A 113,383-nucleotide genomic window follows, 5' to 3' on the forward strand; every position below is an offset into this window, starting at 1 on the left:
CGCACCTTTGCGCGGCTGATGACCGAACGCTCTGACGGGTCCGAGAATGTGATCGTCACCGGCGGCGGCCCCGGCGTGATGGAGGCGGGCAATCGCGGTGCGCTGGATGCGGGCGGCAAGTCGATCGGGCTGAACATCGTGCTGCCACACGAGCAAGCGCCGAACGAGTATGTCACGCCCGAGCTGTGCTTCAACTTCCACTATTTCGCGATCCGCAAGATGCATTTCCTGATGCGCGCCAAGGCGATCTGCGTGTTCCCCGGTGGCTTCGGCACGTTGGACGAGATGTTTGAAAGCCTGACGCTGATCCAGACCGGGCGCATGGCTCGCGTGCCGTTTTTGCTGTTCGGCGAAAAGTTCTGGCGCGATATCATCAATTGGGAGGCCCTGTCGGAGGCCGGAACAATATCCGCCGAAGATCTTGAGCTATTCCAGTTTGTCGAGAATGCCGAAGACGCAATCAAGGCGATTGATGGCTGGGAAGGCGTCGGCGAGAAGCGTGGGGTCATACCCGGGCGGTAGGGCTGTTATTTGAGGCATCCTGCATGGACCAGCTTTATCAAAATAAGGCTCTGGTAGAGGTCTATGATGCTCTAAATACGTCGCGGCAGGACTTCGACTTCTATCGCGCACGGTTTCCTAATCCCCCCTGCCGGGTTCTTGATATCGGATGCGGCACTGGCATCTTTACCCTCGAACTTGCGGCTGCGGGCTACCGCATCACGGGTGTCGACCCCGCTGCCGGGATGATCGCTGCCGCACGCGATAAGACCGGCGCTAAGGAGGTCGAATGGGTTGTCGGGCACGTTTCGGATTTGCAGATTGAGGATCGGTTTGATGTCGCCGTCATGACAGGTCACGCCTTCCAATGCCTGCTGGAGGAGGGCCAGGTGTTGGAGCTGTTTCGCGATGTCGCCGCGCGGCTGAAGACCAAAGGTGCGTTTTGGTTTGAGACGCGAAACCCCGCCGCAAAGGCGTGGACTGGTTGGACGCCCGATCGGACCGGGCCGCCTGTTATGCTCAGCGACGGTCGCTCGCTTCGCGTGATCCGCAACGTTGAAACAGTCGAAGACGAGGTTGTGACGTTTTCCGAGACATATGTGTTCAGTAGTCAGAAACAGGCAATCACATCGCAAAGCAAACTTCGGTTTATGCCCTTCTCACGGATCAAGGACTTGGCCACGAGAGCTGGGCTTCTTATCCAATCCGTCGCAGGAGACTGGACAGGTGCAGCCTTTGGCCCGCACAGCTCGGAAATTATCGTGAAACTGGTTATGCCTGAATAACTGCGCAACGGGTGAGCAGAGTACACAAAACTCTTTAGAAGAGTTTGGGGAAAGTTTTCTGAAAACTTTTCAGCCCTGGGCACTGTCGTGCCCCCGCCCCGGACCTGATCTAGGGCCTCTGGGGTTGGGGTTGCGCAACAGTGGCAGCGGGGTCCCGGATCGGGTCCGGGACGGGGGCGCCATGCTCACACTGTCGTTACCAAAATCACGCAATACCCCGTCACGGGCCTGTGATGTGCGTTCGCGCACATACGCCAAGATCACCGTGCGCGTTTTCAGGTCCACTGTGGAATGCCATTTGTCTGTCATCGGAAGCGCAAACTTCCAAACACACACAACACACACAAAGGACCATCAAAATGAAATTCGCTCTTATCTCCGCCCTCGTCGTCGCTGCCGCTCCGGCCTTCGCTGATATCACCTCGCCTGCTGAAGCCAACGCGCAGCACGGGTTTGAGACCTCGTTCGTGGCCTCCAACGATCTGGGCAAAACCTCCCCCGCTGAGATCGCTGGTGAAGGCACCGTCGGCAATGACGTGATCTCCACCCAAAACGTCGACACCCTCGCCAAGCTGGGCGTCACATCGGCTGCTGAGCTGGCCGCACGCTAAGACCTAACGCCCGCCTCTGTCCTCCCCCGGAGGCGGGCCGACCCCCACACACAACACACACGCACAAAGGATTATCCCAATGAAACTCGCACTGATCACCGCCTTCGCCCTGTCCGCTGCCGCTCCGGCTTTCGCTGACATCACCTCGCCTGCTGAAGCAGACGCGCAGCACGGGTTTGAGACCAGCTTCATGGCTGATGCCGATCTCGGCAAAGTCTCTGCCGCTGAGATTGCGGGCAGCGACACCGTCAGCACCGACGTGATCATCGACCCAGAACGTCGACACCCTCGCCAAGCTGGGCGTCACATCCGCTGCTGAGCTGGCACGCTAAGAACACCCCTCGCGCTGGGGTCCCCTCCCTGCCGCAGCGCGAGCGCTTGGGCGCGTCCCCGTCCAGGCTCCACAACGCCAATCCCGCTTCACGAGATTGGTCACCGCGTCCCAACGGATGACCCAAACAGGTGCGTTGTGGAAAAGCCGGTCCCCGCAATATCGCAGGGGCCGGCTTTTTGCTATTGAGCGGAGGCCATCTGACGTCGGTACGTCGCCTTCATCAGCTCTTTCCTGCGATGCAGATCGCGCGCGATGGCTTGGCTGAGCACATCGTTAATCGTGGTTTCATCTTCCCATGCCGCAAGGCGTAGCGCTTCTTCGACGGGGGCGGTGATCTGGAGTTCTAGGGTCATGGTTTGCATGACCTCAATAACCGCGATTCGGCTGAATCAACCGTTAAGACCGGCCTCTGCAGCAATTTGCGCACGGGATTTCCGCGCGCGTTCCGTCGCGGATTTCAACTGACCACAAGCGGCCATGATATCTTCGCCGCGCGGGGTACGGATCGGCGACGCATAGCCCGCATGATAGATGATATTCGCAAACGCCTTGATCCGCTTCCAGTCCGAGCGCTGATAGGGCGCGCCGGGCCATTCGTTGAACGGAATAAGGTTAATCTTCGCGGGGATGCCCTTGATAAGCTGGATCAGACGCCGCGCGTCTTCATCGCTGTCATTCACGCCTTTGAGCATCACATATTCAAACGTGATCCGTTCGGAATTCGACGCTTTGGGATAGGCGCGCAGGGCATCCAGCAGCGCCTCGATATTCCACTTCTTGTTGATCGGCACCAGCTTGTCGCGCACCTCATTCGTGGTCGCGTGGAAGGAAATGGCAAGCATGCAGCCAATTTCCTCAGCCGTTTTCGCAATCTCGGGCACAACACCGCTGGTCGACAGCGTAATACGACGACGCGAGAGGGAAATCCCCTCAGGGTCCATCGCGATCTTCATCGCGTCACGGACGGCGTCGAAATTATAAAGCGGCTCGCCCATACCCATCAGAACGATATTCGAGAGCAGCCGCGTTTCGTTCTTCGGCGCGCCAATCTCGGGCCATTCGCCCAGATCATCGCGTGCGACCATGACCTGACCGATAATCTCGCCCGCTGTGAGGTTGCGCACCAGCTTTTGCGTGCCGGTATGGCAAAACGAACAGGTCAGCGTGCAGCCGACTTGGGAAGAAATGCAAAGCGTCCCGCGATCTGTCTCAGGGATGTAGACAACCTCAACCTCGTGGCCGCCGGCAATCTTCACCAGATATTTGCGCGTGCCATCGTCAGACACTTGTTTGGAGACGACCTCAGGCACCTCAACGACAAACTTTTCTGCCAGATCAGCACGATACGCCTTGGCGAGGTTCGTCATTTCATCGAAAGACCGAACACCCTTCTCATAGATCCACTGCCAGATTTGCCCTGTCCGCATCTTGGCCTGCTTTTCAGGCGTGCCATGGGCGATCAGCGTCTCGCGCAGCTGCGCACGGGTGAGGCCGACAAGGTTAATCGGCCCCTCCGGCAGCTTCCGGGGCAGCGTCATCACGTCTTGGGTAATCGGTGCAGTGGCCGACATCAGGTCATCACTTTCTTCAGGATTTGGCTCACATATAGGATTCGCGCGCCAAATCCAAAGAAATCAGCTGGCGCAGCGCGACTCGGCCTCTTCCACAGCGGCCGTGAAGCCCAGAAGGGAGAACGTGTCTTGCGTCGTGGTCCCGCGACCAGAACGCCCCGTCACGACCGCTTCGGCCCCGCGCTTCATCGCGGCGACCAACTTGGCGTCATCCGCGGGCGTCGGAGGCCACGCGCTTTCGCCATCGGTGAACAACTCAAACGTGCTGTCGCCCACGCGCACCGACACGGTAGAGCCGGACGCAAACGGATAGCCGCCCGCGAATTGCACCTGCCCCGATACACTGGCCGAAGGGCGGTTGAAGACCAGCATGTAAATGTCGCCCCGACGCACGGCCACAACACGACCATCGCGCGTATTCACTGTTTCCTTGGGCGCGGACACGGCCCAGCATTCGGTCGGGTTGCTTTCGACAAAGACGCTCCAATCGGTCTTTGCCGCGACCCGGTTTGTTGATTGTTCCTGCGCCAAGGCGCCACCTGCGACCAGCGCCAATGCGGCCCCGGCGATCAAACGCGTGGTGAGTGAAATCATTCTTACAGCCTCCAAGCTGTCATTGCCTCAAATGCCCCGTCCCAGCCCCCGTCTTTCGCGGATTTGCCTTGCTTGGGGTGTTTTCTCTCGATGCCATAGTCTAGCGTGTTTTAGCTATACGAAGAAAGACCTCTTGGCGGAAAATCGCTGAGATGTGAGGAGGGGCAGATATATGGGACAAGCTGTTGATCTTGTTGAGATTTGGCGCGGTGATATCCTGGAAGGGATGCACCAGGGCCATGCGGTGATCGTGGACGACACGGGCCAGATCATTGCCGCTTGGGGCGATCCCGACGCTGTGATCCTGCCGCGGTCGTCCTGCAAGATGGTGCAGGCCTTGCCATTGATCCGATCCGGGGCGGCTGATGCGTTTGGGCTGACCTCGTCTCAGCTGGCGCTCGCCTGTGCGTCCCATAGCGGCGAGGCGCAGCATGTGGCGCCTGTGCAGGCCTGGCTCAAGGCGCTTGAGCTGGGCGATGATGACTTGCGTTGCGGGTCCCATTTGCCCATGGGCGAGGCCCCGAAACACGCGATGATCGCGGCCCATGAAAGCCCCTGTCAGTGCCATAACAACTGCTCGGGCAAGCATGCCGGGTTTCTGACGCTCAACAAACATTTGGGCGGCGATGCCGAATATATCGACCCCGCGCATCCGGTGCAGATCGGCTGCCGCGACGCGATGGAAGAAACTTCGGGCGTGACGCCTGCGGGCTACGGGATCGACGGCTGCTCTGCCCCGAATTACGCAACAACAGTGTCTGGTTTGGCCCGCGCCATGGCCCATTTCGCAACCGCGTCCGGGGGCAGTGCAGAATACCGATTGACCCAAGCCATGATGACCCACCCCGAGCTTGTAGCCGGAACCGGTCGCGCCTGCACCGATCTGATGCGGGCGGCAAATGGCGCCGCTGCGCTCAAGACTGGCGCGGAAGGGGTCTATACCGGGATCCTGCCGGGCAAACGGCTTGGGATCGCGTTGAAGATTGCCGACGGGGCGACCCGCGCAAGCGAATGCGTGATCGCCGCGTTATTGGTCAAATGCGGTGTGTTAAAGACTGATAATCCCCAGATCGCCAAGCGGCTACATCCTCAAAATACCAACTGGCGGGGCGTGCAGACAGATACGCTGCGACCAGTCGCGGAATTGATGAATTAGGCCTTGTTAGAGTCTATTTCTCGCCCTGCACAAAGTCATCGCGGCTGTAGCCCTGAACATAAAGCAGCGCCGTCAGGTCCCCATGGTTCACCCGCACATTGCACTGCGCGGCGACCGCCGGTTTCGCATGCAGTGCGACGCCCATCCCAGCCCGTGTCAGCATGCCCAGATCGTTGGCCCCATCGCCCACGGCGATCACGTCGGCATCTGTGATACCAAGCGTTTTCGTAAGATCATCAAGGGCTTGCACTTTTGCTTCCCGGCCCAGAATAGGGCGGCCCACATCCCCGGTCAGCTTTCCATCCTCGATCAAAAGCGTGTTGGCGCGGTTGGTATCAAAGCCCAACTGGGCAGCGACCGCGCTTGTGAACGCGGTGAACCCGCCCGACACAAGCGCCGCATAGGCTCCATTCGCCTTCATCGTCGCCAGCAAGGTCTTGCCACCCGGCATCAGAGTGATCCGATTGGCCAAAACAGACTCTATTACTGCGGAATCGAGCCCTTTTAGCAGACCGACACGCTCAATCAGCGCGCCTTCAAAATCCAACTCGCCGTTCATCGCGCGGGCCGTGATATCGGCGACACGCGCGCCGACGCCTGCCTCATCGGCCAGCTCGTCGATGCATTCCTGCTGGATCATCGTGCTGTCCATATCCGCGAGCAGCAAGCGCTTGCGCCGGTTCTCGGCAGGCGAGATCACCAGGTCGACCCCATGACCCTGCAACTCTTTCCACGTGGCCCCCACGGTATCCGGCGCCACCGGAATCGCGAACGCCGCCGCCTCATCCGGGGCCAGCCAAACCGCGTCGCCCCCGCCCCATGCGTTGCGCAGCGAGTCCACCAAAGCCGGGTCCAGAGACGGGCGCGCAGGCGCAGTGAGCAAAGTGACGATCAGCATGAGGAAAGTTTCCGATAGTGACAGGACAGGTCGCAAAAAGACGATTGAGCGGCGCTATAGCGACATTTTTGCTGTTGTGAAAGCGTCGGCACGTCCGTATGCCCGCAGGTGGGACACCTCTCCCCAACGAGAGGCGCTTATCTGGAAGGGTAGCATCAATGGCTATTACGACACCCGGCACGCGGCCGGCTAACCCGCGTTTTTCCTCTGGCCCCTGCGCCAAACCCCCCACATGGACGCTCGACGCTTTGGCAGACGCCCCCTTGGGTCGCTCGCACCGCGCCGCTGTCGGCAAAGACAAGCTGAAAGCCGCGATCGAGACGACGCGCGAAGTTCTGGGCGTGCCTGCGGATTACAAGATCGGCATCGTGCCTGCGTCTGACACAGGCGCTTACGAAATGGCGATGTGGTCGATGCTGGGCGAACGCCCCGCGCAGATGGTCGCGTGGGAGAGTTTCGGGGCTGGTTGGGTGACCGACGCGGTCAAGCAACTCAAGATCGAAGCAGAGACTATTACGGCGGAATACGGTGAAATTGTCGATTTCACGACGCTCGATTTCGACAAGGACGTTTGCTTTACATGGAACGGCACGACCTCTGGCGTGCGCCTTCCGAATGGCGATGCGATCCCCGCAGACCGCGCCGGTCTGACGCTCTGCGACGCGACCTCCGCCGCGTTTGCGATGGACCTGCCATGGGACAAGCTCGATGTGACGACGTTCAGCTGGCAGAAAGTACTGGGCGGTGAAGCGGCCCACGGCATTCTGATCCTATCCCCTCGCGCGGTGGAGCGGCTGGAAAGCTACACGCCCGCATGGCCCCTGCCCAAGATTTTCCGCCTGACCAAAGGTGGCAAGCTGATCGACGGCATTTTCACCGGGGCGACGATCAACACGCCCTCGATGCTCTGTGTCGAAGATTACCTTTTCGCGCTGGATTGGGCGAAATCTGTGGGCGGCCTGAAAGGCCTGATCGCCCGCGCTGACGCCAACGCAAAAGCTGTCTGGGATTTCTGCGACGCCAACGATTGGATCGACAATCTGGCCGTTGATCCCGCGACACGCTCCAACACCTCCGTCTGTCTGAAGTTCACCGACGCGCGCATCACCGATGGCGCGGCCTTTGCCAAAGCCGTCGCGAAGCGGTTGGAAGCCGAAGGCATCGCGCTGGACATCGGAGCCTATCGTGACGCACCCGCTGGTCTGCGGATTTGGTGCGGCGGCACGGTCGAGACCTCGGATATCGAGGCGATGTTGCCGTGGCTCGCATGGGCCTTCGAGACCGAAATCGAGGCGCAAAAGGCAGCGGCGTAAAGCGCCCCTGCCAGCCGATTTGTACATACCCCTGCCATACGCAAGCCATACCGGAACCAGACCCGACCCATACGGCTTGCCACACCTAAAGGAGCGCCAAGATGGCCCCCAAAGTACTCGTATCCGATAAGCTGTCGGAAACCGCTGTTCAGATTTTCCGCGACCGTGGAATTGATGTCGATTTCGAGCCCGGCTTGGGCAAAGATAAAGACCGCCTGCTTGAGGTGATCGGCCAATATGACGGCCTTGCGATCCGGTCCGCCACCAAGGTGACCGAGAAAATTCTCGCCGCCGCCGACAACCTCAAAGTCATTGGCCGCGCCGGGATCGGCGTCGATAATGTGGATCGCGAAGCGGCCTCGAAAAAAGGTGTGATCGTGATGAATACGCCTTTCGGCAACATGATCACCACCGCCGAACATGCCATCGCGATGATGATGTCTGTCGCCCGTCAAATCCCTGAGGCGAACGCCTCCACCCATGCCGGTAAATGGGAAAAGTCGCGCTTTATGGGCGTTGAGCTGACCAACAAGACGCTGGGTGTGATCGGGGCCGGGAATATCGGCGGCATTGTCTGCGACCGCGCCCGTGGTCTGAAGATGAAAGTCATCGCCTATGATCCCTTCCTGAGCGAGGAGAAGGCCGCGAAGATGGGCGTCGAAAAAGTCGAGCTGGAAGAGCTTCTGCCCCGTGCCGACTTCATTACTTTGCACGTTCCCAAAACCGAGCAGACCGCGAACATGCTCACGGCTGAACGCATTGCATCCATGAAAAAAGGCGTGCGGATCGTGAACTGCGCCCGTGGTGGTCTGGTCGATGAAGACGCGCTCGCCGAAGCTCTGAAATCCGGCCATGTTGCTGGCGCTGCATTCGATGTGTTCGCGGTCGAGCCTGCTACCGAAAGCCCGCTGTTCAATCTGCCCAACGTCGTTGTGACCCCCCACCTGGGTGCCGCCACAACCGAGGCGCAGGAGAACGTCGCCCTGCAAGTGGCCGAGCAAATGTCGGACTACCTGCTGACCGGTGCCGTGACCAACGCGCTGAACATGCCGTCGGTAACGGCAGAGGAAGCCAAGGTCATGGGGCCGTGGATCAAGCTGGCCGACCATCTGGGTGCGTTCATCGGGCAAATGACGGACGAGCCGATCAAGGCGATCAACATCCTTTATGACGGCTCCGTCGCGCAGATGAACCTTGAAGCGCTGAACTGCTCGGTTGTGGCAGGCATCATGAAGCGTACGAACCCTGATGTGAACATGGTCTCCGCGCCTGTGATCGCGAAAGAGCGTGGCGTGAAAATCTCGACCACGAACCAGGATAAATCCGGCGCGTTTGACGGCTATATCAAGGTCACGGTTGTGACCGACAAGCGCGAACGCTCCATCGGTGGGACGGTCTTCAGCGACGGCAAACCGCGCTTTATCCAGATCAAAGGCATCAATATCGACGCCGAGATCGGGGCGCATATGCTTTACACAACGAACAAGGACAAGCCGGGCGTCATCGGCCTTCTGGGTCAGACTATGGGGCAGAACAACGTCAACATCGCCAACTTTACCCTTGGCCGGAACGAGGCAGGCGGAGAGGCAATCGCTTTGCTTTACATCGACGAACCGGTGGCCGCTCCGATCCTCAAGCAGTTGGAAGACACGGGCAAGTTCACGCAAGTCAAACCCTTGCAATTTGACGTGGCCTAAGGTCATCAGACGGGGCGGCCTTCGGGTCGCCCTTTCTTATTCAGGACACGTCATATGATCTATTGCATCGGGGATATTCACGGCCAGAAAGCCATGCTGGATGCCGCGTTAGAGCGGATCAAAAAGGATGGCGGCGCGGATGCTCCGATTGTTTTTCTGGGCGATTATCTGGATCGCGGGCCAGACAGTCGCGGGGTGCTACAGACCTTGATTGACGGGGTTGAGGCCGGGCGCAACTGGACTATTCTCAAAGGCAATCATGACCGCTATCTCGTGCGCTTTCTGGGCGATCCCGACTTTCGCGACCCCAACACGCGCGACCGGCTTGGATGGCTCGACGCACGGATTGGCGGGCGCAAGACGCTGGCCTCTTACGGCGTTGACGCCCGCGAAGAGCGGGATAACGCGGCGCTGGGCGCAGATGCACTGAAGGCCGTTCCGCAGGCCCATGTCGATTTTATCAATGCGCGTCCGTTGATGCATGTGACAGACGATCTGATCTGCGTGCATGCAGGTATTCGGCCCGGTGTCGCGCTGGAGGATCAAGTTGAGGATGACCTGATCTGGATCCGCCAACCCTTCCTGGATGATCCGCGCGATCATGGGCGTCTGGTCGTGCATGGTCATACGGTTCTGGAAGCGCCGCAGCATTACGGAAACCGGGTCAATTTGGATGGCGGGGCGGCTTATGGCCGACCGTTGACAGCGGCAGTGTTTGAAGGGCGCGATTGTTGGGTTCTGACGGATGCGGGTCGCGTTCCGCTGACGCCCTAGCTCCAGTCCAGAACAACTTTTCCGCTGCTGCCGGACTTCATCGCAGCAAAGCCTTGAGCATACTCATCGGCGGTGAACCGGTGCGTGATAACCCGGCTGACATCCAGACCGTTCTGCAACATCGCAATCATCTTGTACCAGGTCTCGAAAATCTCGCGACCGTAGACACCTTTGATCGTGATCGCCTTGAACACGATGCGCGACCAGTCGACGGGGCTTTTGCCGGGCGGGATACCCAAAAGCGCGATGCGACCGCCCATGACAAGCGCCTCAACCATTTGGTCCAAAGCGCGCTGATTACCGGACATTTCCAGCCCGATATCAAAGCCTTCCGTCATCTTCAGACGGGCACGCACATCATTCAGATCCTCGGTCGCGACGTTGACAGGCGTGACGTCCGTCACCTCCTCCGCCAGCTTCAGACGATCCGCGTCGATGTCGGTAATCACCACATGTCGCGCGCCCACATGGCGGGCGACGGCAGCGGCCATGATCCCAATCGGGCCAGCCCCAGTGATCAAGACATCCTCTCCCACCAGATCAAAGCTGAGCGCGGTGTGCACGGCGTTGCCCAGCGGATCAAGAATGGCCCCAATTTCATCGGGTATCTCATCCGGCAAAGGAACCACGTTGAACGCGGGCAGTTTCAGGTATTCGGCAAACGCCCCCTGCTCGTTCACGCCAATGCCGCGCGTTTCAGGGTCCAGATGAAAACGCCCGGCCCGGCTGGCGCGGGACGACCGCCCGATCAGATGCCCCTCGCCCGAGACGCGCTGGCCGATCTCAAAATCGGTGACATTGCGGCCCAGCTCGACGATCTCACCGGCAAATTCATGACCGGTAATCAGCGGCAAAGGCACCGCACTTTCGGCCCAGCTGTCCCAGTTCCAGATATGGATATCCGTACCGCAAACGCCTGTCTTATGCACCCGGATCAGCACATCATCCGGGCCAATCTCTGGCACAGGGGCGCGCACCAGCGACAAGCCTTCGACAGGCGCGTCCTTCATCAGGGCTTTCATTTGGTTGCTCATCACACGCTCCTTGATTTGGATAATGACAGCACTTGACGAAACGTCATAGTTACTTGCGACATTCCGCAAGATAGCTTGCGACACATACTGGAGGAACCACATGACTGATATCGTAATTCTGGGTGGCGCGCGCACGGCCATCGGCGCATTTGGCGGATCGCTGGCAGGAACGGCTCCGATTGATCTGGGCACAGTCGCCGCCAAGGCCGCGATGGAGCGTGCGGGCGTCGAAGGCGGTCAGGTCGGCAATGTGGTCTTTGGCCATGTGATCAACACTGAACCGCGCGATATGTATCTGTCGCGGGTGGCCGCGATGCAGGCGGGCGTACCGGATGCGGTGCCTGCGATGAACGTGAACCGGCTCTGCGGGTCCGGCGTTCAGGCGATTGTGTCGGTGATCCAGTCGCTGTCGATGGGCGACGCCGCGTTCGGTCTGGCCGGAGGCGCCGAGAATATGAGCCGGTCGCCCTACACGCTGCCCGCCGCGCGCTTTGGTCAGAAGATGGGCGATGTAGGCGCGGTCGACATGATGCTCGGCGCGCTCAGCTGTCCGTTTGGCACCGGGCATATGGGCGTCACCGCCGAAAACGTCGCGGCCGAGCATGACGTGACCCGTGAACAACAAGACGCCTTTGCGTTGGAAAGCCAGAACCGCGCCGCAGCCGCGATTGAGGCAGGCCATTTCGCGTCGCAGATCGCGCCCGTCGAGGTGCGTGTAAAGCGCGACATGGTCCCGTTTGAGGTGGACGAACATCCCAAGGCGACCACGGCAGAGGCATTGGCCGGGCTGCGCACGGTCTTCCAGAAAGACGGCACGGTCACGGCGGGCAACGCCTCGGGTATCAATGACGGTGCAGGCGCGGTCGTACTGGCAACCGCAGAGGCGGCAGAAAGGGCTGGCCTCACGCCGAAGTTCCGCGTTTTGGGCTATGCCCATGCCGGTGTGCGGCCCGAAGTGATGGGCATCGGCCCGGTCCCTGCGGTCGAAGCGTTGTTGGCGCGCACTGGCCTGTCTGTTGGCGATTTCGACGTGATCGAATCGAACGAGGCCTTCGCCGCGCAGGCATTGGCCGTGACCAAAGGGCTTGGATTGGACGCCTCGAAGGTGAACCCGAACGGCGGTGCGATTGCGCTTGGCCATCCGGTGGGGGCCACCGGCGCGATCATCACCGTCAAAGCGATGTATGAGCTTGAGCGTATCGAAGGCTCCAAAGCGCTGATCACGATGTGCATCGGTGGCGGTCAGGGCATCGCGCTGGCGATTGAGCGGATTTAGACCCTAGTCCAGCCAAACTTGCGTGCGGGCAGACTGTCCGCGCGCATCTATGACCGACAGTGTTGCAGCCCCGCGACCCACGCCCGCGATCTGAATATCACGGTCATGCGCGCCCGCACGCACAGGCTTTCCATTCAGCAAAACCGTGAAGGGCGCATGGCCTTCGCGGATTTTCAGCGTCAGGGTTTCGGCATCTTCCAAGACAGCACCGTCAGGCGGGAACGCGACGACGGGCGCGTTGTTGCGAAGGGGGGCGCGATCAAAGCGCTGCAAGGGCGCTGGCAGTTGCGCGCTGCTGACAATCAGCGTTGCCGGCGGCGGGGGCGGCAAAGCGGTGCGACCCGGCGTGATATGATCAAAGGCTTCAAACAGGATCGGTGCGGCAAGGTCTCCACCAAACGCGCCGGGAACAGGCGTGCCATCGGGCCGCCCCATCCAGACGCCGATCACATGCGCGCCGTCATAACCGATCGCCCAGGCATCACGGTGCCCGTAAGAGGTGCCCGTTTTGAACGCGATCTGCCCCGCCTCTTGCCCGGTCGGGGGGCGCAGACCAGCAAGGATATGGCTGACATGCCACGCCGCCTCGGAGTTCAGGATTCGCGCCTTTTGCGCAGGATTAGTGTCTGTTTTGACTTGGAGCGCAGGAGCCTGCCCTCCTTGCGCGAAGCCAGCATAAAGCTGCACCAGATCGTTGAGGCTGACCCCAACCCCGCCCAGCGACAGCGCAAGACCGGGGCTCGTTCCCGGCAAGTCAGGGCGCATCCCGGCAAGGCGCATTTTGGCGTAGATGCGATTGGGGCCAAGCCTTTCGGACAAAGCGACGACAGGAATGTTGAGCGACAGTTGCAACGCATCGCGAACTCGCAGTTCACCGCGATAGAGGCCGTCAAAATTCTGCGGCGCATAGGTGCCAAATTGCGTGGGGCGATCCGCGATCAGCGTCTCTGGATGGGCAAGCCCATTGTCGAACGCCATGCCATAAATCAGCGGTTTTAGCGTCGATCCCGGCGAACGGATCGCCTGGGTCATATCGACAAAACCCGCACGCCCGTGGGCAGTGTAACCCGCAGACCCGACAGAGGCGAGAACCTCTCCGGTGCGGTGATCCGCAGCAAGGATCGCGATGGACATACGCGGGTCATGGCCGCGCAGCGCTTTGCGCGCGAGGATCGTCAGCCGCTGCTGCAAGGCGGCGTCCAGCGTCAGGTGATGCGTCCGGCTGAACGGCGCCTGGACGCGCAAGCGGTCGGTCAAATGCGGAGCGATCTGAGGGATCGTACGGCGGATCGTCGGCACCGGTTCCGAAAGCGCCGCGCGGCGTGCGCCGTCTGAAATGGGTGCGCGGGCAAGGACCCGTTCACGGGCCTGCGCCGCCGCAATGGGCGCACGATCCGGGCGGCGCGCTTCAGGCGCTTGGGGCAGCGCGACCAGAAGGGCCGCTTCGGCATCAGTCAGGCGCTTCGGCTCTTTCGCAAAATAGGCCAGCGAAGCGCTGCGGAGCCCTTCGATATTGCCACCAAATGGCGCGCGGTTCAGGTAAAGCGCGAGGATGTCGTCCTTACTCAAGCGCCGCTCTAGCGCCAGCGCGACTCGGATCTGGCGCAGTTTGCCGGACCACGCACCCGTCCCGCTTTGCTCCAAAAGACGCGCGGTTTGCATGGTGAGCGTCGACGCCCCGGAGATAACTTCACCGTGCCAAAGCGCTTGGCCCGCAGCACGCACCATGGCCAGCGGATCGACACCGGAATGGGTGCGAAAGCGCTTGTCCTCATAGGCGATCAGCATGTCGATATAATCCGGGTCAACAACGTCCAGCGGCGTGTTCAAACGCCATAAACCATCCTCAACCGTATAGGCCCGCAACAGGGTGCCCGTGCGGTCGCGCATCTCGGTCGAGGTATCGAGCGCGAGGGGCGGCAGAACTGTCTGATCGACCCATAAATCGACCCTATCCCGGCCCAAAGCAGCCAAATAGAGGGTCAACGCGAAGAGGAGGAGACCTCGGGTCATGGTAGAACAGTCAGCGTTCCGGTTGCCCCCCAACCGCGATCGGTCGGGCGATACATATCCTCGACACTGGCGGCGGGGTGATGAAACGTACCGGGCGAGATGGCGCGCACGATATAGGCCAGATCGAAGGATTTATCGGACCTCCAATCGACAGCCGCCAGAAAACGATCCGCACGAAACTCGGTGCTTTGCGTGGGCGGTGCCTGAAGCCAGTCCAGCCCTTGGGTATCGCCACTTCGGATCAGGTTCGGATTGTCGATCTCAAGACCCGCAGGAAGCGGATCATCGACCATCAAACGCGCCTCCACCGGGCCAAGCGGGGTGACGTTCAGCACGGTCACAAGACGCTGCCCGGCAGTGACAGTTGCCGGATCCACTGGCGCGCCCTCCAACGTGAAATAACTGCGCGTGATGCGCAAAGCGGTGCCGCCCGCGGGTTCAGGGGTTTCCGGCACGCCGAAGGTCGACAGCGTGATCGGTTGCGCCGTGGCACTGGTGTTCGCGATGACGGTGGTGCTGGTCGCATTCCCCTCCATAAGGCGCAATAGCGGGCCATCGACCGGGGCACCATCAACGCTGAGCCCGGACAGCGGATTGCTGTCGATCAAGGCATGCGCAGCCAGCAGCGTCCACGCCGCTTCCTGGGTCGAGGCGCGGTCAGGTGTGCGGCTCAGCGCTGCGATCAACGTCTCCGCATCCACAGCGTCCGATCCGGCTTCAATCGCAAGGGTCAGCACCGCCGCAGCGTCGCGCAGACCGGTGCCGTAATCACTGCGCCAGCCGGTATCACGTGCGGGCTCCGCGGCTTTGCGGAACATCGCATCCGCCCGCGCGGGATCACCATAAAGCGCCAAGGCTGCACCCAATTGGGCACGCGCCAGCGGGGTGGCGAAGGCATCGGCTTTCACGTCGGCGTAATAACGCAGGTCGCCCATTTTCGCTTGCCCTTCACGGGCCAGCACTATCAGCGCATAGGCCAGACCTTCGCCGCCTTCCTCGAAATCAGGCGCGTAGTTCACAGCGTTGGTCAGGTTGTCCAGCGCGCGGGTGAAAGCGAGGTCGGGGACCGCGTAGCCTTGCGCACGGGCACGAGAGAGGAAGTCGGTCACATACGCATCGAGCCACAGATCGCCACTGCCGACAGACCAAAGACCGAACGCGCCATTAGCGGCTTGTCGGGCGAGGATCTGGTCAACGGATGTCGCGATACGGGCGTTCAGCGTGGCATCATCGGCTTGGCCCATCGCCACCGCCACCTGGTTCAGATACAGCAGCGGCAACGCGCGGGAGGTCACTTGCTCGGTGCAGCCGTAAGGATACCGATCAAGCGTTTGCAGCAGACCCGGCACGTTCAGGCGCGCAAGCGGTCCGGCTGATAACGTGGCCGAGGCGGAGCCTGCACGCAGCCCCGCAAAGACATCCGCGTCAAAGGTGAAGCTGTCACCGGGGTCCAGCGTGAAGCGGCTGGTGCGCAGCGTTTGCGGGTCGTTCTGACGGACGGGTAGTTGCGCAGTTTGGGTCAGGATGCGGCCATCAGGCGTGGTCAACGCGATGTCGATGGCAGCAGAGCCGACCCCCATCGCTTGAATCGGCACTGTAAGGCGTTGGGTTTCGCCTTCGCCCAGCGTGACAAAGGTGGGGGTGTTCCCCAGCGTCAGGTTCGTGGCGGACAGGGTCAGCGGCATCTCCCCCGTGGGGCCTTCGGTATGGGTGACCTCCAACAGCAACTGCGTGGTGTCGCCGGGCGCAAGAAAGCGTGGTGTTGTGGCCGCGACGACGACAGGATCGCGGACGATGACATCGGCGCTGGCTTGGCCGACGGACGTATCGCTCCAGACGACGGCCATGACGCGGACAGTGCCATTGAAAGCGGGCAGGTCGAAGGGGACCTCGGCAGTGCCGTCTAACCCGATGGTGACGGGACCACTGAAGAACGACACGAGGTCTTCCGGCGGCGGTGCTTGCTGGTCAAGGCCACGCGTCGCGTCGCCGCCAGAGCGGACAGTCCCCATCGTGCCATTCAGGCCGTCGATCAGCCGTCCGTAGATATCGCGGATGCTCATGCCAAGGCGGCGCTGGCCAAAGTAATGGCCTTGCGGGTCGGGCGCGTCGAACCCTGTGAGGTTCAGAATGCCAAGGTCCACGGCAGCGACGGTGGCGTAGGCCGTCTCACCTGGCGCGATGCCTTCCACGGTCAAAAGGGACGTCAGCGGCGCGCGCGGTTGGGCCGTTTCGGGCAGTGTTAGGGTCGCATTCAGAGCCTTAGCACCGGGATCAATCGTAGCATGAGCAAGGCCCAGCGCGCGGGACGGATTGCGACCTGCGGGAGCATCAAGCGGGCGGATCACCGTGGCGGTGACATAAGCCCCAGTGCCCCACTCGTCGGTGACATCGAGGGGGATCAGGTTCTCGCCTTCCGTCACCTCAACGGCTTTCATGGCGATCAGGCGGTTGGACATCACTTGCACCAAAGCAGTGCCAGCCGCGCGCGGCACAAGCCGCAAGGTCGCCGTGTCACCTGCGCTATATTGCGGCTGGTCGAGGGACAGCTCCAACGTATCGGGCGTCGCGCTGGCATCAGCCGCGGCGTACCAGCCGGCAGAGAATGTAGTAGAGGCGGCGGCGAATGCGCCATCGGTCCGCTCCACACGCAGCTCGTACTGACCCCAATCGACAGGCGTTTCGATTGCGGTCGCAGCATCGCCAAGGGCGGCGGTGCCGGTGCTGATGCGGGTGCGGGTCGTAGTGGGCTCCCACTGCCAGCGCCCATTCAGGGAATACCATTGATACCGCGTTTCAAGACGGTTCAGGGTCCATGTGACCTCCATCGGAAACGGCGCTTGATCGGGGCCAATGGCGATCAGGTCGAAGGCCGCAATCGCGCCTTGGCCAAGCGTGCCGTCAAACTGCGGCTTGATGCCGATCATCGGCGTGTCGGGCAGGACGATGCGAGTCACGCTCCGCTCCACCGGGCGGCCAGAGCCTTCGGCGACGCGAGTAGTGACGTCCAGCTCAAGCGGGCGATCCGCTTGGGTCAGATCGGGCAAGGTGACAGGCAGCGTGGCGCGACCCTCGGCGTCCGTCTTTTGGTCAAAAGGCAGGCTGGTCGCGACGGCCTGAAGGGGCTGATCCGCGCGCCCGAACGTGTAGCCGGGAAAGGCGTCCAGTCCAGAGGCGGCGCGCAGCACGACATCGCCTTCGATGCGCAGATCGGCGGCGGGTGCGCCAAAGAGATAGCGCGCCTCAATCGCCAAAGGCGGACGGTCGCCCAGCGCGACTGTCTCGGGCAGATCAAGGGTGAAATCCAGACGCTCCGGCAGGAAATCCTCAACCAGAATGCGCGTCTCGGCCAAGGCTGGCCCGTCCAGATCGGCCTTCAATTCAATGCGCCATGTTCCACGTGGCACCGCATCGGCTAGGGGCATGGACAGCACATGGCCACCCGCGACCGGATCGGCCGACAGATGACGGCTATATTCGACGCCATCGGGGCGCATCAGGATCGCGGTCAGCGGCAGCGCATCAATCGCAGCGGCTTGGCCATCGCGGGCGAGCGCAGTCAGATGCACGGTCTCACCGGGCCGATACGCGCCACGATCCGTGGTCAGAAAGACGTCGATGGGCGGGGCCGGTGGCCGCCCCTCCACCCCGCGATCGGACAAATCAAAGGCGGGGTCGGTGAGCGACAGAAACGCCATATCCTCACCGGATTTGACGGTGACCAAAGCGGGCGCGCTGCCGCCAGTGCCAAGGGTCAGACCTTCGGCGAAACGGGCATAGCCGTCTGCATCGGTCACGGCCTCCGCCAGCACGGAATTGGCACGCGAGATCAACGTGACGGCGACATCCTTGCGGGCCGCCGCATCACTCAGGCCGCGCACGAAGACATGCAGGCCATCGGTGCCGGACAGCGTCGTCAGCCCCAGATCGGAAATGACAAACCACTGCATCGCGGCGGGGGTCTCGTAAGGGTCCGCGCCGGGAATGGCAGCTTGCAGCACGTAGACGCCCGCAGGCAGCGGCGCGATAATCTCGTCCATCGGCAGGCGCGTGGTCATATCGCGGTTGAGGGTATTTTGCACGTCACCCGTGCCGGTCCACAGCTCTTCCGAGAGGTCGGCCCCAAAGCGATCCTGTTGCCATGCGGGCAAAGGCCGCCCGAAGAAATCCTCTTGAATAGCGCGCAGCAGATTGCGGTCAGACACACGGCGGAGCGTCAGATCGACCGTGTCCGCGTTGACCGTCTCAATCGGCAGCGCCGCCGTGTCGGTTTTCGGCAGCACATAACCCCACCCCGGAAAGCGTACAGACGGGTCACGGTCGGCGACATAAAGCGTCACGTCCGTCGATTTACTCAGCGTTTCGCCTGATTTCGCAGGCAGACCTTCGCGCAAGGCAATGCGGTAGCGTTCCCCATGCTGAACGCCTTCAATGCAAAGCTGGCGACCCTCTGCGGTGACCGCAAGATCATCGGTGGGAAGCTGCACGAAGGGGCGGTAATCGGTACTTTCACCCGCCAAGTCTTCGGACATGACAGCGCAAATGCGCGGTCGCGCGGCGTTGTTGTTGACCTGCGTTTCAATCACCCGAAAGCCGTAGGTATTGATGGCGCGGTCAAGCTGTGCGCTGACCTCTGCACGCGGCTCAATCGACTGGGCAAGGCGCAAGGCCGGGATCATATCGCGACCGCGCCCTTGTGCTTCCAGCGAGCGCGCCAAAGTCAGCAGCGACCAGACGCGGGCACCGTTGGTCGAGGCGCGCAGATAGGCATTGATCGCGGCATTTTTGGCGTTGCTTTGCATGCGCCTGCGCTGATTTCCGTTGCGGTCCCCCTCCGCCAGAGAAAGCGACGCGTAGTCGGCCCAAAGGTCGGACCCGTCGGTTAACGAAATCGCAGCGCCCAGCAGGCGCAATGCCCCCAGCGGGTCGCCAGCCGCTTGACGCGCGCGCGAGGCAGCAATCAAATCGCTGGCGGCGGCGCCATTGGCGGGATGCTCCAGGCCAAGACCTTGGGCCTGGGTTTTCGCCATGCTCAAATCCGCCTCATCGAGGAACGACAGATCGGCCGCGCGCGCCGCGCTGGTGGAGATCGCCCCAGGCTCTGCGTCTATCACAATGGCCGAAACCGCGCCCTCATAAGGCGTCTGCTCGGACACGTCGGACTTCAGAAAACACGCGTTGGAGCGGCGATTGAACGTGAAAGCCTGACACGCCCCGTCGGCAAGGCAGGCGGCCTGGCACCGCTCGAGCGTGACATCAAAGAAAGACGCCACATCGCCACCGAAAAAATCCACATTTGTGGTGACGGCCAGTCGCCTTTCGGGCACCGGATCGCTCGCATAGGCGGGCAAGGCAAGACACAGGATCAGGAAGGCGGCGAGACTGCGGAGCATGGCGTTTCCTTTCAGGCTGCCCTCATGCTGACACGACCCCCGGCGCATTGGCAACGATTCCCGCCCGACCCACGACATGGTTAAAGGGTTCTTCACCCTCTGCTTCTAAGGTCGCTGCAACCTAAGACGGACGCAGGCATGACGGCCACCAACAGACTGCTGGAAGAACGCCGCGCGCGGCTCAGCGCGGAACGCTTGCTTGAGCAAAAGCAGGCAGAGCTTTTTGCCGCCAACAAGAAGCTGGGCAACCATGCGCAAAAGCTCTCGGAAGAGATTGTCGAAATCCGGGATGAGAACTCGCGCGTGCGGTCCGATCTCGAACGCGCGACACTCAAAGCCGGTATCGCAGAACGGCGCTTGTGGGATTCGATTGAAACGATCCATGACGGTTTTGCGGTCTTTGACAATGATGGACAACTGATCGCCGCGAACCGGTCCTACATCGCCGTATTTGACGGGCTGGAAGAGGTCACCGTTGGTGTCTCTTACGTGCGGATTTTGCAGCTTCTGACGGAAGAAGGCATCGTGGATACGGGCGACATGAGCAGCGCAGAGTGGCGCGCGATGATGACCCAACGCTGGCAGGCTGATGTGATTGAACCGATCACGCTCAGGCTTTGGAACGACAGTTATATAAAGCTGATGGACCGCCGCGGCGGCGAGGGCGATATGGTCAGCCTCGCGCTCGATATCACCGACACGATCCGCTACGAGAAAGAGCTGCGCGCCGCCCACGCCGAGGCAGAGGCCGCGACCCGCGCCAAATCCGCCTTCCTTGCCAATATGAGCCACGAGATCAGAACGCCCATGAACGGTGTGGTCGGCATGGCAGAGCTGTTGCAAGACAGCGAACTAACCGAGGAACAGCGGCTTTATGTAGACACGATCAAAAGCTCGGGCGAGGCGTTGTTGGTCATCATCAATGACGTGCTGGATTACTCCAAGATCGAGGCGGAAAAGCTGACGCTCAACACAACCGATTTCGATCTTGAGCGGTGCGTGCATGAGGTCGTCATGCTGTTGCAGCCCATCGCCCGCGACAAGGGGATCGAGTTGCTGATCGACTACGACATGTTCCTGCCCGCTGGTTTCCACGGCGATCCCGGACGCATTCGTCAGGTGCTGACGAATATCATTGGGAACGCGGTGAAGTTTACCTCTGAGGGGCATGTTCTGGTGCGTGTGACGGGTCATGCAGATGGCGAGAACCCGCTGGATATGAAGGTGCATATCGCGATTGAAGACACCGGGATCGGCATCCCCGAAACCATGGTTGAGCATGTGTTCGGCCAGTTCAATCAGGTCGAGGACGAGAAGAACCGCAAGTTTGAAGGTACCGGATTGGGGCTTGCCATCTCCAAGCAGTTAGTCGGCTTGATGGACGGCGAGATTTGGGTCGAGAGCGAGGTCGATGTCGGCTCGTGTTTCGGCATGTATATCCGCATGCCCGCGCTGGAGGGGCAAGAGGCCGAACCGCTGAATTTGCCCAGCGGGTTGCAGCATGTGCTGCTGGTGAAGGACGATCAGGTGACACGAACGATTGTGTCAAAGCAACTGGCGGCCCTCGGCGTGGAGCCCGACATTTGCGCGGATAGCGAAAGCGCCTCGGCGCTGGCGGAAGAGACGGATTACGATCTGTTGATTGTCGATTTGGGGGCGGCTACGCGCGATGGTGAAACGCTGGTCGCAGACCTGCGACGGGCTGGAATGACAGTTCCGGCGATTGTCATGTCCTCCGCGCCGAACGCAGCGGCCAAGGATGAAGAGACGATCCTGCATTTGCAGAACACCGCGATGCGCCAGGATCTGGTCGGGCTGATCCATGATCTTTGCCCCGCCAAAGAGGTGCCTTTGCGCAAGATGCGGGTGCTTGCGGCGGATGACAATCGCACCAATCGGCTGGTGTTGGAAAAGATGCTGAAAGGTCTCGATATCGAGCTGGAATTTGCGACCGACGGGAACGAGGCCGTGGCGGGCTATCAGGCCTTTGCGCCAGATCTGATTTTCATGGACATTTCGATGCCGCACAAGGACGGCAAAGAAGCGACGCGCGACATCCGCGCGATGGAGACCAGCCACCCGATCCCGATTTGCGCGGTCACGGCCCACGCAATGGACGGCGATGCCGATCCGCTGCGCGAGGCGGGCCTCGATCATTATCTGACGAAACCCGTCCGCAAGAAGGCGCTTTACGAACTGATCGAAAACGTCATGCCCGAGGGCGTTCTACCGGTCTTCCCGGATGCTCAGGACGGGTAGTCGCGCAGAAAGACCCAGCGGTCGCCTTCGGTCATGTCGGCGTTGAAAGCGTAGCCACCGCTGTCGAAATCCTTGAGACCGTCGGGCGTCGTGATGCGACGTTCGATCATGAAACGGGCCATCGCACCGCGCGCTTTCTTGGCGTAGAAGCTGACGATCTTGGGGGCGCCGTTTTTCATCTCCATGAAGACTGGCGTGATGACCCGCAGCTTGAGCGCGTCCAGATCGACGGCCCCAAAATACTCCTGTGAGGCGCAATTCACGAGCGTATCAGCGCCCACCGATTTTGCCTGTTTATTGAGCAGTTTCGAGATGTCAGCGCCCCAATAGTCGTAGAGCGTGTTGCCGTGCTCATTTTTTAGGCGGCTTCCCATCTCCAGCCGGTAGGGCTGAATTTCGTCTAAAGGCCGCAGCGCACCGTAAAGGCCCGACAGGATGCGCAGGTGATCCTGCGCGTAATCCAGATCGTCTTTGTCGAGCGTGCTGGCCTCAAGGCCCTGATAGGTGTCGCCTGCAAAAGCAAGTGCTGCGGCTTTCGTGGTATCCGCCTTGGGGCGCTGCTTGAAATCGGCGAACCGGTCGGCGTTCAGTTTGGCGAGGTTCTCGGAGATGCTCATCAGCTTTTGCAGATCACCCACGCTGAGGTCGCGGGCGACACCCGCCAGTTCAACTGCGCGTTTCTGGAACACGGGCTTGGTCGGTTCGATCCCGGCGACGGGCTCCATATCCAGCTTCTTGGCAGGCGAAATCACAACGAGCATCGGGAACCCCTTTTGGTGCGTCCTGCTTATTTAGCGGGTTGTGCGGCGGCCTCAAGCCTCGCGCAGGATATCAAGGAACGCGTCGCCAAAGCGTTCAGCCCGCCGTTCGCCCAAGATACGGGTGAGCGTGCTGGGATCGCGGGGCTTGGTGTTGGCGACTTTGGCCAGCAAAGACGCGGAACAGGTCAGCGGTTTGTCCACGCCATCGGGGCCGCGCGACAGGTCGGCTTGTACTTCAAGAAGGCGGTCGTAGATCGAGCCTTCGTTGCGGCCAGCGAGCTTACGGCGGGCGGGATGCGTTTCCTCAACCGCACCGTTGATGACTTCGAGGAAGGCCTTTCCGTAGCTTTCCAACTTCTTTGCGCCCACACCGCCGATCCCCGCCATCGCGTCCAGATCGGCGGGGCGTTTCTCGGCCATTTCGATCAGCGTGCGGTCGTTGAAAATGATGTAGGCGGGGACGCGAGCAGCCTCGGCCAGTGCGCGGCGCTTGGCTTTGAGCGCGGACAGCAAAGGTGCGTCTTCGTCCGAGACCAGCGTCTTGACAGCGGGGCGGCGTTTACCGGCGGCTTTGATCGTGTCGCGGCGCAGCTCAATCGTGGCTTCGTCGCGCAGGATCGGGCGGGCGGCCTCGGTCATGCGGAGCGCGCCATGGCGGTCGGGATCGGGGCGCACCAGATCGTGACCCATCATCTGACGGAAGACGGCCTGCCATTGGCGTTTGTCGTATTCGGTGCCGACGCCGAAGGTGGGCAGGTTGTGATGGCCGCGGGCGCTGACCTTGTCAGTTTGATTGCCGAGCAGAATGTCGATGAGGTGACCCGCGCCGAACCATTCTTCCGTGCGCAAGATGGCGGAAAGGGCTTTGCGCACAGCGACAGTGCCGTCGAAGGTTTCGGGCGGCGTGTCGCAGAGGTCGCAATGACCGCAGGGCTCGGACGTTTCGGCAAAATAACCAAGCAAGGTTTGGCGACGACATTTGAGGGCTTCGGCTAAACCGAGAAGCGCATTGAGCCGCGTGTGATCGGCGGCGCGGCGTTCGGGGGGCGCGAGACCTTCGTCAATCTGGGAACGGCGGAGGCGGATGTCTTCGGGGCCGAACAGGGTTAACGTCTCGGCAGGGGCACCATCGCGCCCAGCACGGCCGATTTCCTGATAATACGCCTCGATGGATTTGGGCAGATCAGCGTGGGCGACCCAGCGGATGTCGGGCTTGTCGATGCCCATCCCGAAGGCGACGGTCGCGACAACGATCAGGCCGTCTTCCTGCTGGAAGCGGCGTTCGACGATGCGGCGATCTTCGGCCTCCATCCCGCCGTGATAGTGGCAGGCGGAGTGACCGGTTTCGCGGAGCGCTTGCGCCAGCGTTTCCGTTTTCGCGCGAGTGCCGCAATAGACGATGCCGGACTGGCCTTTGCGGGCATCGGCAAAGTCGAGGATCTGGCGGCGCGGGCTGTCCTTGTTGGCGAACGCAAGGTGGATATTGGGGCGATCAAAGCCGTGCAGGAAGGTTTGCGGCGACTGACCGTCGAAGAGCCGCGTGACGATTTCTTCGCGCGTTTCGGGATCGGCGGTGGCTGTGAAAGCGGCCAAAGGCACGTCGAGCGCGCGGCGCAGCTCGCCAATGCGCAGGTAATCGGGGCGAAAATCATGGCCCCATTGGCTGACGCAATGGGCCTCGTCCACAGCGATCAAGCTGACGTTGATCCGCTTGAGCATGGTAAACGCAGACGCGGCGGCGAGGCGTTCGGGGGCCATATAAAGGAGTTTGAGTTCCTCGCGCTCAAGCGCGTCCCAGACGGCATCGGTTTCCTCGGGCGTGTTGCCTGAGGTCAAAGCGCCTGCGGCGACACCCGCTTGTTGCAGCCCATGCACCTGATCGCGCATCAAGGCGATGAGGGGGGAAATGACAACGGTCACGCCCTCACGGCAAAGCGCAGGCAATTGGAAACACAGGGATTTCCCGCCACCCGTGGGCATAATCGCAAGGGTGTTTTGACCGGCGGTCACAGCCTCAACGATCTCTTCCTGACCGGGGCGAAAGCCGTCGAATCCGAAGACTTCCGCCAGAAGCTGTTGCGCTTGGGGCATGGGACCTGTTCGTTGTTTACCGCTCTTTGGGTGTGAGACTCCCACACTAAGATTCGGTGAACAAGTCCGAAGTTAGAGGAACAAGGCCACGTTATTTTGCAGGATGATGCGGATCGCGATCAGGCCGATGAAGGCGACCAGCGGAGCCAAATCCAGCCCGCCCGTATCCGGCAAGATGCGGCGGATCGGGGCGTAGATCGGCTCTAACAGGCGGTTCAGACCGTTCCAGATATTGTTCACGATCGGCTGATAGAGGTTGAGCACCTGAAAGCTGATGAGCCAGCTCATGATGATATGCGCGATCATGATGAACCACGCGACATCAAGGATCAGCATGATGATTTGATAGAGCGATTGCATAGGCACCCCTTCTTTTCTGAGCCTTAGGTAGGGCGCAGACCGGCAAAGCGCAAGCATACCGCGAGGTCATGGTTGACGTGAACGTCAACTTCCATACCGTCTTGCGCATGTATCCCTTCATTCGCCTCGCCTTCCAGTTCTTCGTGCACCGCAAGGATGGGCCGCTTGATCTAACAGGCACCCATGTCTCGCAGCATATTTGCTGGCCGTGGGATATTGATCTGTGGATGGAGTTGAACAACGGGCGCACGCTGACGCTGTATGATCTGGGGCGGCTGCCTTTGGCGCGGCGCGTCGGGCTGATCGGGCTTTTGCGGGAGAACAAGTGGAGTCTGACGATGGCCGGCGTCTCGGTGCGCTATCGCCGCCGGGTGCGCATGTTCGAGCGGGTCGAGATGCGCAGCCGGGCTGTCTGCTGGGATGACAAGTTCGTCTATCTGGAACAGTCGATGTGGAAGGCGAACGGGGAGTGCGCGAACCATGCGCTCTATCGCTCGGCGATCACGGATCGCAATGGCATCGTGACCCCTGAGACGGCTTTGGCCGCATTGGGTAAGCCCGCGCCCAGCCCCGAAACTCCCGGCTGGATTGCCGCGTGGATCGCGGCAGATGCGGAACGTCCCTGGCCGCCAATGCAATAGATCGTTGCGCGATGGGGATCGGCCTGTCTTAATCCGCTCAAACGGAGGGGATCATGGCCGAAATTTCCGCGCGCAAGCGCATTTGGGGGTGGATCGCTTTCGACTGGGCGACGCAGCCATTCTATACGCTGCTGCTGACGTTTATCTTCGGGCCTTACTTTGCCGCTATCGCCACGCAGGCGCTGATGGATGGCGGGCTGACCGAACAGGTCGCCGATGCGCGCGCGCAAAGCATGTGGTCGCTTGGGCAGACGGTGAGCGGGCTCTTTATCGCCTTCTCGGCCCCGCTGCTGGGGGCCGTCGCCGATAGCGCAGGCAAGAAAATGCCTTGGATCATTGCCTTTTCGGTCATGTATGTGGGCGGCGCTTGGGCGTTGTGGAGCCTGACGCCGGATGGCGGTGGTCTCTGGTTTGCGCTGATTGCTTTTGGCATCGCCTTTGTCGGCGCGGAGTTTGCGCTGATCTTTACCAATGCCATCCTGCCGTCACTGGGCGATGATGCCGAGGTCGGGCATCTGTCTGGCAAAGGGGCGTCGGTTGGCTATTGGGGCGGCGTGCTGAGCCTCATCATCATGCTCACGCTCTTTGCAGAGAATGACACCGGCAAGACGCTGATCGGGATGGACCCGTTGCTGGGCTTTGATGCATCCGAGCGGGAGGGCACGCGGTTTGTCGGGCCGTTTGTGGCGATCTGGTATCTGATCTTCATGATCCCGTTTTTCATGTGGGTCCGCGAGGCCCCAAAGCCCCGCGTTGAAGGTGATAAGATACGCGATGCGTTGCGGCAGTTGGGCAAGACGCTGCGTAATATCCTGAAGCGGCGAAGCTTGGCGGCGTATCTGCTGTCGTCGATGTTTTATCGCGATGCGCTGAATGCGCTTTATGGGTTCGGAGGGGTCTATGCGACGCTGGTCCTGGATTGGTCGATCATCATGATCGGTGTCTTCGGGATCGTCGGCGCGATCACGGCGGCGGTCAGCGCGTATGTAGGCGGGCTCTTTGACCGGCGGTTTGGGCCGAAGCCGGTGATTATCTTCACAATCCTCATCCTGATTACGGTCTGCGTCGTGATCGTCGGGATGAGCCGCGAAATTCTGTTTGGCGTGCCGCTGGCCGAAGGATCTTCGCTGCCCGACATCATCTTCTATGTCTGCGGCGCGGCCATTGGCGGCGCGGGCGGTGCGCTTTATGCGGCATCCCGATCAATGATGGTACGCCATGCCAACCCGGATCGCCCGACCGAAGCGTTCGGGCTTTTCGCACTGTCGGGCAAGGCGACGGCGTTTCTGGCCCCGGCGTTGATCGGGATTGTCAGCTATCTGACCAACTCTCCGCGCATCGGAGTATCGCCGATCATTCTGCTCTTTCTCATCGGTCTCTTTCTGTTACGCTGGGTTGAACCCGAAGGAGATCGCAAGACATGGTTCGGATCGCAGCAGCCCTCCTGATCGCGCTTGGACTGGCACTTCCAGCCGCAGCACAAACCGAAGCCAAGCAGTATTTCGGACGCGAGAAAGTCGCCTCGCCGCACAAGCCTGCGCCGTTTGGAGGTTATGCGAAGGGCTGCATGGCGGGCGGTGTGCAATTGCCGGAAACGGGGCCGACATGGCAAGCGATGCGGCTGTCGCGGAACCGCAATTGGGGGCATCCGGAAACAATTGATTTCATCAAGGATCTAAGCGCAAAGGCCGCGCGGCAACCGGGATGGAACGGGCTTTACATTGGCGATATCTCGCAGCCGCGGGGCGGGCCGATGCTGACCGGGCATCGGTCACATCAGATCGGGCTGGATATCGACATCTGGATGCTGCCTGCGGATAATCTGCGGCTGAGCCGAAACCAGCGCGAGAATATATCCAGTATTTCGACGCGGCGGGCGAAGGGCGCTTATGTGAACAGCAGTTGGACCCGCGCGCATCACGAGATCATCAAGGCCGCCGCGAAAGACAAACGCACCGCGCGGATCTTTGTCTTCCCCGGTGCCAAGGTGCAGATGTGTAACGACGAGAAAGGCAACCGCGCGTGGTTGCGCAAGATCCGGCCCTGGTGGGGGCATCACTATCATTTCCATGTGCGGCTGAATTGCCCGCGCGGCGCGCGTGGCTGTGTGGAGCAACCTGCCCCGCCCGCCGGGGATGGCTGCGCAGACGCGGTGCAATGGGCCAACAACATCATCAACCCGCCACCCCCTGATCCCAACGCGAAACCGCGCCAGCCGCGGCGAGAGCTTGTGCTTGCGGACCTGCCTCAACAATGTCGCGCTGTCTTGTCGTCGCGCTGACGCTTTGGGCCGGAGCGGCCCTTGCGCAGGCGGACTATATCGGAAGCTATACATGGGACGCGCCTGCCGAGGCTTTCGGCGGGTTCTCTGGCATTGAGGTGTTCGAGGGCGGCACGCAGATGGTCGCGATCAGCGACCGGGGATGGATCGCGCAAGGTCGTCTGACGCGGGAGGGCGATCAGATTACCGGGGTTGCTGATCTGGTTCTGACACCCATTCAGGACCAAAATGGCGACACCCTGCCCCGCTATTTTGATGACAGCGAAGGGTTGGCGCGGACCGAGGACGGCGCGCTTTACATCTCGTTCGAGGGCAATCACCGGGTGGCTTACTATCCGACCGCCGAGGGGCCGTCCCAGCCGATGAGCCGGCATCCGGATTTTGAAGGGATGCAGAACAACTCGTCCCTGGAGGCGCTCGCGATTGATGCGGAGGGCACGCTTTACACGCTGCCCGAACGCTCTGGTGCGCTGAATGTGCCGTTTCCTGTGTATCGCTTCAAGGATGGCGTTTGGGATCAACCTTTTACCTTGCGCCGTGATCCGCCGTTCCTGCCAACCGGCGCAGATATCGGACCGGACGGGCGCTTTTACCTGCTGGAACGGCATTTCAACGGGCTGGGGTTCGAGACGCGGGTGCGCCGTTTTGCGATGGACGGCAGCGATGAAGAGACCTTGCTGCAAACCGGGTCAATGGAGCATGACAATCTTGAGGGGATCAGCGTTTGGCGCGATGCCACGGATGATCTGCGGCTGACGCTGATCTCGGATGACAACTTCCGGTTCTTCCAGCGTACGGAAATCGTGGAATACCGCCTGCGCGATTGATCTTGCCAAGCTGCAAAGCGCGACCTAAAAGCGCGCTGTTCCGGCAAGCGGTCGGGGCCAAGTCTCCGCGACCTTGTAAAAACGGATCAAACCATGTCCAAGCATCATCTTCCTGGCATCATTGCGATGGCGATCATCGTTCTGACGTCCAATATTCTTGTCCAGTTCCTGTTCGGCAACTGGCTGACCTGGGGTGCGTTCACGTATCCCTTTGCCTTCCTTGTCACCGATATCATGAACCGCGTTTATGGCCGCAAGGCCGCGCAGCAGGTCATTTTGATCGGCTTTATCGTGGGCGTCTTCTGCTCGCTGGTTGGCGCGCAAATTCAGGGCGAGTTCGGCCCGCTGGTCACCTTCCGCATCGCGCTGGCCTCTGGGTTCGCATTCCTCGTGGCGCAAACGCTGGACGTGGTCATTTTCGACCGGCTGCGCAACGCGGATGGCTGGTGGAAAGCGCCACTGACCTCGACCGTGATTGGATCGGCTGTGGATACCGCGCTGTTCTTCACGATCGCCTTCTCGGCGATGTTCGTCTTCCTTGAGCCCACAAACGATGTCAGCTGGGCCGGAGAGGTTTTGCCGATGCTGGGTGTGGGTCCCGAAGCCCCGCTTTGGGTGTCGCTGGCCTTTGCCGATTGGCTGGTGAAACTGTCGCTGGCGATCATCGCGCTGGTTCCGTTCCGAATTCTGGTCAACAAAATGTTGGCGCGGACTGCATAAATCTTTTGACTTATCCACAAGATGTGGCACGCTCCTAATTGAGTTCAACAACTGAAAGGAGGTGATCCAGTGTCAAGAGAGGTATTGGAGAGAGGTGTCGGAACAGGTCGGGAGGCCCGCCGCTAGGCAGCCCTAAGCGGTCGAAGCGCCGCCCGATTTGGATGAGGTCCTAACCGGCCCCACCTCCGTAAGTCTCGAAGGGCCGTCCGTTTTCCGGGCGGCCCTTTCTTGTAGGCGAGTGTTCGGGTTAGGTAGGGCCATGTTGCGCATCACCGACAAAATCACGCTGGAGGACTGGGAAATGTCCGAAGCCTTCACCCGCTCGCAAGGGCCGGGGGGGCAGAACGTGAACAAGGTATCGTCTGCCGTGGAATTGCGGTTCGAGGCGGAGCGGTCGCCCAACTTGCCGGACCCGGTGAAGCGCCGGTTGAAACGGCTGGCGGGCCGACGGTGGACCTTGGACGGTGCGGTTTTGCTGCGGGTCGAGGACACACGCTCGCAAGCGCGCAACCGGGAGATCGCGAAAGAGCGGCTGGTGGAGTTGATCCGCAAGGCGTTGGAGAAACCCAAGCGGCGCATTCCGACGCGGCCCACTTTGGGGTCGAAGAAACGGCGGTTGGCGGAGAAGGCCAAGCGCGGCGAGGTGAAAGCGCTTCGCGGCAAAGTGACGAGGGACGAATGAGCGATTTGCTTGCCCGACGCGAAAGGCTGCTGGGACCGAATGTGCCGACCTTCTACGAGGACCCGGTGCATATTGTCCGTGGCGAGGGCGTTTGGCTGTGGGATGCGGACGGACGCAAGTATCTGGATTGCTATAATAACGTGCCGCATGTGGGCCATTGCCACCCGCACGTGGTGGAGGCGATTGCGCGGCAAGCCTCGGTTCTGAACACCCATACGCGGTATCTGCATGAGGGCATTCTGGACTATGCGGACCGGCTGACGGCGACTTTGAGCCACGATCTGGATCAGATGATTATGGTCTGCACGGGGTCGGAGGCGAATGACATCGCGTTGCGGATGGCGCAGGCAGTGACGGGCAAGATCGGGTTCATTGCGACGGACAATACCTATCACGGGAACACGGCTGCGACCTCGCAACTGTCGACGCGGCGACCGCCGATTGGGGGGTATCCTGAGCATATTCGGCTGGTGCCTGCGCCCGATACGGTGCGGCCTGTAGGTGGCAGTTTGGGAGGGCAAGCGGAGGCGTTTGCAGAGAATGTCGCGCGGGCGATTGCTGAATTGGAGGCGAATGGCGCGGGCTTTGCGGGGTTCATGCTCTGCCCGACTTTTGCCAATGAAGGGTTTCCGGCATTGGCGCCGGGCTTCTTGGACCGCACGGTCGAGGTGATCCGCCAGTCGGGCGGCTTGATCCTGTGTGACGAGGTCCAGCCAGGATTTGGGCGCATCGGAGAGGCGTTCTGGGGCCATGACTGGCTGGGTTTTGCGCCGGATGTTGTGACGATTGGCAAGCCGATGGCGAACGGGCATCCAGCGGCGGCAGTGATCGCGCGACCGGACGTGATGGGCGCGTTTCGCACCGCGTTTGGGTATTTCAACACGTTCGGCGGCAACCCGGTGAGTTGCGCTGCCGCGATGGCAACGCTGGACGTGATCGAAGACGAAGGCTTGCAAGAGAACGCGCGCGTGGTGGGGGCGCATGCGTTGGCGCGGTTGCGGGCAATCGAGCATCCGTTGAAAGCCGAAGCGCGGGGGTTGGGGCTGTTTTTCGGGATTGAGTTTGTTGAGGCGGACGGGACGCCCGCGACAGAGTTCGCGGCACGGATTGTCGAAAAGATGAAAGCGCGCGGGGTGCTTTTGAACCGGATCGGGAGGGATATGAACACGCTGAAGATGCGCCCTCCGATGCCGTTTGGGATCGCGGAGGCTGATCTGGCGATGGATACGCTGGAAGAGGTTCTGCAAGAGGATCGCGATGACTGATTTGACCGATTTAGCGGCCGAGATTTGCACCGCTTGGGGGCCGCTTGCGCAAGCGCCGAAGCTGATCGTGAACCGCGAGAATGCAGTGTTTGAGGTGCAGCTTGCCTCGGGCGCGCGCGGTGCGTTGCGGCTGCATCGGGTGGGTTATCAGACGGTCGACAGCATCCTGTCGGAACTGCGCTGGACGGAACGGCTTGCAAAGGCCGGGTTTGCCTGCCCGGTGCCGTTGCGCACGTCAGACGGTGCGCTGACGGTTCAGCGGGATAATGCGCCGATGGCGTCGCTGATCGGCTGGATCGACGCGGAACCGATTGCGGATATGAATGACGAAGAAGGACCAGAGCCGTCGCTCTATCAGTCTGTCGGCGCGATGATCGGGACGCTTCACAATCGGACGGATCAGATTGATCTGGCGGGGATTACACGACCCTTCTGGTCGCGGGAAACGCTGTTGGGAGAGACGCCGATTTGGGGATGTTTCTGGGAAAACCCCGCGCTGACATCCGAGGATAAAGCGCTCCTTCAGGACGCGCGGGCAAAGGCTGACGCTGCGTTATCCGAATTGGCGGAGCCGGATATCGGGCTGATCCATGCCGATCTTTTGCAAGAGAATATCCTGCACCGCGATGGTGATCTGTGGCTGATCGACTTTGACGACGCGGGGTTTGGCTACCGCCTTTATGATCTGGGAACGGCGCTGGTTCAGCATGTCTATGATCCGCGATATGCCGCGTTTTGCGATGCGCTGCGCCGTGGATATGAAGACGCGCGCGGGGTGCAGGTGCGGTCGGAGGACCTACAGTTATTCACCTTGCTGCGTGGCTTTGCGTCTTGCGGGTGGATCATCAGTCGCGCTGCAGCAAATGACCCGATCCACCAAGTTTACGCGGACCGCGCCGTGATGCTGGCGCGGGAGTTTGTCGGCTAGACAAGCACTTCGGAGGCTTCCTGCGCGCCGACACCAAAGACGCGCTTGTAACGCTCGATCTCGGAGGCGGGGCCCATCGCTTTGTTGGGATTATCCGACAGCTTGACCGTGGGTTTTCCATTGGCCGAGACCGCCTTGCAGACCAGCGAGAAGGGCGAGAGCGCATCGTTCGGGACGAGGCCGCGGAAGTCATTGGTCAGCAAGGTCCCCCAGCCGAAGGACACTTTCACGCGGCCCGCGAACTGGTTTTGCAGCTCGATCACCTTGGCGACGTCGAGGCCATCCGAGAAAATGACGAGCTTTTGCGTCGGGTCTTCGCCACGTGATTTCCACCAGTTGATGGCGGTTTCCGCAGCTGTTGCAGGATCGCCGCTGTCAACGCGGATGCCGGTCCACCCGGCGAGCCAATCGGGCGCGCCTTCAAGGAAACCCTTGGTGCCGTAGGTGTCGGGCAGGATCACGCGGAGGTTGCCATCGTGTTCCTCGTGCCAGTCGGCAAGGACCTTGTAGGGCGCGTGGCGCAGGGCTTCGTCATCTTCGGCCAGCGCGGAATAGACCATGGGAAGCTCGTGGGCGTTGGTGCCAATCGCCTCCATCTCGCGACGCATGGCGATGAGGCAGTTGGAGGTGCCAACGAACTTTTCGCCCAGCCCCTCCTGCATCGCCTGAACGCACCAATCCTGCCAGAGGAAGGAGTGACGCCGCCGCGTGCCGAAATCAGCGATGCGCAGGTCAGGCAGTTCGCGAAGGGCTTCAACCTTCTCCCACAGCTTGGTCATGGCGCGGGCGTAGAGAACCTGTAGCTCAAACTTGCCCATGTCTTTGAGGACAGCGCGACCGCGCAGCTCCATCAGCACGGCGAGGGCGGGGATTTCCCATAGCATGACCTCGGGCCACGCGCCTTCAAAGGTCAGCTCGTATTGGCCGTCGCGCTTTTCAAGGTGGTAGGGGGGCAGGCGCAGACCCTCGAACCACTCCATGAAGTCGGGGCGGAACATCTGACGTTTGCCATAGAACGTGTTGCCGCGCAGCCATGTGCTTTCGCCGCGCGCCAGCGACAGGGAGCGGATGTGATCGAGCTGTTCGCGCAGCTCGCCTTCGTCAATCAGCTCGGCCAGTTTGATGTGCTTGGAGCGGTTGATGAGGCTGAACGTGACATGCGTGTCGGGCTTGTTGCGAAAGACCGACTGGCACATCAGCAGCTTGTAGAAATCGGTGTCGATCAGGGAACGGACGATCGGGTCGATCTTCCACTGACGGTTCCAGGCGCGGGTGGCGATATCAACCATGTTTGAGTTTTACTCCGGCAGCGCGCATCTGATCGAGGGCAGTTTGTAGGGATCCGTCGAGGTCGATACCGCGACAGGCGCTGAGATCGACGGTGGTTTTGAAACCCAGCCCGGCGGCATCCAGCGCGGAATAGGCGACGCAAAAATCGGTGGCGAGGCCGACAAGGGTCAGCGTGTCGATATCGCGGGTCCGCAGGTAGCCTTCCAGCCCGGTGGGCGTGGTTTTGTCGTTCTCGAAGAAGGCGGAGTAGCTGTCGATTTCGGGGCGAAAGCCCTTGCGGATCACCATGTCGGCGGCATCGGTTTGGAGCGCTTTATGGAAGGCGGCGCCGCCTGAGCCTTGGATGCAGTGATCGGGCCAAAGGACCTGTTTGCCGTAGGGCATGTCGATCAGATCGTAGGGCGCTTTGCCCGGATGGCTGGTCGCGAATGAGCTGTGACCGGCGGGATGCCAGTCTTGCGTGAAAATGCGCGCCGGAAACTCGGCCAGCATCGCGTTGATCGGGGCGACGACGGCGTCGCCATCCGCGACAGCCAGCGCGCCTCCGGGGCAGAAATCGTTCTGAACGTCGATGACGATCAGCGCCTCATTGGCTGGTCGCATGGCTTTTCTCCTGTGACTTTAGATGCCTAGGCCAGTGCCATGGGGCGCGTCAATGGCTGCACTTGCGTCATAGGGCGCGGCGGCGGTATTGCGTCGCGCATGTACACCATCGCTGCACTCTATCATTTCACCCGGTTTGACGACCCTGCCGCACTGCGCGCGGGCCTGCTTGAAGCGACGGCAGAGCACGGGATCACCGGCACGTTGCTTCTGGCGCGCGAAGGGATCAACGGGACGATTGCCGGGTCGCGGGCCGGGATTGATGCAATCTTGGGTGTGATCCGGGCGCTGCCGGGCTGTGCTGATCTGGAGTGGAAGGAGAGCACGGCGGCGGAGCCACCCTTCGGGCGCATGAAGGTGCGGTTGAAGAAAGAGATCGTGACGATAGGGCAGCCGGATGTGGACCCGACGGCGGCTGTCGGGCGCTATGTGGAGCCTGCGGAGTGGAATGATTTGATTGCTGCGCCAGATGTGGCCGTCATTGATACGCGCAACGATTATGAGGTTGCGATTGGCACGTTTGAGGGGGCGATTGATCCGGAGACGAAGTCCTTTGGCGAGTTCCCCGCGTGGTGGGAGGCCAACAAGGATCGGTTCCATAACAAGCGCGTCGCGATGTTCTGCACAGGCGGGATTCGCTGCGAAAAGTCGACGAATTACCTGATGTCGCAAGGGGTGGAGGACGTGTTTCACCTGAAGGGGGGCATCTTGAAATACCTTGAGGATGTGCCCGCAGAGGAAAGCTCCTGGAAGGGCGAGTGCTTTGTCTTTGATGGCCGCGTGTCGGTGGGGCATGGGCTGGAAGAAGGGCCACATGTGCTGTGCCATGCCTGTCGCCGTCCGCTGCTGCCAGAGGACACGAAACGCGCCGAGTTTGAGCCGGGCGTGTCGTGCCATCACTGCATTGACGAGACGTCAGAGGCGGACAAGGCGCGCTTTCGCGAGCGGCAAAAGCAGATCGCCTTGTCCAAGGCGCGGGGCGAAAAGCACTTGGGCGCTTAGGCCGCGCGGTCGTCGTGTTCGGGTGCGATCACGGGGACCAGGGCGCGCACGAGGTCTTGCATGTGCAGAAGGCCGATCTGTTCGCCGTCTTTCATCACGCGGTAGTGCTTTGTTGTGTCGCCGCCGGACATCGCGATGACCGACTCGAGGTTGGCGTCGGCCTCCACATCGCCTGAGATATCGACACCTGCGGTCGTCGTTGCGTCCATGACAGAGCGGACGCGCAGCACGCGGGCGCGGTTGATGTCGCTGATGAAGTCCATGATGTATGGATCGTTCGGGTTCAGCAAAATCTCTTGCGGTTCGCCTTGCTGCACGATGGCACCGTCTTTCAGAATCACGAGGTGATCGGCAAGCTTCAAAGCCTCGTCCAGATCGTGGGTGATGAAGACGATGGTTTTGTGCAGCTCGCGTTGCAGCTCAAGCAGAAGGTCCTGCATGTCGGTGCGGATCAGGGGATCGAGGGCAGAGAACGCCTCGTCCATCAGCATAATCTCGGAGTCTGATGCCAGCGCGCGGGCGATTCCGACGCGTTGCTGCATGCCACCAGACAACTGGTTGGGATACTTGTCCTCGTAGCCTTCCAGCCCGACGCGTTTCAGCCATTTCTGACCCTCTTTATCCGCCGACGCTGCATCCTCCCCCCGAACGCGCCGCGCCATGCCGGCGTTTTGCAAAACGGTCCTATGGGGGAAGAGCGCGAACTTCTGGAACACCATCGACATGGTGTTCTGTCGCAAGGCGTGGAGCTGCTTTTCGCCATAAGCCAGAACATCTTCGCCATCGACAACGATCTCGCCGTCGGTGGGTTCGATCAGTCGGTTGAGGTGACGGATCAGCGTGGATTTGCCAGAGCCGGAGAGGCCCATAATCACAGTGATCTCCCCCTCCTGCATGTCCACGTTGATGTCTTGCAAGCCCAGCACATGGCCGTGCTGGTCCAGAAGTTCAGGCTTGCCAAGGCCGTCTTTGACATAAGTCAGCGCCTCTTTCGGTTTGGAACCGAAGATCTTGTAGAGGCCCCGGATCGAAACCTTGATTTTGGATGTATCGGTCATGGTCTCTTACTTCTCGCTGGCGTTGATGCGGCCGAGGGCGGCCTTGGTCGAACGGTCCAGGAGGACCGCCAGAAGGACGATGCAGAAGCCCGACACAAGGCCCACGCCCAGTTCAAGATTGTTGATACCGCGCAGGACCAGCACACCCAGACCGGGGGCCGAGACGAGTGAGGCAATCACGACCATCGCAAGGCTCATCATGATGGTCTGGTTGATGCCCGCCATGATGTTGGGCAGCGCCAAGGGGATTTGCACACCGGTCAGCTTTTGCCAGGAATTCATACCGAATGCGTCAGCGGCCTCGATCACGTCCTTGTCGACAAGTCGGATGCCAAGGTCGGTCAGGCGGATCACCGGCACGATGGCATAAAGGATGATCGCGATGCCGTAGAGTTTGGATTCCGTGACGGAGAACAGGAAGATCAGGGGGATCAGATAGACGAAGGTCGGCAGCGTTTGCAGCATATCAAGGATCGGGATCGTGATCCTTTGCATCGTATTGCTTTTCGACATGGCGATGCCGATGGGCACACCTAAAACCACACAGAAAATCGTGCAGACGAAGATGATCGACAGGGTCTGGATCGCGTAATTGTAATGGTCGATGAACGCCATGAATAGGAACGAGCCGGTCACAAGGGCCAGCACAGACCACGAGCGCGACGCGTAATAGGTCAGCAGCATCAGCAGCGGGATCATGATGAACCACGGGGTCGCCTGAAAGGCGGAAAGCGACCAATCCAAAAGCCAACTGAGCGGTTGGGTCAGCGGGTCGAGCACGACTTTCATGCCGTCTTTGACGTTCAGAAAGCCCTCTTCCACGGCACTTGTCATGTCACGGGTTCGTGGGATTGAGCCGCAGGATTTGTGCAGCGTATCCAGAGACGGAAACGGGGTTTCGAGCAATGGCGTCGCTGGAGTAGGGGCGTCTGCGGCGGCCTCCCCACCGCCGTTATTGGCCTGCGCCAACAGCTCGGCCATTGTCATTGGTCCGCCGGTATCTTCCGTCGCGCACCAGTCGCTCAGCCCGAGCGTTTTGAAAAGTCCGTCATAGATCGCCATGTGTCACCGTCTTGCCCTTTGCGGGCGTCCCCTGAAAAGAAACGGGGCGCTCGTTGGCGCCCCGCTTTGTTTTTGCTGCTTACTTGATCAGTGCAGCAAGCTTGCCTTTGGCATCTTCCGAAATCCAACCAGACCAAACGTCCGAGTTGTTGGAGAGGAAGTAGACAGCCGCTTCTTCGGCGGAGGCGTTATTCTCTTCCTGCCATGCCAGCACCTCGCCCATCTGGGCGTTGGTGAAGGACACATTGGCCATCAGTGCGGCGATGTCGGGGTTTTCTTCCTGGAAGGTGGTCGTGACGACTGTTTTCACAGGACCGACGGGGTAGGACGACTTGCCCACCTCTTCGCATTCGGGGTCGGCGTTACAGGCGTGAACCTCGGGGTTATGCTCGCCCAGATCGACCAGTGTCATCGGGTATTTGCCCAGCACGGATGTGGGGGCCCAATAGTAACCGATCCAAGGCTCTTCGTTCTCGAAGGCCGCCGCGATGGAGGTTGCCATCGTCTCACCAGAGCCGTGCTGGAAGACCTCAAAGCCATTGCCTTCGAGATCATAGGCTTCGGCCAATGCCGCGTTGATGTTCTTGCAGCCCCAGCCATCGGGGCAGTTGTGGAACCGATTGTCGAGCAGGTCGGGGTTCGCCAGAACGCCTTCAACGGTTGCCAGCTCCGGGTGCTCGTCGACCAGATAGGTCGGGATCCACCAGCCTTCGACACCGCCATCAGACAACACGTCGCCAAGGGTGACGATCGTGCCAGCTTCCTTCAGGTCGTTGTAGGACGGCGCGCCGTTGATCCACAGCTCTGTCACGATATCGGGCTTGCCGGTCTCGGACACGGATGCCAGCGACGGCACGGTCGAGGACGGCACAACGGTGACGTCGCAGCCGTAGCCTTGCTCCATCAGGAATTTCGACACGTTGGTGACAACGGCGGCCGAGGCCCAGTTCATTTCGGTGATCGAAACTTCGCCGCAATCTGCATATGCAGCGGCAGGTGCTGCAAGACCAAGCGTTGCAGCGACAAGTAGCTTCTTCATAAAGTGTTCTCCCTGTGAGCGGATCCGGTGAGTGTCCGGACCCTTGATTGGTGACGGTCCCAATCAAAGAGCATCCCATTTCACATTGCAACGTGATATCCGATTTTTTTTGATTGACGCGTCAGTCAATAAAAATCTAAGGGGATTGGGGGATGGTCTGGAGAGTGTCATGCCGAAACTGGGAATGGAGCCGTTGCGCCGGTTGGCGCTGGTCAATGCCGCGATTACCGAGATCGGATCGCGTGGATCGCTGGATGTGACTGTCACCCAGATCGCGAAACGGGCCGGAGTTTCCAGTGCGTTGGCGCATCATTACTTTGGCAGCAAAGAAAACATTCTGACCGCCGCGATGCGCCGGATCCTGGCGATGCTGGGCGATGATTTGCGGGCCGCGCAAACCGGTAAAGAGACCGCAATCGAGCGGCTGCACGCCATTGTCGAGGCCAGTTTTTCAGAGCGCAATTTTCGCCCTGACGTGATCGCCGCGTGGCTTGCATTTTACGTCAGCGCGCAAACTTCAAACGATGCGCATCGCCTGTTGAAGGTCTATCACGCGCGTCTTCGCTCCAACCTCGTTCACGAGCTTCGCCCGCTGATTGGTGAGCACGCCCCGCGCGAGGCAGAGACCATCGCGGCGATGATCGACGGCTTCTATATCCGGCAAGCCTTGCGCACCGGGTCACCCAATGGGCCCGGCGCGATTGCGGCGACCACCCGGTATATCGACAGCCTTATTGCGCAAAGCGACCTCAAATGAGCACACCGAATATTCTCATTTTCATGGTCGATCAGCTGAATGGCACGTTTTTTCCTGATGGGCCTGCGGAATGGCTGCACGCCCCAAACCTGAAGAAACTGGCGGCATCCTCGGCCAGGTTCGCCAATTGCTACACCGCCTCGCCACTATGCGCGCCTGGGCGGGCGAGCTTTATGTCCGGCCAGCTTCCCAGCCGCACGCGGGTCTATGACAACGCGGCAGAGTTCGCTTCGGACATCCCGACCTACGCGCATCATTTGCGGCGGGCGGGGTATCAGACTTGCCTCTCCGGCAAGATGCATTTCGTAGGTCCAGACCAGATGCACGGGTTTGAGGAGCGTCTGACGACGGACATTTATCCGGCTGATTTCGGCTGGACGCCGGATTACCGCAAACCGGGCGAGCGGATCGATTGGTGGTATCACAATATGGGGTCCGTCACTGGCGCAGGCGTGGCCGAAATCTCTAATCAGATGGAGTATGATGACGAGGTTGCCTATCACGCGACGCGCAAGGTTTATGATCTGGCGCGGGGCAAGGATCAGCGCCCGTGGTGCCTGACGGTCAGCTTCACGCATCCCCATGATCCCTATGTCGCGCGCAAGAAGTATTGGGACCTTTACGAGGATTGCGAACACCTGCTGCCAAAGGTTCCCGCGCTGGACTACGACGATCACGACCCGCATGCGCAGCGGATATTCGATGCGAATGACTGGCGGAGTTTCGATATCTCGGAAGATGATATCAAACGCTCTCGCCGCGCTTATTTCGCCAATATCAGCTATCTCGATGACAAGATCGGAGAGGTCTTGGAGGCATTGGAAGGCACGCGGCAAGAGGCGGTGATCCTGTTCGTCTCCGATCACGGCGACATGCTGGGTGAGCGTGGGTTATGGTTCAAGATGAGCTTTTACGAAGGCTCTGTACGGGTGCCTTTGATGATCTCGGCACCGGGTGTTCCAACGGGTCTGGTGATCGAACCTGTGTCGAATATCGACGTGACGCCGACGCTTTGCGATCTGGCGGGGATTTCGATGGACGAGGTTTTGCCCTGGACCGAGGGACAGAGCCTTTTGCCTGTCGCGGGCGGCGCGGCGCGGCAAGGGGCTGTCGCAATGGAATACGTGGCAGAGGCGTCTTATGCGCCGCTGGTTTGCTTACGGCAGGGCGATTGGAAATACACAAGCTGCGCGCTTGATCCGGAACAGTTGTTCAATATTGCGGATGATCCGCATGAGTTGACGAACCTTGCAAGCGATCCGGCCTATGCCAGTGTGCTTTCCGATTTTCGCGCGCAGGCAGAGGCGCGGTGGGACCTTGAGGCGTTCGATGCGCAGGTCCGCGAAAGTCAGGCGCGGCGCTGGGTTGTGTACGAGGCGCTGCGTCAGGGCGGCTATTACCCGTGGGATTTCCAACCGCTTCAGAAAGCGTCTGAACGCTACATGCGCAACCACATGGATTTGAACGATGTCGAGGAAGGCCAACGCTTTCCGAGGGGAGAGTAAGATGGTTACGACGCAACCCACCGCGAGCCATTTTATCAATGGTGATTATGTGGAGGACACGGCGGGCGAAGTCATCGACGTGATCTACCCCGCGACCGGCGAAAAGATCGCGCAGGTGCACGCAGCGACGCCTGCTGTGATCGAACAGGCCTTGGAAAGCGCGGACGCTGCGCAAAAGGAATGGGCGAGGTGGAGTGGGACGGAGCGGGGCCGCGTGCTGCGCCGTGCCGCCGACATCATTCGCGAGCGGAACCGCGCGCTCAGCATTCTTGAGACCTATGACACTGGGAAGGCCTTGCAAGAGACGCTCTATGCCGATGCGACGAGCGGGGCGGACGCGCTTGAGTATTTCGGTGGCTTGGCGGGGTCTCTGACCGGAGAGCACATCCAGCTTGGTGCGGATTTCGCTTACACCAAGCGCGTGCCTTTGGGTGTGTGCGTGGGCATTGGTGCATGGAACTACCCCACGCAAATCGCCTGCTGGAAAGGCGCACCGGCGCTGGCTTGTGGCAATGCGATGATCTTCAAGCCGTCGGAGACGACGCCGCTTTGTGCATTGAAGATCGCTGAGATTCTAGTGGAAGCGGGATTGCCTGCGGGGCTTTTCAATGTCGTGCAAGGCATGGGCGCAGTGGGCGCGGCGCTGGTGGAAGACCCGCGCGTGGCCAAGGTCTCGCTGACCGGATCTGTGCCCACGGGTAAGAAGGTTTACGCCGCTGCTGCCGCGCATATGAAGCACGCGACGATGGAGCTGGGCGGGAAATCCCCGCTTGTCATTTTCGATGATGCAAATGTCGAAAATGCGGTGAGTGGCGCGATGCTGGCGAATATGTATTCGACGGGTCAGGTGTGCTCCAACGGGACGCGGGTCTTTGTTCAGAAGGGTGTGAAGGACGCGTTTTTGAAGCGCTTTGAGGAGCGGTGCGCAGCGATCAAGCTGGGCGATCCGCTGGATGAAGAGACGCATCTGGGGCCGATGGTGAGCGACGCGCAGATAAATATCGTGCTGGACTATATCGCCAAGGGGAAAGCCGAAGGTGCAACGCTGATTTGCGGCGGCGAGCGGCTGGAGCGCGACGGGTTCTATGTGGCGCCGACCGTCTTTGCGGATGTCACCGATGGAATGACCATTGCCCGCGAAGAGATCTTCGGGCCGGTGATGGCCGTGCTGGATTTCGACGACGAGGACGAGGTGATCGCGCGGGCGAACGACACGCCGTATGGCCTGTCGGCAGGGGTTTTCACGAATGATATCACTCGCGCGCACCGCGTCGTGGATCAGTTGGAGGCGGGCACTTGCTGGATCAACACCTACAACCTTGCGCCGGTGGAGGTGCCGTTTGGGGGCGTCAAAGCCTCGGGCGTGGGACGCGAAAACGCGAAGGCGGCGATCGAGCATTATAGCGAGATCAAGTCAGTTTATGTGGGCATGACGCCCGTGGACTCGGCCTACTGACATGCAAGCGGATTACGTCATTGTCGGAGCCGGATCGGCGGGCTGCGCGTTGGCGTATCGGTTGTCGGAGGACGGTAAGTATTCCGTCATCGTGATTGAGTATGGAGGCAGCGATGCAGGGCCGCTGATCCAGATGCCAGGCGCGCTGTCCTATCCGATGAACATGAAGCGCTATGACTGGGGCTATCAAAGTGAGCCTGAGCCGCATCTGGGCGGACGACGTTTGGCGTGCCCGCGCGGGAAGGTGATCGGCGGGTCTTCTTCGATCAACGGGATGGTTTATGTCCGCGGTCATGCGCGCGACTTTGACCATTGGGAGGAAAGCGGCGCGACCGGTTGGTCGGGCGCGGATGTGATGCCCTATTACAAGCGGATGGAGTGTTGGGACGATGCGGGCCATGGCGGGGACGCGTCATGGCGTGGGACGGACGGGCCAATTCATGTGACGCGTGGGCCGCGCACCAATCCGTTGGTGAAAGCCTTTGTCGAGGCTGGCAAGCAGGCAGGCTATCCGTTCACCGAAGATTATAACGGCGCACAGCAAGAGGGGTTTGGCGCGTTCGAGCATACGATCTATCGCGGGCAGCGGTGGTCGGCGGCGAATGCGTATCTGAAGCCCGCGTTGAAGCGCCCCAACTGCACCATGGTCAAAGGGCTGGCCGAGAAGGTTGTTATCGAGGACGGCCGCGCGGTGGGGGTTAAGCTTCGCATTGGCGGGCGGAGTGAGGTGATCCGCGTGAACCGAGAGGTGATCCTGGCGGCGTCCTCGATCAACTCGCCCAAACTGCTGATGCTGTCGGGGATCGGCCCAGGCGCTCATTTGGCCGAGCATGGGATTGACGTGATCGCGGATCGACCCGGTGTGGGGCAGAACCTGCAGGATCATCTGGAGCTTTACATCCAGATGGCCTGCACACAGCCGGTCAGCCTATTCTCGTATTGGAACCTCCCGGGGAAGGCCTGGGTCGGCGCGCAGTGGCTGTTTGGGCGAACCGGACCGGGGGCGTCGAACCAGTTTGAATCGACCGGGTTTATTCGATCTGATGCGGGGGTGGAATATCCAGATATTCAGTTTCACTTCCTGCCGCTGGCAGTGCGCTATGACGGCAAAGTCGCAGCAGAAGGGCATGGGTTTCAAGCGCATGTCGGGCCGATGCGGTCGAAATCACGCGGGGCGGTGACTTTGAAATCGACGGACCCGACAGAGGCTCCGGCGATCTTCTTTAACTATATGAGCCATGCGGAGGATTGGTCGGAGTTCCGCACTGCAATCCGCCTGACGCGCGAGATTTTCGGGCAGGAGGCGTTTGCGCCCTATGCTGGTCACGAAATCCAACCGGGTGCGGATGTGCAAAGCGATGAGGCGTTGGATGCGTTCATCCGTGAGCATGCGGAGAGCGCGTATCACCCTTGTGGCACCGCGAAGATGGGCGCGGTGAGCGATCCGATGGCCGTGGTGGACCCGGAGTGTCGGGTGATCGGCGTTAACGGGTTGCGGGTTGCCGACAGCTCGATCTTTCCGCGGATCACGAATGGGAACCTGAACGGCCCTTCGATTATGGTGGGGGAAAAAGCGTCCGATCATATTCTTGGGCGCACGCTCCTGCCCCGCTCGAACGCGGCGCCTTGGATCAATCCGAATTGGAAGACGGCCCAACGATAGGGCCGCCGCCTAGAAATCGAGGTTTTCGACGTTCAGCGCGTTTTGCTGAATGAATTCGCGGCGCGGTTCGACCACGTCGCCCATCAGCTTGGTGAACAGATCATCCGCCTCGGCCACGTCATCGACCTTGACCTGCAACAGCGTGCGGGCTTCGGGGTCGAGCGTGGTTTCCCACAGCTGATCGGGGTTCATCTCGCCCAGACCTTTGTAGCGTTGGAGGCTCAGGCCCTTTTCGCCCTCTTGCAGGATCGCGTCGAGCAGATCGAGCGGGCCGACAATCAACTGGCTCCGCTCTTTGCGGTGCAGCGTTGCCGGGGTCACATAGATGTCTCGCAGCGCCTGCGTCATGGAGCCCATCTTGCGCGCCTCGCCTGAGCGCAGAACCGGGCCGTCAAGCGTCCGTACCTCTTCGACGCCGCGCAGGATACGGCTGAGGCGGATGCCTTTGTCTTGGGTCGGACGCCCTTGCCAGCCGCGCTCATATTCCAGCGCGATCAGGTCGAGACGCTTGGCAACAGCATCAGCGACGGACTGCAAATCCTTGTCGACAGAGCCTGTTAGAAACGCCTCGGCGATGGCGGCCTGTTCTAGTATGTGACGCGGGTAGTGTGTTGGGAACGCTTCTAGGATGCGCTTGGCCTGACGGGCTTCTTCAACCACGCGGCGCAGGTCCTGGCCGACGATTTCCTCGCCATTGCCAAGGCGCAGCATCGCGCCTTCGATGCCTTGTTCGATCAGATAATCCTCAAGCGCGACCTGGTCTTTCAGATACACCTCGGACTTGCCACGGGCGACTTTGTAAAGCGGTGGCTGCGCGATGTAGAGGTAGCCGCCTTCGATCAGTTCGGGCATCTGGCGGAAGAAGAATGTCAGAAGCAGCGTCCGGATATGCGCGCCGTCGACATCGGCATCGGTCATAATGACGATCTTGTGGTAGCGCAGTTTGCTGATGTCGAATTCATCGCGGCCGATGCCGGTGCCCAGCGCCATCACCAGATTGCCAATCTCCTGACTGCCAAGCATCCGGTCAAAACGCGCACGTTCGACGTTCAGGATTTTACCGCGCAATGGCAAGACGGCTTGCGTGCGCCGGTCGCGGCCTGTTTGAGCAGAGCCGCCAGCGCTGTCACCCTCGACAAGGAACACTTCGGTCTTGGACGGGTCTTTCTCGGAGCAATCCTTGAGCTTGCCCGCCAGATAGTTCACGTCCATCGCCGTCTTGCGACGGGTCAATTCGCGCGCCTTGCGGGCGGCTTCGCGGGCCATCGCAGCCTCGACAATTTTGCCGACGATCTGCTTGGCCTCATTGGGGTTTTCCTCAAACCACTCGGCCAGCTTTTCGTTCATCAGCCCTTCGACGGCCGGGCGCACTTCAGAGCTGACCAGCTTGTCTTTGGTCTGGCTGGAAAATTTCGGATCGGGCACTTTGACCGACAGCACACAGGTCAGACCTTCACGGGCATCGTCACCGGTAAAGCTGATCTTTTCCTTTTTCGCGATCCCGCTGGACTGCGCGTAGTTGTTGATCGTGCGGGTCAGCGCACCGCGAAAGCCCGCCATATGCGTGCCGCCATCGCGCTGGGGGATGTTATTGGTAAAGGGCAGCACCGTCTCGTGGTAGCTGTCATTCCACCACATCGCGACCTCAACACCGATCTCATCCCGTTCGCCGGTGATGAAAATCGGCTCGGGGATCATCGCGGTTTTGGAACGGTCGAGATATTTGACGAATTCCTTAACGCCGCCTTCGTAAAACAGCTCGGTTTCAAGCGGCTCGGCGGGGCGATCATCGCGCAGGATGATGCGGACGCCGGAGTTAAGGAACGCCAGTTCGCGCAGGCGGTTTTCGAGCGTTTTGAAGCTGTATTCAAGGTTCGAGAACGTATCGGTGGAGGCCATGAACCGAACCTCGGTCCCCTTTTTGCCGTTTGCATCGCCGACGACTTCGAGGTGCTTTGCGGTTTCGCCACGCTCAAACCGCGCGGTGTGTTCTTTGCCGTCGCGCCAGATGCGCAGCTCAAGCCAATCCGACAGGGCATTGACCACCGAAACACCGACCCCGTGCAGGCCACCAGACACCTTGTAGGAGTTGCTGTCGAATTTTCCGCCCGCATGCAGCTGGGTCATGATGACCTCGGCGGCAGAAACACCTTCTTCGGCATGGATATCGACAGGGATTCCGCGCCCGTTGTCGCTGACAGACACACTGGAATCCGCGTTGATCGTAACCGTCACATGATCGGCATGACCGGCTAGGGCCTCGTCAATGCCGTTGTCGACGACCTCGTAGACCATATGGTGCAGACCGCTGCCATCGTCCGTGTCCCCGATATACATGCCGGGGCGCTTGCGAACAGCCTCTAAGCCTTTGAGAACTTTGATAGAATCTGCGCCATATTCTTCGGGCGTCTGTTGGGCCTCAGCCATGCGGATCGTCCTTCGCTATTTGCTGATTTTATACGAGGTTTTGGGGGTGATGTCACGCAGAACGCCTATATTTTGCGTTATGTGAGTGGGATCACCAGACCAACGCAAATCAGGAGGATACCGGCCACAAGGTTGGTATTTCGAAGCGCTCTCGAAGACGTCAGAAAGCGGCGCATCCGGTCCACAAAGAGCGCGAAAAAGAGGTTGCCGATGAACGGGATGACGATGGAAATCGCGACGATAGCCGCGATGTCGAGACGGGTGACTTGGGTCAAATCAAAGAAGCCTGGCAGGACGCCCATGTAGAACAGGATCGCCTTGGGATTGCCAAGGATCACGGCGAGGCCCGCGATGAACCCCGCCCACATGCCGGGGCGTGTGAGGCGGCTATCAGCGGCAATGGTCTTGTCCGCGTTGCGGATCACGAGGACGCCCATCAGGATGAAGATTGCGGCGGCGACGAAACGGAAGATGAGCATGAAAGCATCGAAGTTGCTGGCGACAAGGCTGACACCCAGGATCGCAAGGAAAGGCCACAGCGCATCACCAATCACGACGCCAAGGGCGACGGGCCACGCGGCCTGGAACCCACCTGAAAGCGCCCGCGCGGTGATGGCCATCCAAACGGGACCGGGGGTCAGGAACAGGATCGCGATTGCGCCTGCGTAAAGGGCAAGCTCAGCCGGGGTGATTGTCACGCAAGTTTGCCTTCGTCATCGAGCGGCCAATAGGGGTTGAAGGCAAACTCCCAGATGTGGCCATCGGGATCGGCGACATAGCTGGAATAGCCGCCCCATGCCATCTTTTCAGGCTGTGCGATGGCGGTGGCACCTGCTTCGAGGGCGGCTTGGAAGGCAGCATCAACGCCCGCCTCATCGGGGTAGTTCTGGGCGAGGGTCATTGCGCCCTTACCAAGCTCAGCATGCGCACGACCTTGCTCTTTGGCGAGCATATCCAGAGGGAACAGCCCAAATTTGGTGCCGCCCATGTCATAGAAGGCGACGTTCTCAAGTGTCTCTTCTGGCACCCAGCCTAGTGCTTCGTAGTAGGCGCGGGACCGGGCGAGGTCTGAAACCCCAAGCGTAATCAGGTTAACGCGGTTCATGCTCATGATGTGCCTTTCAGGAAGGAGATGCCGCTCTCTTCGCCCACCTCGACAAACATCGCGCGGGACTGGAGCGTATCGAACAGTTCTGGCCCGGTGCCAGTCATCCATGCCTGTGCGCCCAGCGCAATGATCTCGTCATAAAGCGCGGCACGGCGGTCGGCATCGAGATGGGCGGCGACCTCATCCAGCAGCAAGATCGGGGGCGCACCAAATTCTGCGATCAGGGCGCGGCCATTGGCAAGGATCAGGGACACAAGCAGGGCTTTTTGCTCTCCGGTAGAGCAATCCTTGGCAGCGACGCCTTTCGCGGCATAGGTGGCGGACAGATCAGCGCGATGCGGTCCGATCAGGGTGCGTCCGGCCAAAAGATCACGGGGGCGGCTACTTTGCAGCGCCTCAAGCAGTGCATCGGTGTCCTCTGGCATCTCGCCATCCGCTTGGGTCAGCAAAAGATCGGCGGTCGGAAAGGCCGTCTCGGCCTCTTTTTGCGCTTCGATCAATTGGGCAACACAGGCCTGCCGATTGGCGTGGATCGCCGCGCCCGCCTTGGCCATCTGCGCTTCCAACGCACTATACCACGCCGCGTCGCGAACCTGATCCTTCAGTAGGCGGTTCCGCTCGCGCATGGCTTTCTCGTAGGTCAGCGTGGCCTCGGCATGGGTCGGCTCAAAGCTCAGCGTCATGCGGTCCAGAAACCGTCGCCGCCCATCGGCCCCTTCGATCCAGAGCCGGTCCATCGACGGAATTAACCACAGGACCCGCGCGATGCGGCCCAGCGCGACCTGCGTCGCCGCCTTGCCGTCGATGCGCACCTGGCGAGAGGTGCCTTCTTCGCTGAACGTCTCCACCTCATGCATCTGATGGAGCGAGCGCAGAACCGCGCTGACCTTCCAACCCAGCGCCTCGGGCCGGCGCACCATAGCCTCGGCTGCAGCACGACGTAGACCACGCCCCGGCGACAACAGCGATACAGCTTCAAGAATATTGGTCTTGCCCGCCCCGTTTGCCCCATGAACGGCGATGGGGCCCGGATCAAGCGTCAGGCGCGCCGCCTTGTGAGAGCGGAAATGCGAAAGGGTCAGCTCGGTGAGCGCGAGGCCAGTCATGCGGGCCCTTTCATCTTTGTCAAAATACTCCCGCCGGAGGCAGAGTTATACGCGCATCGGCATGACGACATAGATCGCGCTTTGGTCGTTGCCTTCGCGCATCAAGGTTGGGTCGCCTGCGGAATTGAACATGAAGACGGCGTTCTCACGGTCCACTTGGCTGGCGATTTCGAGCAGGTATTTGGCGTTAAAACCAATCTCGAGCCGCTCGTCACCATAAGCCACGGCCAGCTCTTCTTCAGCCGCACCGCTGTCGGGCGCGTTGACGGAGAGGATCAGACGGTCTTCATCAAGGGCCAGTTTCACCGCGCGGGAGCGCTCGGACGACACGGTCGCCACACGGTCCACGGCTTGGGCAAATTCGGAGGCGTCGACTTCCAGCTTGCGCGTGTTCCCTGCGGGGATCACGCGGGTGTAGTCGGGGAAGGTGCCGTCGATGACCTTGGAGGTCAGCGTGATCTCGGGCGTGGCAAAACGGATCTTGGTTTCGCTGAGCGAGACCGCGATTTCGACCTCGTCATCTTCAAGCAGCTTGCGCAGTTCGCCCACGGTTTTGCGCGGCACGATCACGCCGGGCATCCCCGCCGCGCCCTCGGGCAGATCAGCGTCGATGCGGGCGAGGCGGTGGCCATCGGTAGCCACGCAGCGCAGCACTTGACCGCCATCGCTATCGGCCACGTGCATGTAGACGCCGTTCAGATAGTAGCGGGTTTCCTCGGTCGAGATGGCGAATTTCGACTTGTCGAAGAGGCGGCGCAGGACGGGCGCGGGGGCGGCAAAGTTGCTCTCATATTCAGAGTTCGCCATCACCGGGAAGTCTTCTTTCGGCAGGGTCGCGAGCGAGAAATTCGAGCGGCCCGCCTCGACCGTCAGCCGACCAGAGGCGCCATCGTCGCTGAGTTGAACCAAAGCACCGTCGGGCAGTTTGCGCACAATCTCGTGCAAGGTCACAGCGCCCACGGTCGTGGCACCGGCGCGTTCAACCTGCGCGTTGGTCTTGTCGACGACCTCGATATCGAGGTCTGTGGCGCGGAAAGAGACCGTATCCCCTTCGGCTTCGATCAGCACATTGGCGAGGATCGGGATCGTATTCCGGCGCTCGACAACCGATTGCGCCTGAGCGACTGCTTTGAGCAGCGCGCCGCGTTCCATACTGATCTTCATTCCAAAGCTCCTGCGATGACCGGACGGCGAAAGTAGCACCTTCGCCCAGCGGCTCAAGTCCTTTCATGCGACCATCATGCGTTAACGCAAAAGCGTCAAGCCTATCAGGCCTCTAAGGAACGACGCAGCAATTCGATATCATCGGCGATCTGGCTGTCCTGCACCTTCAGCTCTTCGATGCGTTTGACGCCATGCATGACCGTCGTGTGGTCACGTCCGCCAAAGCGACGCCCGATTTCGGGCAGCGACCGCGTGGTCAGTTGCTTACACAGATACATTGCCACCTGACGGGGCCGCGCATAGCTGCGCAGGCGCTTGGGGCCGATCATGTCGGACAGGCGGATGTTGTAATGCTCGGACACTTTGCGCTGGATTTCCTCAACCGTGATCTTGCGATCGGAGGCGCGCAGCACGTCGGCCAAGCAGTCCTGCGCAAGCTCAAGCGTGATGGGCCGCCCGACAAGCGAGGCGAACGCGAAAAGGCGGGTCAGCGCGCCTTCGAGGACACGGACATTGGTGGAGATGCGATGGGCGAGGAAATCAAGCACGCCGTCATCCAGTTCAAGGCCCGGATATTGAGCGCTGTATTGATCCACCTTGGACTGCAAAACGCCAAGGCGAAGTTCAAAATCGGTTGGGTGCAGGTCAACGACAAGGCCGCATTGCAGGCGCGATTTGATCCGGTCTTCCATATCCTTGATCTCGCCCGGCGCGCGGTCGGCAGAGATGATGATCTGCTTGTTCTGATCGACCAAAGCATTGAATGTATGGAAGAATTCTTCCTGAGTGCTGTCTTTTCCGGCGATGAACTGCACGTCATCGACCATCAACACATCAACAGACCGGAAGAGCGATTTAAAATCCATCATGCGCTTTTCGCGCAGGGCCTGCACAAAGCGATACATGAACTGCTCTGCCGACAGGTAGACGACATTCAGCTCGGGCTGACGTTCCTGCAACTCATGGGCAATCGCATGCATGAGGTGGGTCTTGCCGAGGCCGACACCGCCATAAAGAAAGAGCGGGTTGAATGTTACGGGGCCACCTTCGGCCACGCGTTTGGCGGCGGCATGGGCCAGCTCGTTCGGCTTGCCGACCACGAAGGTCTCAAAGCGAAACCTTTTGTCGAGCGGCGCACCTGGGACGGCTTTGGACGACGATTTGGCCACAGCAACCGGTTTGGCCGGTTTCGGCCTTGTGGTTTGATTGGCAGGGACTTGGAAAACGACGCGCTGGACGGCTTCGCCAGCTGTTGTCAGTTGATAGAGGATCTGATCGCCAAAATTCTGAGAGACATAGTTACCCATGAAATTGGTCGGCACGAAGAATGTCGCGACACCATCATCCAACTCGGAAAACTCAAGAGGCTCTATCCAGTTCTTATAGTTGTTCTGACCTACCGTCTTGATCAGATTTACCCGGACCTGTCCCCACTTTTCGTCAGTCATCCTTAACCTTCACCTTTCCTGTCCCACGTTGGTCTGCCAGCCACGACAGATAGTTTCCCCTTCTCGATCCAATCAGACAAAGCTCTCCTTTGCTCTGAACTGGAAAGTTCAAAAGCGAACCCGCGTCGCGGGAGAGTTTGAATGGCAGGTCGCCCTGCTCATCACCTCAAACGGGTGTTTGGACAGCCACCTTCGCCTTGAAAATACAAGGCCTGCGCATTCGGGGCTGACTCCTGAAGTCTGGTCAGCTTACCTACGCGCCGCGTCATGATTGGCCAGGCCAATCCTGCGATCCGGTGTGGTGTCCCCCCAAGGACGATGTGAATCGATGGCCTATTGCTAGCAAGCACGCCACGCGCCGATCAACAGACCTTTGCTATTGACTCAAACAAAGCTGAAATCGAATCTGGCAAGCCGTTGCGATACCTTATTTTCATGACAAAAATACAACGGAGCACAAAAATGAAAAACGCGACCCATGGGCCGCGTTCTTAACCATCTTCAAAAGGAATCGGTGTTAGCCGATCGCTTTGACGCGCGACGACAGGCGCGACATTTTCCGTGCAACCGTGTTCTTGTGCAGGATGCCTTTGGACACACCGCGCATCAGTTCAGGCTGCGCCTGCTGCAGTGCAGTGCTGGCCGCATCCTTGTCACCGGACGCAATCGCCTCTTCCACTTTGCGCAAGAAGGTGCGGATGCGCGAGCGGCGCGCTTTGTTAACGGCGAAGCGGCGTTCGTTCTGACGCGCGCGTTTCTTAGCTTGAGGCGAATTTGCCATGTGCAACGTCCCACTTTTCGGGTTCGTGATAATCTGAAGCCGCGTCTCTAAGACCGACTCGGCGGCAAGTCAACAGGGTTGTCCTGTCTATTTGTCGCGAAACTGTGCTTCGCGTTTGTCCAGAAAGGCCGCCATGCCCTCTGTCTGGTCTTCCGTCGCAAAAAGCGAGTGGAACGCGCGGCGCTCAAAGAGAAGCCCTTCGCGCAAGGTTGTCTCGTAAGAGCGGTTCACGCATTCTTTCACGACCATTGCCGTCAGCATCGACTTTTCGGTGATCTTCTGCGCGGCAGACATGGTTTCTTCCATCAGCTTCTTGGCAGGCACAACACGGCTGACAAGTCCGCTGCGTTCAGCCTCGTCGGCATCCATGAAGCGACCGGTAAGGTGCATTTCCATGGATTTGGACTTGCCCACGAAACGCGTCAGACGTTGGGAGCCGCCAAGCCCTGCAACGACGCCCAGATTAATCTCGGGCTGGCCAAATTTGGCGGTATCAGCAGCAATGATGAAGTCGCACATCATCGCAAGCTCGCACCCGCCGCCCAGCGCATAGCCAGCGACAGCCGCGATGATCGGCTTGCGGCATTTCAGGATCTCTTCGGCCTCTTCGGCGAACAAATCCGAGGTGAACACTTCGACAAAGGATTTGTCGGACATCTCTTTGATATCGGCACCAGCGGCAAACGCCTTTTCCGAGCCGGTCAGCACGATGCAGCGCACCTTGTCATTGGCTTCGGCTTCGCGCAGCGCCTGGCTCATCTCGCCCAGAAGTTTGCTGTTGAGCGCATTCAGCGCATCCGGGCGGTTCAGCCGGATCAGCGCGACGTGGTCGTCGATATCAACGATGATGGTTTCAAATGCCATGACATGGGCCTGTCGCTGTTAAACTCAGACCCAAAGGCTTAGCACCCCAGATAGTGTGTTCAAGCTATCTTTGGCATTGCGCACAGTAGAAACTTGAGCGCCCGGACTGCACGATTCGGCGCACGGTTCCGTCGCAGCCTTCGGTGACGCAAGGGGAGCCTTCGCGGTCATATACGCGGAAGGTGTGCTGAAAATATCCAAGCTCTCCATCGGCTTGGCGATAATCGCGAAGGGACGACCCGCCCGCCTCAATCGCCTCTGCCAGAACGTCGCGAATGATCGGCACAAGCGCGCCTGCGCGTTTGGCAGACAGGTTTCCAGCCTTGCGCCGCGGCGAGATTTTTGCCCGGTGGAGGACCTCGCAGACATAGATATTGCCCAATCCGGCAACGATTCTCTGATCCAGCAGAGCGGATTTGATCGGCGTATTGCGGCCATGAAGCCGTTTGGCCAGGTATGCCTCGTTGAAGGTATTGCCCAGCGGTTCAGGCCCGATGGGTGCGATCAACCAGTGATCTTCCAGGCGGGCTGTGTCGGCCAAATCCATGGCCCCGAACCGGCGCGCATCGTTGAAGGTCACGCGGGAGCCGCCCTCCATATCCAGCACCACATGGTCGTGCTTTTCGGGCACCGGGTGAGGATGGTGAAACTCCCCAACAGTCTGACCCGAGATCAGCATGCGTCCGGACATGCCCAGATGGATGATCAGCGTCTCGCCGCTATCGAGATCTGCAAGGATATATTTCGAGCGCCGCCGCAGCGCTGTGACCGTCTTGTCGGTGAGCCGCGCAGCCATATTCTCGGGAAAGGGCCAGCGCAGATCAGGCCTGCGAATATCGGCCTTCGCGATGCGCTGCCCCTCCATCACGGGCAGCAATCCGCGGCGCACTGTCTCGACCTCTGGTAATTCTGGCATCTCGCACTTCCTTAGCAGGAGCGCACATTGTAACGCGCCCCGGACGCTCTATAAGAAAGAGCAGATGCAAGGACGGCAAGACCCCATGAGCGACAAGACTGAAAAGACAACGCATTTCGGCTTTGAAACCGTGCCGGAAACCGAAAAGGCCGGGCGTGTGCAAGGCGTCTTCACCAATGTCGCGTCGCGCTATGACGTCATGAACGATGTGATGTCGGTGGGCATTCACCGTCTGTGGAAAGACGCCATGATGGATTGGCTGGCGCCGCGACCCGGTCAAAAACTGCTCGATGTGGCGGGTGGGACCGGCGATATCTCGTTTCGGTTTCTGAAACGGGCGGGGCGCGGGCATGCCACGGTGCTTGATCTGACCGAAGGGATGCTGATCGAGGGACGCAAACGGGCCGAAGCGGCGTCGATGTCGGACAGTCTGGATTGGGTCACGGGCGATGCGATGGCGCTGCCATTTCAGGACAACACGTTTGATGTCTACACGATCAGCTTTGGCATTCGGAATGTGACCCGCCCGCAAGAGGCCCTGAACGAGGCGTTTCGGGTTTTGAAGCCCGGCGGGCGCTTGATGGTGCTGGAGTTCAGCCAGATTCCCAATGACATGATGCAGAAGGTCTATGACTTGTATTCCTTCAATATCATTCCGCGCATGGGCCAGGTTATCGCAAATGATCGCGACAGCTATCAGTATCTGGTCGAATCGATCCGCAACTTCCCCGATCAGGAGACGTTCCTTGGTATGGTCCGCGAGGCAGGGTTCGAGAACGCCAAATATCGCAATCTGTCGATGGGCATCGCGGCGCTGCATTCCGGTTGGAAGATCTGACGGATGCGTGGACCGCACAATATCTGGCGTCTGATCCGCACGGGCGCCACTTTGGAGCGCACGGGCGCGATGGGTGTCGTGCTGGACGCGTTTCAAGCACCGCCGGGTTTGCGCCTTGTGGCGCGCGTTCTGGGCTGGCCGTTCAAATGGCTGGGCCTGAAGGGCGATCCGTCGATGCCACCCGCGACACGTGCACTGACAGCACTTGGGCCCGCTTACATCAAGTTTGGCCAGATTCTGTCGACTCGCCCGGATGTGGTCGGCGATGATCTGGCGCTACAATTGCGGGTGTTGCAGGACAAGCTGCCCCCCTTCCCTGCGTCCGAGGCCAAGCGCGAGATTGAGCGCGAGTTGGCCGTGCCGGTGGATCAGATTTTCGCCAATTTTAGCGAGCCTGTCGCCGCAGCCTCTATCGCGCAGGTTCACAAGGCGACGTTGATCGAGACGGGTGAAGAGGTCGCTGTGAAAGTGCTCCGCCCGAAGATCGAGCGTGCGTTTCGCAAGGATATCGACGCGTTCTATCTGGCCGCGAAGATGGTTGAGATGCTCTCACCCTCTTCCCGGCGTCTCAAGCCCATGGATGTGATCACGCATTTCGAGGGCGTCGTGATGGGCGAGCTGGACTTGCGGCTTGAAAGCTCTGCCGCGGCGGAGTTTGCGGCCAACACCAAAGATGACGTCGGGTTTCAACTTCCTGAGGTGAAGTGGGATCTGTCCGCCAAGCGCGTGATGACGCTGGGCTGGGCCGAAGGCATCCCCGCCGGAGATGTCGTGGCGATTGATGCGGCAGGCCATGATCGACGCGTTCTTGGAGAGCGGATTTTGCAGCTGTTCCTCAGCCATGCGCTGCGTGACGGATATTTCCATGGCGACATGCATCAGGGGAACCTGAAGATCGCAGCGAATGGCGATATCCTTGCCTATGATTTCGGGATCATGGGGCGGATCGATGAATACACACGCCGGGTCTATGCCGAGATTCTGTTCGGTTTCATTCGCAAGGATTACAAGCGGGTTGCCGAGGTGCACTTTGAGGCGGGTTATGTGCCAGCCGATAAGGATGTCGACGAATTTGCCCGCGCCTTGCGCGCGGTCGGCGAGCCGATTTTCGGCATGGACGCGACACGGATTTCGATGGCCCGTCTGCTCACATATCTCTTTGAAGTGACGGAGCGGTTTGGGATGGAGACCCGGACCGAACTGATCTTGTTGCAACGCACGATGGTCGTCGTGGAAGGCGTCGCGCGGACATTGAACCCGCATATCAATATTTGGGAAGTCGCCCGCCCGATTGTTGAGGATTACATCAAGGAGAGCATCGGTCCAAAAGCGCTGCTGTCTGATCTGGCAAAAACCGCGCGGGTCTTGGCGCGCTTTGGTCCACGTCTGCCGCAAATGGCCGAGGCCGCATTGATCCGTCAGGCCAACCCGCCCGAGGATACGCGCCCGAACCGCGATTGGGGGCCTGTTTTCTGGGCCATGACGGGTCTGGTCGTGGGAGGGGTTTCGGTCTTTGCAGCCCTGTCGCTCTAGCTGCCTTTGCGGATCGCGGTAACCTCGTCTGCGGCCAGCTTTGCGCCGCCTTCAAAGATCAGAACCGTGCGCCCGTCTTCCATCCGCGCTTCCTGAATTTCGGCGTAGACCGCCACCGGATCCGAACCGATCACGGCGCCTTGGGAATGATTTTCCACCTCGAAACTGTAGCTGGCATAGGGCAGCGGCGCCCCATCGGGGCCGACACCGGCCCAATCCATCGTGCCACCGCCAAGCGCCACTTCAGATCGCTGCACTTCGGCACCGGTGGCATCCCGAACCACAAGAAAGGCCTGATCGGCCACATTCCGCGGCACCGGATCAAGGGTGATCGGGCTGCCATCAAACGGCACGGAAACCGGCGCGCGGCCCTCCATCCCGACCCAGCCCGAAAGCTGCGCCATGCCCATGACGCCCATCTGGCTGCCAAGGGATTTAAGCAGATCATTGGTTTGCACCTGCTGCTCAACACCCGAAAACGTGGCCAACTGCGTGGCGTAATCCGTCGATTCGACCGGGTTGAGCGGATCCTGATTTTCCATTTGAGCGGTCAACATTTTAAGGAAGGTCTCGAAATCCGAGCTGATGACGGTTTTCTCGCTTGGCCCCGGCGCGGTACTGGCGACGGGGTTTGTGGCTTGCGACGTGGTTTGAGTGATGTCCATTGGGCGTCTCCTACAGGCGGATATCAAGGCCACTGGATGAGCCCAGCGCGAGGATTTGAATTTCGATTTCGGGAAGCGGCAGGTCAGACGGTATCGTCTGCGGCTCAGCAGAGGCGCCCTGTTCATCCGGGGCGCTATCCTGCTCGGTGAAGCTGAAATTCAGATCGGTATAGCCCATCTCTTGAAATTCCTGCGCCAACTGGTCGATATGGCGCCGCATCAGGTCAAGCGTTTCGGGGCGCTCTGCGCTCATCACCAAGGTCAGGCTTTGTTCTTGCGAAGATAGCACCATGCGCACCTGCCCCAGCTCTTGCGGGTCTAAGCGCAGCTCGACCGGCTGGTCCGGTTTCAGCGGGGCCTGGGCAAGCTGCACCATGACCGCGCGCTGCACGTCAGGGCGCAGTGTCGATGGCGGCGAAGGCGCATCGGCGCGCCGGGTTTCCGTGAACGGAAGCGGATCTGTTCCTGCCTGCCGGTCCATGATGTCATCCGATGCCGAAAAGGTTTCAGAGACGTTGAAAGGCTCGGTGCCCTGAAGCTGGGGGACAGCAGCTTTTTTGGGAGAGCGGGCGCGTGGATCATCCGCTATGCGGCGCGCGTTCATGGGATCTGTTGTTTTAGATTTCGACGATGTTTCAGCAGGTGCGTCACCCTCTTTCGGAGCGGCCATCATGTGTTTTGCTTTCGCGTCAGTCTGCGTTTGGGCCGCTGTCTGCTCAAGCTCTTTCGCGGGCGGCGGATTGGTTTGACCAGACGTATGCACGTCAGAATTGCGCGGCTGTGACGGCGTTTCAACAGCAGGTTTTCCGTGAGGCGACCCTTCCAGGGTTTTGCCCCAGGAAGGTGCCTTGTTATTGGCACCTGCAACGGATTTCGAGGACGTCTCACGGGTCGGCTTCTCGTCAAGGATCACCTCGGCCTCGCCGACAGCGCCAGCCATTTTCGGGTCAGAGGAAGGGACTCTCACTGCCTGCGTAGGCGGGCTGTCTGATCCAATCGCATGCCCCAATCTCACCGGCATCGCGGCTTGGTTTTCAGGCATCTTGGAGTGCGGTTTCTGGTCAGCCTCTGGCCTAATTTGCACACCTGAAATCGGCTGCGCGCCAGCTTTATCTTTCGAAACAACCAGCGGCAGTTTTTCAACCGGAACCGGCACTCTATCCGCAACGCGCTCTCGCTCAACGTGGCGCTCCGGCACTTCGGTATCGAACGCACTATGCCCGATCTCAGAAGACTTCGACACTTGTGGCTGCGACGCCCACGCGAGCCCGAGCCGATCAGAGGAGGTCGGCGCGGAAGGCCCCTCCGACGTGGTGATCTGATGATCAGGCACACCTGTCGCAAGCTCTGCCTCCGCTAATTCTACGGTGAAGACTGCGTCCGTATCTGCGCCGTCAAACACCGCCCCTGATCCGCCATTCGAAGGGGGAGGCGAGCCATCTTTATGCGCGGCTGCAGCATGTTCGGTCAGAAAAGGTAATTGCATCTTTGCTCCGGAATTCTTCCGTATTTCAACCCCGCTTATGATGCGGTTTCGTTACCATTTTCTTTACCTCTGTCCGGCAAGACTCGTCGAAATACAGACGATTTGAGGCATTCGAAAATGACCGAACCAATTGGACTTGGCCCAAAGGTTTCGCCCCCCGATCACACCGCGCGGCTTCGCAAGGTGGCGGATGATCTTGAAGCAACTTTTCTGTCCGAGATGCTGAAATCAGCGGGTGTCGGCAAATCCCGCGAAGTCTTTGGCGGGGGCATCGGGGAGGATCAGTTCGGCTCGTTCCTGCGTGACGCGCAAGCCAAGGAAATGGTCCGCGCGGGCGGCATCGGATTGTCTGAAACGATTTTCAACGCATTAAAGGAGCGTTCAGAATGACCGCAGTTGAGCAAAAGATGACCCGACTTCTTGAAAGCGAACGTGACCTGCTTTTGGGGGGCGATTTGCATGGCCTTGCAGATATCAGCAAGCAGAAGGAGGCGTTGATCCCCAATATGCGCAGCCTTGATGCGTCAGCGCGCACGCGGCTGCGCTCTGCCGCTGATCAGAACGATGCGCTTTTGGGTGCTGCCATGCGCGGATTGCGCGGTGCGATTCGCCGGATCAATGCGATCAGCGGAGCACATGCACCGCTGCAAACATACTCCGCCAATGGCGAACGCGCAGCCTTGAGCCAACCGCGGCGGCGCGATTTGGAAACGCGGGCCTAAGCCGCGATTTCGAATAAAATCCTAAGTAAGTTCAAATGCTTGCTTAGAGTTCTATTAGGACTTTCCCCTTCATAGTGACCCAGCAGCCAAAACGGATGCTGTGCCCCGCCCGGCGGGGCTAACCAATTGTCAGAACGGCAGATTTCCGGCTTCGCGCCGGTTCTTGAAGCGGGCGCAAAAGCGTCCAGAACATAAGGATAGACACCAATGTCTAGTATTCTGACGAACAACAGTGCGATGGTCGCGCTTCAAACCCTGAAGTCGATCAACTCTGATCTGGCGAAAACCCAGAACGAAATCTCGACCGGTAAGTCGATCGCGACTGCGAAAGACAACGCAGCGGTCTGGGCGATCTCGAAAGTGATGGAATCGGATGTGAACGGTTTCAAAGCGATCTCTGAAAGCCTGTCGCTGGGCGAATCCACCGTCGCCGTGGCCCGCCAGGGTTCGGAAACGGTTACCGATCTGCTGACCCAGATCAAAGGAAAGGTCGTTGCCGCGCAAGAAGAAAACGTCGATCGCGAGAAGATCCAGACGGATATCGTTGCCCTGCGCAACCAAATTTCGTCGGTTGTGAATGCGGCGCAGTTCAACGGATTGAACATGCTGAAAGGCACGGATGACGTGAACATCCTGTCTTCGCTTGATCGCAGCGGCGACGGATCTGTCGAAGCGCAGAACATCAAGGTGCAGCGTTCGGACATGACGACCAGTGCAGGCACCTACGGGGCCGCGACGGAAACCGACTTGTCCAGCAACGGCACACGCAGCGCTGCAACGGCGACAAACACGGCGAATGCCGCGACACTGACCTTTGCGGCAGATACCGATTATAGCCACGAGGGCTTCACATTCGATGTCGCCGGGACGACACTTGTCATCAGTGCAGGCGAACTTTCTGGCGACGAGAACGCGGCAGCTGGCGCGGTTTCGGCGCGGATCAATGCCCTTGGACTTGAAGGTATTCAGGCCACAGTTTCGGGTGCGGTCGTGTCCGTCAACTCGACCCGCGCATTCGAGCCGGTTGAGGTTACCGCAACGCTGTCCACAGACGGCACAGGTGCAGGTGATGTCACCCTTGCCAATGGAACCATCCCGGAACGGGCCGAGAATGTCACATTCTCCTCTTCGGCGGCTGTGAATGAGGGTGATGGCTACAAGCTGACCGTTGGTGATCAGACCTTCACCTATGTCGCTGGCAAGAACGAGAGCTTTGAGGACGTTGCAAAAGGGCTGAAGACGGCCGTTGACGCAGGCGGTATCGAAGGTGTCACCACGAAGGTTGCCAAGAATGACAGCGGCGACTGGATGATCAAGGTCGACAATGACACCGCGTCCGCGAAGGCTATTGCGATTGCCGGTCGTGCAGGTGGCGAAGCGTCGGGCGGTCTTTTCGGGCTGGATGGCATTGATGTCAGCACCAATGCTGGTGCCGATGCGGCTTTGAGCAATATCGAGAACCTGATCCAGAACGCCATCGACAGCTCAGCCTCGTTCGGTTCGGCGCAAGGTCGGATCGAGACGCAGTCTGATTTCATCAGCAAGCTGACCGACTCCCTGAAGACGGGGATCGGCACGCTGGTTGATGCTGATATGGAGGAAGCCTCTGCAAGGCTGCAAGCCCTGCAGGTGCAGCAGCAGCTGGGCACCCAGTCGCTCTCCATCGCGAACCAGGCACCGCAGTCGATTCTGTCGCTCTTCCGGTAAGATAACGCGCGGGGCCAGCCTGTTCTGGCCCCGTCGCTTTCTCAAGATTTTCACGACATCGAGCTTATGCTCAAGGGAAGGAATCCCCCGTGACAGCACCACAAATGGCACAGTCCGCCTATTCCGTGACCGCCACCTCTGTCCGCACACCACGCGGCACCGAATACGACGCAATCGCCAAAATCACTGGCCGATTGAAGGCCAGCACGACAAGCGCCGCCGCATCTTTCGCCGGTCTGGTTCGCGCCCTTCATGACAACCGGCGCCTTTGGACAGTTCTGGCCGCCGACGTGTCAGACGATGACAACCAGCTTCCCAAAGACGTGCGCGCCCAGATCTTCTATCTGGCTGAGTTTGTCTTTCAACACACAAGCAAGGTTCTGCAGCAAAAGGGCGAGGTCGAGGTTTTGATCGACATCAACAGCGCCATTCTGCGCGGCCTCAAGCCGAAAGGAATTTGATATGGCCGGACTGGTCTTAAAACTCGGCCCTCGCGAAAGAGTGCTTATCAACGGTGCCGTTGTCGAAAACGGGGACCGTCGAAGCCGGCTTGCCGTGATGACGCCAAATGCCAATATCCTGAGGCTGCGGGATGCAATCCATCCTGAAGATGCAAAGACGCCGGTGCGCCGGGTTTGCTATATCGCCCAGCTGGTTCTGTCAGGCGATGCCAATCCGGCAGATGCCAAACATCAACTGCTGCGCGGCATCGAACAGCTCAGCCTTGCGCTGACTGATCATGACAGCCGCGCCTGCATGGCGCTGGCAACGGACGCAGTGCTTGACGAGGATTACTACAAAGCGCTGAAAGCCTTGCGCAGTTTGCTTCCGCGAGAAGACCGGCTTTTGTCCGCCTCGTTCGCATGAGCTTTCAACCGGTCCTTCCGCTGTCCGGCCTTGCAGGCTGGAACTTCCTCAATCGCACGATGGAAACACAGCGAGAGGTGTTTGAGAATAGCCCCAGCGTGAAACGAGATGTGGACTACTTTCAGGAAAAGATCGGTGACGTGACCAGCGCGAAAGAGCTTGTCGCAGACCGGCGACTTTTAAACGTTGCTTTGGGCGCGTTCGGGCTGGAAGGCGATATTGGCAACAAGTATTTCGTTCAAAAAATCCTCGAAGATGGGACAAGTGATCCCGAGGCTTTGGGCAACAAGCTGGCAGACAAGCGCTATCTGGCCCTGTCCGAGGCGTTTGGGTTTGGCGATAATGCAGTTCCGCTGAACCAGGCTGATGGATTCGCCAAAGAGATCGTTGATCAGTTTCATTCCCGCCAGTTCGAGGTTGCAGTTGGCGCGCAGGATGATGACCTTCGCCTCGCGCTCAATCTGGATCGGGACCTGTCTGACATTGTCGCGCAATCCAGCAGCGAGAATACGAAATGGTTTTCGATTATGGGCAATCCACCGCTGCGTCAGGTTTTCGAAACCGCATTGAATATGCCAACGGGATCCACGCAATTGGATCTGGACCAGCAATTAAGCCTGTTCAAAGACAGTGCAGAGCGGCTTTTTGGATCAAGCGATCCGGCGATTTTTGCATCCGAGGACACGCGAGACGACTTAGTTGAGACTTTTTTGCTGCGCAGCCAGATCGCGCAGGGTCAGTCCTTTCAGTCTTCTACCTCAATTGCTTTGACATTGCTCAGCAACTTGTAAGCTAAACACGCCGGTGAATAGAGGATCCTGCTTACACCTCGCCATCTCCAGCCTAGCCATCTGGAAGGTCCCCGGCACCGACATCCCCCTTCGCTTCGATAGCAATTCGCAGGGCGTCAAAACTGTCCGAGACCGTCGCGCGCATGCTCATGAAGTTATCGAGGCTTTGATGGCTTTGCACCGCCGCATCGACAAGTGGGTCGGTACCGGGGGCATATAAGCCCGCCTGAACCATCATTTCGGCAGACGCATAGGCACCAGCCAAGGCGCGCCCACGGGTAAGCAATGCATTTTCGCTAGCGGTCGCAGCATCTGGCAGGCTTCGCGAAACGGACCGCAACAGATCAATGGCTGGAAACCGCCCCCTTTCAGCGATCTTGCGATCCAGAACAACATGGCCATCCAGAACACCACGCACGATGTCTGCAATGGGTTCATCCATGTCTGATCCGGCAACAAGAACCGAAAGCACGGCCGTAATATGACCTTCGTCCAAACCACCCGGCCCAAGGCGCTCGCAAAGAGACATGAGCATATGCGCCGTCGAAGGAGGGTAGCCGCGCAGACTTGCAGGCTCCCCCGAGGCGAGCGCGATTTCGCGGTGCGCTTCGGCAAAGCGCGTCAGGCTATCGGCCAGGAACAAAACATGCTGGCCCTGATTGCGAAAGAACTCAGCCACGGCGACTGCGGTCCACGCGCATTGGCGGCGTAGCAAGGGCGAGCTGTCAGAGGTCGCAGCCACGATGATCGTACGCGACATGCCATCCGGCCCCAAAACCCGGTCGACGAAATCCCGCAGCTCGCGCCCGCGCTCTCCGATCAGGGCAATGACGCAAATGTCGCTTTCCAAGCCCTTCGCTAGATCACCCAAAAGAGAGGTCTTTCCGACGCCGGAGCCTGCGAAAAGGCCAATTCGCTGGCCTTCCACAATTGGAAGGAATGTATTGAAGGCAGCAATCCCGGATTCCAGACGTTTGCCGAATCCCCCTCGCGTTGCCGGCAGCGGTGGAGCTGCGTGGATCGGGCAAGTATTCGACCCGGGCATCAAAGCGCGGCCATCCAAAGGGTATCCGTTCGGATCAATCACCCGACCAAGCCAGCTTTTGTGAGGGGCTACCTGCAGCGGATCAAGGTGACGCAGCTGCATCCCGGTCACGACACCGCCCAGCGGGCGTTCGGGCAACATGGTTAATGTGTCTTCGGCAAGGCTGATCACCTCCCCCCCGATTGCGGCCAGTGACGGGCCGCGCACATCCAGGCGATCGCCCAAGGCCGCGACATCGTTCAGGCCCGACACACGCAGCAACCCTTTTTCGAAATGTTCGACGCGCCCAATGCGCCGGGACGGCACAGACCGGGAGAGCCGTTGCGACAGGCAACTGAGATCAGGGTGGGTCACGAGGGAACTCCTTTGGCGCGTTGAAACCCTTTCTAAAGGAATCAGGGTTAAGCCTTGGTTGAGAAAGTTCGAGGGAGAAGCCCCGATGTTTGATAATCTTGAGATTTTCCGCTCTGCCGGAGCGATGGCGCGCCACGCGGCGCAGCGCCAATCGGTCGTTGCGGAAAACATCGCAAATGCCGACACGCCCGGCTATCGCACTAAGGATGTGACCGCTTTTGCAATGCCAAGCGGTGATGCGCAGGGCGGTATGAAGTCGACCCGTGGCAGCCATCTTGAGACCGGTTCGCGCACCACGGCGGCCTCTATCATTTTGGGCGATCAGTCGGGGCTTTCGCCAAATGGCAACTCCGTCTCGCTTGAAAGCGAAATGTTCAAATCCATCGAAGCAGAGCGGCAGCACAGCCGGGCAATGACGATCTACAAATCGTCGCTCGACATTCTGCGCGCCAGCCTTGGGCGGCGGTAAGGGGCGCATGGCATGAGTGATTTCTCCAACTCCCTGCAAACCGCAGTCAGCGGGATGCGTGCGCAATCTACCCGGTTGCGTCATGTGTCCGAGAATATCGCGAACACCGACACGCCGGGTTACCGGCGCAAGGTGATGAATTTCGAGCAGGTGACGAAAGACGGGGCGAAGACCGGAGAGGTGCGCTCGGCCGGCATATCGCTGGACCGAACGGAGCTTGCCCGGATCTTCGACCCCGCCCACCCGATGTCGAATGAAGACGGCTACTACGATGGATCGAATGTCGATCTGGTGGTCGAGATTGCAGACGCCCGCGAGGCGCAACGCAGCTATGAGGCGAACCTCAAGATGTTCGAGCAGACGCGCAAAATGTCGTCGAAACTGCTTGAACTGCTGCGCAAATAAAGGAGACCAGAATGGACATCCGATCCTCATTTGCGGCCCAAGGCTACGCCGCGACGAAACCCGCGCTAACCCCCGGCGGGGATGCAGGCGGCGCGCTGAAAGACGCGGCCAAATCCTTCGCCGCGACCTTACAGGAGGGCGAAGCCACCGCAAAAGCAGCGATGGCCGGCGGCGCTGATCCCCACGCGTTGGTGGAGGCTTTGGCGCAGACCGAACTGGCTGTCGAGACAGCTGTGACCGTGCGCAACAAGGTGGTCGAGGCTTATCAGGAAATCCTCAGGATGCCGGTGTAGCATCATGGATGACGTGCTTTTCTACGACACTTTGCGGCAGGCGCTTTGGATTTCGGTGATCGTGTCGATCCCGATCCTGACGGTGGCTTTGATCACCGGCCTTTTTGTCGGCCTGTTTCAAGCGCTGACATCCGTGCAGGAAATGACCCTGACCTTCGTGCCAAAACTGGGCGCAATCGTCGTCGTTTTCTGGATGACGATGGGCTTCATGTCGGAAACGCTGGTGTCATTCTTTCAGAACCAGCTTGTTCCCCTGATTGCGGGGGTCTGAACGATGGAGAACGCCAGCTACACCACCCTGACCCGCCAATCCGGCCTGATGCGCGAAATGCAGTCGGTCGCCAATAACATCGCCAACGCCTCGACCACCGGGTTTCGGCGCGAAGGCGTTGTGTTTTCGGAACATGTCACTGATCTGGGCGAGGTCCCATCGCTGTCCATGGCGCAGGCCGGGGGGCATCATGTGGACACCCGCCAAGGCGGATTCGAGAAGACCGGCGGGCCGCTTGATCTGGCCATCGAAGGCGATGGGTATTTTATGATTGAAACCCCCGATGGCGAGAGGCTGACCCGCGCCGGGCATTTCATGTCGAATGGCGAAGGTGATCTGGTGACGCCGGAAGGCTTCCGCGTTCTGGATGCCGGTGGGGCACCCGTTTTCGTCCCGCCCGGTGCGACAAGCATCAGCATCGCCGCCGATGGCACGATGAGCGCCGATGGCGAACCCATCTCGCAACTTGGTCTTTTCACCGCCGACCCTGCGGGATTGCAACGCGTCGGCAGCACGATGTTCGAGGCGACCAATGGGACCGAGCCGCTGATTGGCGGCACGATGCTTCAAGGATTTCTGGAAGGATCCAACGTCGATCCGGTTACCGAGATTGCCCGCATGATCGAGGTTCAACGCTCTTACGAGCTGGGCCAGAAATTTCTTGAGAAAGAGGATGAGCGGCTCCGCTCTGTCCAGAAACTCGTAGGCCGATAGGAGGTTCGCCATGCGCGCCCTGAAAATTGCAGCCACCGGTATGACCGCCCAGCAGATGCGGGTTGAGGTGATTTCCAACAACCTCGCGAACATGAATACGACCGGGTATAACGCCCGCCGTGCCGAGTTTGCCGACTTGCATTACCAACAACAAAGCCGCCCCGGAACGATCAGTTCATCCAGCGGATCGGTGCTGCCTGCGGGCGTGCAACTTGGCCTTGGTGTCCGACCGACGGCGGTTTCCGTTAACCTTGCGCAAGGCGCGCTTTCCGTCTCTGGCGGCGATCTGGACATCGCGATTGAGGGGCAGGGCTATCTTGAGGTCACGCTGCCTTCGGGCTTGTCGGGATATACGCGCGACGGGGCGCTCAAACGCTCTGCCGATGGGTTGATCGTGACATCCGATGGCCATTCCGTGGCCCCGGAGATCACCGTTCCCAACGACGCCCGAAGCATTTCGATCAACGCCGATGGCGAGGTGTACGCCTATTTTAACGACCGGGTCGAGGCGGAGCTTTTGGGCCAGTTCACCCTTGCCGGTTTTGCGAACCCCAAGGGATTAGAGGCGATGGGCAGTAACCTGTTTCTTGAAACCTCCGCCTCTGGCCCCGCGACAGTCGGCACGCCTGGAGAAGAAGGGTTGGGCATCGTGCGGCAAGGCTATCTTGAGGACAGCTCTGTCGATGCGGTCAAGGAAGTGACCGATCTGATCGAAGCCCAGCGCGGCTATGAGTTGAATGCCAAGGTCATCACGGCAGCCGATCAGATGCTTTCCGCGACAACGCAAATTCGGTGAGACATCTCGTGATCTTCCTCTGCCTGATGGCAGCGCCCGTCGCGGCGGATACGGTTTTCGCGACGCGCACCGTGCGCAGCCAATCTGTGATCACGGCAGACGATATTGTGCTGAAGGAAGGCGCATTGCCCGGCACGCTCAACGCGTTGTCGCAGGCCATCGGGCGCGAAGCGCGCGTCGTGCTTTATGCAGGCCGGCCAATCCTGACAGACGACCTAGCAGCCCCGGCTCTGGTCGAACGCAACCAGACCGTCACCCTGATCTTCAATCGCAGTGGTCTGAAAATTTCAACTGATGGACGCGCGTTGGAGCGGGGGGCCGCAGGCGACATCGTCCGGGCAATGAACCTTTCATCACGCAGCACAGTTAACGGCACCGTCACGGCTGACGGTCACATCGAGATTGGACAATAAATGCACAAATCCCTTTTGATCTGCGCGCTGGTGATCGCGGGTTGCGCCCGCGTCGAAAACATCGGCCAAGCGCCGAAATTCACGCCGGTGCAAAGCAATACTGAAAGCCTTGCGATGCTTACCCCCGGTCTGCCGATGCGTGCAGAACCTGAAAGTCCGCTCGATCAAGCGTCGCTTTGGGATGGTGGTCGCCAGTCGCTTCTGGGAGATCGACGCGCGGTGCGGCGCGGCGATATTCTGACTGTCGTGATCGAGATCGATGAAAAGGCAGAGATTTCGAATTCTTCCAAACGCAGCCGCAAAGGCAGTGAGTCAATGGAGATCCCGAACCTTCTGGGCATCCCTCAGCGGTTCGATCCAAAGCTACCCGAAGGTGCGTCTTTGGGAAGTGCGGTGGACCTAAGCTCGTCCAGCAACTCAGGTGGCGATGGGTCTGTCAAACGGCGCGAGAAGCTTACGTTGCGCGTCGCCGCGACCATCGTCGACGTGATGCCGAACGGCGTTCTGGCGATCGAAGGATCGCAGGAAGTGCGCGTAAATTTCGAGTTGCGCGAGCTTCTGGTCAGCGGGTTCGTGCGCCCCGAAGATATCTCGCGCCAGAACGAAATTACGTCTGACAAAATTGCCTCCGCCCGAATTTCTTATGGCGGCCGCGGGCAGATCACAGATGTGCAGCAACCAAGATATGGTCAGCAAGTGGCCGATATCTTCCTGCCATTCTAGGAGGCGAAGATGGGTAAGATCCTCCCGATTCTGATGCTCGCTTTGGGCGCGGGGGCGGGTATTTTCGGCGGAAAACTGATGATGCCCGAGCCCGAACCAATCGCAACCGAAGAGGTCGCGACACCGAAAGAAGCCGAACCCGAGGAACCAAGCGACGTCGAATACGTCAAGCTGAACAATCAGTTTGTGATCCCGGTCATCGCAGAAGGTCGCGTGATTTCCCTCGTCGTTCTCGCGTTGACGGTCGAGGTCAAGTTGGGCGAACGTGAAGCCGTTTACGCGCGCGAACCGCGTCTGCGGGATGCGTTTCTACAGGTGATGTTTGACCATGCCAATATCGGCGGTTTCGATGGCGCGTTCACCAACTCTTCGTCGATGGATACATTGCGTCATGCGTTAACAACTGTCGCGGTCGAAAGCCTTGGCCCATCCGTCAAAGACGTTTTGATCACAGATATCGTTCGCCAGGACAGCTAGGTGCGAGAACGCTTTTGCTTATCCGCACGGCGTTCACGTTCAAGCAATTCATCAATTGCCGAAGCCCTCCCGAAGGCCTTTTTGAAGTCTGAAAGCCGCATCTCGACCTGAGCGCGCTGCCGGGCTTGCCGGGCCTGTTCGGCCTCGATCTGAGCCGACGACCAGCCCAGCCAAGCCTCAAGAGCATAGGCATTACGGGGGTCTGGCGCCGCCGCGCATTCAGTCTTTCGATCCTCGCGCAGCGACACAATCTTGTCCTGAACCGCCTTCTCTGCGAACCGTGCTTCAGCCAACTTCGCCTCCTCCGCCGTGCGGATGAGATGTGCAAGCGCCTTCAGCTGTTGCAGCTTCTTGATCCGTTCACTCATTGGGTTTTCTTCGCCTTTCCGCGCAGGGCGTCTGCAAAACGGATCGCGGCGGCGACCGGTTTGTAATGCTCGGGCATGACTTCTTGCCCGATCTCAATCGTCGCGAAAATCGCGCGGGCGGTTGGCGGATCGGAATGGATTGCCACATTCGCCTCGGTCGCGGTTTCACGGATGCGCGCTGCGATTTCGTCCACGCCTTTCGCGACGACCACGGGGGCGGCACCGGCCTGACGGCTCCAACTCAATGCAACGGCGTAATGGGTAGGGTTCACGATGACAACATCGGCTTTCGGCACATCAGCCAACATCTGATTCATCGCGATTTCATACCCGCGCTGACGTCGCTGTTGTTTCATCTGCGGATCGCCTTCAGAGGATTTAACCTCGTTCTTGAGATCCTCGTGCGACATCCGGTTTTTCATCATATGATCATAGCGCTGCCAGAAAAAGTCGATGCCCCCGATGGCCAGCGAAATCATCAAGACCACCGCCAGGAATTTGACCGTCAGGCTTGCCAGCAACGACAACGCCATGGCCGGAGACAAGTAAATCGTGCTGACGATATCGTTCAGATTAACCATCAAGAAGACGCCCAGCAGAACGGAGTAGATGATGAGCTTGGCGGTACTTTTCGCAAACTCGAACAGGCCCGAACGTCCAAATTTGTTCTTGGCGTTCGACAGGATCGAGATGCGAGACGCCTTCGGTATCAGCTTGTCCGGCGTCACAACGAAGCTACGCTGTGCGATGATCGTGACAAGAACGGCCACCGCTGGCAGGCCGAACCAAGGCAGAAGCGAGCCCCCGATGCTGAGCATTGCGCCGCCCACGACGGGGGCCGCAGGACTTTCAAATATGAGCTGAGACAGCTCGTTCGAGCGGTCGATCAGGATCATCAGAGCGGTGCCGGTATCCGCTAAGAGGGCCGCACCAAGGGCAATCGCAACAATCAGGAAGCCACCATACGCGGCGGCTGTGTTGAGATCGGTCGATCTGGGAACCTCGCCCTTCTTACGCGCATCATCGAGCTTTTTCTGCGTGGGTTCGTGTTGCTTTTCGCCACTTTCGTCTTCGCTCATCACAGGCCCCCGAACGGGGTCAGAAAGAATTTACCCAGATCATCCACCCAGATGCTGAGCATAATCGGGATCGCGATCACCATCAGCATCATGCCGCCCGCCGTGATTGCAGGTGCGCCGACAAAAGCGACCATCAGTTGCGGCATAGCTTTGTTGATGACGCCCAGCGCCACATTGTAAATGAGCGAGGCGATCACGAAGGGTGCAGCAAGCGTAAAGGCCAGCGCGAAAGCATGGGTTACTTGCTCAAGCCCCCAGGCGCTGAGGTCTGACGCGACGGGAAATGCACCGCTGGGCATGATCTGGTAAGAGAGCAGGATCAGTTTGACCGCTTGCAGATGCAGGCCGGACATGACCGCAATCGCAAGGCCGGAGACCAGAAGAATGCTACCGATCGCCGGTTGTGGATCGACCCCAACGCCGCCGAAGACTTGCGAAAGCGACGTCGATTGCGCCGCGATAGCTGCCGAGGTTTGCAACGCAAGAACAAACAAGCGGACGGCAATACCAAGCGCGAGCCCGGCCAGTACTTCGACAAACATGATGCGCAAGATATCGAGCGGTTGCAGGCTGGTTTGCGCGGGGATTTCCGTGATCAGGGCCGGAATGACAATCAAGGTAAACCCGAAGGCGAGGACCAGCCGAATACGCTGAGGCACGCTTTGCTCTCCGAAGCCGGGCATGAGCGACATCATGGCACCGACACGCAGGAAAACCACGAAGCTGATCCAAAGCAGATCACGCGACAGCCCCGCGATTGTATCAAGGCTTTCGATCACCCCGCTACAAGCCCGACAAGTGACGGGCGTGCATCGGTTCCGATTTCATCAAAAGACAGAACGGGGTTCGTGATCCCTTTTGCGACCATGACCGTGCGCAGAAAACGACGCCGCCGCACGGATGTGACGATGGCCGGGTAGAGACCTGTTTCGCTTGCTTTCGCGAGCTTTTCGGCCACGCCAGTTGCAAGACGGTTGAAGTCGGATGGCGGCAGGGCGACGTCACCGGGGTTGCGTTCGGCGTCCAGCGTATAGGTGGCAAAGGTTTCTTCCCATTCCGGGGCGAGCTGGATCAGAGGGATTGTGCCATCGGCCCGACGCAGCTCTGCAATCATCTGAAAGCCAAGCCGCTGGCGCACATGCTCGCAAATCGCCTCGGCGGTGGGGTAAACCGTGCGCGCCTCGGCTGTCGCTTCGAGGATCAACGGCAAATTTCGGATCGACACACGCTCCTCCAGCAAAAGACGCAGGACCGATAGCAAAAGATCCGGGGAAACCTTGTCAGGCATCAGCTCATCAATAATCTTGCGGTTCGCTTCCGAGCGTTTTTGATCGGAGAGGTTAACCATCTCGTCCAACAGCCGTCGCAAGGCTTTGAGCGACAACAGCCGCGAGAAGTTGCTTTTGATAATCTCAAGAAGATGCGTTGCAAGAACCTCGGTCGGGGTCACAGTCGTAATTCCGCTTAGCGCGAGATCATCCTGATCATCCGGTGACACCCAGCGCGCGGGGGCCTGATAGACAGGTTCGCTCACATCCTCTCCATCGGGCAGTTGGTCAGGTTCACCGCCAATGGCCAACACGCGCGATGGGATCAGCCGATCTTCAGCTTGTTTCACACCTTGGATTTTGACGGCGTAATGCCCAACGGGCAGCGACGGATCGTCGGTCAGGCGAATATCGGGCAGGATCAGCCCGAAATGTGTCGCGACATGCACCCGCATATTTGCGATCCGCGCATCAAGGCCAGTCGCAGGGTCCAGCACCATGTTGATAAGGTCTGGCGCAAATTCGACGTGGATGTCGTCCAGATCGAGGATGTCACCAAGACTTTGTGCCTCTTCTTTCAAGTCCTGCGGGGCCTCTTCAATCAGGATTTCGGCTTTGGCCTGGGCGCGATAGACCTTGACCGCGCAAGCCCCCAGGACAAGGCCGCCAAACATAAATGGCACGAAAGGCAGGCCAGGGACGAAGGCAAAGACGGCCATCAGAACCGCAACCGTCGCAAGCGCAGGAGGGTAGCGGCCCAGTTGGCCGACCAATGCCAGATCGGCGGTTCCTTTGGCACCGCCGCGCGCCAGCAGCAACGCCGATGCGATCGAGATGATGACTGCCGGGATCTGCGTGACCAGCCCGTCACCCACGGTGAGGATGGCATAGGTTTCAAAGGCTGTCCCAAGCGGCATCCCATGTAAGGTCACGCCAATCACCAATCCCATCACCATGTTCAGCAAGGTGATCAAAAGACCTGCAACCGCATCTCCCTTCACGAATTTCGACGCACCGTCGAGTGAGCCGAAGAATGTCGTTTCAGCCTGTTCTGTCTCGCGGCGGGCTTTTGCTTCTGCATGGTCGATAGCCCCTGCGGACATGTCGGCATCAATCGCAAGCTGCTTGCCCGGCATGCCATCCAACGCGAAGCGGGCGCCCACCTCTGCCATGCGGGCGGCACCCTTGGTGATGACGATGAAGTTCACGATCAGCAAAACGCCAAACACCACAAGGCCCATCAGGACGCTGCCGCCCATGATGAAGTTCGCAAATGCCTCGATCACATCCCCTGCAGCGTTGGTGCCTGTGTGGCCTTCCCCGATGATGAGCTTGGTGGAGGAAACGTTCATCGACAGCCGCAACATCAGTGACGCCAAGAGAACCGTCGGGAAGACCGAGAAATCCAACGGACGCTCGATGAAAAGAGTGATCGTGAAGATAAGAATTGCGAGCGCGAAGGATCCCGCAAGACCAATGTCGAGCACCCAGGCCGGCATCGGCAGGATCATCATCAGGATGACCGCCATCAGCGCGAGCGCCAAAAGAATTGTCGGCTGGAAGACTGTGTCGAGGGTCAGTTTCACCCGGTCATCCTCGCGGTTGGCCAAAGAACGGCTTTGCTGAGTCCTGCGCCAACGGAACAAGTGAGCCCAGGACGCCAGAGCCTGTAGACTGTCTTAAAAGCGGGAAGTGGTTCTCGCGCGCAGGCGTCGTCTGACGTGCTGCGAGTTCGACCGAAGGGGTTTGAACCGGCGGGATCGGTGTTTCTGGCGCCTGCTCAACATAAGCGGCGCGAAACGTATCAAACCGCTTGCGGTACTTGCTTGCGTATTTTTCGGTGCGCGAATGATAAGCGCCTGCCGCTTTGCTCCAATCGCCGAGTTCGTTGTAAAGATCGGTCAGGAATTTCGCAGCATATAAAGCGTTTGGGACGGGGTCGAACATCTCTTCGATCGACGCGAAACTCTGGCCGTGCCATTTGTAGTTTATCTGAAAACACCCAACATCAAAGCTGCGTGCACCGCGCTTGTAATGCTTGAAAACATAGGCGCGCGCCTCTTCATCCGTGTCGAACCAAACGCCTTTGCCTTCCATGTTGACCGTCCATGGCCAAGGCTGAAACGCGCCGTTTTTCTTTCGACCCGTCTCGGTCAGGCTAATCGCCCAAAGCACCGAGACCGGGACACCGATCTGCTGCGAAGCAACATGCGCGGCCTGCCGACACATATCAGCCTCAGCCGTCGCGATCCTTGGGGCGAATGTCATGATCAGGAAGATAACGACAAGAAAATTGGGTCGGAAAGGAATCACAAAAAAGCGCCTTCTGCTGCTCTTTCGTGAGATTAGGGAGCGGGTCTTTAGATTTGGTAACCAAGATCGCGCCTATGGAGAGGCGAAGGCGGCGAGTGCTTTTTTCAAGGATGCCGATTTTTGTCGGGTCAGTTCGATCAAGTCGCGATCCTTCGACAGAACCAGCTCATCCGTGGTTACAGGAAGAGGGCTGGTCAGCAGATCAGTTTGTTCTGCGGTCCAATGCTCTGCAATCAAGGCCGGATCGTTGGCGAGAAGCACCGCGCGTAACGCAGGTTCAGTCAGTTCCGCTGCTGAAAACGCCCGAGCCGCTGAGCCATATGATTTCTGCCTCAGATGGAGCGTTGCGCGAAGTTCTTTCGCCGCCAGATCGGATTGACCCGCCAGTTCGGTTAACGCGTCTTCAAATCGCCCGCTTTCCAGAAAGACCTGAGCCCGTTGAAGGCGTGTTTCGGGAGCCATGTTATTGGGCAGCCATTCAAACGCCATATCGTAGAACCCAAGATCGCTCATCCGACGTGCCATCTTCAGCTGCAGGTCAGGATTAAGCGTCGGAACAACGTCCGATCCGTAGCGCAGGAACTGCATATCAGAGCCATTGGCAACAAGAAGAGCATAGGCCCCAGTCTGCAGTTCAGTGTCATCTCTCATGGTGTCCTGCGCCGTGAACGGAATTGCGAAATCGCCCGCAATCGCAGCCGCCATCAGTTTTGCGCGTTCAAGGCGTGGGGCAATCCGGGTTCCTTGGGATTCGAACGCATAGGCATCAAGCAGGTCCGGAATATCTGCGGGAAGCGGTGCCTGATTGGCGAACTGAAGTGTCACGTATGCAATCAGAGCTTCGGGCGATCTGGCATCCGAACTGCGTGCGCGTTTCAGAAGATCCACGCTGTTCGAGGACGCCGTAAGAGGGGTCGTCGGCGCGATATCGCCACCTTCTGGACCCAAGAGATATCTGAGTTGCGCGGCCATATCTGCTGCCAGTGTCGGCTGGTCCGCAATGTAGGCAATCTCGATCAATTTGGGTGCAATGACCCGTGCAAGATCAGGAGGCATTTGCGGGAAAACGCGCAAGGCCTGCTTTCCCAAAGGCTCCGGTATCTGCTTGGATGGCGCTGCCAGAATGCTCCAGATTGCGGATGTTCCAGGGCAATCTTCGGGCGTGTTTGGCCATGGCCGCAGCATTTCCGATTGTTCAACAAGTGCTGTTAACTGTTTAAGAAGCTGAGCCTCGTCGGACATATCTGCGGAAATCAGCTGCTTTGCTTCCAGCGTAAAGCCATGCGCAATGTAATGGCGGGCCAGGGCCAGCTGGCGCGCGCGCGAAACAGTGTCAGTGGCGTCTGCCAATTGGGACCTGAGCAGACCCAAACCTGTTGTGAAATCATCGCCGTGGCTCCAATCAGCGGAAGGAAGCCAATCAGCGGGGATACATTCTGCAACCTGGCGCGTGACCTCTTCAAACTCAGGGTCTTTGAAGTCAAGCGCGGTCGTCGCTGAGAGGATATCACTTTCAACAGAAGGATCTCGTGGCGTCATCGGGGTGATCTGATCAATATCGGTCGACAACACATCTTCGCGCGGCGAAGCCAGGCCCTGGCTTGCAGCACGCCCCAATTGTTCGATCAAGAGCGCTTCGGCCAAAGAGACAGCTTCGGCCAACTCGCTGTCCCTTTGAAGGGTGCCGACATCGACGGGAGTGTCCTTCACCACTGGTTTTGACATCGCTGTTTGCAGGCCAGCGCGTTGTTGCGGCGTAAGGGCAGACCGGGTCAGGCCAAGATCGAGGCTGACACCGTCATTGATGTCGACAACCACCAAGTCCGGTTCAAGAAAGAAAGCGTTGGCGTGACAGTCGCAGTCCACTTGAAGAAAAACACCTTGATCGGTCGCAACCAAGTCCGAAATACGCGCCTTCGACATGCGTTGGAAAACCTCGGACGTGTCGAAAGTGGCGTTTGATTGCTGCAAAAGATAACCCGAAGCCGTTTTGAGCACGGCCCAATCGTCAGGTTTCTGGCCGTAGAACACGACGCGGGAGAACGCGTCATGATCCGCCGCTTTGATCTTGAGCGGTTCAGCTGGCGCAGCCAATGGCAGCGCGCTGAGAATAAGAGCCCAAATCAGCTTCATGCGATCTCTTTCTTGATGACAGACAGGGCGTCATCAAGGTCCGTGAAAGAGGGACGATGATGGTGGGGCATGTTCTGGCGGCCCACTTCGATGCAAATATTTGTCGCGTGGTTGTGCAGATTTGCGACCAGAACTTCGCGGATCAGCATATAGAAATGGCTATCTTCTTCGATGACCGATTTCACCTTGCCCGAAAAAGGCCCCACGATCCCATAGGCGAGGAACACACCAAGAAACGTTCCAACAAGTGCGCCGCCGATCAATTTACCCAGAATTTCCGGGGGCTGGTCGATCGACCCCATCGTTTTGATTACACCCAGAACAGCCGCGACGATCCCAAGCGCGGGCAGCGCGTCGGCCATAGACTGCAAAGCATGGCTGGAGTGCAGCGAATGGTGTAGATTTGCATCCATGCGCTTTTCCAGCACCTCCTCGACCTGATGTGGATCATCATAATTCATCGAGGCGGATCGCAGCGTATCGCAAATCAGATCAATCGCTTCATGATCCTTCTGGATCTTGGGATATTTTCCAAAGATCGTCGATGCTTGAGGATCCTCGATATGCTCTTCCAACCCAACCGGGTTGGAGCGGGCAAGCCGGATCAATTCGAACAAAAGACACAGCAGATCCCGGTAGTCATTTGCTTGCCAGATCGGTCCCTTGAATACCTTGCCAAGGTCTTTGACCGTCCTCTTGACTGCGGGGAGATCATTGGCGAGCAGAAAAGCCCCAACGGCCGAACCACCGATAATCGCCATCTCATATGGCAATGACTTGATGATAATCGACATTTTGCCACCAGCGGCCAGATAGCCGCCGAAAACCATGACAAAAATCATCACAATGCCAATAATGCTAATCATGACTCGCCTCCATTGCGTTGCGGCCAGACTTTCAGAAACCTGTTAAGAAACCGTCTCTATTCGGCGGGGGCTTTCGCATTGCGCCCAGCCAGCAAGACGCTGATCGCATAGGCTTTTTCAGGAGACAGACCTGATAGTACGGCTGCGGCGCCGTCCGGCTTCATCGCCCCCAGAAATCCGGCGGCAAACTCGGGTGTCATCTGTTCAAAGACCGCCGCTGCATCCTTTGGCTTCATTTGCTGATACACTTTGGTGAGCAAGGCGATATCGTCGCTCGAGGCGGTCTCGGACAAGGCGATGGTCGCGGCCAGCTTGGCCTCTGCCGCATCCAAGGCGTCGATCATGGCGGTCAATTCGGCCTCGGCGATATTCAGCATCGCAAGACGCTCTTCCAGCTTTTGTTCGCGATCCTTGAGGATTGCATCCCGTTCAAGCAAAGCAGCCAAAAGGGCGTCTTCTTCGGGGTTTCCAGCGACCGGCTCTGGCGGAGTATCGTCAGCTCTTTCTGAAACGGCGGCGATTGCAGGGCCTGCAATTTCAACACCCCGGATCAGCGCAGAACCAAGCAGCAGGAAACATAGGATCAACAGGACCCGCGGACGGGACTTCAATCTTTTTGCCATTGCCTAAACCCCGCTTCTTTCACGATGCCGCACAAACGCAGTGGGCGGAGGCGAGGTCTCGTTCACCGGAGAAGGAGCCGCCATGGGCGCAGGGGCGGGCTGTTCGGGCAAGTCATGCAGAGACGCCAAAAGCAGCTCAAGCCGGGTGACCGCAGCCTCGGCCCGCGTGGTGGCCGCCTCCAGATCCGATGCGGATCTTTGCGCCGCAGCCTCCGCCTGGCTAAGCGTTCTGGTCATGTCATCCACCTGTGCCGACATCACCGCAACAGCCCCGCCGACGCCTTTCTCAAGGTCGTTAAACTTGTTCAGCTTGCGCGCCAGAACCAGGCAGTACAGCGTGGCGCCCAGCGCGCCCGCGATCAATAAAGCATCCGCGATGAGGGTCATTCTACCTCTCCTAATTCAGCACAAATTCCATGATGAGCAGATCGCGGACACGGCCATGGCCCACAACGACCTGCACCCGGCGCAGCATTTGCGCGCGCAACCCGACAAGGGCCGACGTTTCGCTGAGCAAAGCCACATCCACGGCGCGTAAGTAATTATTCAGAACGTCGACAACGCGCGGCATCAGTTGCTGCACATCGTCAGCTGCAGGCCCTCGCACCTCTAGTTGCGCGCGGAACTTCAGATAGCGGTTCGTGCCGTTCTCGTTCAGTGAGATCACCAGTGGATCAACCGGCACAAACGCGATATCTGGCAGCGCTTCGAACGGCGCTTCCTCGGTTTGGGCAGTCTCATCCTCACGACCGAAAAGAAGGCCCATCTGCACAGCAAAATACCCTCCAGCACCGCCAAGGATCGCCAAAACAAGCCCGATGATGATCGGCATTTTAAGCGATTTTTTCGGTGCTGTTTCTGCATCGTTTGCATCAGCGATTTCAGCGTCAGCCATGGCGGACCTCGTTTTCGATTTCCTCCTCTATAGACCGAAGAGCACTAACCGATTGTTAAGGCCGTTCGGTCATGAAGGGGGTGCCGGCGGGCAGAAGGTCCGCCCTTACAGGAGCTATATCGTGCAGCAGATTCTCTCTGTCTGGTCCTCACTGACACTGCAACGCCGTGTCTTTGTCACCGTCGCCACCTTACTGATGTTCGCCGCGATTCTTGGTGTTTCCAGGCTGGCTGCGACGCCGAAGATGGCCTTGCTTTACTCGGGCCTTGAACAAGGCGCGGCGGGGGAGGTGATCTCTCGGCTGGAACAAGCCGGGGTTGCCCATGATGTGCGCGGTGGAGCGATTTACGTGCCGCAGAACGAGCGGGACAGGCTGCGCATGACGCTGGCGCGCGACGGTATCCCGGCGAATGGCTCCGCCGGGTACGAGCTACTTGATTCGCTTTCGGGCTTCGGGACGACGTCCCAGATGTTCGACGCCGCTTACTGGCGCGCGAAAGAGGGCGAATTGGCCCGCACAATCTCGGCCAGCCCCTGGATCAGAAGCGCACGGGTCCATATCGCAACACCGTCTTCACGCGCGTTTGCGCGCAATATCAAGCCAACCGCATCGGTGACCGTGACAGCAGCGGGCGACGGTGTGTCGGCAGGGCAGGCGAAAGCGCTGAAATATCTGGTGTCTTCTGCAGTATCAGGGCTGACGCCGGAAGACGTATCGATCATCACAGAAGACGGCATTCTAGTCGGGCGCGAAGATGCGGTGGTCAGCGGCGGTGAGATGGACCGCGAACAGGCTCTGCGCAGCAGTGTCGAGCGGCTTCTGGAAGCGCATGTCGGCTTTGGAAAAGCCATTGTTGAAGTGTCTCTGGAAACGGTGACGGATCGCGAATCCATCGTTGAGCGTCGGTTTGATCCCGAAGGACGCGTCGCGATCAGTACGGATACGGTCGAGACCACGAACGAGGCGACCGACAGCGCGGCAGGTGGGGTCACGGTGGCGTCGAACCTTCCCGATGGAGATGCGGCAGGCGGGGGTGGCGCGTCTTCTTCGCAAAACTCAGAAACACGCGAGCGCGTGAATTTCGAGGTGTCCGAGACGCAGCGCGAAGTTCTGCGCGCACCGGGTGCGATCAAGCGTCTGACCGTCGCTGTGATGGTGGATGGCATCCGCTCAACCAATGAAGACGGCACGACGACATGGGCACCAAGGACAGATGTCGAGATGGAGGTACTACACGATCTGGTCGCCTCTGCCATCGGATTTAACGAGGCGCGCGGCGATGTCATCACGCTGAAATCGCTTGAAATGACGCCGCTTGAATTACCGGGGACGCCGGCAGCGGGCTCTGTGCTTGACGGGATCACGATTGACCTGATGTCGATCATTCAGGTCTGCGTTCTGGCGCTCACCTCACTGGTGCTTGGCCTCTTTGTCGTGCGGCCTATCCTGACCACCTCATCACCGGCCAGCCTTCCTGCTCCTGCCACCATGACCACCACACCGGACGGCACGTTGCCAACGTTAACCGGCACGACGCTGGCCGCGGATGATGTGATGGCACCCGAAGGCCAATCCCAGCGTCTTCCCACCGAAGATCCCGTCCTGCGTCTGCGCCAGATGATTGAAGAGCGGCAGGATGAAACGATGGAGATCCTGCGCAACTGGATGGAGGAAGAAACGGCATGAATGATCAGCGTTATTCTTACGAAGACTTCAGCAGCTCTTCTCCAAGCCCGGAGGCTGATGCGAGTGGCCCAGCGCTTTCTGAAGATCAACGGCTGGAGGCTTATGAGACCGGGTTCAAGGCCGGTTGGGATGATGCCAATGCCGCGATGACCGAAGGCGCGGCCGCCGTTGAAACAGCGGCGACGCAAACCCTGTCAGACCTGTCGTTCACATTGGCCGAGGCAAAGGCGCATACGCTTGCCGCACTACGTCCGCTGATGGAGCAATTGGCCTCTAATATTCTGCCAGCGGTTGCGCAAAGCAGTCTCGCACCGCTGATTGTCGAAAAAGTCCTCGCGGTCGCTGACACCAGCATGGACACGCAATTGAGCCTACGCATCGCGCCTGAAGATCGCAGTTCGATCGAAGATGCGCTGGAAGGGCATTGCGAACTGCCACTCAGGCTCATTGACGAGGCTACGCTGATGAGTGGCCAGGCAAACCTGGACCTTGGTGCGATTGAGCATCAGATCGACCTACCCGCGCTGACTGCCGAAATCCAGGCAGCGGTCTCTGATTTCTATAGCCTGCAACCTAACTTGTCGGAGGAACACGCCGATGCCGTCTAACACTTCAGGCTTCAAGGACGTCCCCATCGAGGTCACAATCTCTGTCGGGACCGCACGGCCAACGGTCAAGGAACTGCTTTCACTTGATGAAAACGCTATCCTAACACTGGATCGCCGCATCTCGGACCCTGTGGAACTTTACATCGGCGACAAGCTGATCGCGCGCGGGGAGCTGCAGGAAGCCGATGACGAAACCGGTCAATTGGCGGTGCGCCTGACCGAAGTCTCTGGTCTTTCCGGGGCCGCTGAATGATCCTGCGCTGCGTTCTGGTTCTGCTGGCAATAGGCCTTTTCGCCCTGCCTGCCTCTGCGCAGGAGGTGACGCTTTCCTTGGGGGATGACAGCTCTCTGGCGGCGCGCAGCATCCAGCTTTTGGTGCTTGTAACAATCCTCAGCCTCGTGCCGGGGCTTGCCATGATGATAACCTGTTTTCCGTTTATCGTGACGGTTCTGGCCATCCTCAGACAAGCGATTGGCCTGCAACAATCCCCGCCGAATATGTTGATCGTCAGCCTTGCACTTTTCCTGACCTATTTCGTGATGGAGCCGGTTTTCACCGCAGCCTGGAATGCTGGCATGGTGCCCTTGATGGCCGAAGAAATCGCCATCGAAGAGGCGTTTCAACTGGGCATCACACCCTTTCGGGAGTTCATGTCGGCCCGCGTCGATCCCGAGACCTTCCTGAGCCTCGCCGATCTGCGCGGCGCGACAGAAGTTGCGGTGACCGACAGCGATGTGCCGTTGTCCCTGCTGGTCCCGTCATTCCTGATCAGCGAGATTGAGCGGGCCTTTCAGATCGGCTTTTTGATCTTCTTGCCTTTTCTTGTCATCGACCTCGTGGTTGCCGCCGTGCTGATGTCGATGGGCATGATGATGGTCCCGCCTGCGATTGTGTCGCTTCCCTTTAAGCTTGCCTTCTTCGTCGTCGCCGACGGTTGGAGCCTCATCGCCGGGAGCCTTGTGCGCAGCTACTTCTAAACGCCTCGCATTTTAATTGTTAAGCCGCCCTTCACATTTGCCGCCTAAGACTGGTCTTGGGTGAAAAATGTGGTGGTGTGATGGGTGTGCAATCAAACGCACCAGTCATCATCAAACGGAAAAAGATTGTCCAAGGTGGCGGTCATCATGGGGGTGCCTGGAAGGTTGCCTATGCTGATTTCGTGACTGCGATGATGGCCTTTTTCTTGTTGATGTGGCTGTTGAATGCGACAACAGAAAAACAACGCAAGGGCGTCGCGGATTACTTCTCTCCGACGATTCCGATCAACCGGATTTCCGGTGGTGGGGACGGTGCCTTTGGTGGCGACAGCATCTTCTCGGAAGAAACGATGGCGCAGAATGGCACCGGTGCCAGCAAACAGTTGCCGACCTCTTCGAATAAGTCGAAGGGTGCGACCGGTGTGCAGGATAATGCTGACGCCAAGGGTCAGAACGAAGGGGCGGATACGGAAGCCACCGCCTTGAGCTCTCTTGAAGAAATGCTTGCGGCGAATAGTGGCGAAAGCATGGTTGATCAGGATTTGCTCAGGCATATCGTAACCAAACGGACAGACGAAGGCTTAGTCATCGCTTTGCGCTCGCAAACAAATCAGCCCCTTTTCAAGAACAGGTCAGAGCCGACCGATCTTATGGTCGCTTTGGGCGAGATGCTGGTGCGCGTTTTGAGCACGATCAGCAATGACATTGCGATCGCGGGACACATGCGCGCGCAACCTGTCGTTCTGAAACAGAACACGACCTGGGATGTCTCGATTGATCGGGCAGCCCAAATGCGAGACTTGATGACCAATGCAGGTTTTGAGCCTGAGCGGATCAGAACCGTGCGCGGCCATGCAAGCCGCATTCCATCGGTGGCTGACCAGATGAATGTCGTCAACGACCGCATCGAAGTAATCGTTTTGCGCGAGAAATAGGTTCAATTGTATTTGTTAGGCTGGTGTTAAACCTGCGCCCTTAACTGTTGTGGCAGACCAATCGGTTGATGCAGCAGAAAGGCGCAACCCATGACAATTTCTTCCTCGCTGAATGCGGGCGTTGCTGGCCTGTCGGCCAATGCAAGCCGTCTGGCCACAATCTCGGACAACATCGCGAACTCTTCGACCTACGGCTATAAACGCGCGTCGGCAGATTTTCATTCGATGGTGATCACAAGTGGCACCGGCTCTTACTCGGCCGGTGGCGTACGGGTGACAACCCAACGCCTGATCGATGAGCGCGGGCCGTTGGTCTCCACGTCGAATGCAACCGATTTGGCCGTCCGCGGCCGTGGCATGTTGCCCGTCACGTCAGAGGCGTCAGTTGGCGTCGCAAACGGGGAAAACCCGCTTTTCATGACAACGACCGGATCCTTTCGTACCGATGCTGATGGCTTCTTGAAAACCGAATCCGGCCTCGTCCTGATGGGCTGGCCTGCACTTTCGGATGGTACGATGCCAACCTATCCGCGCGACACCGCAGACGGGCTTGAGCCTGTGCAGATCAACGTGAACCAGTTTGGCGGCAAGCCGACAACACGGATGACGTTGGGCATGAACCTGCCCGCGACCGAAACATCTTCGACCAGCAGCGGGGATATGAAGGACTTGTCGATCGAATATTTCGACAACCTTGGGACCTCCAAAAACGTGATGGTCGAGTTTACGCCGACCATCCCTGCCAGTGGCTCTTCAAACGAGTGGACGATGGTTATCACCGACTCCGCTCAGCCCGGGGTGGTGATCGGCGAATATGTTCTGGAGTTTCAGGATAGCCGGACCGGTGGTGGTACGCTGGACAATGTGAGCGTGACCAGCGGTGTCGGATACAACGCAGCCACAGGTGACATTACGGTGAATGTCGCCGGTGGGCCGATTAACATCAACATCGGTATTTATGGCGATTCCAACGGAATCACGCAGCTATCTGATAAATTCGCACCGGTAAACATCAACAAAGACGGCTCTCCCATCGGGAACATGACCTCGGTCGAAGTGGATGAGAACGGTTTTGTCCACGCGTTCTTCGATATCGGTCTGAACCGTGTGATCTATCAGGTTCCGCTGGTTGACGTGCCCAATCCAAATGGACTGATCCCGCTTGATCACCAGACCTATCAGGCGTCACCAGAAAGTGGATCGTTCTTCCTGTGGGACGCGGGCGATGGACCAACTGGTGATGTGGTCGGCTTTGCCCGCGAGGAGTCCGCGACCGATGTTGCTGGGGAATTGACGCAGTTGATCCAGACGCAACGCGCCTATTCCTCGAACGCGAAAGTCATCCAGACGGTTGACGAGATGTTGCAGGAAACCACCAACATCAAGCGCTGATCCCCGGTGATCCCAGAAGGATGATCCGATGAGCATTTCCTCTTCCCTCTCAAATGCCTTGTCCGGCCTGACTGCGGTGTCGCGGTCGGCCGAGCTGGTGTCGGCCAATTTGGCGAATGTCACGAACCCGAACTACGCGCGGCGCGAGATTGAGCTTTCGGCGCGCGATGGTGGTACGCTCTCTGGTGGTGTGTCCGTTTCAGGGGTCAATCGGGTCGTCGATCAGGCGCTTCAGACAGATCGACGACATGCGGATGCAGATGTGGCGAATGCGCAAACCCGGAACAGCTTTTTCCAGCGTGTGGAAAACAGCGTGGGCCTACCCACCGAGAGCAGTTCGTTAACCGCAAAGATGGCCGCCTTTGAGGCGACATTGATCCAGGCAAGCAGTCAGCCCGCATCTGACGCGCATCTGCGCGCTGTCGTCACTACGGCCGGATCGGTAACCGATCACATAAACCATGTTTCGGAGGATATTCAGTCCCTCCGTATGGATGCAGATCGCAATATTGCGACCGAGGTCAAGACGCTCACGACCAAACTGGACCAGATCCGCGATCTGAATTTCGACATTGCGCGCCGCGGTATGGGGGGGCACTCGACCGCGGCGCTGGAGGATCACCGCGCAGCACTTCTTGATGATGTCAGCCGGATCGTGCCATTGCGCGAGGTTCAAAGCGACAACGGGCAAGTCTCGCTTTTCACGCTCGGTGGCACACAGTTGTTAGGCGGACAGGTGAGCGAAATCACCTTCAATTCAACAGGATTGATCGTTCCGCATATGACCCAAGATAATGGATTACTTGGCGGGCTTGAGGTCAACGGGACCGCGATTGACGCCGCAACTGTCTTTGCGGGGGGCTCCCTTGCAGGCCATTTCGAGGTGCGTGACGAGCTTGCCGTGACGGCGCAGCGCCAGCTTGATGCGGTTGCCCGCGATCTGATCAGTCGGTTTGAGGATCCAGCGGTTGATCCAACCTTAACAACAGGCGATCCGGGCTTTTTCACCGATGCGGGTGCCGCCTTGGACCTTGCCGCCGAAACGGGCCTCGCTGGTCGCGTTAAGGTTAACGCATCTTTGGATTCTGCACATGCTGGCGCTGCCTGGCGTGTCCGCGACGGGATAAACGCCAGCGCAGAGGGCCCGCCCGGCGATACAGGTCGCCTGACAGCAATGATCGACGCCCTTCAAGCGCTCAAGCCGACACAATCCGGCGGGTTCAGCACAAGCGCGCGATCACTGAGTGGACTTGGATCGGATTTTCTGTCGGAACTCGGGCGCCAAAAGCTCGATACGGGTTCCGAAGTCCTATTTGCGACCACCCAACAGTCGGGGTTCCGCTCGGCCGAGCTTGAGAACGGCGTTGATACCGATCAGGAGATGCAGAAACTCCTACTGATCGAACAGGCATATTCGGCAAATGCGCGCGTGATTCAGACAGTCGACGAGATGATCGACGCGTTGTTGAGGATCTAGCGATGACAATTTCAAGCATCGGAGATCTCGCGCAGAGCCTGTCCATGCGGCAGCACAATGCGAACCTGCGCACTGATTTTCAGCGCCTGACAAAAGAGATTGCGACGGGCCAACACCACGATCTTACCGAAACCGTTCAAGGTGGCTTTCGCCCTCTCGCTGGTCTGGAGACATCGTTAACGCGGCTGTCGGGATATGAGCATGCAAGCCGTCAGGCCGTACTTTTGAACGACGGTGTTCAGTCCCTTCTGGAGCAGGTGAATGCACGCAGTAGCGAGATGGCTCCGCGTCTTCTGTCGAGCGCAAACAGTGGTAATGCAGAGCTTCTCGCAGCCTCCAGCCAAGCCGCCGAGGTTGAGTTTGAAGGCGTCGTCTCAGCGCTGAACACTCAAGTTGCGGGGCGCACGCTTTTGGCAGGGCAGGCCATCGACACGACCCCACTCGCGCCCGCTCAGGATATCCTGTCAGCCGCAAAGATCGCCATGACCGGATTAACCACCGCAAGCGATATCAGCGTCGCCCTAGATACTTGGTTTGACACGGGCGGCTCATTCGAGACCGATCACTACAACGGTTCCACCATACAGGCGTCGCCTTTAACGGTCGGAGAGGGGATCACAATCGAAGAGCCGTTAACTGCGATTGATGATCAAATAAAAGCGACCCTGAAGGGGTTCATTATGGCCGCGATCGTGTCTGAAAACACGAACGCCTTGCCTGCGGCTGAACGTGCCGCTTTGGCTGCGGACGCGGCCGAGACACTGATCGGTGCAAGCACCGGGCTGGTCCAGCACCAAGGGCGCGTCGGGGCCAATCAAGGCGTACTTGAGTCGCGCCTGACCGAGATTGGGGCAGAGCGTCACGCCGTTGAAATGGCCCGCAGCGCGATCACCGCAATTGACCCCTATGAGGCCGCAACCGAGCTGCAAAATGTCGAGAGCAGTCTGGAGCTGCTTTACACCATTACCGCGCGACTCTCGCGCCTGAACCTATCGGATTTCCTCAGATGATGCGTATCTTTCTTGCCGCCATTCTTGTGCTGCTGCCGCTTCTGGCAGAGGCCAGTCCGATCCGTCTGAAGGATCTGGTGGAGTTCGATGGCGTGCGCGGAAACGACCTTGTCGGTTACGGTTTGGTCGTCGGTTTGAACGGCACGGGCGACGGGCTGCGCAACGCACCGTTCACCGAAGAGATCATGTCGAACATCCTCGAACGGCTGGGCGTCAACGTGGCCGGGGAACAGTTTCGCCCCAAGAATGTCGCTGCCGTTTTCGTCACTGCCAGCCTACCGCCCTTCGCACGGGCAGGCAGTAAGATCGACATCACTGTATCGGCCATCGGGGATGCCAAAAGTCTACTGGGCGGCACATTGGTGATGACACCACTCAACGCGGCGGATGGCCAGATTTATGCGGTTGCACAAGGGACTGTGATTGCTGGCGGTGCCGCTGCAGAAGGCGAGGCCGCGCAGGTTGTGCAGGGTGTGCCGACCGCAGGTGTCGTGCCGGATGGCGCACGTGTGGAACGCGAAATTGCATTCGATTTTGGTGCACTCCGGTCGATCCGGCTGGCATTGCGGACACCGGATTTCACCACAGCGTCACGCATTGAACGCGCGATCAATTCGGAGTTTGGACGGCGTGTGGCGGTAATGTCTGACGCCGGCACCGTTGAGTTGGATATAGACGCGACGCGCATGTCCTCCCCGGCGCACGCGTTGGGGCGGGTTGAGAATATCCTGGTCGAGCCGGAACGGCGCGCGCGCGTGGTGGTCGATCAACGCTCTGGCACGATTGTGATGGGCGAGGATGTGCGTATTTCACGCGTGGCCGTTTCGCAGGGGAACCTGACCCTGCGGATTGAGGAAGCCCCAATTGCGGTGCAGCCAAACCCCTTTGCGGAAGGTGAGACGGTGATTGTGCCGCGCACCCGCGCAGGGATCGAAGACGAACCCGGAATTGGCTTGGCCGAAGTGCGGGGCGGTACGTCGCTGTCCGAGGTGATCGCCGGGCTCAATGCGCTGGGCGTCGCACCGCGTGACATGATTGATATCTTGAAAAGCATCAAAGCTGCAGGTGCGCTTCATGCGGATTTTGTGGTGCGCTGATTAGTGAAAGTCGCGTGATTTCGGGATGATACGGACGTTGCGCGGATGGCGCGAATGCGTGTCCGGGACCGGGCGCAAGACCTCGTCTGCACGCGATAACTGAATTGGCACCGGCTCGTTGGAAAGCCGGTCCAGCGCATCGCTTCGATCATGAAGCTGTTGAACGACAACGTGGATCACATCCCGGTCACGTTGCACATATCCGCGCACGTCGATCAGACGGCTTTGCATGACGGCCTTGCGGAACTGCTGCATGATCTTGGGCCAGACGACCAGATTTGCGACGCCGGTTTCGTCCTCGATCGTGATAAAGCATACACCTTTCGCACTGCCCGGTTTTTGCCGGATCAGCACCACACCCGCCATCGCGATACGCTGGCCATTGCGCATCTGCGCCAGTTGCGCAGCAGAGGCGTAGCCTTGCCGGTGCATGCTTTTGCGCAAGAAGGACAGCGGATGCGCTTTGAGCGACAAGCGCAGGGTTTGGTAATCGGCCACCACATGCTCGCAGGACGGCATTTCCGGCAAACTCACTGCATGGTCTTCCCCTTCATCTGGCGCGTTCTTCTCGATGAAAAGCGGCAGGTCCGGTGCGTCTTTCAGTGCGCGCGCATCCCATAGGGCGGCGCGGCGATCCAACATCATCGACCGGAAGGCATCCGCCGCCGCAAGTCGATGCATCGCAGTTGCGTCCAAACCGGCCCGCTTCTTGAGATCTTCGAGGCTCGTGTAAGGCTCGGCCCGATGTGCCTCGATCCGTTGAGCCATCTCTTCGCGGAACCCGTCGATCTGGCGAAGACCAAGGCGGACGGCGAATGTGCCAGGACCTGTCGGTTCCAGCGTCGTGTCCCAATGGCTGAAATTTACGTCGGGGGCGCGCACCTCGACACCATGTTCGCGAGCATCGCGGACAATCTGTGCGGGGGCGTAAAACCCCATGGGCTGCGAATTGAGCAGCGCCGCACAAAAGACATCCGGATAATCGTGCTTGATCCAGCTTGAGATATAGACCAGCAGAGCAAAACTGGCCGCATGGCTTTCGGGAAACCCGTATTCGCCGAACCCTTCGATCTGGCTGAAACAACGCGCGGCAAACTCGGCATCATAGCCGCGTGCGATCATGCGGCTGACCATCATTTCCTTATGTGCCGTCACCATGCCGCGGGACCGAAACGTCGCCATCGCCTTGCGCAGCTGGTTCGCCTCAACCGACGAAAACCGCGCGGCAACCATGGCGATCTTCATCGCCTGTTCCTGAAAGATTGGCACACCAAGGGTGCGCTCAAGAATTCTTTCTAGCTCATCGGGCGGGCCATGCTCCGCCCCCGGAGAGGGATACGTCGCCTTCTCCAGACCCTGCCGACGCTTCAAATAAGGATGCACCATGTTGCCCTGAATGGGTCCGGGTCGCACGATGGCAACCTGAATGACAAGGTCGTAGAACTTTTCAGGCCTTAATCGTGGCAGCATGTTCATTTGCGCCCGGCTCTCGACCTGAAAGACGCCCAGACTGTCGCCTTTCTGGAGCATCTCATAGACAGAAGGCTGCTCGGGCGGGACGGTGGCCAAGTCGTACTTTTTGCCATGATGCGCCTCGATCAGGTCGAAGGCTTTGTGGATGCAAGTCAGCATGCCCAGCGCCAGCACATCGACCTTGAGGATCCGCAACTCGTCAATATCGTCCTTGTCCCATTCGATGAAACTGCGATCGGGCATGGCGCCATTGCCAATGGGAACCGTCTGGTTCAATGGCGTTTCCGTCAGGATGAAGCCGCCCACATGCTGGCCCAGATGACGCGGCATTCCGATCAGTTGATCCGCCAGTTTAATCGCCCGCGCGAGAAGCGGATCGTTCAGATCGAGACCGGCCTCTTCGGCCTCCGACACACCAATCTCGCGCCCCCAACTGCCCCAGATCGTCTTGGCCAAAGCCGTAGTCACATCCTGGCTGAGGCCCATGACCTTGCCAACCTCGCGGATCGCCATGCGGGGGCGGTAATGGATCACGGTCGCGCACAGCCCGGCGCGGCTGCGACCGTATTTCTCATAGATATGCTGGATCACTTCTTCGCGCCGTTCATGTTCAAAATCGACGTCGATATCGGGGGGTTCCTTGCGCTCTTCCGAGATGAAGCGCTCGAACAGCAGATCGTTCTTGGCGGGATCAACGGCGGTGATGCCCAGCACGTAACAGACCGCCGAATTGGCGGCTGATCCACGACCCTGACACAGGATCGGCGGTTCCGCTGTCTCGCGCGCGAACTGAATGATGTCGTGGATCGTCAGGAAATACTGTGGGATATCGAGCTTTCTAATCAGCGCCAGTTCCTTGAGTATACTTGCGTGGGTCTTGTCCGGAATACCTTCCGGATAGCGCGTTTCAGCGCCCGCCCATGTCAGTTCCTCCAGATATTCTTGCGGGGTTTTGCCTTGGGGCACGACCTCTTTGGGATACTCGTAGGACAGCTCTGTCAGATTGAACGTGCAGGCATCGGCGACGTCGCGCGTGGCACGGATCGCATGGGGCCATTCCGCAAAAAGCGCGATCATTTCATCGGGGGATTTCAGATGCCGTTCCGCGTTCGCGTATAGCAGAAAGCCAGCCTTCGCGATGGTTGTCTTTTCGCGAATACAGGTCATCACATCCTGCAAGGGCCGCCGTTCGGGTGCGTGGTAATGCACATCATTTGTCGCAAGGATCGACATGCGGTTCTCGCGGGCGAGCTTGTCCAGAAAGTTGATCCGGGCGCGATCATCGCCGCGATAGAGGTAGCTGGCCGCGATATACTGCAAACCCGGAAGCGCTTTCTTGAGACGCCGCAGACCTGACGCAAACTGCCTGTGATCAGCTTGGGGAAGTGCAATCAGAATGACGCCTTCGCTGTGATCCGAAAGATCCCGCAGTGAGATATCGCAAGCCCCTTTGGCCTGCCATTGGCCGTCTTGGTCATGCATTTTGCCTTTGGTCAGAAGCTGGCACAGCCGTCCATAGGCGGCCCGATCACGCGGATAGGCGAGGAACTCTTCCCCTGTGATCAGGCGCAGACGGCACCCGATTACGGGGCGGATATGTGCTTTGCGGGCTTCCGCGTGAAGCCGCACGATCCCGGCCATCGTGTTCAGATCAGCAATGCCCAGCGCATCATAGCCGTGATCCCACGCAGTGACGGTCAGATCGACCGCATCGGAGGCGCCGTAGAGAAACGAAAAGCAGCTGGTCACGCCCAGCTCGACAAAGGGCTTGCGCGCATTTGGGGTAAAGCCACCCTCGGCCAAGGTGCGCTTGGGGTGTTGGTGATCGTTCTGGGGCATCAGGCAAACATCCCGTGGACAAACCAACGCGGGTCACCGCCGCGCCCATCGCCGTGAAGCCCTTGGCGGTACAGCCAGAAACGGCGGCCTGCGTGATCCTCGACCTTGAAGTAATCGCGCAGACGGGTGCCGGGCATGTCGTGCCACCACTCGGGTGCGATGCGTTCGGGGCCGGCATAGCGCGTGACCTTGTGGGTTTGCCGCCGCCAGATGAACTGAACCGGCGGGCCTTTCGGCACTGCGTAAAGCACACGCACTTCTTCAGGATGGCTCAGCAAACGGATCGGGCGTTCTGCTGCCACAGCCTCAGTCGTATCGCCCGCTCCATGCAGGGCAGCGACCCAGTTTTGCGCCCGCTCCGGCACATGGCTTTCGCGCAGTGCAGGTTTGCTAACCGAACGCACCCCGAAGCGTGCGGTCAGGCGGTCGATCAGCCGCGACAGATCAACCGTCTCATCGGCGCGCCCCTCCAGATGCGCTTGCACAACCTGCATCTGTTCGGTTTGCCCGGCATCCAGTGTGATCAGATCAAACCCGTAGCCCGGATTGATCGCATCCAGCTTGTCGCGGAAGAGATAGAGCAGATGATCCGGGTCGCGACTATGCACCGACATTGCCACGTCGATGCGATGCGTATCGCCATCTGTGTGATAAACGGTCAGCAGAAGACGGCGACAACCATAGCCCTGCGCCTCCATCTGGTCACAGAGCTCACGGCAAAGATCCGGCATGAACGGCGTCGGGTCCATGATCGGTTCAGGCAAGCGGGCATGGGCGCGAAACGACGGGGCGGCATCGGGGCTTGAGACAGGCTCTGCCGTGCGGCCCATCGCTTGATCCAGACGGATCACCGGGTTCTCGTTCAGTTTGGCTTTGACGAAGCGGCGGGTCAGCGACAGGCGCGGCACATCGGCCAGCGCGCCAATGGTTTTCAGGCCCAGACGGCGCAGCAATGTCACGGTACCATTATTCAGCCGCAGCGCCTCTGCCGGAAGGGGTGAGAGTTTTTGCGCGATCTCGCCCTCAGGGCAAATGCTGCGCACGGTGCCATAACGCGCCAAGGCCCAAGCCGCGCCCCATGTGGGAGCGAGCGCGATTTGCGCGGTCAGGCCAAGTCCCGAAAACGCCGCTTCCATATCAGCCAGCATCGCGACCTCGCCACCCCACAGGTGATCTGACCCGGTCGTGTCCAGCACCAAGCCGTCCGGGCCGTCCTGCACTGACCACGGGCACCAGCGACGCACCCAGAACATCAACTGTTCCATCGCGTGGCGATCCCCGACAATGTCGGCATATTCAACGCGCAGATCAGGCAGCAGCGCTTTCATGTCTGTCACACGCGCGCCGCGTTGCACTCCGGCCAGCCGTGCGGCGCGGTTGGTGTCGTGGATCACCGGGCCATGCTGGCCCTCGGCCACCATCGCGGCAGGCAGATCATCGGGTGGCGCGGCGCCGGTCTGCTCCATCACGCGTTTCCACCGCTCCATCGACAGGTGCGGCAGAAAAATCGAGACGACCCGTCGCCCGGTCATAGCGCACAGCCCAGATGCCGGGTTGTGCTGCGCGCGAGCGGAACAGTTCGACCTGCCAGCGCGAATCGCCGGGGGATTGGGCATCGTGCGGATGCGCGGCGGATGGCAGCGATGCGATGCGCCAGCGATTGCGCGCTGCGCTCAAGTTTGGATGCGCCGCGCGCCGGATCAGCCAGCAGGGCACGCCATTGGCCTCGGCCCGAAGGGCGAGCCGTTTGGTTGCCGTGAAATCCAGCGTGGGCGGATCGCCCCATATCTCGCCGATCACGGCGCTGACCGATTGGCAGCGCAGCGCGTCCTCCATCGCGACCAGCACGTCGGAGGGGCGACTGACCGCAACCCGCATGACCGGCTGCGTAGGGCCAATGCCGGGCATATAAGGCTGACCGGCCTCCTTGGCGGAAAGCCGATCTTGCGCCCACAGCACGGTGCCTGCCTCGCGCGGCAGATGCGCCAGCACGAATCCCACAGCCGCCGCGTCCGCAGCGGTCTGGGCAAACACGTCTGACAGCACTTTCTGCGCACCAATACTGCGCAACGACAGCCGGGTTTGGCTGGACAGTCGTTTGGAGGGCGCAAGATAAGACATTCAAAGGGCAGCGAATCCGTTAATTGTTCTCTTTTTGTTCTAGCTTGTTCCCGGAACACGGTCAAATAGGGTTAACCACTTTGTGACACCCAAACCGGGACGCAAAGCCCTTTGATGATCTGCGGAACGTGCTATGTCATTGACGCAGAACCGGAGTTTTCCCATGCGTCTGATATCTTGCCTCGCTGCCCTCGCCCTCGCTTTGCCCAGCGTGATGGCCCATGCACAAGGGCGTGCTGCAGCCGTTGGCGTGCAGACCGTCGAAGAGCGGATGCTGGCCGAAACCGTGCCCGTCTTTGCCGAAGTAATCACCGCGCGCGATGGCTCTGTCGCCAGCCGGGTTGCTGGCACAGTTGAAACTGTGAATGTCCTTGCAGGCGCGCGCGTTGAAACAGGTGATGTGCTGGTCGAGCTGGACCGCGAATTGCTTGAGATCATCGTCGCGCAATCCGAAGCGCAGATGACCGAAGCCGAGGCGGGCATTGCTACAGCACGGGTGCGGTTGGATCGGGCAAGCACGACCTTTGCCCGGATCGAAGCACTGCGCGGCTCAAGCTCGTTCAGTCAGGGACGTTTTGATGATGCGCAATCTGATGTGCTGGAAGCTCAATCCCAGCTGACCGAAGCACAGGCCCGCGAAAAAAGCACGGAAGCACAACTGGCCGAGGCCCGTTATCAGCTGGAGCGCAGCACGATCATCGCGCCTTTCCCCGGTATTGTGATCGAGGTCAACACGATCCCCGGTGCATTCATTGCCGCTGGCACGCCGGTTGTCCGGTTGTTGGATATCGACGCATTTGAAGTGCAGGCCAGCGTGCCCGCCCGTTACTTAGGTGCGTTGCAACCAGGTCAGGAATTGCAGGCAACCACCGAAAACGCACAAGATCTGACGCTTGAGCTGCGTGCGATCCTGCCGCTTGAAGATGTTTCTACCCGCACCCGCGCCGTGCGGATGTCAGCACCCGGTTTGGGGGCGCTCAGCAATGTCGCCGTGGGGCAGTCCATCACCGTTCAAATTCCGGTTGGTGAAGCGCGCTCCATACTGTCGGTGCCAAAGGATGCTTTGGTTCAGGCGCAAGGCGGCTGGACCGTTTTTGTGGCAGACGAAGGCAAGGCGCAACCCCGCAGTGTGCAAATTGGCCTGCCGATGGGCGATCGATATGAGGTGGTTAATGGTCTGACCGAAGGCGATATCGTCGTGGTGCGTGGCAATGAACGGTTGCGACCCGGACAGGACATCGCCCCCAATCCAATCGAGTCAAACTGATGGATATCATTCGCTACGCCATCGAAAGACCGATTGCCGTTGTCGCCCTTGTTGTGATGGCGATCCTGTTTGGGGTAATCGCCCTGTCGCGTATCCCAATCCAACTGGCCCCGGACGTGCGCAAGCCCATCGTCGTGATCGAGACGAACTGGCCCGGCGCCGCCCCCTCAGAGATTGAGCGCGAGATCGTCAATCCGCAGGAGGAAGCGCTGCGCGGCCTTGAAGGGCTCGAAATCATGACCTCCCGCTCGCGCACGGGCGTGGCTGAAGTGACGCTGGAATTTGCCGTCGGCACAGACATGACCCAGTCGCTTTTGCTGGTGTCCAACCGGCTTGACCGCGTCAGCAGTTATCCTGATGAGGCGAATGAGCCGTCCCTGAACACCTCCGGGGCCGATGACAGCCCTATCGCGTGGGTTTTGCTGACCGCGCAGGAGGGTAACACCCGCCCGATGCCGACCTATGGTGACTTCGTCGAAGACATCATCAAGGACCGTGTGGAGCGGATCGAAGGTGTCTCGGCTGTGAACGTCTTTGGTGGCGTGACCCGCGAATTGCAGGTGGTCGTCGATCCACGCCGCCTGTCGCTTTACGGGCTGACCGTGCCAGAGGTCGTACGTACGCTACGGGCCGAGAATATCTCGATATCCGCCGGAGATGTGGATGAAGGCAAGCGCCGTTATGTCGTGCGCACCGAAGGCAACCTGAACACCGAAAACGCGATCCGCGACGTGGTTCTGCGCTCGGGCGCCAGCCTAGGTGGTACAGGACGGGTTCGCGTCGGGGATGTGGCCGAGGTGGCCTTCGCTTACAAAGAACCCACCGCGCGCCTGCGGTTCAAGGGCGAGTCCGGGCTTGCGTTCAACGTGGTGCGCGAAGCCGGGGCCAACGTCATCAGCGTGATGGAGGAAATCCGCCTCGTGCTCGATGATCTCTCGGCAGGTCCCGTCGCGGATGCGGGCCTGGTTATGCAGCAGGTCTATGACGAGACGATTTACATCGACGGCGCGATTGATCTGGTAACGCAAAATATCTGGATCGGGGGTGCGCTCGCCGCGCTGATTCTGATGCTGTTCCTGCGAAGTCCGCGCGCGACCCTTGTCGTGTCACTCTCGATCCCGGTGTCCATTGTGGCCACATTCGTGGTGATGGCCATAACCGGGCGGACGCTCAACGTGATCTCGCTTGCAGGAATCGCCTTTGCCGTGGGCATGATCGTCGACGCGGCGATTGTCGTGCTCGAAAATATCTTCCGACTGCGCGAAGAAGGTCTCAACCGTCGTGAGGCGGCCCGAAAAGGAGCGCAACAAGTCTGGGGCGCGATCCTTGTCTCTGCCATGACGACCGTTCTGGTCTTTGTGCCGATCCTCATCATGCAACTTGAGGCGGGGCAGCTGTTCCGTGACATCGCGGTGGCGATCTCTGTCTCGGTTCTGCTGTCGCTGGTCGTTGCGGTCACTGTGATCCCGGCGCTGGCCAGCCGTTTGCTGCGCGCAGGCGATCAAAAGCCGGTGCGTCTCTGGGGCATAGATCACTTCGCGCGGGGGTTTCACGGGCTGATCATGCGCTATGTCCGCTTGACCGTTCGGTCGCGCGCCATCGGTATCATGATGGTCAGCATCATCGCTGGCGGCGCGGCTATCGCAAGCATCACATTCCTGCCCCGGCTGGAATACCTGCCCGAAGGCAATCGTAACCTTGTGTTCGGTCTGATCATCCCGCCCCCCGGCTATAATCTTGAGACAACCGAAACCATTGCCCAGCGCATCGAAGGTGTTGCGCAACCGCTTTGGGAAGCCGCCCCAGCGACTGAGACGGCAGATGGCACAGCGACGATCGACACGTTCTTTTTCGTCGCAACGCCCGGCAACTCCTTCGTCGGGGCTGCTGCGGTCGATGGCCAGCGCGCCGCTGAGTTGATCCCCGTGCTGAGCCGCCCGATCTTTGCCGAACCTGGCACGTTTGGCTTCATGACGCAGCCCTCGCTCTTTGGTCGTGGGGTCGGCGGAGGCCGCGCAATTGAGCTGAATATCTCGGGTCAGGATCTGGACGAAATCCTCAGCGTGGCAGGACAGGCCGCCGGCATCGTCTCGGGCATTCTGCCCCGCTCTGAAGGGCACCAGTTTCGCCCGATCCCCGGCCTTGAGCTTGGCGCGCCCGAGGTGCGTCTGATCCCCGACCGTTTGCGGCTTGCGGACGCCGGGCTGGACAGTTCGGGCCTTGCATCCACTGTGGATGCATTCAATGACGGTCTGCGCGTGGCCGAAATCACCGTCGGCTCGGAACGGGTCGATCTGGTCCTTAAAGGTGATCCATCCGTCAGCGATGCTGCGCGGACGCAGGATGTGGGCAACTACCCGGTGGTGACCCCGGACGGCCAGATCGTTCCAGTCTCAGCCTTGGCAGAGGTCGTCTTAACCGCTGGCCCGACAGAAATTCGCCACCGCGACCGGCTCCGCACTGTGACGCTTGAGGTGCGCCCATCCGACAGCCTTCCACTGGAAGAAGCGGTAGAGTTGCTGGAGCGTGAAGTCGTCGATGTTCTGGAAGAACGCGGCATCCCCGATGATATCCGCCTGTCTGTCTCTGGCACCGCAGATCAGCTGAGCCAGACATGGTCCGCCATCCAGATCAATCTGGTCGTGGCCCTGATTATCGTGTTCCTCGTAATGGCGATCCTGTTCGAGAGCTTTGTGCTACCGCTCGTCATTCTGATCTCGGTTCCCGTCGCGGCGGCAGGCGGTGTCGGCGGGCTCGCCTTGCTCAACACCTACCAGACCCAACCGATGGATATGCTCACGCTGCTTGGGTTCGTGATCCTTGTCGGCATTGTCGTGAACAACGCGATTCTGATCGTGCATCAGTCACTCTATCACCTGCGCGAAGAGGGGATGGAGCCGATTGAAGCCATCGAAGAGGCAACGCGCAACCGCATCCGCCCGATCTTCATGTCGACATTGACCAGCGTGATGGGGATGCTTCCGCTGATCGTCTTCTCTGGTGCCGGATCCGAACTTTATCGCGGTCTCGGAGCTGTGGTCGTCGGCGGTTTGTCGATGTCAGCCTTCCTGACATTGCTGACTGTACCACCACTGCTCAGGCTCTGCCTCCGCAAACCCGAAGTCGAAGTCGAAGAGCCGATGGCCGAACCCACCCGCGCCTGAAGCCTATTCTGGCGCGGTATTTTCTATAAGCGATGTTGGATTTTGGTGCCGCTGAAGGGACTCGAACCCCCGACCCCATCATTACGAATGACGTGCTCTACCAGCTGAGCTACAGCGGCCTTGGGCGGGGCTAGTAACACCATGCCACGCCTGTTGGAAGGGCTATTTTGTGGCGTCAGACTTTTCTGCGTCGACCGTTTCACCCGCGTCCTGATCCGCAAGGATCGCGTCTTCGACCTCGGGCGAAATCACCTCAATCTCGGCATCTTTCGGCTCGTCCACGATCAGTGGAAGCATCGTCGCCGAGGCGGGCACGGTGGCCTCGCCCGTTGTCGGCTCTCTCCAGGTAAGCGTGTCAAAGCTGGAACAGTTCGAGCAGACCGGGCTCCAGTTGCTATGGATGTTATGACAATTGTCGCAAATCCACTGCGGACCGCGCGGCGCACTCAACGCTTTGGTCAGCCAACCCCGAACAACTGAATCATCAGCCCCTTCACCACGCTCAATGACCGCCATGATTGAAATAGACCGCGCGGTCGGGTCCGTTTCAACCAGATCACCCAGCGCTTTGCGCGCGGCGGGGAAATCTTCTGCGGCGATGTTAAGCTCGGCCAGAAGCATTCGTGTTTCCGGATGATCCGGCTTGGTCTTTGTCAGTGCCGCAAACCGTTTGACGCGCTTGGCGGGCTCTTCATCCGGCTCAATCTCGGCAAAGGCTGCGGCTAGATCAGGATGCGGACGCGCGTCCCAGGCCTTCTTCAAAAGGCGTGTCGCATAGCGGGGTTTGCCTTGCTCGATATAGGCGCGCGAAGCCATCACGGCGGCGGGGATCAAATCGGGCGACAGGCGATTGGCCTCAATCGCAGTCTCGCGTGCTTCGATCGTCTGGCCCTCGGCCAAGATATCCGATGCTTCTGACAGCGCCAGCACAGCATCACGGCGCTTGTGCACGTCACGCGGCAGGCTGCCGTGGCGCAGTTTCGCGTTCAGCGTCTTGCGCGCGCCGGACCAATCCGCAGTCTCGGCCTGCAATTTCAACAAAGTATCCTGCGTCTCGACATGCTTGGGCTTCAGCGCGAACGCCTTTTCAGCCAGCTTCAACGCTGTGTCCGTCTCACCATCCGCAAGCTTCTGCTTCATGATCCCGCGCACGCCGACAAAGCGCGTGCGCTCGTCTTTCAACAGACGTTTGTAAACCTCTTCGGCCTTTTTGCGGTCGCCGCTAACCTCGGCAGCTTGAGCGGTGATCAGATTGGTCAGCTCAGGCCGACGCAAGTATTTCTCGGCCTTGGCGGCCTTGGCCATCGCCGTGCGCCCTTCACCAGAGGCCAGCGCCATCATGCCGTCAGACAGCGCCTGAAAGCCTTTCCGCTCGCGATTGCGGTCGAAATACCGCGAGATTGCGGTCTCATCACCGTTGATGAATTTCAGCGTCGCAATCAACAGACCCAGCAATTTGAGGAAGACCCAAACCGCAACAACCAACACGATCAAGGCAATCGTCGCTTCCAGAACGCCAAACGTATATTCGACGCCGCCAATGGTGATCATCACGCCGCCGTCGGTTTGCAGCAGGTATTCGGCACCCAATGTCAGCGCACCGATAATGCCGATAAACAAAATAACTTTTATCAAAGACCAAAGCATAACGGGACCGCCTTAATTGGAATTGAGTTCTTGCGACAGCGCATCCGCCGCCGAGAGCGCCTGCTGACGCGTTTCAACTTGGGTCACCCAGCCGCTCATCACATTACGGGCTTCGTCTGGCAACGCCTCGGCCTCGGCCAATGCATCGCCCAGATTGCCGGTGCCAATGCTGGCTCCGATCCGCGACAGAACCGCATCCGGATCATCGCCTTCGCGCGGCTCAATAGACCGGGCACCTGTGCGGGCGCGCAGGAAAGAACCGAAGCGATCCGCAACACCAGCGCCTTCATTTGACGCCGATCCACGGGCCGCCGCCAACGCATCGCGTGCCACGGGATCAAAGCTGTCTTGTAGCTCAGAAAGCGTCGGGACGCCTTCTGCTGCGGTATTTGTCAGCACCTCGGGGATCGCGACATCAGACGCCCCGCCGACATCCGCCAGCGCATCGGCAAAGGGTGCACCTGTCTCCAGGTTGGCCATGACGCGCGCCAAAGCTGCCCGCGCAAGCTGGGCTTGCGCTGCCGCTGCGGCACTGGCTTCCGCGACATTGGCCTCAGCGATCAATGTCGCGAGCTGATCTTGCAAGCTCGAAATCTCGCCCTCGACCTCTGACATATCGACGGCGGGGGTCCCATTGGTTCCGACCGGACGTTCTTCCAACGCACCAACACGTGCTTCAATTTCGCTAAGCGATGCAGTCAGGTCGCTCAACTGTGTCTCAAGTCCAGACAGATCCGGGGTCGCACCAGCTTGGGCGGCAACAGCCTCTTCAGCGGCGGTCACCCGATCTTCCAACGCAGCGACGCTGTCTTGCGCCGTTTGCGCGACGGCCAACGGATCCGTCGATGGCCCCGGCTCAAAAGGCCAGCTTTGCGAGGAATACTGCGCGCCAAGAAAGCCCGCGCCTGCGGCCAGAATACCCGCCGTCAAAGTCGCGACAAATCCCGTCTTCTGAACGATGACCTCGCGCTGAGGCTCTGGCGTCGCTGGCTCTGGCACATCTTCTGCAAGCTCTTCCGGCAAATCCGGCTCGCTATCGGATGCGTTTTCAGCTTTTTCACCCTCCAACATCGCATCCGGTGCGGCAGCATCGTCGGTTATGGATGTATCGTCTTTCATCTGATCTTCCGACGTTTCATCGGTGATCTTCACCTCTGCCTCAGATGTCTCTGTTGCTTTGGTTTCCTTGGAAGACTTGGATTTTGTCACACCACACCCTTTGCGAATCTGTCTGTCAGCCCGAAAAGCCGGTTTCCGACATGAGCTTATCTTGCCCTCCCGCGTGCCTCAACCCGCGATGACCTGCGAAATCTTTGCGCAGATCGCAGCCGCATCAGGAGCATCAGCGACATGTACAGGCACGCCCCAATGTCTGGGAATAGCCTCTGCAACAGCAGAACTCAGCGCAACGAGATGGAGCGTCTTGGGCGGCTGTCCAATCTGCTCGACAAAGAGCGTCGCACTGCGCGGCGAGAAGAGCGGCACCAAAGACGCGGGGCTGCTCTTCAAAAGAGTGACAATCTCTGCCGGTAATGCCACTTCATCCTGAGCATAAATCGGTGCTGATATCGTCTCTATTCCTGCGGAACTTAGTCGTTTTACGATATCACCACGGGTGTGCTGACCGTGCAGATGAATAAGCGGTCCGTCTGGTTTGGCGCGCTGCAAGGTCGCCACAACCTCATCTGCTGTCTCACCAGAAAAGCGCGCGGCGAAACCCGCCTCCGTGGCAGCTTGCGTTGTGCGTCTACCAACACAAAACGCGGGCATGGCCGAAGGGGGTGTCATGAGACCGACCGCAGAAGCAGAACTGAAAATCACGGCGCGGTAAGCCGTCAGATCAGGCACAGTCCCGATCTGTTTGATTGCAAGAACCGGCGCAATGTGGATCCGCACACGCGTCGCAATCTCGGCGGGAAGGGCAGCGGCAAACTCCTCTGACCGCGCGGCGGGACGGGTCAAAATAAGATCGTATGTGATGTCGCTCATTCCCGCGCCTTGTTGTCTGCCTTGCCCCGTGGTGATACCTGCGAGAAGCCGTTCAGACAATCGAGGCGATGATGCGTGCATCCATGACAGTTCTGGGGATCGAAAGCAGTTGCGACGACACTGCAGCTGCCGTGGTGTTCGGCACACCAGATCAGGCAACGATCCAATCGTCCATTGTCGAAAGTCAGACTGACTTGCACGCGGCCTTCGGCGGCGTTGTTCCCGAGCTTGCCGCGCGCGCACATGCTGAGAAGCTGGATCATTGTGTCGAGCTTGCACTGCGCGATGCAGGTTTAACCTTGGCTGATGTCGACGGGATCGCTGTGACCTCTGGACCCGGCCTGATCGGTGGCGTGCTTTCTGGTGTGATGTGCGCAAAGGGCCTTTCAGCTGCGACGGGTCTGCCCCTGATCGGGGTCAACCATCTTGCAGGTCATGCGCTCACCCCCAGATTGACCGACGCGCTGCACTTTCCGTATTTGCTGTTGCTCGTCTCTGGCGGGCATTGTCAGTTTCTGATCGTCAAAAGCGCGACAGACTTTCGGCGCCTCGGCGGAACGATTGACGACGCACCGGGAGAGGCATTTGACAAAGTCGCAAAGCTGCTGGGCCTTCCGCAACCTGGCGGGCCTTCAGTCGAAGCAGCAGCGCGAAACGGCAACCCAAAGGGTTTCGCCTTGCCGCGTCCATTGCTGGACCGGGACGGCTGCGACATGTCTTTTTCTGGCCTCAAAACCGCTGTGTTGCGGATGCGAGACCAGCTCGTCGAGGCGGATGGCGGCCTGACAGAGCAGAGCCGTAACGACCTTTGCGCCAGTTTTCAGGAAGCCGTTTGTGACGTTCTTGCTGCCAAAACAAGCATTGCAATCAAGGCCTATAAAGGCCTTTCACCAGCCACGCCCAGCTTCGCTGTGGCAGGTGGCGTGGCTGCAAATCAAGCTATTCGCGGTCTGTTAGAGACTGTTTGCACGGAAAATGGCATCGCATTCAGCGCACCACCGCTCGCACTCTGCACAGATAACGCAGCGATGATCGCATATGCCGGGCTGACGCTTTTTGATCTGGGTCGGTCCAGTGACCTGAGCCTGTCCGCCCGGCCGCGCTGGCCTTTGGATCAGTCACAGGCACCCATGCTGGGCTCTGGCAAGAAGGGAGCGAAAGCATGAGCATCGCAGTTCTGGGCGCAGGCGCTTTCGGCACCGCCTTGGCGATCAGCCTTGCACGCGCGGAGCGCAGTGTAACGCTTTGGGGACGGGATGCGGGAACGATAAGCGACATGCGCGAATGCCTTGAAAACAAAGCGCGGCTACCCGGTATTGCGTTACCGGAAGCGCTTAAGTTTACCGCTGATATTGCATACGCCGCTCAGGCTCAGACCATTCTCTTGGCTGTCCCTGCGCAACAGCTACGTCAGTTCCTCAAAGCCAATGCGAAGCTTTTTGAGAGCAAGACCCTCGTCGTTTGCAGCAAAGGCATTGATCTTGAGACGGGGACAGGCCCCAGCGCGTTGATTGCCGAGATATGCCCAACCGCGCGGATCGCTATTCTGACCGGCCCGAGCTTTGCGATTGATATTGCGCAAGGCCTGCCAACCGCATTGACGCTTGCAGTCGGCGGGTCCGCCAAAGCGCTCCAGACAGAGCTTTCGACACATAATATTAGACTCTATTCCACCGCAGATCGCGTTGGAGCAGAGCTTGGAGGTGCCATCAAGAACGTCATCGCGATCGCTTGCGGGGCTGCGATGGGTGCCGGTCTGGGCGAAAGCGCCCGAGCGGCTTTGATGACCCGCGGTTTTGCCGAGATGACGCGCTTCGCCGTTAGCCAAGGGGCTGATGCAGCGACGCTTGCCGGGCTGTCGGGTTTTGGCGATCTGGTGCTGACCTGCACCTCGGCAAAGTCGCGAAACTACGCAGCGGGGCTTGCCTTGGGCGCAGGTAAACTGCCGCCCGAAGGTAAAACGGTCGAAGGCATCCCAACGGCCCATGCGCTGGTCGCGGCAGCGGAAAAGGCCGGATGCGACATGCCTATTTCAAACGCGGTCTCGGCGCTTGTCGCCGGGCGCTGCTCGGTGTCAGATGCGCTGGAGGACTTGCTGAGCCGCCCGCTTAAGGAGGAATAACCCATGTTTTTTGCCATCGTGACCAAGGACAAGCCCGGCGCACTTGAAGTGCGCAAGGCCAATCGTGACGCGCATCTTGCCTATATCAAGTCGTCGGGTGTCGTGGCCCAAGCAGGGCCTTTTCTGGACGAAAACGGCCAAATGTGCGGCTCCCTTTTGATCCTTGATGTCGAGACCTTGAGCGAGGCTCAGGACTGGGCCGCGCAAGATCCCTATGCCCTGGCCGAGCTGTTTGAAAGCGTGTCTATTCAGGCGTGGAATAGGGTCATAGCAGCATGAAGTATTGGCTTTTCAAATCCGAACCGTCGGTCTGGTCGTGGGACGATCAGGTCGCCAAGGGCGATGCAGGTGAAGAATGGGACGGCGTGCGCAATTATCAGGCCCGTAATTTCATGCGAGAGATGAAGAAGGGCGATCAGGGCTTCTTTTACCATTCGCAAAGCGAGAAAGCCGTTGTCGGGATTGTCGAGGTAACTGCGGAATCGCACCCCGACAGCACGACCGATGATGATCGCTGGGATTGCGTCGATATCAAAGCCATCAGGCCGATGGAAAAGCCGATCACACTGGATATGGTGAAGGCGGATGAGCGGTTGGACGAGATGGTGCTTGTCCGCAATTCACGGCTTTCGGTGCAACCTGTCACCAAGGCTGAGTGGCAGATCATCTGCGATCTGGCAAAGAGCTGAACATAAAAAGAAGGGCCCCGCACCACCAGGACCCTTCTTCACCCCACGTGCTCCCATTCACCACACGTGTTATGTATCAGTCCTGGCCTACTGGCCGTTGCGTTGTGTATAGCTGTGTCTTACCGCCCCAAGCAACTGATTTAAAAGTAAACTTCAATTCAAAAGAACAAAAAACGCCCATCAAATTTGATAGGCGTTCTCGTTAAATTTTAGCAATTTGAGCCAGGGCTTAACCGTAGACGGACTCTTTGCCGAAATGCTTTGTCAGCATATAGTAGACCACGGCGCGGTATTTGTTGCGCTCGGACTGGCCATAGGTGTCGAGCACCGATTTGATCGCTTCCATCAGCTGCGGGCCATCTGCAAGACCGAGCTTCTTGATGAGAAAGTTGTTCTTCACGGTCTCAAGCTCGGCAGGCTGCGAGCCCGCAACGGTCGAGGCGTCGGCGTCATAAATCGCGGGACCACATCCGATGGTCACTTTCGTCAAAAGGTCCATGTCAGGCGACATGCCACATTTGTTTTTCAGATCGTCTGCATACTGCGCGATAAGGTCGTCACGTTTTCCCATAGGTCTCTCCCACCTGTTAATTACACGCCTTTAGTAGCGTTGAGGCGAGGTTAGTGCCTAATTTCGCACCTGACAAAGGGTTTTGTGCTGGAAAATTCCCCATCAGCGCTCATCTGCAAGTGCCCCAACCTGTATTCTGCAAGTGAAAATGGTCCGCGTGGAGCCTGTTGAATTCAGGTCCAAGCGACGTCTTGAACCATATGCAAGACGTGCGTTGCGCCTCGCGCAGGAAGGTGGCGGCGTTGTCGGACCCCTGCCAATCCGAAATCAGGCTGACCCTGCTTCCGTCGGACAAGATGACACCGGCAATATCTACTGCATCAGCAGTGGCATGGGTCGACATGCGCCCGGTCCCGCCCGAAGGCGAGCGGATTGGGCGACAATTATAGCTGCCGATATGAACAATGCGGGCAATGTCGGTGCCCAGAAGATCACGCGCGGCGGGTTGCAGGCCGTGATGTTCCCACATGGCGAGGCGCAGGGCGATGGGACAACGCGTTTCCAGAGTGCCGATCCGGGCCTGACCGACTGATGACAGCAGGACACGATTGCGAATGTGGCACTGATCGCTGACCTCTTTGTCCGGTTGCGGCTCAAACGCAGCGGCCTTTGACAAAACGGAGCGGCAGAGGGCTGGATCATTGATGGCGTGGGTCAGTTTCCATTGAGTAGCCGGCGTCACAGGATCTGTGACGCGCAGTGGAACCATCGGGTTCCAAGCTGACGGAATGGGCGTTTCAGGGTGAAGTAGAGCCTGTTTTCCGCCCCAATAGACCAACACGCAGAACACGAAAAACGCCGCCCAAAAGATAAAAGGGCGGCGTTTGCGAGGCTCTGGCACAGCGCTTAGTAGCGGTAGTGTTCCGGCTTGAACGGACCCTCTTGGGTCACGCCAATGTAATCCGCCTGCTCTTTATCCAGCGTCGTCAACTTTACGCCGATGCGGGAAAGGTGCAGACGGGCCACCTTCTCATCCAGATGCTTGGGCAGGATGTAGACGTCATTGTTATATTCGTCGCCTTTTGTCCAAAGTTCGATCTGGGCCAGCACTTGGTTGGTGAAAGACGCAGACATCACGAAAGACGGGTGACCTGTGGCGTTGCCAAGGTTCAACAGACGACCCTCGGACAGCAGGATCAGACGATTGCCCGAAGGCATCTCGATCATATCCACCTGCTCTTTGATGTTTGTCCATTTGTGGTTCTTGAGAGAGGCAACCTGGATTTCGTTATCGAAGTGACCGATGTTGCCGACGATTGCCATGTCCTTCATCTCGCGCATATGCTCGATGCGGATCACGTCTTTGTTACCAGTCGTGGTGATGAAGATATCCGCATCGCCGACCACGTCTTCCAGCAGGACAACCTCAAAGCCATCCATAGCGGCTTGCAGCGCACAAATCGGATCAACTTCTGTGACTTTCACGCGTGCACCCGCGCCGCGCAGGGACGCGGCAGAGCCTTTGCCCACGTCGCCGTAGCCCATGACGACAGCAACCTTACCGGCCATCATGGTGTCTGTGGCGCGGCGGATGCCGTCGACCAGCGACTCCTTACAGCCGTATTTATTGTCGAATTTCGACTTGGTGACCGAATCGTTCACGTTGATCGCGGGGAAGGGCAGTTGGCCGTTGCGCTGCAACTCATAAAGACGGTGCACACCAGTGGTTGTCTCTTCGGATACACCTTTGATCGCGTCGCGGGTCTTGGCGAACCAGCCCGGCGTTTCGGCAATGCGCTTTTTGATTTGCGCTTTGATGACTTCCTCTTCCTCGGAGGTTGGTACGGCCAGCACATCTTCGCCCGCTTCCATGCGCGCGCCCAAAAGAACGTAGAGCGTGGCGTCGCCGCCGTCATCGAGGATCATGTTTGCACCTTCGGGGAAGGCGAAACTTTTATCGAGGTAATCCCAATGTTCTTCCAACGTCTGACCTTTGACCGCAAACACAGGCGTGCCTCCAGCGGCAATCGCAGCAGCAGCATGATCTTGCGTCGAGAAGATGTTGCACGACGCCCAGCGCACATCTGCACCGAGCTCGACCAGTGTTTCGATCAGAACAGCTGTCTGGATCGTCATGTGAAGCGAGCCGACAATACGCGCGCCTTTTAGCGGTTTGCTTTCGCCATATTCCTCGCGGAGAGCCATCAGACCCGGCATTTCGGTTTCAGCAATATCGAGTTCTTTGCGGCCATACTCGGCAAGCGAGATGTCCTTTACCTTATAATCCTGCGTCATGGGTGCACCTTTGTAAAAATTTGCACCGACGTAGCAGCAAAGCGCCAATCGCTCAACGCTCGAATTTACTGGGTTTCAAGTGCTGCAACCAAGGCGGCAGAGGGGGCGTCGGGTTCGAAATTGAACCCTTGCGCGACGACACAGGCCACACTGTCCTCGGTATAGCGCACAAGCGTCCATGTGCCTGTGCGATCAGAGGCCCAAAGCTGGGTGTCGTCTGTCTCGACGCCCATCGCCATATCGACCGGCTCTTCTCCATACCAGTCGATCAATGCCGACGCCATTTCAGCGCGTGGCATGCAGGCGGCGGCAGCCGATATAGGCAGCAGTGACGCGACGACAAAGGCGGCAAGTGCTTTGATTTTCATCGTTCCCTCCATTGCCGAAATAACTTCTGAACTGTTCGAATGTTCCCTCTGGCGAAAAAAGAAGCTCCAAGCGCCGCAGTTTGAGCCGTGTCAACAAACCGAGACGTGAGGTCTGTATCCTGAGACTGACAATCACAGGAGGACGACCATGACGTTACCCAAGACGATGAAAGCCGCCGTTGTGACGAAGCTCGGCACGCCATTGGATATTCGCGACGTACCCGTGCCCGAGGTTGGACCCGGACAAGTGCTGATGCGCGTCAAGGCGTCTGGCGTATGCCATACCGATTTGCATGCTGCCGAAGGGGATTGGCCGGTCAAACCAAACGCACCATTCATTCCCGGCCATGAAGGCGTGGGTGAAGTGGCGGCGGTCGGCGCAGGGGTCACGCATCTGAAAGAGGGTGACCGGATCGGCGCGCCTTGGCTGCACTCGGCCTGCGGGCGCTGCGAGCATTGCGTCGGTGGTTGGGAAACACTGTGCGACAGTCAGGAGCGCACTGGCTATTCGGTTGATGGCGGGTATGCCGAGTTTGTGCGGGCCGACGCAAATTATGTTGGTCGCCTGCCAGATGGGTTAGAGTTCGGCAATGCGGCCCCGATCCTTTGTGCGGGCGTCACGGTCTATAAGGGCCTGAAAGAGACAGATACAAAGCCCGGTGATTGGGTCGCGATTTCTGGCATTGGTGGTCTTGGGCATATGGCGGTGCAATACGCCAAAGCGATGGGGCTTCATGTCGTTGCGATTGATATCGCAGATGACAAACTGAAGCTCGCCCGCGATCTGGGCGCCGATCTGACGTTGAACGCCGTTGATACGGATGCAGCGGCAGAAATTCAGTCGCAACTTGGTGGGGTTCATGGTGCGCTTGTCACCGCTGTCTCCAACAGCGCGTTTTCGCAAGCCGTCAGCATGATGCGCAGTGGCGGAACGCTGTCGCTTGTCGGCCTGCCGCCCGGAGATTTCCCCCTGCCCATTTTCGAGATCGTGCTGAAAGGCATCACCGTGCGCGGTTCTATCGTGGGCACGCGGAACGATCTGGCTGAAAGCCTCGCCTTTGCCGCTGAAGGCTCTGTCACATCGCATTTCTCGTGGGACAAGCTGGAAAACATCAATGCCATCTTCGACAAGATGCGTGCCGGTCAGATCGACGGGCGCATTGTAATGGAAATCTAGAGCGCTTTACCGATCCGCAGTCAGGCTTTATCCCTCGTTCGGATCACAACCGAATGAGGGATCATGCCCAAAGCGCCCCCCCGAGCCTGGCAACGTATGCTGTCTGGACGCAGGCTTGACCTGTTGGACCCGACCCCGGTCGATATCGAGATTGAGGATATCGCGCACGGGCTGGCGTTTGTTGCCCGATGGAATGGGCAAACCATTGGCGATTTTGCATATTCGGTGGCCGAGCACTCCTTGCTCGTCGAAGCGCTTTTTGCGCGGATGAACCCGAAAGCGCCGGTGAAATGGAAGCTGGCCGCACTGCTGCATGACGCGCCAGAGTATGTGATCGGGGACATGATCTCGCCGGTTAAAGCTGCGGTCGGGCCGGGCTATGGCGCATTGGATGATCGGCTAACGGCAGCAATTCATCTGCGGTTCGGGTTACCCGCGCAAATCCCGAAAACCGTGAAGCAACAGATCAAGCGCGCCGACAAGATCAGCGCCTGGCTGGAGGCCACGCAGATTGCCGGGTTCGAGCCGCATGAGGCCGATAGGTTCTTTGGCAAACCCGCCCCCGAAACGATCAAGGGCCTTGAGATTTCTCTCAGGCCCCCAAGCGATGTGCGACGCGATTACACCCACCGGTGCAGGGCGCTGATGCAGATGATGTAATTACTTTGGCGAGCGCTTTGCCAGAATGCGCTGCAAGGTGCGGCGGTGCATGCTAAGGCGTCGCGCAGTCTCGGACACATTGCGGTCGCACAGTTCATAGACGCGCTGGATATGCTCCCATCGGACACGGTCCGCCGACATCGGGTTTTCGGGCGGCGGCGGCAACTCATCTTCGCTGGCGAGCAGGGCGTTGGTGATGTCGTTGGCATCCGCGGGTTTGGACAGGTAATCCGTGGCACCGATTTTCACCGCAGCCACAGCCGTGGCGATCGCACCATAGCCAGTAAGAACAACCACCCGACTTTCGGGACGTTTCTCGCGTAGCACTTCCACCACATCGAGACCGTTGCCATCCTCCAGCCTCAGATCCACGACCGCATATGCAGGAGGGCGCGCTGTTGCGATGGCACGACCTGCCGCGACAGAAGATGCCATCTCAACCTCGAAGCCGCGCTTCTCCATCGCCTTTGTCAAACGGCGCAGAAAAGGCTCATCATCGTCCACGAGAAGCAGTGATTTATCCTCACCGATCTCGGTCATCCCGTCTTCTGGCACGTTCGCTTCCTCCCACATTTTTCCCTTTGGCTTCAAAGAGCCTAGGGCTGAAACATGCCTGCGTCAATTTATGTCATGCAGCATCAAGGAAGCAGGCGACCGAATCAGCCAGTTGATCGGGTGTCAGGTCGCGTCGAAAGAACTCCACAAAGCCATGTTCCGGCAGCACCAGATAGCTCAGCGTGGAGTGGTCGATCAGGTAAAACTCATCATCTGAGTCTTGCCGGCTATAGTAGGTCTTATAGGCTTGCGAGGCCGCGCGCACCTGCTCGGGAGAGCCGGTTAGCCCGATCATGCGCTCGTGCATGTTCGCGGCGAACTCGCTGACAACCTCGGGGCTGTCGCGCTCGGAATCAACGCTGATGAAAATCGGCGTGATCTCTTTGCCTTGCTCTTCCAGAATATAGGTCGCCTCGGCGTTGCGGAAGGTATCGAGCGGGCAGACATCGGGGCAATAAGTGTAGCCAAAATAAATCAGTGACGGGTCGGTCAACACGTCCTGATCGGTCACCGTCTGACCTTCCCCGTTAACCAGCGTGAACGGCCCGCCAATCTGCCCCCCGGCCACCTGCCCGATGCGGCAGTCGGCAAACTGATCGGCAGGTGCCATGACAGTGGTCAGGACAACGGCCCCTCCGACCAAAGCAGCGACCCCTCCGGCGGCGAGTGCGGCAAATTTCCGAGACATGGCGGTTCCCTTCTTCCTGTGGCGGCTTTGATTGATTTGTCGCAACAAAACGACAATTGTGACACGACACACCTGATACCTAGGTAGGACCATGGCGGACGCAAGCTCTGAACAGATACTTCGCGGCACCCGAAGCGATTGGGTCCGACTTAGAACGCTTATTACACTACGCTGGATCGCGATTACTGGCCAGATTGTCGCGATCACAATGGCGCAACGTCTCTATGATCTGCAGCTTGAGCTTGGCCTGTGTTATCTCGCCGTCGGCGCATCGGTCATCGCCAATCTGATCGCCGTTTCAATCTTTCCCGAGAACAAGCGCCTGACTGAAAGCGAAGCCGTGTCGATGATCCTGTTCGACATCTGTCAGCTGTCGTTTCTGATTTTTCTGACAGGCGGTTTGAACAATCCATTCGCCCTTCTGATCCTTGCGCCTGTCACGATTTCGGCCACGGTGCTGCAGCTGCAATCCACGGTCTTTCTGGGCGTCATCAGCCTGACACTGACCACCCTTGTTGGCCTCTATCATATCCCACTGAGAACCGCCGAGGGGTTCATCCTGCGGATCCCGGATATTTTCCTTTTCGGCTTCTGGTCCGCGATTGTGATCGGTGTGATCTTCATTGCGATTTACGCGCGCCGCGTGACCGTCGAAATGCACTCTATGTCGGACGCTCTTTTGGCGACGCAAATGGCGCTGGCCCGCGAGCAGAAGTTGACCGATCTGGGGGGTGTTGTTGCAGCTGCAGCGCATGAGTTGGGCACGCCCTTGGCCACGATCAAACTTGTCAGCGCCGAGCTAATGGACGAGTTGGAAACAAACCCCGATCTCAAGGAAGACGCCCAGTTGATCCGCGATCAGGCGGATCGGTGTCGTGACATCCTGCGGTCGATGGGTCGCGCTGGGAAAAGCGATTTACATATGCGCTCTGCCCCGCTGTCCACCGTGGTTCAAGAGGCCGCAGAGCCGCATACAGATCGCGGCAAGACCGTTCATTTCATCTTCGAGCCTGCAACGGGCGGGGAATCAAAACACCCGCTTTTGTATCGGCGTCCCGAGATCATTCACGGTATTCGAAACCTCGTTCAGAATGCGGTCGATTTTTCCAAAAAGAATGTCTGGGTCGAGGGTAGCTGGACCGAAACAGAAATCATCATTCGCATCACCGATGACGGCCCCGGCTTCCCCTCACAGGTGATCGGGCGCTTGGGTGATCCGTTTGTGCGCCGCCGTCGCAGTGACGAAGATCGCGCCCAGCGCCCGGGATATGAGGGTATGGGTCTGGGCCTTTTCATCGCCAAGACCTTGCTGGAACGCTCAGGCGCGGAACTGGCTTTTGCCAACGGCTCGGACCCGTTTCTGACCGATGACGAACGCACAGAGCGCAGCGGCGCAATTGTCGAGGCCGTTTGGGCACGGCGAAAGATCGGTGCAGAAAGCAAATCCTCTATTGGAGAGAACACCGCGATCCAGATTTGACCGCAGTTTCTTAACGCGCTGTTAACCAAAGTGAAGAAATCTCGAAACGTCTTGTGTGAGGTGTTCAATGATCGATTCGAGTTCTGTTATCCTGATTTTGGAGGTGATCGCCGTTTCAGTTGTAGTCGGTATCGCCGCGATCGCTTTCTTGTTGAAAACCATACCGCCCAGTTCGCAGCCCGTCGCTACGGTCGATATTGTGCAGGCCACCGACGACAAGTTTGCCCAAGCGCCGATCCCCTCTTGGGTAGAAACCTCCGACGGTGTCTTGCGCGACAGCAACGCCAGCTATGATCGCCTCGCCGATTTGACGTCGGGCGACAAACAGCCCTTCCAGCACCCGCCTGATCTGACCCTCACCGATGGCAAAACCGCGCGGTACACGACCTCGATTGCGCTGAGAAATACCGCCGACCCGGTTTGGTATGAGGTCACGCTGGCCTGCGGTGAAGGCGACCGGATGGCATATGCCGTGCCGATCACCAATCAGGTAAAAGCCGAAAGCGCGCTTCGCGATTTTACCCAAACACTGGCCAAAACCTTTGCCCACTTGCCCGTCGGTCTTGTGATCTTCGACAGCAAACGCGAACTGGTTCTTTTCAATCCAGCCATCGGCGATCTTACCAATCTGCCGATTGAGTTTATGGCCAGTCGGCCCTCCCTTTTCGCTTTCCTCGACCGACTTCGCGAGACCCAGATGATGCCCGAGCCAAAGGATTACAAATCCTGGCGCAATGATATGGCCAAGCTGGAGGCAGCCGCGGTTGACGGCACCTATTCGGAATTGTGGACACTGCCCTCTCAAGTAACCTACCGCGTGTCGGGTCGCCCGCATCCCGATGGCGCGGTGGCTTTCGTATTTGAAGACATCAGCGCGGATATCACACTGAAGCGCCGCTTCCGGTCCGAGATTGAACAAGGCCACGCAATCCTTGATTGCTTTGACCAAGGCATCGCCGTTTTCTCGAATGTGGGGGTCATGACCTTTACCAATCGTGGGTATCAAAAGCTCTGGGGCAATGATCCGTCCTCTGCGATCATCGACACCGGGATTGTCGATGCGACCCGTGAATGGCAATCGCTCTGCCGTCCTTCTCCGATCTGGGGGGACCTGCGTGATTTCATTTTGAACACGCGCGATCGGACCGAGTGGTCCGACAGTATCGAACTGCTCGACGGCACCCATGTCGTGTGCCGGGTCGTGCCACTGGCCAATGGTGCGACGCTCGTCCGTTTTGAGGAAAACCGCACGCCGACGCTTATGCCGCTCCACAATCCAAATGGGGAGCCTGTCGAAATGACCGGCTAAGCGGTTGCGGGGGCGGGTGGACCGTTTAAGGTCTGCCCATGACAAACCGGTTCGCGACCCAATCCCTGAAATCTGCCGACGATACAGCGCAGTTGGCCCAAGCGGTCAGCAGCGTTTTGACGACCGGAGACGTCTTGCTTTTGGAAGGTCCGTTAGGCGCAGGCAAAAGCCATTTCGCACGACACGCGATCCAAGCGCGGCTGGGTCGGGCCGAGGACGTCCCGTCGCCGACATTCACGCTGGTTCAGGTCTATGAAACGCCTGATCTGGATATCTGGCATTGCGATCTCTATCGCCTGTCAGACCCTGATGGCGCAATCGAACTGGGCCTTGAAGAGGCCTTCGAAACAGCGGCTTACCTCATTGAATGGCCCTCTCGTCTGGGCGATCTGCGGCCCGCCGATGCGGTTACGTTGCAGCTTGCCATGGGCGCGGGCGAGGACCACCGCGAAGCGACATTTTCCGGGCAACCCTCTGGCTTTCGCACACGGCTCGAGAGTGTCCTGAATGACTGACCGCAGCACCCTTGCCACGCAGTTCCTGACCTCCAGCGGTTGGGGCGGCGGCACCCTTACCTTGCTTGCCGGCGATGCGTCCAATCGCAAGTATTTTCGCCTTCGCGACGTGCCGAACAAACCTGATGCCGTGCTGATGGACGCCCCTGAGGAACGTGGCGAAGACGTGCAGCGTTTTATCAAAGTCGCTGATTTTCTCTGG

General features: G+C 59.2%; 110 protein-coding genes and 1 tRNA gene (2 of these 111 running past the window's edge). 61 read left to right on the forward strand and 50 right to left on the reverse strand.

Annotated elements, in window-relative coordinates; translation table 11 throughout:
• The 4 genes from KUW67_RS04870 to KUW67_RS04885 form a co-directional block, all read left to right on the forward strand.
• A protein-coding gene (locus KUW67_RS04870; RefSeq protein WP_224824154.1) for a TIGR00730 family Rossman fold protein crosses the window boundary here: on the forward strand, positions 1–522 show its 3' portion. The gene continues 318 nt to the left of window position 1, outside the view; 522 of the gene's 840 nt are visible here — the last part of the coding sequence; the start codon falls outside the window, past its left edge; its stop codon occupies positions 520–522.
• A gap of 23 nt (positions 523–545) precedes the next feature.
• Positions 546–1,286, forward strand: a complete 741-nt coding sequence (locus tag KUW67_RS04875) for a bifunctional 2-polyprenyl-6-hydroxyphenol methylase/3-demethylubiquinol 3-O-methyltransferase UbiG (RefSeq protein ID WP_224824155.1) — start codon at positions 546–548, stop codon at positions 1,284–1,286.
• A gap of 359 nt (positions 1,287–1,645) precedes the next feature.
• On the forward strand, positions 1,646–1,897 hold the full coding sequence (locus KUW67_RS04880) for a hypothetical protein (RefSeq protein WP_224824156.1): 252 nt from the start codon (positions 1,646–1,648) through the stop codon (positions 1,895–1,897).
• A gap of 79 nt (positions 1,898–1,976) precedes the next feature.
• Entirely contained in the window at positions 1,977–2,216 is a 240-nt protein-coding gene (locus KUW67_RS04885; RefSeq protein ID WP_224824157.1) for a hypothetical protein, read from the forward strand.
• A gap of 194 nt (positions 2,217–2,410) precedes the next feature.
• On the opposite strand, the gene KUW67_RS04890 is transcribed toward KUW67_RS04885, so the two are convergent.
• From KUW67_RS04890 to KUW67_RS04900, 3 genes are all read right to left on the reverse strand, one after another.
• Positions 2,411–2,584: a hypothetical protein gene (locus tag KUW67_RS04890; RefSeq protein ID WP_224824158.1), complete on the reverse strand. Its 174-nt coding sequence runs from the start codon at positions 2,582–2,584 to the stop codon at positions 2,411–2,413.
• A gap of 36 nt (positions 2,585–2,620) precedes the next feature.
• Positions 2,621–3,802 carry a 23S rRNA (adenine(2503)-C(2))-methyltransferase RlmN gene (rlmN, locus tag KUW67_RS04895; RefSeq protein WP_224824159.1) on the reverse strand — a complete coding sequence of 394 codons (1,182 nt, stop codon included), beginning with the start codon at positions 3,800–3,802 and terminating at the stop codon, positions 2,621–2,623.
• A 63-nt stretch (positions 3,803–3,865) separates the two neighbouring features.
• Complete coding sequence (locus KUW67_RS04900; protein ID WP_224824160.1) at positions 3,866–4,396, reverse strand: invasion associated locus B family protein; 531 nt, start codon at positions 4,394–4,396, stop codon at positions 3,866–3,868.
• Between the two features lie 172 nt (positions 4,397–4,568).
• Between KUW67_RS04900 and KUW67_RS04905 the strand changes: the two genes are divergently transcribed.
• Complete coding sequence (locus KUW67_RS04905) at positions 4,569–5,552, forward strand: asparaginase (protein WP_224824161.1); 984 nt, start codon at positions 4,569–4,571, stop codon at positions 5,550–5,552.
• A 13-nt stretch (positions 5,553–5,565) separates the two neighbouring features.
• Here the strand turns inward: KUW67_RS04905 and serB are convergent, their stop codons facing one another.
• Positions 5,566–6,450, reverse strand: coding sequence for a phosphoserine phosphatase SerB (gene serB, locus KUW67_RS04910; RefSeq protein ID WP_224824162.1), 885 nt, complete (start codon positions 6,448–6,450; stop codon positions 5,566–5,568).
• A 158-nt stretch (positions 6,451–6,608) separates the two neighbouring features.
• Here serB and KUW67_RS04915 point away from each other — a divergent pair, with 158 nt between their 5' ends.
• The 3 genes from KUW67_RS04915 to KUW67_RS04925 all read left to right on the forward strand — a co-directional run bounded on the left by KUW67_RS04915 (position 6,609) and on the right by KUW67_RS04925 (position 10,234).
• Positions 6,609–7,763 (forward strand): phosphoserine transaminase, encoded by a 1,155-nt coding sequence (locus tag KUW67_RS04915; protein WP_224824163.1) that lies wholly within the window; start codon positions 6,609–6,611, stop codon positions 7,761–7,763.
• A 101-nt stretch (positions 7,764–7,864) separates the two neighbouring features.
• Positions 7,865–9,460 carry a phosphoglycerate dehydrogenase gene (serA, locus tag KUW67_RS04920; protein ID WP_224824164.1) on the forward strand — a complete coding sequence of 532 codons (1,596 nt, stop codon included), beginning with the start codon at positions 7,865–7,867 and terminating at the stop codon, positions 9,458–9,460.
• Positions 9,461–9,514: 54 nt separating this feature from the next.
• Entirely contained in the window at positions 9,515–10,234 is a 720-nt protein-coding gene (locus KUW67_RS04925; RefSeq protein WP_224824165.1) for a metallophosphoesterase family protein, read from the forward strand.
• Here the strand turns inward: KUW67_RS04925 and tdh are convergent.
• Complete coding sequence (gene tdh / locus KUW67_RS04930) at positions 10,231–11,268, reverse strand: L-threonine 3-dehydrogenase (RefSeq protein WP_224824166.1); 1,038 nt, start codon at positions 11,266–11,268, stop codon at positions 10,231–10,233. The genes KUW67_RS04925 and tdh overlap by 4 nt on opposite strands.
• A gap of 100 nt (positions 11,269–11,368) precedes the next feature.
• On the opposite strand from tdh, the gene KUW67_RS04935 reads away from it, so the two are divergent.
• A complete protein-coding gene (locus KUW67_RS04935; protein WP_224824167.1) occupies positions 11,369–12,544 on the forward strand; it encodes an acetyl-CoA C-acyltransferase family protein in 1,176 nt (391 codons plus the stop codon).
• A gap of 3 nt (positions 12,545–12,547) precedes the next feature.
• On the opposite strand, the gene pbpC is transcribed toward KUW67_RS04935, so the two are convergent.
• Together pbpC and KUW67_RS04945 are read right to left on the reverse strand one after the other, a co-directional pair.
• Positions 12,548–14,557 (reverse strand): penicillin-binding protein 1C, encoded by a 2,010-nt coding sequence (gene pbpC, locus KUW67_RS04940; protein WP_224824168.1) that lies wholly within the window; start codon positions 14,555–14,557, stop codon positions 12,548–12,550.
• Positions 14,554–19,950 (reverse strand): alpha-2-macroglobulin family protein, encoded by a 5,397-nt coding sequence (locus tag KUW67_RS04945; protein WP_224824169.1) that lies wholly within the window; start codon positions 19,948–19,950, stop codon positions 14,554–14,556. The genes pbpC and KUW67_RS04945 overlap by 4 nt, the downstream gene beginning before the upstream one ends.
• Before the next feature lie 138 nt (positions 19,951–20,088).
• Here KUW67_RS04945 and KUW67_RS04950 point away from each other — a divergent pair, with 138 nt between their 5' ends.
• The gene (locus KUW67_RS04950) at positions 20,089–22,209 is read left to right on the forward strand and encodes a response regulator (RefSeq protein WP_224824170.1); all 2,121 of its coding nucleotides are present in this window, start codon (positions 20,089–20,091) and stop codon (positions 22,207–22,209) included.
• On the opposite strand, the gene yaaA is transcribed toward KUW67_RS04950, so the two are convergent.
• The 3 genes from yaaA to KUW67_RS04965 form a co-directional block, all read right to left on the reverse strand.
• Positions 22,197–22,970, reverse strand: a complete 774-nt coding sequence (yaaA, locus tag KUW67_RS04955; RefSeq protein ID WP_224824171.1) for a peroxide stress protein YaaA — start codon at positions 22,968–22,970, stop codon at positions 22,197–22,199. The genes KUW67_RS04950 and yaaA overlap by 13 nt on opposite strands.
• A gap of 51 nt (positions 22,971–23,021) precedes the next feature.
• Positions 23,022–25,061 carry a DNA helicase RecQ gene (gene recQ, locus KUW67_RS04960; RefSeq protein WP_224824172.1) on the reverse strand — a complete coding sequence of 680 codons (2,040 nt, stop codon included), beginning with the start codon at positions 25,059–25,061 and terminating at the stop codon, positions 23,022–23,024.
• 72 nt (positions 25,062–25,133) lie between these two features.
• Positions 25,134–25,421, reverse strand: coding sequence for a YggT family protein (locus tag KUW67_RS04965; protein WP_224824173.1), 288 nt, complete (start codon positions 25,419–25,421; stop codon positions 25,134–25,136).
• Between the two features lie 107 nt (positions 25,422–25,528).
• Here KUW67_RS04965 and KUW67_RS04970 point away from each other — a divergent pair, with 107 nt between their 5' ends.
• The 8 genes from KUW67_RS04970 (at position 25,529) to KUW67_RS05005 (ending at position 32,765) form a co-directional block, all read left to right on the forward strand.
• A complete protein-coding gene (locus tag KUW67_RS04970) occupies positions 25,529–26,062 on the forward strand; it encodes an acyl-CoA thioesterase (protein ID WP_224824385.1) in 534 nt (177 codons plus the stop codon).
• A gap of 53 nt (positions 26,063–26,115) precedes the next feature.
• On the forward strand, positions 26,116–27,510 hold the full coding sequence (locus KUW67_RS04975) for an MFS transporter (RefSeq protein WP_224824174.1): 1,395 nt from the start codon (positions 26,116–26,118) through the stop codon (positions 27,508–27,510).
• Positions 27,483–28,343, forward strand: a complete 861-nt coding sequence (mepA, locus tag KUW67_RS04980) for a penicillin-insensitive murein endopeptidase (RefSeq protein ID WP_224824175.1) — start codon at positions 27,483–27,485, stop codon at positions 28,341–28,343. The genes KUW67_RS04975 and mepA overlap by 28 nt, the downstream gene beginning before the upstream one ends.
• Complete coding sequence (locus KUW67_RS04985; RefSeq protein ID WP_224824176.1) at positions 28,316–29,170, forward strand: esterase-like activity of phytase family protein; 855 nt, start codon at positions 28,316–28,318, stop codon at positions 29,168–29,170. Before mepA ends, KUW67_RS04985 begins: the two co-directional genes overlap by 28 nt.
• 93 nt (positions 29,171–29,263) lie before the next feature.
• On the forward strand, positions 29,264–29,890 hold the full coding sequence (locus KUW67_RS04990) for a queuosine precursor transporter (protein WP_224824177.1): 627 nt from the start codon (positions 29,264–29,266) through the stop codon (positions 29,888–29,890).
• A 259-nt stretch (positions 29,891–30,149) separates the two neighbouring features.
• On the forward strand, positions 30,150–30,572 hold the full coding sequence (arfB, locus tag KUW67_RS04995; RefSeq protein ID WP_224824178.1) for an alternative ribosome rescue aminoacyl-tRNA hydrolase ArfB: 423 nt from the start codon (positions 30,150–30,152) through the stop codon (positions 30,570–30,572).
• Positions 30,569–31,837 carry an aspartate aminotransferase family protein gene (locus KUW67_RS05000; protein ID WP_224824179.1) on the forward strand — a complete coding sequence of 423 codons (1,269 nt, stop codon included), beginning with the start codon at positions 30,569–30,571 and terminating at the stop codon, positions 31,835–31,837. Before arfB ends, KUW67_RS05000 begins: the two co-directional genes overlap by 4 nt.
• Positions 31,830–32,765: a phosphotransferase enzyme family protein gene (locus tag KUW67_RS05005; protein ID WP_224824180.1), complete on the forward strand. Its 936-nt coding sequence runs from the start codon at positions 31,830–31,832 to the stop codon at positions 32,763–32,765. The genes KUW67_RS05000 and KUW67_RS05005 overlap by 8 nt, the downstream gene beginning before the upstream one ends.
• Here the strand turns inward: KUW67_RS05005 and pncB are convergent.
• Both pncB and pncA read right to left on the reverse strand, forming a co-directional pair.
• Positions 32,762–34,054 carry a nicotinate phosphoribosyltransferase gene (pncB, locus tag KUW67_RS05010; RefSeq protein WP_224824181.1) on the reverse strand — a complete coding sequence of 431 codons (1,293 nt, stop codon included), beginning with the start codon at positions 34,052–34,054 and terminating at the stop codon, positions 32,762–32,764. The genes KUW67_RS05005 and pncB overlap by 4 nt on opposite strands.
• Complete coding sequence (gene pncA, locus KUW67_RS05015) at positions 34,047–34,658, reverse strand: bifunctional nicotinamidase/pyrazinamidase (protein ID WP_224824182.1); 612 nt, start codon at positions 34,656–34,658, stop codon at positions 34,047–34,049. The genes pncB and pncA overlap by 8 nt, the downstream gene beginning before the upstream one ends.
• A gap of 99 nt (positions 34,659–34,757) precedes the next feature.
• Between pncA and KUW67_RS05020 the strand changes: the two genes are divergently transcribed.
• On the forward strand, positions 34,758–35,660 hold the full coding sequence (locus KUW67_RS05020) for a rhodanese-related sulfurtransferase (protein ID WP_224824386.1): 903 nt from the start codon (positions 34,758–34,760) through the stop codon (positions 35,658–35,660).
• On the opposite strand, the gene KUW67_RS05025 is transcribed toward KUW67_RS05020, so the two are convergent.
• The 3 genes from KUW67_RS05025 to KUW67_RS05035 form a co-directional block, all read right to left on the reverse strand.
• Positions 35,657–36,718: a glycine betaine/L-proline ABC transporter ATP-binding protein gene (locus KUW67_RS05025; RefSeq protein ID WP_224824183.1), complete on the reverse strand. Its 1,062-nt coding sequence runs from the start codon at positions 36,716–36,718 to the stop codon at positions 35,657–35,659. The genes KUW67_RS05020 and KUW67_RS05025 overlap by 4 nt on opposite strands.
• Positions 36,719–36,724: 6 nt before the next feature.
• A complete protein-coding gene (locus KUW67_RS05030) occupies positions 36,725–37,780 on the reverse strand; it encodes a proline/glycine betaine ABC transporter permease (protein ID WP_224824184.1) in 1,056 nt (351 codons plus the stop codon).
• A 79-nt stretch (positions 37,781–37,859) separates the two neighbouring features.
• Complete coding sequence (locus KUW67_RS05035; protein WP_224824185.1) at positions 37,860–38,819, reverse strand: ABC transporter substrate-binding protein; 960 nt, start codon at positions 38,817–38,819, stop codon at positions 37,860–37,862.
• Positions 38,820–38,988: 169 nt separating this feature from the next.
• Here KUW67_RS05035 and betI point away from each other — a divergent pair, with 169 nt between their 5' ends.
• From betI to betA, 4 genes are read left to right on the forward strand one after another with little or no spacing between them, the layout of a single operon-like run.
• Positions 38,989–39,576, forward strand: a complete 588-nt coding sequence (betI, locus tag KUW67_RS05040; RefSeq protein ID WP_224824186.1) for a transcriptional regulator BetI — start codon at positions 38,989–38,991, stop codon at positions 39,574–39,576.
• Positions 39,573–41,081, forward strand: coding sequence for a choline-sulfatase (gene betC / locus KUW67_RS05045; RefSeq protein ID WP_224824187.1), 1,509 nt, complete (start codon positions 39,573–39,575; stop codon positions 41,079–41,081). The genes betI and betC overlap by 4 nt, the downstream gene beginning before the upstream one ends.
• Position 41,082: 1 nt before the next feature.
• Positions 41,083–42,537 (forward strand): betaine-aldehyde dehydrogenase, encoded by a 1,455-nt coding sequence (betB, locus tag KUW67_RS05050; RefSeq protein ID WP_224824188.1) that lies wholly within the window; start codon positions 41,083–41,085, stop codon positions 42,535–42,537.
• A gap of 1 nt (position 42,538) precedes the next feature.
• Complete coding sequence (gene betA / locus KUW67_RS05055; RefSeq protein WP_224824189.1) at positions 42,539–44,200, forward strand: choline dehydrogenase; 1,662 nt, start codon at positions 42,539–42,541, stop codon at positions 44,198–44,200.
• Between the two features lie 9 nt (positions 44,201–44,209).
• On the opposite strand, the gene gyrB is transcribed toward betA, so the two are convergent.
• From gyrB to mutM, 9 genes are all read right to left on the reverse strand, one after another.
• Positions 44,210–46,627, reverse strand: coding sequence for a DNA topoisomerase (ATP-hydrolyzing) subunit B (gene gyrB / locus KUW67_RS05060; RefSeq protein ID WP_224824190.1), 2,418 nt, complete (start codon positions 46,625–46,627; stop codon positions 44,210–44,212).
• A gap of 77 nt (positions 46,628–46,704) precedes the next feature.
• On the reverse strand, positions 46,705–47,325 hold the full coding sequence (locus KUW67_RS05065; RefSeq protein WP_224824191.1) for a LysE family translocator: 621 nt from the start codon (positions 47,323–47,325) through the stop codon (positions 46,705–46,707).
• Positions 47,322–47,738 (reverse strand): VOC family protein, encoded by a 417-nt coding sequence (locus tag KUW67_RS05070; RefSeq protein WP_224824192.1) that lies wholly within the window; start codon positions 47,736–47,738, stop codon positions 47,322–47,324. The genes KUW67_RS05065 and KUW67_RS05070 overlap by 4 nt, the downstream gene beginning before the upstream one ends.
• Positions 47,735–48,841, reverse strand: a complete 1,107-nt coding sequence (gene recF, locus KUW67_RS05075) for a DNA replication/repair protein RecF (protein WP_224824193.1) — start codon at positions 48,839–48,841, stop codon at positions 47,735–47,737. Before recF ends, KUW67_RS05070 begins: the two co-directional genes overlap by 4 nt.
• Positions 48,842–48,886: 45 nt before the next feature.
• On the reverse strand, positions 48,887–50,005 hold the full coding sequence (gene dnaN / locus KUW67_RS05080) for a DNA polymerase III subunit beta (RefSeq protein ID WP_224824194.1): 1,119 nt from the start codon (positions 50,003–50,005) through the stop codon (positions 48,887–48,889).
• A 104-nt stretch (positions 50,006–50,109) separates the two neighbouring features.
• A complete protein-coding gene (dnaA, locus tag KUW67_RS05085; protein ID WP_224824195.1) occupies positions 50,110–51,453 on the reverse strand; it encodes a chromosomal replication initiator protein DnaA in 1,344 nt (447 codons plus the stop codon).
• Between the two features lie 517 nt (positions 51,454–51,970).
• Entirely contained in the window at positions 51,971–52,234 is a 264-nt protein-coding gene (gene rpsT, locus KUW67_RS05090; protein ID WP_224824196.1) for a 30S ribosomal protein S20, read from the reverse strand.
• A gap of 87 nt (positions 52,235–52,321) precedes the next feature.
• Entirely contained in the window at positions 52,322–53,098 is a 777-nt protein-coding gene (locus KUW67_RS05095) for an enoyl-CoA hydratase (protein WP_224824197.1), read from the reverse strand.
• 64 nt (positions 53,099–53,162) lie between these two features.
• Entirely contained in the window at positions 53,163–54,014 is an 852-nt protein-coding gene (gene mutM / locus KUW67_RS05100; protein WP_224824198.1) for a bifunctional DNA-formamidopyrimidine glycosylase/DNA-(apurinic or apyrimidinic site) lyase, read from the reverse strand.
• Positions 54,015–54,099: 85 nt separating this feature from the next.
• Here mutM and ubiE point away from each other — a divergent pair, with 85 nt between their 5' ends.
• Together ubiE and ubiB are read left to right on the forward strand one after the other, a co-directional pair.
• A complete protein-coding gene (gene ubiE / locus KUW67_RS05105) occupies positions 54,100–54,852 on the forward strand; it encodes a bifunctional demethylmenaquinone methyltransferase/2-methoxy-6-polyprenyl-1,4-benzoquinol methylase UbiE (RefSeq protein ID WP_224824199.1) in 753 nt (250 codons plus the stop codon).
• 3 nt (positions 54,853–54,855) lie between these two features.
• Entirely contained in the window at positions 54,856–56,385 is a 1,530-nt protein-coding gene (ubiB, locus tag KUW67_RS05110) for a 2-polyprenylphenol 6-hydroxylase (protein WP_224824200.1), read from the forward strand.
• Here ubiB and KUW67_RS05115 read toward each other — a convergent pair.
• The gene (locus KUW67_RS05115) at positions 56,382–57,050 is read right to left on the reverse strand and encodes a flagellar hook capping FlgD N-terminal domain-containing protein (RefSeq protein WP_224824201.1); all 669 of its coding nucleotides are present in this window, start codon (positions 57,048–57,050) and stop codon (positions 56,382–56,384) included. The two genes, ubiB and KUW67_RS05115, sit on opposite strands and share 4 nt — an antisense overlap.
• Positions 57,051–57,060: 10 nt before the next feature.
• The gene (locus KUW67_RS05120) at positions 57,061–58,536 is read right to left on the reverse strand and encodes a flagellar hook-length control protein FliK (protein ID WP_224824202.1); all 1,476 of its coding nucleotides are present in this window, start codon (positions 58,534–58,536) and stop codon (positions 57,061–57,063) included.
• Between the two features lie 117 nt (positions 58,537–58,653).
• Here KUW67_RS05120 and KUW67_RS05125 point away from each other — a divergent pair, with 117 nt between their 5' ends.
• The 6 genes from KUW67_RS05125 (at position 58,654) to KUW67_RS05150 (ending at position 62,623) form a co-directional block, all read left to right on the forward strand.
• On the forward strand, positions 58,654–58,926 hold the full coding sequence (locus KUW67_RS05125) for a rod-binding protein (RefSeq protein WP_224824203.1): 273 nt from the start codon (positions 58,654–58,656) through the stop codon (positions 58,924–58,926).
• Complete coding sequence (locus KUW67_RS05130; protein WP_224824204.1) at positions 58,923–59,258, forward strand: hypothetical protein; 336 nt, start codon at positions 58,923–58,925, stop codon at positions 59,256–59,258. Before KUW67_RS05125 ends, KUW67_RS05130 begins: the two co-directional genes overlap by 4 nt.
• A gap of 207 nt (positions 59,259–59,465) precedes the next feature.
• Positions 59,466–60,965 (forward strand): flagellin, encoded by a 1,500-nt coding sequence (locus tag KUW67_RS05135; protein ID WP_224824205.1) that lies wholly within the window; start codon positions 59,466–59,468, stop codon positions 60,963–60,965.
• Positions 60,966–61,054: 89 nt separating this feature from the next.
• Positions 61,055–61,426: a flagellar biosynthesis regulator FlaF gene (gene flaF, locus KUW67_RS05140; protein ID WP_224824206.1), complete on the forward strand. Its 372-nt coding sequence runs from the start codon at positions 61,055–61,057 to the stop codon at positions 61,424–61,426.
• 1 nt (position 61,427) lies between these two features.
• Entirely contained in the window at positions 61,428–61,832 is a 405-nt protein-coding gene (gene flbT / locus KUW67_RS05145; protein ID WP_224824207.1) for a flagellar biosynthesis repressor FlbT, read from the forward strand.
• Positions 61,829–62,623, forward strand: a complete 795-nt coding sequence (locus tag KUW67_RS05150; RefSeq protein WP_224824208.1) for a DUF1217 domain-containing protein — start codon at positions 61,829–61,831, stop codon at positions 62,621–62,623. The genes flbT and KUW67_RS05150 overlap by 4 nt, the downstream gene beginning before the upstream one ends.
• Positions 62,624–62,675: 52 nt before the next feature.
• On the opposite strand, the gene KUW67_RS05155 is transcribed toward KUW67_RS05150, so the two are convergent.
• Positions 62,676–64,022 carry a FliI/YscN family ATPase gene (locus KUW67_RS05155; RefSeq protein WP_224824209.1) on the reverse strand — a complete coding sequence of 449 codons (1,347 nt, stop codon included), beginning with the start codon at positions 64,020–64,022 and terminating at the stop codon, positions 62,676–62,678.
• 85 nt (positions 64,023–64,107) lie between these two features.
• Here KUW67_RS05155 and KUW67_RS05160 point away from each other — a divergent pair, with 85 nt between their 5' ends.
• The 9 genes from KUW67_RS05160 to KUW67_RS05200 are packed head-to-tail and all read left to right on the forward strand — an operon-like array spanning position 64,108 to position 68,583.
• Positions 64,108–64,491 carry a FlgB family protein gene (locus tag KUW67_RS05160; RefSeq protein ID WP_224824210.1) on the forward strand — a complete coding sequence of 128 codons (384 nt, stop codon included), beginning with the start codon at positions 64,108–64,110 and terminating at the stop codon, positions 64,489–64,491.
• A gap of 12 nt (positions 64,492–64,503) precedes the next feature.
• Positions 64,504–64,896, forward strand: coding sequence for a flagellar basal body rod protein FlgC (gene flgC / locus KUW67_RS05165; protein WP_224824211.1), 393 nt, complete (start codon positions 64,504–64,506; stop codon positions 64,894–64,896).
• Positions 64,897–64,907: 11 nt separating this feature from the next.
• On the forward strand, positions 64,908–65,189 hold the full coding sequence (fliE, locus tag KUW67_RS05170) for a flagellar hook-basal body complex protein FliE (RefSeq protein WP_224824212.1): 282 nt from the start codon (positions 64,908–64,910) through the stop codon (positions 65,187–65,189).
• A gap of 4 nt (positions 65,190–65,193) precedes the next feature.
• Positions 65,194–65,460 (forward strand): flagellar biosynthetic protein FliQ, encoded by a 267-nt coding sequence (locus KUW67_RS05175; protein WP_255596703.1) that lies wholly within the window; start codon positions 65,194–65,196, stop codon positions 65,458–65,460.
• A gap of 3 nt (positions 65,461–65,463) precedes the next feature.
• Positions 65,464–66,174 carry a flagellar hook-basal body complex protein gene (locus KUW67_RS05180; RefSeq protein ID WP_224824213.1) on the forward strand — a complete coding sequence of 237 codons (711 nt, stop codon included), beginning with the start codon at positions 65,464–65,466 and terminating at the stop codon, positions 66,172–66,174.
• A 10-nt stretch (positions 66,175–66,184) separates the two neighbouring features.
• Complete coding sequence (flgG, locus tag KUW67_RS05185) at positions 66,185–66,970, forward strand: flagellar basal-body rod protein FlgG (protein WP_224824214.1); 786 nt, start codon at positions 66,185–66,187, stop codon at positions 66,968–66,970.
• Positions 66,967–67,383 (forward strand): flagellar basal body P-ring formation chaperone FlgA, encoded by a 417-nt coding sequence (gene flgA, locus KUW67_RS05190; protein ID WP_224824215.1) that lies wholly within the window; start codon positions 66,967–66,969, stop codon positions 67,381–67,383. The genes flgG and flgA overlap by 4 nt, the downstream gene beginning before the upstream one ends.
• A complete protein-coding gene (flgH, locus tag KUW67_RS05195) occupies positions 67,384–68,106 on the forward strand; it encodes a flagellar basal body L-ring protein FlgH (protein ID WP_224824216.1) in 723 nt (240 codons plus the stop codon).
• A gap of 9 nt (positions 68,107–68,115) precedes the next feature.
• Positions 68,116–68,583, forward strand: coding sequence for a flagellar basal body-associated FliL family protein (locus tag KUW67_RS05200; RefSeq protein ID WP_224824217.1), 468 nt, complete (start codon positions 68,116–68,118; stop codon positions 68,581–68,583).
• Here the strand turns inward: KUW67_RS05200 and KUW67_RS05205 are convergent.
• From KUW67_RS05205 to fliL, 10 genes are all read right to left on the reverse strand, one after another.
• Complete coding sequence (locus tag KUW67_RS05205; protein ID WP_224824218.1) at positions 68,580–68,951, reverse strand: hypothetical protein; 372 nt, start codon at positions 68,949–68,951, stop codon at positions 68,580–68,582. The two genes, KUW67_RS05200 and KUW67_RS05205, sit on opposite strands and share 4 nt — an antisense overlap.
• The gene (locus KUW67_RS05210; protein ID WP_224824219.1) at positions 68,948–70,030 is read right to left on the reverse strand and encodes a flagellar biosynthesis protein FlhB; all 1,083 of its coding nucleotides are present in this window, start codon (positions 70,028–70,030) and stop codon (positions 68,948–68,950) included. The genes KUW67_RS05205 and KUW67_RS05210 overlap by 4 nt, the downstream gene beginning before the upstream one ends.
• Positions 70,030–70,809, reverse strand: a complete 780-nt coding sequence (locus KUW67_RS05215; protein WP_370634907.1) for a flagellar biosynthetic protein FliR — start codon at positions 70,807–70,809, stop codon at positions 70,030–70,032. The genes KUW67_RS05210 and KUW67_RS05215 overlap by 1 nt, the downstream gene beginning before the upstream one ends.
• Positions 70,806–72,827 (reverse strand): flagellar biosynthesis protein FlhA, encoded by a 2,022-nt coding sequence (flhA, locus tag KUW67_RS05220; protein WP_255596737.1) that lies wholly within the window; start codon positions 72,825–72,827, stop codon positions 70,806–70,808. The genes KUW67_RS05215 and flhA overlap by 4 nt, the downstream gene beginning before the upstream one ends.
• Positions 72,828–72,888: 61 nt before the next feature.
• Positions 72,889–73,611: a transglycosylase SLT domain-containing protein gene (locus tag KUW67_RS05225; RefSeq protein ID WP_224824221.1), complete on the reverse strand. Its 723-nt coding sequence runs from the start codon at positions 73,609–73,611 to the stop codon at positions 72,889–72,891.
• Positions 73,612–73,683: 72 nt separating this feature from the next.
• Complete coding sequence (locus KUW67_RS05230) at positions 73,684–75,744, reverse strand: hypothetical protein (RefSeq protein ID WP_224824222.1); 2,061 nt, start codon at positions 75,742–75,744, stop codon at positions 73,684–73,686.
• On the reverse strand, positions 75,741–76,610 hold the full coding sequence (motA, locus tag KUW67_RS05235; protein WP_224824223.1) for a flagellar motor stator protein MotA: 870 nt from the start codon (positions 76,608–76,610) through the stop codon (positions 75,741–75,743). Before motA ends, KUW67_RS05230 begins: the two co-directional genes overlap by 4 nt.
• 56 nt (positions 76,611–76,666) lie before the next feature.
• Positions 76,667–77,233 carry a MotE family protein gene (locus tag KUW67_RS05240; RefSeq protein ID WP_224824224.1) on the reverse strand — a complete coding sequence of 189 codons (567 nt, stop codon included), beginning with the start codon at positions 77,231–77,233 and terminating at the stop codon, positions 76,667–76,669.
• A gap of 3 nt (positions 77,234–77,236) precedes the next feature.
• Complete coding sequence (locus tag KUW67_RS05245) at positions 77,237–77,620, reverse strand: hypothetical protein (RefSeq protein ID WP_224824225.1); 384 nt, start codon at positions 77,618–77,620, stop codon at positions 77,237–77,239.
• Between the two features lie 10 nt (positions 77,621–77,630).
• Positions 77,631–78,128 (reverse strand): flagellar basal body-associated protein FliL, encoded by a 498-nt coding sequence (gene fliL, locus KUW67_RS05250; RefSeq protein ID WP_224824226.1) that lies wholly within the window; start codon positions 78,126–78,128, stop codon positions 77,631–77,633.
• Positions 78,129–78,249: 121 nt separating this feature from the next.
• On the opposite strand from fliL, the gene fliF reads away from it, so the two are divergent.
• From fliF to KUW67_RS05295, 9 genes are all read left to right on the forward strand, one after another.
• Complete coding sequence (gene fliF, locus KUW67_RS05255) at positions 78,250–79,815, forward strand: flagellar basal-body MS-ring/collar protein FliF (RefSeq protein WP_224824227.1); 1,566 nt, start codon at positions 78,250–78,252, stop codon at positions 79,813–79,815.
• On the forward strand, positions 79,812–80,423 hold the full coding sequence (locus KUW67_RS05260; RefSeq protein WP_224824228.1) for a flagellar biosynthesis protein: 612 nt from the start codon (positions 79,812–79,814) through the stop codon (positions 80,421–80,423). The genes fliF and KUW67_RS05260 overlap by 4 nt, the downstream gene beginning before the upstream one ends.
• A complete protein-coding gene (locus tag KUW67_RS05265; RefSeq protein ID WP_224824229.1) occupies positions 80,413–80,676 on the forward strand; it encodes a FliM/FliN family flagellar motor switch protein in 264 nt (87 codons plus the stop codon). The genes KUW67_RS05260 and KUW67_RS05265 overlap by 11 nt, the downstream gene beginning before the upstream one ends.
• Entirely contained in the window at positions 80,673–81,401 is a 729-nt protein-coding gene (fliP, locus tag KUW67_RS05270; RefSeq protein ID WP_224824230.1) for a flagellar type III secretion system pore protein FliP, read from the forward strand. Before KUW67_RS05265 ends, fliP begins: the two co-directional genes overlap by 4 nt.
• A gap of 56 nt (positions 81,402–81,457) precedes the next feature.
• Positions 81,458–82,336: a flagellar motor protein MotB gene (locus KUW67_RS05275; RefSeq protein ID WP_370634909.1), complete on the forward strand. Its 879-nt coding sequence runs from the start codon at positions 81,458–81,460 to the stop codon at positions 82,334–82,336.
• Between the two features lie 90 nt (positions 82,337–82,426).
• Positions 82,427–83,728 carry a flagellar hook protein FlgE gene (locus tag KUW67_RS05280; protein ID WP_224824231.1) on the forward strand — a complete coding sequence of 434 codons (1,302 nt, stop codon included), beginning with the start codon at positions 82,427–82,429 and terminating at the stop codon, positions 83,726–83,728.
• Between the two features lie 28 nt (positions 83,729–83,756).
• Complete coding sequence (gene flgK / locus KUW67_RS05285; RefSeq protein WP_224824232.1) at positions 83,757–85,205, forward strand: flagellar hook-associated protein FlgK; 1,449 nt, start codon at positions 83,757–83,759, stop codon at positions 85,203–85,205.
• A 2-nt stretch (positions 85,206–85,207) separates the two neighbouring features.
• On the forward strand, positions 85,208–86,215 hold the full coding sequence (locus KUW67_RS05290; protein WP_224824233.1) for a flagellin: 1,008 nt from the start codon (positions 85,208–85,210) through the stop codon (positions 86,213–86,215).
• Positions 86,212–87,312 (forward strand): flagellar basal body P-ring protein FlgI, encoded by a 1,101-nt coding sequence (locus KUW67_RS05295; RefSeq protein ID WP_224824234.1) that lies wholly within the window; start codon positions 86,212–86,214, stop codon positions 87,310–87,312. Before KUW67_RS05290 ends, KUW67_RS05295 begins: the two co-directional genes overlap by 4 nt.
• Here KUW67_RS05295 and KUW67_RS05300 read toward each other — a convergent pair whose 3' ends face one another.
• The 3 genes from KUW67_RS05300 to KUW67_RS05310 are packed head-to-tail and all read right to left on the reverse strand — an operon-like array spanning position 87,313 to position 92,745.
• Complete coding sequence (locus KUW67_RS05300) at positions 87,313–90,624, reverse strand: error-prone DNA polymerase (protein WP_224824235.1); 3,312 nt, start codon at positions 90,622–90,624, stop codon at positions 87,313–87,315.
• The gene (locus KUW67_RS05305; RefSeq protein WP_224824236.1) at positions 90,624–92,156 is read right to left on the reverse strand and encodes a DNA polymerase Y family protein; all 1,533 of its coding nucleotides are present in this window, start codon (positions 92,154–92,156) and stop codon (positions 90,624–90,626) included. Before KUW67_RS05305 ends, KUW67_RS05300 begins: the two co-directional genes overlap by 1 nt.
• On the reverse strand, positions 92,059–92,745 hold the full coding sequence (locus KUW67_RS05310; RefSeq protein WP_224824237.1) for an ImuA family protein: 687 nt from the start codon (positions 92,743–92,745) through the stop codon (positions 92,059–92,061). Before KUW67_RS05310 ends, KUW67_RS05305 begins: the two co-directional genes overlap by 98 nt.
• Positions 92,746–92,908: 163 nt before the next feature.
• Here KUW67_RS05310 and KUW67_RS05315 point away from each other — a divergent pair, with 163 nt between their 5' ends.
• Entirely contained in the window at positions 92,909–94,012 is a 1,104-nt protein-coding gene (locus KUW67_RS05315) for an efflux RND transporter periplasmic adaptor subunit (RefSeq protein ID WP_224824238.1), read from the forward strand.
• Positions 94,012–97,176 (forward strand): efflux RND transporter permease subunit, encoded by a 3,165-nt coding sequence (locus KUW67_RS05320; RefSeq protein ID WP_224824239.1) that lies wholly within the window; start codon positions 94,012–94,014, stop codon positions 97,174–97,176. Before KUW67_RS05315 ends, KUW67_RS05320 begins: the two co-directional genes overlap by 1 nt.
• Positions 97,177–97,219: 43 nt before the next feature.
• On the opposite strand, the gene KUW67_RS05325 is transcribed toward KUW67_RS05320, so the two are convergent.
• From KUW67_RS05325 to KUW67_RS05340, 4 genes are all read right to left on the reverse strand, one after another.
• Positions 97,220–97,295, reverse strand: a tRNA-Thr gene (locus tag KUW67_RS05325).
• A gap of 43 nt (positions 97,296–97,338) precedes the next feature.
• Positions 97,339–98,823 carry a heme biosynthesis protein HemY gene (locus KUW67_RS05330; protein ID WP_224824240.1) on the reverse strand — a complete coding sequence of 495 codons (1,485 nt, stop codon included), beginning with the start codon at positions 98,821–98,823 and terminating at the stop codon, positions 97,339–97,341.
• Between the two features lie 12 nt (positions 98,824–98,835).
• Positions 98,836–100,032: a COG4223 family protein gene (locus KUW67_RS05335; RefSeq protein WP_224824241.1), complete on the reverse strand. Its 1,197-nt coding sequence runs from the start codon at positions 100,030–100,032 to the stop codon at positions 98,836–98,838.
• A gap of 78 nt (positions 100,033–100,110) precedes the next feature.
• Positions 100,111–100,812 (reverse strand): uroporphyrinogen-III synthase, encoded by a 702-nt coding sequence (locus tag KUW67_RS05340; protein WP_224824242.1) that lies wholly within the window; start codon positions 100,810–100,812, stop codon positions 100,111–100,113.
• A 71-nt stretch (positions 100,813–100,883) separates the two neighbouring features.
• Here KUW67_RS05340 and tsaD point away from each other — a divergent pair, with 71 nt between their 5' ends.
• Genes tsaD through KUW67_RS05360 form a run of 4 tightly spaced genes read left to right on the forward strand, consistent with a single transcriptional unit; the run spans position 100,884 to position 103,623 of the window.
• Entirely contained in the window at positions 100,884–101,978 is a 1,095-nt protein-coding gene (tsaD, locus tag KUW67_RS05345) for a tRNA (adenosine(37)-N6)-threonylcarbamoyltransferase complex transferase subunit TsaD (protein WP_224824243.1), read from the forward strand.
• Positions 101,975–102,934 (forward strand): NAD(P)H-dependent glycerol-3-phosphate dehydrogenase, encoded by a 960-nt coding sequence (locus KUW67_RS05350; protein WP_224824244.1) that lies wholly within the window; start codon positions 101,975–101,977, stop codon positions 102,932–102,934. The genes tsaD and KUW67_RS05350 overlap by 4 nt, the downstream gene beginning before the upstream one ends.
• Before the next feature lie 3 nt (positions 102,935–102,937).
• Complete coding sequence (locus tag KUW67_RS05355; RefSeq protein WP_224824245.1) at positions 102,938–103,213, forward strand: YciI family protein; 276 nt, start codon at positions 102,938–102,940, stop codon at positions 103,211–103,213.
• Entirely contained in the window at positions 103,210–103,623 is a 414-nt protein-coding gene (locus tag KUW67_RS05360; protein ID WP_224824246.1) for an EVE domain-containing protein, read from the forward strand. The genes KUW67_RS05355 and KUW67_RS05360 overlap by 4 nt, the downstream gene beginning before the upstream one ends.
• A 229-nt stretch (positions 103,624–103,852) precedes the next feature.
• On the opposite strand, the gene KUW67_RS05365 is transcribed toward KUW67_RS05360, so the two are convergent.
• The 4 genes from KUW67_RS05365 to KUW67_RS05380 all read right to left on the reverse strand — a co-directional run bounded on the left by KUW67_RS05365 (position 103,853) and on the right by KUW67_RS05380 (position 106,797).
• Positions 103,853–104,194, reverse strand: a complete 342-nt coding sequence (locus KUW67_RS05365; RefSeq protein WP_224824247.1) for a DUF2853 family protein — start codon at positions 104,192–104,194, stop codon at positions 103,853–103,855.
• A 109-nt stretch (positions 104,195–104,303) separates the two neighbouring features.
• Positions 104,304–104,903 (reverse strand): extensin family protein, encoded by a 600-nt coding sequence (locus KUW67_RS05370; RefSeq protein ID WP_224824248.1) that lies wholly within the window; start codon positions 104,901–104,903, stop codon positions 104,304–104,306.
• Positions 104,904–105,040: 137 nt separating this feature from the next.
• Positions 105,041–106,429: an adenosylhomocysteinase gene (gene ahcY, locus KUW67_RS05375; RefSeq protein ID WP_224824249.1), complete on the reverse strand. Its 1,389-nt coding sequence runs from the start codon at positions 106,427–106,429 to the stop codon at positions 105,041–105,043.
• A 65-nt stretch (positions 106,430–106,494) separates the two neighbouring features.
• On the reverse strand, positions 106,495–106,797 hold the full coding sequence (locus KUW67_RS05380) for an S-adenosyl-L-homocysteine hydrolase (protein WP_224824250.1): 303 nt from the start codon (positions 106,795–106,797) through the stop codon (positions 106,495–106,497).
• Between the two features lie 148 nt (positions 106,798–106,945).
• Between KUW67_RS05380 and adhP the strand changes: the two genes are divergently transcribed.
• Both adhP and KUW67_RS05390 read left to right on the forward strand, forming a co-directional pair.
• Positions 106,946–107,974 carry an alcohol dehydrogenase AdhP gene (gene adhP / locus KUW67_RS05385; RefSeq protein WP_224824251.1) on the forward strand — a complete coding sequence of 343 codons (1,029 nt, stop codon included), beginning with the start codon at positions 106,946–106,948 and terminating at the stop codon, positions 107,972–107,974.
• A gap of 63 nt (positions 107,975–108,037) precedes the next feature.
• Positions 108,038–108,634 (forward strand): HD domain-containing protein, encoded by a 597-nt coding sequence (locus KUW67_RS05390; protein WP_224824252.1) that lies wholly within the window; start codon positions 108,038–108,040, stop codon positions 108,632–108,634.
• Here KUW67_RS05390 and KUW67_RS05395 read toward each other — a convergent pair whose 3' ends face one another.
• A complete protein-coding gene (locus KUW67_RS05395; protein WP_304522389.1) occupies positions 108,635–109,207 on the reverse strand; it encodes an ActR/PrrA/RegA family redox response regulator transcription factor in 573 nt (190 codons plus the stop codon). It abuts the gene before it with no gap.
• 55 nt (positions 109,208–109,262) lie between these two features.
• A complete protein-coding gene (locus KUW67_RS05400; RefSeq protein WP_224824253.1) occupies positions 109,263–109,877 on the reverse strand; it encodes an SCO family protein in 615 nt (204 codons plus the stop codon).
• A 91-nt stretch (positions 109,878–109,968) separates the two neighbouring features.
• Between KUW67_RS05400 and regB the strand changes: the two genes are divergently transcribed.
• The 4 genes from regB to KUW67_RS05420 form a co-directional block, all read left to right on the forward strand.
• Positions 109,969–111,357: a sensor histidine kinase RegB gene (gene regB / locus KUW67_RS05405; protein ID WP_224824254.1), complete on the forward strand. Its 1,389-nt coding sequence runs from the start codon at positions 109,969–109,971 to the stop codon at positions 111,355–111,357.
• 67 nt (positions 111,358–111,424) lie between these two features.
• Positions 111,425–112,666 carry a PAS-domain containing protein gene (locus KUW67_RS05410; protein ID WP_224824255.1) on the forward strand — a complete coding sequence of 414 codons (1,242 nt, stop codon included), beginning with the start codon at positions 111,425–111,427 and terminating at the stop codon, positions 112,664–112,666.
• Positions 112,667–112,704: 38 nt separating this feature from the next.
• Positions 112,705–113,181: a tRNA (adenosine(37)-N6)-threonylcarbamoyltransferase complex ATPase subunit type 1 TsaE gene (gene tsaE / locus KUW67_RS05415; protein WP_224824256.1), complete on the forward strand. Its 477-nt coding sequence runs from the start codon at positions 112,705–112,707 to the stop codon at positions 113,179–113,181.
• Positions 113,174–113,383, forward strand: partial view of an aminoglycoside phosphotransferase family protein gene (locus tag KUW67_RS05420; RefSeq protein WP_224824257.1) — the start only. The gene runs 819 nt beyond the window's last position; only the first 210 of its 1,029 coding nucleotides appear in the window; its start codon is at positions 113,174–113,176; the stop codon falls past the right edge of the window. Before tsaE ends, KUW67_RS05420 begins: the two co-directional genes overlap by 8 nt.

Origin of the sequence: Cognatishimia sp. MH4019, from assembly GCF_020177595.1 — a bacterium.
Taxonomy (GTDB): domain Bacteria; phylum Pseudomonadota; class Alphaproteobacteria; order Rhodobacterales; family Rhodobacteraceae; genus JAHTBL01.

Excerpts from the sequence above, each read along its gene's own strand:
- KUW67_RS04875 (WP_224824155.1), top strand. The coding sequence starts at position 546 with ATGGACCAGCTTTATCAAAATAAGGCTCTGGTAGAGGTCTATGATGCT.
- KUW67_RS04880 (WP_224824156.1), top strand. The coding sequence starts at position 1,646 with ATGAAATTCGCTCTTATCTCCGCCCTCGTCGTCGCTGCCGCTCCGGCC.
- KUW67_RS04885 (WP_224824157.1), top strand. The coding sequence starts at position 1,977 with ATGAAACTCGCACTGATCACCGCCTTCGCCCTGTCCGCTGCCGCTCCG.
- KUW67_RS04890 (WP_224824158.1), bottom strand. The coding sequence starts at position 2,584 with ATGACCCTAGAACTCCAGATCACCGCCCCCGTCGAAGAAGCGCTACGC.
- rlmN (WP_224824159.1), bottom strand. The coding sequence starts at position 3,802 with ATGTCGGCCACTGCACCGATTACCCAAGACGTGATGACGCTGCCCCGG.
- KUW67_RS04900 (WP_224824160.1), bottom strand. The coding sequence starts at position 4,396 with ATGATTTCACTCACCACGCGTTTGATCGCCGGGGCCGCATTGGCGCTG.
- KUW67_RS04905 (WP_224824161.1), top strand. The coding sequence starts at position 4,569 with ATGGGACAAGCTGTTGATCTTGTTGAGATTTGGCGCGGTGATATCCTG.
- serB (WP_224824162.1), bottom strand. The coding sequence starts at position 6,450 with ATGCTGATCGTCACTTTGCTCACTGCGCCTGCGCGCCCGTCTCTGGAC.
- KUW67_RS04915 (WP_224824163.1), top strand. The coding sequence starts at position 6,609 with ATGGCTATTACGACACCCGGCACGCGGCCGGCTAACCCGCGTTTTTCC.
- serA (WP_224824164.1), top strand. The coding sequence starts at position 7,865 with ATGGCCCCCAAAGTACTCGTATCCGATAAGCTGTCGGAAACCGCTGTT.
- KUW67_RS04925 (WP_224824165.1), top strand. The coding sequence starts at position 9,515 with ATGATCTATTGCATCGGGGATATTCACGGCCAGAAAGCCATGCTGGAT.
- tdh (WP_224824166.1), bottom strand. The coding sequence starts at position 11,268 with ATGAGCAACCAAATGAAAGCCCTGATGAAGGACGCGCCTGTCGAAGGC.
- KUW67_RS04935 (WP_224824167.1), top strand. The coding sequence starts at position 11,369 with ATGACTGATATCGTAATTCTGGGTGGCGCGCGCACGGCCATCGGCGCA.
- pbpC (WP_224824168.1), bottom strand. The coding sequence starts at position 14,557 with ATGACCCGAGGTCTCCTCCTCTTCGCGTTGACCCTCTATTTGGCTGCT.
- KUW67_RS04945 (WP_224824169.1), bottom strand. The coding sequence starts at position 19,950 with ATGCTCCGCAGTCTCGCCGCCTTCCTGATCCTGTGTCTTGCCTTGCCC.
- KUW67_RS04950 (WP_224824170.1), top strand. The coding sequence starts at position 20,089 with ATGACGGCCACCAACAGACTGCTGGAAGAACGCCGCGCGCGGCTCAGC.
- yaaA (WP_224824171.1), bottom strand. The coding sequence starts at position 22,970 with ATGCTCGTTGTGATTTCGCCTGCCAAGAAGCTGGATATGGAGCCCGTC.
- recQ (WP_224824172.1), bottom strand. The coding sequence starts at position 25,061 with ATGCCCCAAGCGCAACAGCTTCTGGCGGAAGTCTTCGGATTCGACGGC.
- KUW67_RS04965 (WP_224824173.1), bottom strand. The coding sequence starts at position 25,421 with ATGCAATCGCTCTATCAAATCATCATGCTGATCCTTGATGTCGCGTGG.
- KUW67_RS04970 (WP_224824385.1), top strand. The coding sequence starts at position 25,529 with ATGTATCCCTTCATTCGCCTCGCCTTCCAGTTCTTCGTGCACCGCAAG.
- KUW67_RS04975 (WP_224824174.1), top strand. The coding sequence starts at position 26,116 with ATGGCCGAAATTTCCGCGCGCAAGCGCATTTGGGGGTGGATCGCTTTC.
- mepA (WP_224824175.1), top strand. The coding sequence starts at position 27,483 with ATGGTTCGGATCGCAGCAGCCCTCCTGATCGCGCTTGGACTGGCACTT.
- KUW67_RS04985 (WP_224824176.1), top strand. The coding sequence starts at position 28,316 with ATGTCGCGCTGTCTTGTCGTCGCGCTGACGCTTTGGGCCGGAGCGGCC.
- KUW67_RS04990 (WP_224824177.1), top strand. The coding sequence starts at position 29,264 with ATGTCCAAGCATCATCTTCCTGGCATCATTGCGATGGCGATCATCGTT.
- arfB (WP_224824178.1), top strand. The coding sequence starts at position 30,150 with ATGTTGCGCATCACCGACAAAATCACGCTGGAGGACTGGGAAATGTCC.
- KUW67_RS05000 (WP_224824179.1), top strand. The coding sequence starts at position 30,569 with ATGAGCGATTTGCTTGCCCGACGCGAAAGGCTGCTGGGACCGAATGTG.
- KUW67_RS05005 (WP_224824180.1), top strand. The coding sequence starts at position 31,830 with ATGACTGATTTGACCGATTTAGCGGCCGAGATTTGCACCGCTTGGGGG.
- pncB (WP_224824181.1), bottom strand. The coding sequence starts at position 34,054 with ATGGTTGATATCGCCACCCGCGCCTGGAACCGTCAGTGGAAGATCGAC.
- pncA (WP_224824182.1), bottom strand. The coding sequence starts at position 34,658 with ATGCGACCAGCCAATGAGGCGCTGATCGTCATCGACGTTCAGAACGAT.
- KUW67_RS05020 (WP_224824386.1), top strand. The coding sequence starts at position 34,758 with ATGTACACCATCGCTGCACTCTATCATTTCACCCGGTTTGACGACCCT.
- KUW67_RS05025 (WP_224824183.1), bottom strand. The coding sequence starts at position 36,718 with ATGACCGATACATCCAAAATCAAGGTTTCGATCCGGGGCCTCTACAAG.
- KUW67_RS05030 (WP_224824184.1), bottom strand. The coding sequence starts at position 37,780 with ATGGCGATCTATGACGGACTTTTCAAAACGCTCGGGCTGAGCGACTGG.
- KUW67_RS05035 (WP_224824185.1), bottom strand. The coding sequence starts at position 38,819 with ATGAAGAAGCTACTTGTCGCTGCAACGCTTGGTCTTGCAGCACCTGCC.
- betI (WP_224824186.1), top strand. The coding sequence starts at position 38,989 with ATGCCGAAACTGGGAATGGAGCCGTTGCGCCGGTTGGCGCTGGTCAAT.
- betC (WP_224824187.1), top strand. The coding sequence starts at position 39,573 with ATGAGCACACCGAATATTCTCATTTTCATGGTCGATCAGCTGAATGGC.
- betB (WP_224824188.1), top strand. The coding sequence starts at position 41,083 with ATGGTTACGACGCAACCCACCGCGAGCCATTTTATCAATGGTGATTAT.
- betA (WP_224824189.1), top strand. The coding sequence starts at position 42,539 with ATGCAAGCGGATTACGTCATTGTCGGAGCCGGATCGGCGGGCTGCGCG.
- gyrB (WP_224824190.1), bottom strand. The coding sequence starts at position 46,627 with ATGGCTGAGGCCCAACAGACGCCCGAAGAATATGGCGCAGATTCTATC.
- KUW67_RS05070 (WP_224824192.1), bottom strand. The coding sequence starts at position 47,738 with ATGAGCATGAACCGCGTTAACCTGATTACGCTTGGGGTTTCAGACCTC.
- recF (WP_224824193.1), bottom strand. The coding sequence starts at position 48,841 with ATGACTGGCCTCGCGCTCACCGAGCTGACCCTTTCGCATTTCCGCTCT.
- dnaN (WP_224824194.1), bottom strand. The coding sequence starts at position 50,005 with ATGAAGATCAGTATGGAACGCGGCGCGCTGCTCAAAGCAGTCGCTCAG.
- dnaA (WP_224824195.1), bottom strand. The coding sequence starts at position 51,453 with ATGACTGACGAAAAGTGGGGACAGGTCCGGGTAAATCTGATCAAGACG.
- rpsT (WP_224824196.1), bottom strand. The coding sequence starts at position 52,234 with ATGGCAAATTCGCCTCAAGCTAAGAAACGCGCGCGTCAGAACGAACGC.
- KUW67_RS05095 (WP_224824197.1), bottom strand. The coding sequence starts at position 53,098 with ATGGCATTTGAAACCATCATCGTTGATATCGACGACCACGTCGCGCTG.
- mutM (WP_224824198.1), bottom strand. The coding sequence starts at position 54,014 with ATGCCAGAATTACCAGAGGTCGAGACAGTGCGCCGCGGATTGCTGCCC.
- ubiE (WP_224824199.1), top strand. The coding sequence starts at position 54,100 with ATGAGCGACAAGACTGAAAAGACAACGCATTTCGGCTTTGAAACCGTG.
- ubiB (WP_224824200.1), top strand. The coding sequence starts at position 54,856 with ATGCGTGGACCGCACAATATCTGGCGTCTGATCCGCACGGGCGCCACT.
- KUW67_RS05115 (WP_224824201.1), bottom strand. The coding sequence starts at position 57,050 with ATGGACATCACTCAAACCACGTCGCAAGCCACAAACCCCGTCGCCAGT.
- KUW67_RS05120 (WP_224824202.1), bottom strand. The coding sequence starts at position 58,536 with ATGCAATTACCTTTTCTGACCGAACATGCTGCAGCCGCGCATAAAGAT.
- KUW67_RS05125 (WP_224824203.1), top strand. The coding sequence starts at position 58,654 with ATGACCGAACCAATTGGACTTGGCCCAAAGGTTTCGCCCCCCGATCAC.
- KUW67_RS05130 (WP_224824204.1), top strand. The coding sequence starts at position 58,923 with ATGACCGCAGTTGAGCAAAAGATGACCCGACTTCTTGAAAGCGAACGT.
- KUW67_RS05135 (WP_224824205.1), top strand. The coding sequence starts at position 59,466 with ATGTCTAGTATTCTGACGAACAACAGTGCGATGGTCGCGCTTCAAACC.
- flbT (WP_224824207.1), top strand. The coding sequence starts at position 61,428 with ATGGCCGGACTGGTCTTAAAACTCGGCCCTCGCGAAAGAGTGCTTATC.
- KUW67_RS05150 (WP_224824208.1), top strand. The coding sequence starts at position 61,829 with ATGAGCTTTCAACCGGTCCTTCCGCTGTCCGGCCTTGCAGGCTGGAAC.
- KUW67_RS05160 (WP_224824210.1), top strand. The coding sequence starts at position 64,108 with ATGTTTGATAATCTTGAGATTTTCCGCTCTGCCGGAGCGATGGCGCGC.
- flgC (WP_224824211.1), top strand. The coding sequence starts at position 64,504 with ATGAGTGATTTCTCCAACTCCCTGCAAACCGCAGTCAGCGGGATGCGT.
- fliE (WP_224824212.1), top strand. The coding sequence starts at position 64,908 with ATGGACATCCGATCCTCATTTGCGGCCCAAGGCTACGCCGCGACGAAA.
- KUW67_RS05175 (WP_255596703.1), top strand. The coding sequence starts at position 65,194 with ATGGATGACGTGCTTTTCTACGACACTTTGCGGCAGGCGCTTTGGATT.
- KUW67_RS05180 (WP_224824213.1), top strand. The coding sequence starts at position 65,464 with ATGGAGAACGCCAGCTACACCACCCTGACCCGCCAATCCGGCCTGATG.
- flgG (WP_224824214.1), top strand. The coding sequence starts at position 66,185 with ATGCGCGCCCTGAAAATTGCAGCCACCGGTATGACCGCCCAGCAGATG.
- flgH (WP_224824216.1), top strand. The coding sequence starts at position 67,384 with ATGCACAAATCCCTTTTGATCTGCGCGCTGGTGATCGCGGGTTGCGCC.
- KUW67_RS05200 (WP_224824217.1), top strand. The coding sequence starts at position 68,116 with ATGGGTAAGATCCTCCCGATTCTGATGCTCGCTTTGGGCGCGGGGGCG.
- KUW67_RS05205 (WP_224824218.1), bottom strand. The coding sequence starts at position 68,951 with ATGAGTGAACGGATCAAGAAGCTGCAACAGCTGAAGGCGCTTGCACAT.
- KUW67_RS05210 (WP_224824219.1), bottom strand. The coding sequence starts at position 70,030 with ATGAGCGAAGACGAAAGTGGCGAAAAGCAACACGAACCCACGCAGAAA.
- flhA (WP_255596737.1), bottom strand. The coding sequence starts at position 72,827 with ATGGCGGTCATCCTGATGATGATCCTGCCGATGCCGGCCTGGGTGCTC.
- KUW67_RS05230 (WP_224824222.1), bottom strand. The coding sequence starts at position 75,744 with ATGAAGCTGATTTGGGCTCTTATTCTCAGCGCGCTGCCATTGGCTGCG.
- motA (WP_224824223.1), bottom strand. The coding sequence starts at position 76,610 with ATGATTAGCATTATTGGCATTGTGATGATTTTTGTCATGGTTTTCGGC.
- KUW67_RS05240 (WP_224824224.1), bottom strand. The coding sequence starts at position 77,233 with ATGGCAAAAAGATTGAAGTCCCGTCCGCGGGTCCTGTTGATCCTATGT.
- KUW67_RS05245 (WP_224824225.1), bottom strand. The coding sequence starts at position 77,620 with ATGACCCTCATCGCGGATGCTTTATTGATCGCGGGCGCGCTGGGCGCC.
- fliL (WP_224824226.1), bottom strand. The coding sequence starts at position 78,128 with ATGGCTGACGCTGAAATCGCTGATGCAAACGATGCAGAAACAGCACCG.
- KUW67_RS05260 (WP_224824228.1), top strand. The coding sequence starts at position 79,812 with ATGAATGATCAGCGTTATTCTTACGAAGACTTCAGCAGCTCTTCTCCA.
- KUW67_RS05265 (WP_224824229.1), top strand. The coding sequence starts at position 80,413 with ATGCCGTCTAACACTTCAGGCTTCAAGGACGTCCCCATCGAGGTCACA.
- fliP (WP_224824230.1), top strand. The coding sequence starts at position 80,673 with ATGATCCTGCGCTGCGTTCTGGTTCTGCTGGCAATAGGCCTTTTCGCC.
- KUW67_RS05280 (WP_224824231.1), top strand. The coding sequence starts at position 82,427 with ATGACAATTTCTTCCTCGCTGAATGCGGGCGTTGCTGGCCTGTCGGCC.
- flgK (WP_224824232.1), top strand. The coding sequence starts at position 83,757 with ATGAGCATTTCCTCTTCCCTCTCAAATGCCTTGTCCGGCCTGACTGCG.
- KUW67_RS05290 (WP_224824233.1), top strand. The coding sequence starts at position 85,208 with ATGACAATTTCAAGCATCGGAGATCTCGCGCAGAGCCTGTCCATGCGG.
- KUW67_RS05295 (WP_224824234.1), top strand. The coding sequence starts at position 86,212 with ATGATGCGTATCTTTCTTGCCGCCATTCTTGTGCTGCTGCCGCTTCTG.
- KUW67_RS05300 (WP_224824235.1), bottom strand. The coding sequence starts at position 90,624 with ATGCCCCAGAACGATCACCAACACCCCAAGCGCACCTTGGCCGAGGGT.
- KUW67_RS05305 (WP_224824236.1), bottom strand. The coding sequence starts at position 92,156 with ATGACCGGGCGACGGGTCGTCTCGATTTTTCTGCCGCACCTGTCGATG.
- KUW67_RS05310 (WP_224824237.1), bottom strand. The coding sequence starts at position 92,745 with ATGTCTTATCTTGCGCCCTCCAAACGACTGTCCAGCCAAACCCGGCTG.
- KUW67_RS05315 (WP_224824238.1), top strand. The coding sequence starts at position 92,909 with ATGCGTCTGATATCTTGCCTCGCTGCCCTCGCCCTCGCTTTGCCCAGC.
- KUW67_RS05320 (WP_224824239.1), top strand. The coding sequence starts at position 94,012 with ATGGATATCATTCGCTACGCCATCGAAAGACCGATTGCCGTTGTCGCC.
- KUW67_RS05330 (WP_224824240.1), bottom strand. The coding sequence starts at position 98,823 with ATGCTTTGGTCTTTGATAAAAGTTATTTTGTTTATCGGCATTATCGGT.
- KUW67_RS05340 (WP_224824242.1), bottom strand. The coding sequence starts at position 100,812 with ATGAGCGACATCACATACGATCTTATTTTGACCCGTCCCGCCGCGCGG.
- tsaD (WP_224824243.1), top strand. The coding sequence starts at position 100,884 with ATGCGTGCATCCATGACAGTTCTGGGGATCGAAAGCAGTTGCGACGAC.
- KUW67_RS05350 (WP_224824244.1), top strand. The coding sequence starts at position 101,975 with ATGAGCATCGCAGTTCTGGGCGCAGGCGCTTTCGGCACCGCCTTGGCG.
- KUW67_RS05355 (WP_224824245.1), top strand. The coding sequence starts at position 102,938 with ATGTTTTTTGCCATCGTGACCAAGGACAAGCCCGGCGCACTTGAAGTG.
- KUW67_RS05360 (WP_224824246.1), top strand. The coding sequence starts at position 103,210 with ATGAAGTATTGGCTTTTCAAATCCGAACCGTCGGTCTGGTCGTGGGAC.
- KUW67_RS05365 (WP_224824247.1), bottom strand. The coding sequence starts at position 104,194 with ATGGGAAAACGTGACGACCTTATCGCGCAGTATGCAGACGATCTGAAA.
- KUW67_RS05370 (WP_224824248.1), bottom strand. The coding sequence starts at position 104,903 with ATGGTTCCACTGCGCGTCACAGATCCTGTGACGCCGGCTACTCAATGG.
- ahcY (WP_224824249.1), bottom strand. The coding sequence starts at position 106,429 with ATGACGCAGGATTATAAGGTAAAGGACATCTCGCTTGCCGAGTATGGC.
- KUW67_RS05380 (WP_224824250.1), bottom strand. The coding sequence starts at position 106,797 with ATGAAAATCAAAGCACTTGCCGCCTTTGTCGTCGCGTCACTGCTGCCT.
- adhP (WP_224824251.1), top strand. The coding sequence starts at position 106,946 with ATGACGTTACCCAAGACGATGAAAGCCGCCGTTGTGACGAAGCTCGGC.
- KUW67_RS05390 (WP_224824252.1), top strand. The coding sequence starts at position 108,038 with ATGCCCAAAGCGCCCCCCCGAGCCTGGCAACGTATGCTGTCTGGACGC.
- KUW67_RS05395 (WP_304522389.1), bottom strand. The coding sequence starts at position 109,207 with ATGTGGGAGGAAGCGAACGTGCCAGAAGACGGGATGACCGAGATCGGT.
- KUW67_RS05400 (WP_224824253.1), bottom strand. The coding sequence starts at position 109,877 with ATGTCTCGGAAATTTGCCGCACTCGCCGCCGGAGGGGTCGCTGCTTTG.
- regB (WP_224824254.1), top strand. The coding sequence starts at position 109,969 with ATGGCGGACGCAAGCTCTGAACAGATACTTCGCGGCACCCGAAGCGAT.
- KUW67_RS05410 (WP_224824255.1), top strand. The coding sequence starts at position 111,425 with ATGATCGATTCGAGTTCTGTTATCCTGATTTTGGAGGTGATCGCCGTT.
- tsaE (WP_224824256.1), top strand. The coding sequence starts at position 112,705 with ATGACAAACCGGTTCGCGACCCAATCCCTGAAATCTGCCGACGATACA.